This is a genomic window from Epilithonimonas xixisoli, assembly GCF_004365655.1.
GTDB classification, from domain to species: domain Bacteria; phylum Bacteroidota; class Bacteroidia; order Flavobacteriales; family Weeksellaceae; genus Epilithonimonas; species Epilithonimonas xixisoli.
Genome location: NZ_SOEO01000002.1, coordinates 459,655 through 574,997, shown reverse-complemented (window position 1 = coordinate 574,997; position 115,343 = coordinate 459,655). Strand labels below are relative to the sequence as shown.

The 115,343-nt window shown below is 36.5% G+C and carries 107 protein-coding genes (2 of these 107 only partly in view); 58 read left to right on the top strand and 49 right to left on the bottom strand.

Annotated features, from left to right (window positions below):
• Both B0I22_RS10020 and B0I22_RS10015 read left to right on the top strand, forming a co-directional pair.
• Positions 1-29, top strand: the 3' end of a protein-coding gene (locus B0I22_RS10020) for a Crp/Fnr family transcriptional regulator (protein ID WP_133944520.1). 541 nt of this gene lie to the left of the window's left edge; only the last 29 of its 570 coding nucleotides appear in the window; the start codon falls outside the window, past its left edge; it ends in the stop codon at positions 27-29.
• A gap of 69 nt (positions 30-98) precedes the next feature.
• Positions 99-866 carry a class I SAM-dependent methyltransferase gene (locus B0I22_RS10015; RefSeq protein ID WP_221411227.1) on the top strand — a complete coding sequence of 256 codons (768 nt, stop codon included), beginning with the start codon at positions 99-101 and terminating at the stop codon, positions 864-866.
• Between the two features lie 55 nt (positions 867-921).
• Here the strand turns inward: B0I22_RS10015 and B0I22_RS10010 are convergent, their stop codons facing one another.
• The 8 genes from B0I22_RS10010 to B0I22_RS09975 all read right to left on the bottom strand — a co-directional run bounded on the left by B0I22_RS10010 (position 922) and on the right by B0I22_RS09975 (position 11,315).
• Positions 922-1,686 carry a T9SS type A sorting domain-containing protein gene (locus B0I22_RS10010; RefSeq protein WP_133944519.1) on the bottom strand — a complete coding sequence of 255 codons (765 nt, stop codon included), beginning with the start codon at positions 1,684-1,686 and terminating at the stop codon, positions 922-924.
• Between the two features lie 212 nt (positions 1,687-1,898).
• Complete coding sequence (locus B0I22_RS10005) at positions 1,899-2,405, bottom strand: energy transducer TonB (RefSeq protein ID WP_133944518.1); 507 nt, start codon at positions 2,403-2,405, stop codon at positions 1,899-1,901.
• Between the two features lie 64 nt (positions 2,406-2,469).
• On the bottom strand, positions 2,470-3,669 hold the full coding sequence (gene lysA / locus B0I22_RS10000; RefSeq protein WP_133944517.1) for a diaminopimelate decarboxylase: 1,200 nt from the start codon (positions 3,667-3,669) through the stop codon (positions 2,470-2,472).
• A 337-nt stretch (positions 3,670-4,006) separates the two neighbouring features.
• On the bottom strand, positions 4,007-4,486 hold the full coding sequence (locus tag B0I22_RS09995) for a hypothetical protein (protein ID WP_133944516.1): 480 nt from the start codon (positions 4,484-4,486) through the stop codon (positions 4,007-4,009).
• A 5-nt stretch (positions 4,487-4,491) separates the two neighbouring features.
• Positions 4,492-5,721 (bottom strand): 3'-5' exonuclease, encoded by a 1,230-nt coding sequence (locus tag B0I22_RS09990; protein ID WP_133944515.1) that lies wholly within the window; start codon positions 5,719-5,721, stop codon positions 4,492-4,494.
• Between the two features lie 65 nt (positions 5,722-5,786).
• Complete coding sequence (locus B0I22_RS09985) at positions 5,787-7,352, bottom strand: T9SS type A sorting domain-containing protein (RefSeq protein WP_133944514.1); 1,566 nt, start codon at positions 7,350-7,352, stop codon at positions 5,787-5,789.
• On the bottom strand, positions 7,349-9,778 hold the full coding sequence (locus B0I22_RS09980; RefSeq protein WP_133944513.1) for a delta-60 repeat domain-containing protein: 2,430 nt from the start codon (positions 9,776-9,778) through the stop codon (positions 7,349-7,351). Before B0I22_RS09980 ends, B0I22_RS09985 begins: the two co-directional genes overlap by 4 nt.
• Positions 9,779-9,788: 10 nt before the next feature.
• A complete protein-coding gene (locus tag B0I22_RS09975; protein WP_133944512.1) occupies positions 9,789-11,315 on the bottom strand; it encodes a T9SS type A sorting domain-containing protein in 1,527 nt (508 codons plus the stop codon).
• A gap of 285 nt (positions 11,316-11,600) precedes the next feature.
• On the opposite strand from B0I22_RS09975, the gene B0I22_RS09970 reads away from it, so the two are divergent.
• Complete coding sequence (locus B0I22_RS09970; RefSeq protein ID WP_166668213.1) at positions 11,601-13,232, top strand: helix-turn-helix domain-containing protein; 1,632 nt, start codon at positions 11,601-11,603, stop codon at positions 13,230-13,232.
• 87 nt (positions 13,233-13,319) lie between these two features.
• Here the strand turns inward: B0I22_RS09970 and B0I22_RS09965 are convergent, their stop codons facing one another.
• Together B0I22_RS09965 and B0I22_RS09960 are read right to left on the bottom strand one after the other, a co-directional pair.
• Complete coding sequence (locus B0I22_RS09965) at positions 13,320-14,120, bottom strand: DUF3667 domain-containing protein (protein WP_133944510.1); 801 nt, start codon at positions 14,118-14,120, stop codon at positions 13,320-13,322.
• 283 nt (positions 14,121-14,403) lie between these two features.
• The gene (locus B0I22_RS09960; protein ID WP_133944509.1) at positions 14,404-15,936 is read right to left on the bottom strand and encodes a helicase HerA-like domain-containing protein; all 1,533 of its coding nucleotides are present in this window, start codon (positions 15,934-15,936) and stop codon (positions 14,404-14,406) included.
• A gap of 297 nt (positions 15,937-16,233) precedes the next feature.
• Between B0I22_RS09960 and B0I22_RS09955 the strand changes: the two genes are divergently transcribed.
• From B0I22_RS09955 to B0I22_RS09925, 7 genes are all read left to right on the top strand, one after another.
• Positions 16,234-17,115: a bestrophin family protein gene (locus tag B0I22_RS09955; RefSeq protein ID WP_133944508.1), complete on the top strand. Its 882-nt coding sequence runs from the start codon at positions 16,234-16,236 to the stop codon at positions 17,113-17,115.
• 2 nt (positions 17,116-17,117) lie between these two features.
• Positions 17,118-17,657 carry an RNA methyltransferase gene (locus tag B0I22_RS09950; protein WP_133944507.1) on the top strand — a complete coding sequence of 180 codons (540 nt, stop codon included), beginning with the start codon at positions 17,118-17,120 and terminating at the stop codon, positions 17,655-17,657.
• 170 nt (positions 17,658-17,827) lie between these two features.
• Positions 17,828-18,481: a CBS domain-containing protein gene (locus tag B0I22_RS09945; RefSeq protein ID WP_133944506.1), complete on the top strand. Its 654-nt coding sequence runs from the start codon at positions 17,828-17,830 to the stop codon at positions 18,479-18,481.
• A 3-nt stretch (positions 18,482-18,484) separates the two neighbouring features.
• Complete coding sequence (locus B0I22_RS09940) at positions 18,485-19,357, top strand: NAD kinase (protein WP_133944505.1); 873 nt, start codon at positions 18,485-18,487, stop codon at positions 19,355-19,357.
• 102 nt (positions 19,358-19,459) lie between these two features.
• On the top strand, positions 19,460-20,527 hold the full coding sequence (gene fbaA, locus B0I22_RS09935; RefSeq protein WP_133944504.1) for a class II fructose-bisphosphate aldolase: 1,068 nt from the start codon (positions 19,460-19,462) through the stop codon (positions 20,525-20,527).
• Between the two features lie 94 nt (positions 20,528-20,621).
• Positions 20,622-21,479: an acetyl-CoA carboxylase, carboxyltransferase subunit beta gene (gene accD, locus B0I22_RS09930; protein ID WP_133944503.1), complete on the top strand. Its 858-nt coding sequence runs from the start codon at positions 20,622-20,624 to the stop codon at positions 21,477-21,479.
• A 53-nt stretch (positions 21,480-21,532) separates the two neighbouring features.
• Positions 21,533-22,042 carry a DUF6973 domain-containing protein gene (locus B0I22_RS09925; RefSeq protein ID WP_133944502.1) on the top strand — a complete coding sequence of 170 codons (510 nt, stop codon included), beginning with the start codon at positions 21,533-21,535 and terminating at the stop codon, positions 22,040-22,042.
• 50 nt (positions 22,043-22,092) lie between these two features.
• Here B0I22_RS09925 and B0I22_RS09920 read toward each other — a convergent pair whose 3' ends face one another.
• The 4 genes from B0I22_RS09920 to B0I22_RS09905 all read right to left on the bottom strand — a co-directional run bounded on the left by B0I22_RS09920 (position 22,093) and on the right by B0I22_RS09905 (position 25,880).
• Positions 22,093-23,157, bottom strand: a complete 1,065-nt coding sequence (locus B0I22_RS09920; protein ID WP_133944501.1) for a T9SS type A sorting domain-containing protein — start codon at positions 23,155-23,157, stop codon at positions 22,093-22,095.
• 246 nt (positions 23,158-23,403) lie between these two features.
• Positions 23,404-24,204, bottom strand: a complete 801-nt coding sequence (gene metQ / locus B0I22_RS09915) for a methionine ABC transporter substrate-binding lipoprotein MetQ (RefSeq protein ID WP_133944500.1) — start codon at positions 24,202-24,204, stop codon at positions 23,404-23,406.
• Positions 24,205-24,214: 10 nt separating this feature from the next.
• Complete coding sequence (gene metI / locus B0I22_RS09910; RefSeq protein ID WP_133944499.1) at positions 24,215-24,868, bottom strand: methionine ABC transporter permease MetI; 654 nt, start codon at positions 24,866-24,868, stop codon at positions 24,215-24,217.
• Positions 24,858-25,880 (bottom strand): methionine ABC transporter ATP-binding protein, encoded by a 1,023-nt coding sequence (locus tag B0I22_RS09905; RefSeq protein WP_133944498.1) that lies wholly within the window; start codon positions 25,878-25,880, stop codon positions 24,858-24,860. The genes metI and B0I22_RS09905 overlap by 11 nt, the downstream gene beginning before the upstream one ends.
• Before the next feature lie 397 nt (positions 25,881-26,277).
• Here B0I22_RS09905 and B0I22_RS09900 point away from each other — a divergent pair, with 397 nt between their 5' ends.
• The 6 genes from B0I22_RS09900 to B0I22_RS09875 all read left to right on the top strand — a co-directional run bounded on the left by B0I22_RS09900 (position 26,278) and on the right by B0I22_RS09875 (position 30,670).
• A complete protein-coding gene (locus B0I22_RS09900; RefSeq protein ID WP_133944497.1) occupies positions 26,278-27,678 on the top strand; it encodes a nucleoside recognition domain-containing protein in 1,401 nt (466 codons plus the stop codon).
• Between the two features lie 47 nt (positions 27,679-27,725).
• Positions 27,726-28,118, top strand: a complete 393-nt coding sequence (locus B0I22_RS09895) for a hypothetical protein (RefSeq protein WP_133944496.1) — start codon at positions 27,726-27,728, stop codon at positions 28,116-28,118.
• Between the two features lie 8 nt (positions 28,119-28,126).
• On the top strand, positions 28,127-28,579 hold the full coding sequence (locus B0I22_RS09890; protein ID WP_133944495.1) for a tRNA (cytidine(34)-2'-O)-methyltransferase: 453 nt from the start codon (positions 28,127-28,129) through the stop codon (positions 28,577-28,579).
• Between the two features lie 168 nt (positions 28,580-28,747).
• Positions 28,748-29,509, top strand: coding sequence for an alpha/beta fold hydrolase (locus tag B0I22_RS09885; protein WP_133944494.1), 762 nt, complete (start codon positions 28,748-28,750; stop codon positions 29,507-29,509).
• Between the two features lie 95 nt (positions 29,510-29,604).
• Complete coding sequence (gene yihA / locus B0I22_RS09880; RefSeq protein WP_133944493.1) at positions 29,605-30,228, top strand: ribosome biogenesis GTP-binding protein YihA/YsxC; 624 nt, start codon at positions 29,605-29,607, stop codon at positions 30,226-30,228.
• A complete protein-coding gene (locus B0I22_RS09875) occupies positions 30,221-30,670 on the top strand; it encodes a GNAT family N-acetyltransferase (protein ID WP_133944492.1) in 450 nt (149 codons plus the stop codon). Before yihA ends, B0I22_RS09875 begins: the two co-directional genes overlap by 8 nt.
• Positions 30,671-30,827: 157 nt before the next feature.
• Here B0I22_RS09875 and B0I22_RS09870 read toward each other — a convergent pair whose 3' ends face one another.
• Both B0I22_RS09870 and B0I22_RS09865 read right to left on the bottom strand, forming a co-directional pair.
• The gene (locus B0I22_RS09870) at positions 30,828-31,493 is read right to left on the bottom strand and encodes a response regulator (RefSeq protein ID WP_133944491.1); all 666 of its coding nucleotides are present in this window, start codon (positions 31,491-31,493) and stop codon (positions 30,828-30,830) included.
• 4 nt (positions 31,494-31,497) lie between these two features.
• Complete coding sequence (locus B0I22_RS09865) at positions 31,498-33,141, bottom strand: tetratricopeptide repeat protein (protein WP_133944490.1); 1,644 nt, start codon at positions 33,139-33,141, stop codon at positions 31,498-31,500.
• A gap of 136 nt (positions 33,142-33,277) precedes the next feature.
• Between B0I22_RS09865 and B0I22_RS09860 the strand changes: the two genes are divergently transcribed.
• The 3 genes from B0I22_RS09860 (at position 33,278) to B0I22_RS09850 (ending at position 36,563) form a co-directional block, all read left to right on the top strand.
• Positions 33,278-33,883, top strand: coding sequence for a SprT-like domain-containing protein (locus tag B0I22_RS09860; RefSeq protein WP_133944489.1), 606 nt, complete (start codon positions 33,278-33,280; stop codon positions 33,881-33,883).
• On the top strand, positions 33,870-34,949 hold the full coding sequence (locus B0I22_RS09855) for a mannose-1-phosphate guanylyltransferase (RefSeq protein WP_246022187.1): 1,080 nt from the start codon (positions 33,870-33,872) through the stop codon (positions 34,947-34,949). The genes B0I22_RS09860 and B0I22_RS09855 overlap by 14 nt, the downstream gene beginning before the upstream one ends.
• A gap of 81 nt (positions 34,950-35,030) precedes the next feature.
• A complete protein-coding gene (locus B0I22_RS09850; protein ID WP_133944488.1) occupies positions 35,031-36,563 on the top strand; it encodes a YifB family Mg chelatase-like AAA ATPase in 1,533 nt (510 codons plus the stop codon).
• Here the strand turns inward: B0I22_RS09850 and rnhA are convergent.
• Genes rnhA through dnaB form a run of 3 tightly spaced genes read right to left on the bottom strand, consistent with a single transcriptional unit; the run spans position 36,560 to position 38,927 of the window.
• Positions 36,560-37,036, bottom strand: coding sequence for a ribonuclease HI (gene rnhA, locus B0I22_RS09845; protein WP_133944487.1), 477 nt, complete (start codon positions 37,034-37,036; stop codon positions 36,560-36,562). The two genes, B0I22_RS09850 and rnhA, sit on opposite strands and share 4 nt — an antisense overlap.
• Positions 37,037-37,038: 2 nt before the next feature.
• Positions 37,039-37,338, bottom strand: coding sequence for a hypothetical protein (locus B0I22_RS09840; RefSeq protein ID WP_133944486.1), 300 nt, complete (start codon positions 37,336-37,338; stop codon positions 37,039-37,041).
• A 17-nt stretch (positions 37,339-37,355) separates the two neighbouring features.
• Positions 37,356-38,927 carry a replicative DNA helicase gene (dnaB, locus tag B0I22_RS09835; RefSeq protein WP_133944485.1) on the bottom strand — a complete coding sequence of 524 codons (1,572 nt, stop codon included), beginning with the start codon at positions 38,925-38,927 and terminating at the stop codon, positions 37,356-37,358.
• Between the two features lie 182 nt (positions 38,928-39,109).
• Here dnaB and B0I22_RS09830 point away from each other — a divergent pair, with 182 nt between their 5' ends.
• Both B0I22_RS09830 and B0I22_RS09825 read left to right on the top strand, forming a co-directional pair.
• On the top strand, positions 39,110-40,573 hold the full coding sequence (locus tag B0I22_RS09830; RefSeq protein ID WP_133944484.1) for a DUF5687 family protein: 1,464 nt from the start codon (positions 39,110-39,112) through the stop codon (positions 40,571-40,573).
• 43 nt (positions 40,574-40,616) lie between these two features.
• Positions 40,617-41,336 (top strand): ABC transporter ATP-binding protein, encoded by a 720-nt coding sequence (locus tag B0I22_RS09825; protein WP_133944483.1) that lies wholly within the window; start codon positions 40,617-40,619, stop codon positions 41,334-41,336.
• A 35-nt stretch (positions 41,337-41,371) separates the two neighbouring features.
• Here B0I22_RS09825 and B0I22_RS09820 read toward each other — a convergent pair whose 3' ends face one another.
• The 3 genes from B0I22_RS09820 to fumC all read right to left on the bottom strand — a co-directional run bounded on the left by B0I22_RS09820 (position 41,372) and on the right by fumC (position 43,811).
• Entirely contained in the window at positions 41,372-41,701 is a 330-nt protein-coding gene (locus B0I22_RS09820; RefSeq protein ID WP_133944482.1) for a DMT family transporter, read from the bottom strand.
• Positions 41,702-41,774: 73 nt separating this feature from the next.
• On the bottom strand, positions 41,775-42,335 hold the full coding sequence (locus B0I22_RS09815; protein ID WP_133944481.1) for a Crp/Fnr family transcriptional regulator: 561 nt from the start codon (positions 42,333-42,335) through the stop codon (positions 41,775-41,777).
• Positions 42,336-42,416: 81 nt separating this feature from the next.
• Complete coding sequence (fumC, locus tag B0I22_RS09810) at positions 42,417-43,811, bottom strand: class II fumarate hydratase (RefSeq protein WP_133944480.1); 1,395 nt, start codon at positions 43,809-43,811, stop codon at positions 42,417-42,419.
• Positions 43,812-44,120: 309 nt separating this feature from the next.
• Between fumC and B0I22_RS09805 the strand changes: the two genes are divergently transcribed.
• Together B0I22_RS09805 and prfA are read left to right on the top strand one after the other, a co-directional pair.
• Positions 44,121-44,396, top strand: coding sequence for a hypothetical protein (locus B0I22_RS09805; RefSeq protein ID WP_133944479.1), 276 nt, complete (start codon positions 44,121-44,123; stop codon positions 44,394-44,396).
• Positions 44,397-44,709: 313 nt separating this feature from the next.
• Positions 44,710-45,798, top strand: a complete 1,089-nt coding sequence (gene prfA, locus B0I22_RS09800) for a peptide chain release factor 1 (protein ID WP_133944478.1) — start codon at positions 44,710-44,712, stop codon at positions 45,796-45,798.
• Between the two features lie 48 nt (positions 45,799-45,846).
• Here prfA and B0I22_RS09795 read toward each other — a convergent pair whose 3' ends face one another.
• Together B0I22_RS09795 and B0I22_RS09790 are read right to left on the bottom strand one after the other, a co-directional pair.
• Positions 45,847-46,272 (bottom strand): DUF6146 family protein, encoded by a 426-nt coding sequence (locus tag B0I22_RS09795; protein WP_133944477.1) that lies wholly within the window; start codon positions 46,270-46,272, stop codon positions 45,847-45,849.
• Positions 46,273-46,347: 75 nt separating this feature from the next.
• Entirely contained in the window at positions 46,348-47,553 is a 1,206-nt protein-coding gene (locus B0I22_RS09790) for an endonuclease/exonuclease/phosphatase family protein (RefSeq protein ID WP_133944476.1), read from the bottom strand.
• Between the two features lie 221 nt (positions 47,554-47,774).
• Between B0I22_RS09790 and B0I22_RS09785 the strand changes: the two genes are divergently transcribed.
• Positions 47,775-50,657, top strand: coding sequence for a carboxypeptidase-like regulatory domain-containing protein (locus B0I22_RS09785; RefSeq protein ID WP_133944475.1), 2,883 nt, complete (start codon positions 47,775-47,777; stop codon positions 50,655-50,657).
• 27 nt (positions 50,658-50,684) lie between these two features.
• The gene (locus B0I22_RS09780; RefSeq protein WP_133944474.1) at positions 50,685-52,082 is read left to right on the top strand and encodes a M949_1556 family lipoprotein; all 1,398 of its coding nucleotides are present in this window, start codon (positions 50,685-50,687) and stop codon (positions 52,080-52,082) included.
• A gap of 56 nt (positions 52,083-52,138) precedes the next feature.
• On the opposite strand, the gene B0I22_RS09775 is transcribed toward B0I22_RS09780, so the two are convergent.
• The 4 genes from B0I22_RS09775 to B0I22_RS09760 all read right to left on the bottom strand — a co-directional run bounded on the left by B0I22_RS09775 (position 52,139) and on the right by B0I22_RS09760 (position 54,553).
• Positions 52,139-52,732, bottom strand: a complete 594-nt coding sequence (locus tag B0I22_RS09775) for a DUF4126 domain-containing protein (protein ID WP_133944473.1) — start codon at positions 52,730-52,732, stop codon at positions 52,139-52,141.
• A gap of 96 nt (positions 52,733-52,828) precedes the next feature.
• Positions 52,829-53,203: a ribonuclease P protein component gene (gene rnpA, locus B0I22_RS09770; protein WP_133944472.1), complete on the bottom strand. Its 375-nt coding sequence runs from the start codon at positions 53,201-53,203 to the stop codon at positions 52,829-52,831.
• Between the two features lie 8 nt (positions 53,204-53,211).
• Positions 53,212-53,937 (bottom strand): tRNA threonylcarbamoyladenosine dehydratase, encoded by a 726-nt coding sequence (locus tag B0I22_RS09765; protein WP_133944471.1) that lies wholly within the window; start codon positions 53,935-53,937, stop codon positions 53,212-53,214.
• Entirely contained in the window at positions 53,930-54,553 is a 624-nt protein-coding gene (locus tag B0I22_RS09760; RefSeq protein ID WP_133945151.1) for a TatD family hydrolase, read from the bottom strand. Before B0I22_RS09760 ends, B0I22_RS09765 begins: the two co-directional genes overlap by 8 nt.
• A 420-nt stretch (positions 54,554-54,973) precedes the next feature.
• Between B0I22_RS09760 and B0I22_RS09755 the strand changes: the two genes are divergently transcribed.
• Positions 54,974-55,603 carry a TetR/AcrR family transcriptional regulator gene (locus B0I22_RS09755; protein ID WP_034963774.1) on the top strand — a complete coding sequence of 210 codons (630 nt, stop codon included), beginning with the start codon at positions 54,974-54,976 and terminating at the stop codon, positions 55,601-55,603.
• Positions 55,604-55,745: 142 nt separating this feature from the next.
• On the opposite strand, the gene B0I22_RS09750 is transcribed toward B0I22_RS09755, so the two are convergent.
• Positions 55,746-56,888, bottom strand: coding sequence for a serine hydrolase domain-containing protein (locus B0I22_RS09750; protein WP_133944470.1), 1,143 nt, complete (start codon positions 56,886-56,888; stop codon positions 55,746-55,748).
• Positions 56,889-56,975: 87 nt separating this feature from the next.
• Here B0I22_RS09750 and B0I22_RS09745 point away from each other — a divergent pair, with 87 nt between their 5' ends.
• Positions 56,976-58,217, top strand: a complete 1,242-nt coding sequence (locus B0I22_RS09745; protein WP_133944469.1) for a DUF445 domain-containing protein — start codon at positions 56,976-56,978, stop codon at positions 58,215-58,217.
• Between the two features lie 77 nt (positions 58,218-58,294).
• Here the strand turns inward: B0I22_RS09745 and B0I22_RS09740 are convergent, their stop codons facing one another.
• A complete protein-coding gene (locus B0I22_RS09740) occupies positions 58,295-59,962 on the bottom strand; it encodes a DUF6909 family protein (RefSeq protein WP_133944468.1) in 1,668 nt (555 codons plus the stop codon).
• 348 nt (positions 59,963-60,310) lie between these two features.
• Between B0I22_RS09740 and B0I22_RS09735 the strand changes: the two genes are divergently transcribed.
• Together B0I22_RS09735 and B0I22_RS09730 are read left to right on the top strand one after the other, a co-directional pair.
• On the top strand, positions 60,311-62,509 hold the full coding sequence (locus B0I22_RS09735; protein WP_133944467.1) for a glutamine synthetase III family protein: 2,199 nt from the start codon (positions 60,311-60,313) through the stop codon (positions 62,507-62,509).
• A 224-nt stretch (positions 62,510-62,733) separates the two neighbouring features.
• Positions 62,734-63,390 carry a C40 family peptidase gene (locus B0I22_RS09730; RefSeq protein WP_133944466.1) on the top strand — a complete coding sequence of 219 codons (657 nt, stop codon included), beginning with the start codon at positions 62,734-62,736 and terminating at the stop codon, positions 63,388-63,390.
• A 260-nt stretch (positions 63,391-63,650) separates the two neighbouring features.
• On the opposite strand, the gene B0I22_RS09725 is transcribed toward B0I22_RS09730, so the two are convergent.
• Positions 63,651-64,670 carry an aminoglycoside phosphotransferase family protein gene (locus tag B0I22_RS09725; protein WP_133944465.1) on the bottom strand — a complete coding sequence of 340 codons (1,020 nt, stop codon included), beginning with the start codon at positions 64,668-64,670 and terminating at the stop codon, positions 63,651-63,653.
• 56 nt (positions 64,671-64,726) lie between these two features.
• Between B0I22_RS09725 and xrtF the strand changes: the two genes are divergently transcribed.
• Positions 64,727-65,257: an exosortase family protein XrtF gene (gene xrtF, locus B0I22_RS09720; protein ID WP_133944464.1), complete on the top strand. Its 531-nt coding sequence runs from the start codon at positions 64,727-64,729 to the stop codon at positions 65,255-65,257.
• A gap of 342 nt (positions 65,258-65,599) precedes the next feature.
• A complete protein-coding gene (locus tag B0I22_RS09715) occupies positions 65,600-66,037 on the top strand; it encodes an exosortase F system-associated membrane protein (RefSeq protein ID WP_133944463.1) in 438 nt (145 codons plus the stop codon).
• Here the strand turns inward: B0I22_RS09715 and B0I22_RS09710 are convergent.
• From B0I22_RS09710 to B0I22_RS09675, 8 genes are all read right to left on the bottom strand, one after another.
• Entirely contained in the window at positions 66,032-66,244 is a 213-nt protein-coding gene (locus B0I22_RS09710) for a hypothetical protein (RefSeq protein ID WP_133944462.1), read from the bottom strand. The two genes, B0I22_RS09715 and B0I22_RS09710, sit on opposite strands and share 6 nt — an antisense overlap.
• Positions 66,245-66,292: 48 nt before the next feature.
• A complete protein-coding gene (locus B0I22_RS09705) occupies positions 66,293-67,291 on the bottom strand; it encodes a cation diffusion facilitator family transporter (protein WP_133944461.1) in 999 nt (332 codons plus the stop codon).
• A 52-nt stretch (positions 67,292-67,343) separates the two neighbouring features.
• A complete protein-coding gene (locus B0I22_RS09700; RefSeq protein ID WP_133944460.1) occupies positions 67,344-68,333 on the bottom strand; it encodes an aspartate-semialdehyde dehydrogenase in 990 nt (329 codons plus the stop codon).
• A gap of 82 nt (positions 68,334-68,415) precedes the next feature.
• Positions 68,416-68,847, bottom strand: coding sequence for a hypothetical protein (locus B0I22_RS09695; protein ID WP_133944459.1), 432 nt, complete (start codon positions 68,845-68,847; stop codon positions 68,416-68,418).
• Between the two features lie 82 nt (positions 68,848-68,929).
• The gene (locus B0I22_RS09690) at positions 68,930-72,049 is read right to left on the bottom strand and encodes a TonB-dependent receptor (protein WP_133944458.1); all 3,120 of its coding nucleotides are present in this window, start codon (positions 72,047-72,049) and stop codon (positions 68,930-68,932) included.
• A gap of 60 nt (positions 72,050-72,109) precedes the next feature.
• Complete coding sequence (nadC, locus tag B0I22_RS09685) at positions 72,110-72,973, bottom strand: carboxylating nicotinate-nucleotide diphosphorylase (protein ID WP_133944457.1); 864 nt, start codon at positions 72,971-72,973, stop codon at positions 72,110-72,112.
• Between the two features lie 103 nt (positions 72,974-73,076).
• A complete protein-coding gene (gene nadB, locus B0I22_RS09680; protein WP_133944456.1) occupies positions 73,077-74,672 on the bottom strand; it encodes an L-aspartate oxidase in 1,596 nt (531 codons plus the stop codon).
• Between the two features lie 52 nt (positions 74,673-74,724).
• Positions 74,725-75,351: an NAD(P)H-dependent oxidoreductase gene (locus B0I22_RS09675; RefSeq protein ID WP_133944455.1), complete on the bottom strand. Its 627-nt coding sequence runs from the start codon at positions 75,349-75,351 to the stop codon at positions 74,725-74,727.
• A 333-nt stretch (positions 75,352-75,684) separates the two neighbouring features.
• Here B0I22_RS09675 and mraZ point away from each other — a divergent pair, with 333 nt between their 5' ends.
• The 21 genes from mraZ (at position 75,685) to B0I22_RS09570 (ending at position 98,447) form a co-directional block, all read left to right on the top strand.
• Entirely contained in the window at positions 75,685-76,155 is a 471-nt protein-coding gene (mraZ, locus tag B0I22_RS09670; RefSeq protein ID WP_133944454.1) for a division/cell wall cluster transcriptional repressor MraZ, read from the top strand.
• 64 nt (positions 76,156-76,219) lie between these two features.
• Positions 76,220-77,113, top strand: a complete 894-nt coding sequence (gene rsmH, locus B0I22_RS09665) for a 16S rRNA (cytosine(1402)-N(4))-methyltransferase RsmH (protein ID WP_034973855.1) — start codon at positions 76,220-76,222, stop codon at positions 77,111-77,113.
• An 80-nt stretch (positions 77,114-77,193) separates the two neighbouring features.
• Complete coding sequence (locus B0I22_RS09660) at positions 77,194-77,559, top strand: FtsL-like putative cell division protein (RefSeq protein ID WP_425459594.1); 366 nt, start codon at positions 77,194-77,196, stop codon at positions 77,557-77,559.
• Positions 77,540-79,537, top strand: coding sequence for a penicillin-binding transpeptidase domain-containing protein (locus tag B0I22_RS09655; RefSeq protein WP_133944452.1), 1,998 nt, complete (start codon positions 77,540-77,542; stop codon positions 79,535-79,537). The genes B0I22_RS09660 and B0I22_RS09655 overlap by 20 nt, the downstream gene beginning before the upstream one ends.
• Before the next feature lie 87 nt (positions 79,538-79,624).
• Positions 79,625-81,085 (top strand): UDP-N-acetylmuramoyl-L-alanyl-D-glutamate--2,6-diaminopimelate ligase, encoded by a 1,461-nt coding sequence (locus B0I22_RS09650; protein ID WP_133944451.1) that lies wholly within the window; start codon positions 79,625-79,627, stop codon positions 81,083-81,085.
• 30 nt (positions 81,086-81,115) lie between these two features.
• Positions 81,116-81,475 (top strand): four helix bundle protein, encoded by a 360-nt coding sequence (locus tag B0I22_RS09645; protein WP_133944450.1) that lies wholly within the window; start codon positions 81,116-81,118, stop codon positions 81,473-81,475.
• A 29-nt stretch (positions 81,476-81,504) separates the two neighbouring features.
• A complete protein-coding gene (gene mraY, locus B0I22_RS09640) occupies positions 81,505-82,746 on the top strand; it encodes a phospho-N-acetylmuramoyl-pentapeptide-transferase (protein ID WP_133944449.1) in 1,242 nt (413 codons plus the stop codon).
• Positions 82,747-82,872: 126 nt separating this feature from the next.
• The gene (gene murD, locus B0I22_RS09635) at positions 82,873-84,216 is read left to right on the top strand and encodes a UDP-N-acetylmuramoyl-L-alanine--D-glutamate ligase (protein WP_133944448.1); all 1,344 of its coding nucleotides are present in this window, start codon (positions 82,873-82,875) and stop codon (positions 84,214-84,216) included.
• 68 nt (positions 84,217-84,284) lie between these two features.
• Positions 84,285-85,520, top strand: a complete 1,236-nt coding sequence (locus B0I22_RS09630; protein WP_133944447.1) for an FtsW/RodA/SpoVE family cell cycle protein — start codon at positions 84,285-84,287, stop codon at positions 85,518-85,520.
• A gap of 82 nt (positions 85,521-85,602) precedes the next feature.
• Positions 85,603-86,778, top strand: coding sequence for an undecaprenyldiphospho-muramoylpentapeptide beta-N-acetylglucosaminyltransferase (gene murG, locus B0I22_RS09625; protein ID WP_246022185.1), 1,176 nt, complete (start codon positions 85,603-85,605; stop codon positions 86,776-86,778).
• A complete protein-coding gene (locus tag B0I22_RS09620; protein ID WP_133944445.1) occupies positions 86,778-87,242 on the top strand; it encodes a hypothetical protein in 465 nt (154 codons plus the stop codon). The genes murG and B0I22_RS09620 overlap by 1 nt, the downstream gene beginning before the upstream one ends.
• 8 nt (positions 87,243-87,250) lie before the next feature.
• Positions 87,251-88,609: a UDP-N-acetylmuramate--L-alanine ligase gene (gene murC, locus B0I22_RS09615; protein WP_133944444.1), complete on the top strand. Its 1,359-nt coding sequence runs from the start codon at positions 87,251-87,253 to the stop codon at positions 88,607-88,609.
• Positions 88,610-88,705: 96 nt separating this feature from the next.
• On the top strand, positions 88,706-89,083 hold the full coding sequence (locus B0I22_RS09610) for a GxxExxY protein (protein WP_133944443.1): 378 nt from the start codon (positions 88,706-88,708) through the stop codon (positions 89,081-89,083).
• An 88-nt stretch (positions 89,084-89,171) separates the two neighbouring features.
• Complete coding sequence (locus B0I22_RS09605) at positions 89,172-90,170, top strand: cell division protein FtsQ/DivIB (RefSeq protein WP_246022184.1); 999 nt, start codon at positions 89,172-89,174, stop codon at positions 90,168-90,170.
• 246 nt (positions 90,171-90,416) lie between these two features.
• The gene (ftsA, locus tag B0I22_RS09600; protein WP_133944442.1) at positions 90,417-91,811 is read left to right on the top strand and encodes a cell division protein FtsA; all 1,395 of its coding nucleotides are present in this window, start codon (positions 90,417-90,419) and stop codon (positions 91,809-91,811) included.
• Positions 91,812-91,894: 83 nt separating this feature from the next.
• On the top strand, positions 91,895-93,778 hold the full coding sequence (ftsZ, locus tag B0I22_RS09595) for a cell division protein FtsZ (RefSeq protein WP_133944441.1): 1,884 nt from the start codon (positions 91,895-91,897) through the stop codon (positions 93,776-93,778).
• A 95-nt stretch (positions 93,779-93,873) separates the two neighbouring features.
• Positions 93,874-94,320: a GatB/YqeY domain-containing protein gene (locus B0I22_RS09590; RefSeq protein WP_133944440.1), complete on the top strand. Its 447-nt coding sequence runs from the start codon at positions 93,874-93,876 to the stop codon at positions 94,318-94,320.
• 282 nt (positions 94,321-94,602) lie between these two features.
• The gene (locus B0I22_RS09585; RefSeq protein WP_133944439.1) at positions 94,603-95,013 is read left to right on the top strand and encodes a BrxA/BrxB family bacilliredoxin; all 411 of its coding nucleotides are present in this window, start codon (positions 94,603-94,605) and stop codon (positions 95,011-95,013) included.
• Between the two features lie 190 nt (positions 95,014-95,203).
• Positions 95,204-96,142 (top strand): ribose-phosphate pyrophosphokinase, encoded by a 939-nt coding sequence (locus B0I22_RS09580; protein WP_133944438.1) that lies wholly within the window; start codon positions 95,204-95,206, stop codon positions 96,140-96,142.
• A 44-nt stretch (positions 96,143-96,186) separates the two neighbouring features.
• On the top strand, positions 96,187-96,825 hold the full coding sequence (locus tag B0I22_RS09575) for a 50S ribosomal protein L25/general stress protein Ctc (protein ID WP_133944437.1): 639 nt from the start codon (positions 96,187-96,189) through the stop codon (positions 96,823-96,825).
• Positions 96,826-96,929: 104 nt separating this feature from the next.
• A complete protein-coding gene (locus tag B0I22_RS09570; RefSeq protein WP_133944436.1) occupies positions 96,930-98,447 on the top strand; it encodes a GH3 auxin-responsive promoter family protein in 1,518 nt (505 codons plus the stop codon).
• 1 nt (position 98,448) lies between these two features.
• On the opposite strand, the gene B0I22_RS09565 is transcribed toward B0I22_RS09570, so the two are convergent.
• From B0I22_RS09565 to B0I22_RS09530, 8 genes are all read right to left on the bottom strand, one after another.
• Positions 98,449-98,730, bottom strand: a complete 282-nt coding sequence (locus B0I22_RS09565; protein ID WP_133944435.1) for a type II toxin-antitoxin system RelE/ParE family toxin — start codon at positions 98,728-98,730, stop codon at positions 98,449-98,451.
• Between the two features lie 2 nt (positions 98,731-98,732).
• Complete coding sequence (locus tag B0I22_RS09560; protein ID WP_133944434.1) at positions 98,733-98,954, bottom strand: hypothetical protein; 222 nt, start codon at positions 98,952-98,954, stop codon at positions 98,733-98,735.
• An 89-nt stretch (positions 98,955-99,043) separates the two neighbouring features.
• Positions 99,044-100,693 carry a DNA repair protein RecN gene (locus B0I22_RS09555; protein WP_133944433.1) on the bottom strand — a complete coding sequence of 550 codons (1,650 nt, stop codon included), beginning with the start codon at positions 100,691-100,693 and terminating at the stop codon, positions 99,044-99,046.
• Positions 100,694-100,794: 101 nt separating this feature from the next.
• Entirely contained in the window at positions 100,795-102,333 is a 1,539-nt protein-coding gene (locus tag B0I22_RS09550; RefSeq protein WP_133944432.1) for a hypothetical protein, read from the bottom strand.
• Positions 102,334-102,456: 123 nt separating this feature from the next.
• Positions 102,457-103,362, bottom strand: coding sequence for a type IX secretion system protein PorD (gene porD, locus B0I22_RS09545; protein ID WP_133944431.1), 906 nt, complete (start codon positions 103,360-103,362; stop codon positions 102,457-102,459).
• 81 nt (positions 103,363-103,443) lie between these two features.
• On the bottom strand, positions 103,444-104,637 hold the full coding sequence (coaBC, locus tag B0I22_RS09540) for a bifunctional phosphopantothenoylcysteine decarboxylase/phosphopantothenate--cysteine ligase CoaBC (RefSeq protein ID WP_133944430.1): 1,194 nt from the start codon (positions 104,635-104,637) through the stop codon (positions 103,444-103,446).
• A gap of 109 nt (positions 104,638-104,746) precedes the next feature.
• A complete protein-coding gene (locus B0I22_RS09535; protein WP_133944429.1) occupies positions 104,747-105,070 on the bottom strand; it encodes a DNA-directed RNA polymerase subunit omega in 324 nt (107 codons plus the stop codon).
• Positions 105,071-105,103: 33 nt separating this feature from the next.
• Positions 105,104-106,096 carry an outer membrane protein assembly factor BamD gene (locus tag B0I22_RS09530; RefSeq protein WP_133944428.1) on the bottom strand — a complete coding sequence of 331 codons (993 nt, stop codon included), beginning with the start codon at positions 106,094-106,096 and terminating at the stop codon, positions 105,104-105,106.
• Between the two features lie 228 nt (positions 106,097-106,324).
• Between B0I22_RS09530 and lepA the strand changes: the two genes are divergently transcribed.
• From lepA to B0I22_RS09505, 5 genes are read left to right on the top strand one after another with little or no spacing between them, the layout of a single operon-like run.
• Positions 106,325-108,121 (top strand): translation elongation factor 4, encoded by a 1,797-nt coding sequence (gene lepA / locus B0I22_RS09525; protein WP_133944427.1) that lies wholly within the window; start codon positions 106,325-106,327, stop codon positions 108,119-108,121.
• Between the two features lie 42 nt (positions 108,122-108,163).
• Positions 108,164-108,901 carry a TIGR04255 family protein gene (locus B0I22_RS09520; protein ID WP_133944426.1) on the top strand — a complete coding sequence of 246 codons (738 nt, stop codon included), beginning with the start codon at positions 108,164-108,166 and terminating at the stop codon, positions 108,899-108,901.
• Positions 108,885-109,319 (top strand): hypothetical protein, encoded by a 435-nt coding sequence (locus B0I22_RS09515; protein ID WP_133944425.1) that lies wholly within the window; start codon positions 108,885-108,887, stop codon positions 109,317-109,319. The genes B0I22_RS09520 and B0I22_RS09515 overlap by 17 nt, the downstream gene beginning before the upstream one ends.
• Positions 109,294-109,737, top strand: a complete 444-nt coding sequence (locus B0I22_RS09510) for a DUF7689 domain-containing protein (protein ID WP_133944424.1) — start codon at positions 109,294-109,296, stop codon at positions 109,735-109,737. The genes B0I22_RS09515 and B0I22_RS09510 overlap by 26 nt, the downstream gene beginning before the upstream one ends.
• Positions 109,738-109,787: 50 nt before the next feature.
• A complete protein-coding gene (locus tag B0I22_RS09505) occupies positions 109,788-111,500 on the top strand; it encodes a M14 family zinc carboxypeptidase (RefSeq protein WP_133944423.1) in 1,713 nt (570 codons plus the stop codon).
• Positions 111,501-111,586: 86 nt separating this feature from the next.
• Here B0I22_RS09505 and B0I22_RS09500 read toward each other — a convergent pair whose 3' ends face one another.
• Positions 111,587-112,714, bottom strand: a complete 1,128-nt coding sequence (locus tag B0I22_RS09500) for an endo-1,4-beta-xylanase (RefSeq protein WP_133944422.1) — start codon at positions 112,712-112,714, stop codon at positions 111,587-111,589.
• A gap of 380 nt (positions 112,715-113,094) precedes the next feature.
• Positions 113,095-113,541 carry a hypothetical protein gene (locus B0I22_RS09495; protein ID WP_246022183.1) on the bottom strand — a complete coding sequence of 149 codons (447 nt, stop codon included), beginning with the start codon at positions 113,539-113,541 and terminating at the stop codon, positions 113,095-113,097.
• A gap of 238 nt (positions 113,542-113,779) precedes the next feature.
• Here B0I22_RS09495 and B0I22_RS09490 point away from each other — a divergent pair, with 238 nt between their 5' ends.
• On the top strand, positions 113,780-115,343 hold the 5' portion of the coding sequence (locus tag B0I22_RS09490) for a M1 family metallopeptidase (protein ID WP_133944420.1). 296 nt of this gene lie beyond the right edge of the window; only the first 1,564 of its 1,860 coding nucleotides appear in the window; its start codon is at positions 113,780-113,782; its stop codon lies beyond the right edge, outside the window.

The following is a 115,343-nucleotide window of genomic DNA, read 5'->3' as shown; positions in this document are numbered from 1 at the left end:
TGAGCAGAATAAGAAGACGGATTTCTTAACCGAGGTTCATTTTATCTGTAATAAATAAAATTTACATTTGTTGTGAGCATTCAGAATGTAAGTTCCGAATGACGAAAAAAAGTGTTCAGAGAGATCTGAATGCTTTTTTTATTAATATTATCTTTGCGGTAAGTTTTTTTTCTATGACCGATTTACCAGGAATTGCCATCAAAAATTTTCACGAGAAAACCAGCCGAGGCAAACTCTACGTTCACGACACTTTTGGACCAAGGGTAGAAATGCCGATTTCCATCTATTTCCGAAACGAAAAACAAATGCCGACTCTCGAGAAGAAAGCTCTGGATCTATGCAAAGGAAAAACTTTGGATATTGGTGCTGGTGCAGGAAGTCACGCATTGGTTCTTCAACGCCGAAATCAGGAAGCTGTGGGATTGGAAATTTCACCAGCAGCTTGCGAAGTGATGAAAAACCGAGGTTTGAAAAATGTGCTTTGTGAAGATATTTTCAAATTAGACAATGAAAAGTTTGACACACTTTTGCTATTGATGAACGGAATCGGATTGTGTGGAGATTTGGATGGCTTCAGAAAATTTCTCCAAAAAGCTAAAACTTTGCTCAATGAAAATGGAGTTTTGATTTTCGATTCTTCGGATATCAATTATATGTACGAGGATGATATTTTCCCAACAGACCGTTATTATGGCGAAGTTTTTTGTCTATACGAATATCAGAAACAACTCACAGATTGGTTCAAATGGCTTTATCTGGATGAGGAAACTTTAGAAAAAATTGCTTCGGAAGAAGGCTGGGTCACAGAATTGATTTACACAGATGAGAATGATCAATATCTTGTGAAATTAAACCTGAAAAAATAAAACAGAAACGCCTCAAAAATTTTTGAGGCGTTTTCTTTAGAAAAAGTATAGTTAGTTATTTTTTGATGATCTTGGTGTTGTGCGAAGTCCCGTCAACATTGTTGATTGTCACGATGTAATTCCCCGCTTTCAAATCTTTCAATTGAATCGCGCTTTCCGGATTGGCAATCGTTTTCAATTGTCTTCCTGTGATGTCGGAAACACTTACAGACTTCACATTTTTGTAATCGCTCAAGTTCAAAACATCAGAAACCGGGTTTGGATAGATTCCAATTTTATTCTTGGAAAGTTCTGATACCGCAAGAGTTGACTGTGTAAATTTGAAATCATCTAGAATCAAATAGAAATCACCGTCCGTTTTTTGATTTCCCGTCACACGGAATTTGAATTTAGAATTTGCAGGCACAAGTCCTTCCTGTATTTTGTAAGTAAAAGTTTTGCAAGTGAAAATAGAATTCAACTCAATCGTAGAGATTGGTGAATACGTTACACCATCGTCCTTAGAATATTCGATTACGATTTCTCCAGAAACTTTTTTGCTAGCATCTGCAGGATAATTGAAAGTTCTGTAGCTGAAAGAAACATCTATCGCTGCACCAGAAGATGCAGAGGATGAAAATGTTGTAGAGCCAGTAAGCGCAGCGCTGTAAAGGTTTCTGCTCAATGCATATTCGCCACTGCAAAATGATGTAAACTTGCTTCGGAAAAACCCAACGTTTGTAAAACTTCCATTGCTGGTTTCAAAACCTTCTGTATTATTGATTTGTCCAAAAAATAAACTTGAACCGATTATTGAAAGAGATAATAAAAATTTCTTCATGCTAATTGTATTGTTAATAATTATAAGATTAATTTGTCAAAAAAGAATGCAATGATACTTATTTTTAATGATATAATAAATTATTATTTTGATAAAAAATGAAATTAATTTTAATCCTGTTTCAAATTGCATAAAAAAAAACCGCCATCACAGGCGGTTTTAATATGTTGATTCTAGAAAGAATCTAATATCTAAAGGCAAATTTCTTGCATCTAGTTAAAAGCATTGTCATAAGCCATCGATGAAAAATCAATCTTAAGCATTGCTTGAGAATCGATGGGATTTCCATTGCATTTGGCCGGCGTCCAGGTTTTGTTCACTTTTTTTGCCGCTTCTTTCAGGTCATTTAGAAATTGATCGCTGTTAGCTACTTTTGGTCCGGCTTCCAATTTTGCAAGATTTCCATCTTTATTAATGTCCAATTTCACGAAGAACAAACCGTTGATAACGTAAGTTTTCCAATTCACATTTTGCGCCAGTTTTTCTTTCAATTCCTTGATGTAAGCTTCTGCACCGCCTGGATATTTTAAAGTTTTGAACTTTGCAGGGTCGCAATTATCATCCTTAAGTTGATAAATACCTCTCACATTGTAAGCAACGGAACTTAAAGATGCGTCGTTCATTGGAATATCGATGTTCATCATATCTTCCACATCGCTGTTTTGTGCGAAAGCCAATGAACTTATTAATAAACTAAAGGAAAGTAATAATGATTTCATAGATTTTGATTTTGAAAAATTATGAAAGAAATTTTATGCCAAAATAGTTCTGATACAGAATTATTTACAAAACCTCGATCTGATTTTTCAATAGATCTTCAAACTCATCTCTTTTTCTGATGAGGTGCGCTTTTCCGTCCAGAAACATCACTTCTGCAGGTTTCAATCTTGAATTAAAATTAGAACTCATCTCAAAACCGTAAGCGCCCGCATTTCTGAAAACCAAAACGTCGCCTTCTCTTACCTCATTTATTTTTCTGTCCCAAGCGAAAGTGTCTGTCTCACAGATGTTTCCGACAACCGTATAAATTCTTTCCGCACCTTTTGGATTGGATAAGTTTTCAATAATGTGATAAGAATCGTAGAACATCGGACGAATCAAATGATTGAAACCAGAATTCACGCCTACGAAAACCGTTGCTGTGGTTTGCTTTATGACATTCGATTTTACTAAGAAATGTCCACTGTCACTCACCAAAAATTTCCCCGGCTCAAACCAAAGCTGGAATTTCTTGCCAGATTCTTCCTCGTATTTTTTGATGGATGCGTTGACTTTTTTACCAAGAGATTTCACATCCGTTTCGATGTCGCCTTCTTGATAAGGCACTTTGAAGCCACTTCCCATATCCAGATATTTCAAATTTGGGAAATGTTCTGCCAATTCAAACATAATCTCAAGACCTTGGATGAAAACATCTGGGTCTTTGATCTCGCTTCCGGTGTGCATATGAAGACCTTCCACATTCAGATTGGTAGATTTCATCACACGTTCGATGTGACGCATTTGGTGAATCGAAATCCCGAATTTGGAATCGATATGTCCGGTCGAGATTTTATGATTTCCACCAGCATAAATGTGTGGATTGATTCTCACAAAAATCGGATAAGAACCACCGAATTTATTCCCGAATTGTTCAAGAATCGAAATATTATCGATATTGATATGAACTTTATGAGACATTGCTTCCTCGATCTCAGCCAAGTCAACACAGTTTGGCGTGAATAGAATTCTTTCGTTGGAGAAACCAGCTTTCAGACCCAATTTTACCTCGTTGATAGAAACGCAGTCCAAAGATGCGCCCAGTTTTTCTACGTACTTCAGGATATTGATATTGGTCAAAGCCTTTGCAGCGTAGAAAAAACGCGTGGTCTTCGAGAAAGAAGACGTCAGCTTTTTATATTGTTCGCTGATGGAATTAACGTCATAAACATACACGGGCGTCCCGAATTCTTTTGCTATAGCCAGCAAATCCTGATTTGTCATAAGGTAGATTTTTAAAAATAAAAAGGCAGATTCTTATATAAAGAGTCTGCCGCAATAGATATCTTATGCACGCAACTCATTATACATTCCAAACCTTAGAGAACCTTACAGCTCCCTTTTTTCCGATTTTGCTTTGTTTAAAATATTGCATTGCTTGTTGTTAAAATTTTTCGCAAAATTAGAGTTTATCTGTAAATCTCGCAATTTTTGGATTGGTTTTTATTTTGGGCAGCTTTATCCGCCTTCCGTTCCCAATCTTTTTTGCCCACGCTTTTCCAGCCACAAAAAAGGATTTCCACTCAAGTCGGGCTGCGGGAATAGCATTCTAATTAGATGGTTAATAAATTTTATAATTTCCATATTGTCTCTTGTAATCACTATTCAAGTTCAAATAAATCAAAGAATCAGTTTTTACTATGAATTTCGAATTATTAAATTCTGTGAAAAATTTAGAATTAGGTTTTGGATTACAATTTTTCAAAGTGGTTTTCATTGATTCGAAAGTCTCTTTTTCATTTAAAGAAAAATCGTCAATATATAAGCATTCATTAGGTCTGAGAGAATTTAATATAAGCGTATCGTTTTTCATTGACCATAAACCTTCAGAATATAATTCAGAAGTATGACCAGTTTCAGAATATTTAAATTCATTGTTTCCGAATAAACTTAAAACTGCATTTGAATAAGGATATCTTAAAACTTTCCAGTCACGAACAAAATCTTTATCTTTTTTGAGTTTATTATCAGCCGATTTTGAGCAATTAAAAAAAGTTGTAAAAAGAATGAAGAAAATAAAAAATGGTAGAATTTTTTTCATTAATTTTATTTTTCAGGAAGCGGAAAAACCTCAAACTCATTCCTCAAAAGCGCCAACTGCAAATCATTCTGCAAATCCTGAGAGAATCTGGAAACAGGCAACATCAGTTTTTTGATTTTTTCCAAAGATTGGATTTGATGATACAAATCGTAAAACCCAAAACCAGTCAGTTTTCCGTTTTCTAAAATGAGGAAGGACTTTTCACCCAAAGTTCTGCCCGATGAAGTCCAGATTTCGTTTCTCTTTTTAAGATTGATTTTCTGCGTGAATTCATCAAGATTTTCTTTCAGCTCCGGTTTGGATTTGATGTAATTGATGGCTTTCAAACCTTGCGTAAAACTTTTGAATCTCAAATAAGGTTTCTCTTCCTGCTCTTTTTTGATTTTCTCAAGAATATATTTATTCTTTCTGTGAAACAATCCGAAAGGCAAAGGTTGCGTTTTGCTGATGCCTTTATTTTTCATCATTAGTTTGGCAATCAGGTCAGTTCCTGTCAATTCATAAGAAGTCAAAACTGAGTCTTCTTGAATGTTTTTATATTTTCTTGAATCAGATTCAAGGATTTTTTTTGCTGATTTATATAAATCTTCTACAACATCAGAATAGATAATTTTCCCGTCAGAATTCTGAAAATATAAGATTCCGCGCTCATTTGGAAGGTCTTCCGTCAACAATTGGATTTTGTTTAGAAAACTTTTGGCGTGATTTTCTTCCTGTTGAGATTGGATGATCTCATTGGATTTGTCCTTAATCATCAACAATTTGAATAAGTCCAAAGTCGCTCTGGCATCGCCACTTGCTCGGTGCGCTTCTGTCAACGGAATTCCGATGGATTTGCAAAGTTTACTCAAGGAATAACTTTTCTCTTCCGGAATCAATTTTTTAGCTAATGGAATAGTGTCTAAAGTATTGATATTGAATTCGTAACCAAGCCGTTTGAATGATTGGCGAAGCATCCGGTAATCGAAATCAATATTGTGTCCAACCAAAGTTGAATCCTGCGTAATTTCCACAACACGTTTTGCAATTTCGTGAAATTTTGGAGCGGTCAAAACCATTTTCGATGAGATTCCTGTCAACTTTTGAACAAAAGAAGAAATCTCACTTTCGGGATTCACGAGTGAGATAAATTGGTCTGTAATCTCGTGACCGTCAAAACGATAGATTGCAATCTCGATGATGCTTTCTTTCCGAAATGGTGCGCCGTTACTTTCTATATCTATTATTGTATACAAATGACTAAATAAAAACCTTTCACAAATGTAATGATTTGGAATTTGTGAAAGGTTTTTTTCTAAACCTATTCCTTAATAAATTTTGAATGATATACTTGTTTGTCCGTTGTTATTTTTAAAATATAATCTCCATATTTTAATGCAGATGCGTCTATCTTATTATTTTCAATTTTCGATTCAGCTTTTATCAATCTTCCGGACAAGTCGTAGATTTCCGCTTTTTTAACTTTTTCCAAAGTTTTGAAATTAATTGTATTCTTTACAGGGTTAGGATAGGTTAAAAATTCACGTTTATCTGTATCTTGGGTTTGCAAAGTTCCTGCTGTGGTATATCTTACGACTACATATTTCTGTTGCTTAATGCTGGAAACATTCGGATTTGGAATGGTCGTAACTGTTCCGGCAACAAGGGTTTTACCATTTGAAAGAGCGAGAACCTTCGCAGGAGCCTGGACATAGTGTTCTGGTGCCAAAACATTGGTGAGAACCTGACCATTATTGTAATATCCTGCATCTTTTGTGAAATCAGAATTGATTCTGACTGTTTTGAATGATTGATAAATATCGGCTGGACCATCTATAATAGATTTGGAAAGAATGGTTTTCTTATCCGCAGTAATAGTTGCCGTCAAAAAGCTTTCGTTGTAAGGGTTTTTTATGAAACCATTTGTACCAAAAGTGGCATCCAGTAGACCATATTTATTGACTTGATAAAAATTTCCTCCGATTATTGTGAGAAGCTTGTCATCTGGCAAAAGCTGATAGTCTAGTATGCTTTCATTGGTTTCTCCTATCAAAGCTGGGGTTGCTATTCCTGAAGTGCCATAAGATATATCTAAACTTCCGTCCAGAAAAACTCTAGCGAGCGAAAGGCGAATGTTAAAAGATGAATCTTTAGAAATTCCAATTGCCAATAATTTACCTGAAACAATTTTGAGCTTTTTAATATCATTATAGTAAAGACTTGTATCATCAAGAATCAATGTTCCCAGACCATTAAAATTTGTATTTATTGAACCATCGAGATTGATGCTTGCAATATAAGCGTAGGAATTGGCTCTTCCAGCGGTGTAAATTACATCGTTATACACAATCATATCATTAATTTTCAGGTTATTTCCTATCAATATTGGTAATCTTGATATTCCGTTTTCACCGAAAAACGTATCAATAGAGCCATTTGCATTGAGCTTCATAACAATCAAATCACTGTTCAGATTGTTTGCAACCGCATAACCAACGCCTGCAATCAATAAACTTCCATCATTCTGCAATACAATTTTGGAAGCAACATTAAATAAATTTCTTTGATGTTGATATGTAGAATATTGGAAAACTCCTTCATTTCCAAAGGAATCATCCAAAGTACCATCGGTATTCAACCTGAAAACAGTGCAGTAGATAGGTTCAAAAAATCCTGAATTGCTATGTGAAATTCCCAGAAAGATTACTTTTCCATCCGGCTGTTCAACGGCATCTGTGATGTATTCGGAATTGCTGTTTGGATAATTGAATACCGTTCCCAAAAAGAATTTTCCTGTCCCATTGAAAGAGGTATCAAGATATTGATTCTGAGCAAAACAGAATACGGGAATAAGAAAAATTGTTATAATAAATCTGTATATCATCATTTAAGTTTTTTAATTTTTGAATTATAGGTGGGAGAATTTCCTACACTTATTGTTTTATTAAGCCCTCCTACGATGATTTTATTATCAGCAGTAAGTCCCATTACACTTATGGTTTCAAAAAAATCATTGGGATTGTTGGTGTGAAAATCAGAGAAAACGCCGTTGTTCTGTCCGCCAAAAGTGGTGTCCAATGTTCCGTTTGTATTTACTCTTAAAACGAATCCGTGATCACCTTCAGATGGTTTGGATCTTTCTCCAGAAATCAGAAGTTTATTATCATTTTGAATTTTGGCATCATAAAAATAGACTGAAGAATTAGTCGTGTCATAAAAATAGCTGAATACCCCGTTATTACCATAAGAAGAGTCTATGCTTCCTAGAGAGTTGTATTTTTCAACCTCAACTCTACGACCGGAATTTTCAATTTTTTCAGTCATCAAATAAATATTATTGACATTATCTAAAAGTATTTTTTTGAATAAAACTTCATTGCCGTTGGTGAAAGAAATTTCAACAACTCCCTTGTTTCCAAAACCGGAAACGAGATTTCCATCCAGGTCATACCGTGTTATGATTTTTTTATTTTCTGCAAAAGCAATCGTAACGATTCCATTTGATGTTAAATCTATTTTTTGAAAATCTATATGAGCTGAACTTCCATAAGAACCAGTTATTGGAATATATTGGTTGTTATTCGCAAAAGAAGTATCTATCGTACCATCCAAATTATATCTGCACATCACTGGATTAGGAAGAGAAGGGTGATATGGTGTTGCATAATAAGCGTACAGCTTATTTGTAACAGGAGAGTAATCCATTCTGTTGAGGTATTGCAAATCTGCACCTTGAAATTTTTTGAATTCAAAATTGTCAACAATCTTTCCGTTATCATCGATAATAACTGTGTATTGTGATGTAGAAATTCCGGGTTTATGAATTGGTACTATAAGTTTATTATCGGGAAGCAAATCAAACTGAGAAACAAACATCTCATTAAAAGTTCCATTGTCCCCAAAAGAAAGGTCAATATTGCCGTTGCTGAGGTATCTTTTTAATTTATTCTGATACACAACATAAAATTTTCCGTCTTGTCTTTCTTTTATCACATTTACATTCAATAGGTCTGTCGAGCTGGTTTCTCCACAGCTAGATGGCAATGCCGGCATTCCAGAGGTAGAGGAAAATGCCTGAAAATATCCTGAAGATTCCCTGCAAAACACATTGGCAAACATCGTCATCAATCCGCTGGACGATTCTTCCTCAGGATAAACCCCGAATGCTCCTCCTATAAGATAATCATTATAAAAACTTAGGTTGCTTACATTGGAACTTCTTTCAAGACTACCGTCTGCATAAAATGTAACATAGAACACGTCTTTGTAGTTTGTATTTTTCTTATAGCCTATTGCGTGGATTATTTCTTCGTTCCAATTGTTTTTCTTTACATCAAGATAATTGAAAACATCTTCTTTGGTTCCGCCTTCATAATTCATTTTACCTGTTGATTTAAAGGTGGTGTCCAAAGTACCGTTCGCATTTACTCGGGCGATTGTAGCATCAATATTTGTGGGAGTTTTTGTACAATATCCTCCCAATAATATTTTGCCATTGTCCAAGATTTTCATACTGTTTAATCTGTCATCGGTTCCAAGAAAATCGATTTTTAAGACACCATTAATACCAAATGAAGTGTCATAACTACCATCGGCGTTGAGTTTTGCCACAAAGAAATCTGTGTTGACTCCATTACTTGCGGTTCCTGCGATTATCATTTTGTCATCGGAAAGGATTTTAAATTGTTTGATTTCGGATTTTGTTCCAATATTATACAGTATGAATCCCTTTTGATTGAATGTCCTATCTATGTATCCCGTAGAAAGGTTGTAGCGGACAATTATTGATTGGTTTCCGGATTTTCCTGCAACCCAGATTTTATTGTTTTTAATATCAATAGCGTTGGCTTCATCATCATTCGTAATGTCTGTAATGATTTTGCTGTCTTTGTTGAAATCTCCCTGATTAGGTATTTCCCCATCTTCTGCGTGTAGTTTTACAACAGCGATGCTTTTATTGTTTTTGTCTTTGGAATATCCTGCAAGGTAGATGTAGTTTTCGTGATATTTAATAGCGTTTGCTCGGGAACCATTATCCCCAATGGAAATTTCTGTTCTTTTATTTGTCGTGCGATTGTAGAAAAAGAAAGAATCTTTATTCGGAAAATAATCGCGATAATCGCTTGAAATGGTTTTATATCCTGTAGCATAAAGATTACCATTGGCAAATTCTACAGCTGTTAGCACTTCATTATTTTCATTTTCTACAAAACTGTATTCTCCAAGTCCAAAATTAGAATCAAGAGTTCCCTGTTGAGAAAATGCAGAGGTAAATAAGCCCAAAAACAGGACTAAAATTATGTTTTTTTTCATTTTGTTTGTGTTATTTTTTGATAATCCTAACAGATTCGGAGAAGTTTTGAGACTTATACTTTACCACATAATTACCAGCCAGCAACCCGGAAAGATTAATGGAAATCTTACTTCCGGAATTTGCATTTACCATTTGTTTTTTTACTAATTTTCCGGAAAGATCATAAACTGATATTGTTATTTCCTTGCCATTAAGACTCTTAACATCAGCGAATAGGAAATCTGTTACCGGATTAGGATACACCTTCAGAATTTTATTTTCACTATTATTTTCATTTACATCCAAAGTAATCGTTTTTGAAATTTTGAAAACAAGAAAGTCATAATCCAATTTCCCTCCTCCATATACGGTCCCATCAGAATCAACCTGAATACTTTGCAAGCTATTGTTTGTGGATTCGGGAGAAAGAAAATAATTAAATTTTCCCTGATCTGCAAAGGACGAATCAATAGTTCCGTCCAGATTATATCTTGTGATCCACATTGCCGTGCTACTTCCTGAATGCTCATTTCCAGCGATATAAATCTGATTTTTATGCAAAGCAATATCATTGATGCTATATTGGGGATTTAATATATCGCAAGGAAACGGACCACCAACTGAAGCATAGAAAAGATTCGAAAAAGTAAGGTTTTGCATATTTATTTTTAAAACCCTGTGATTACAATCGTTTACCTGATTAATGATATATGCAAAACTTTCGTCATCATTTAACAGTATTTTTTTGAAGTCACCTACTTGATCATACATTCCAGTTACATTATCGAATATGAAATTAGGATTAAGAGTTCCGTCTTGACTGATTTTTCTGATGAAATTGTGTCTGTAATTTCCTGATGTATTGTTATTAATTTGTTTTTGACTATGACCGATGATGAGGATTTCACCGTTGTTCATCAATTTTGCATCGTTTATTTCTTCATTAGTTCCCAGATCGAACATCTGCGTTCCTTGATTTCCGAAAGAAAAATCTAAAAATCCGTCCGAATTGTACCTTTCCAAATACAGATTATCATCTTTTTGTCCGAAAACATAGATTTTGCCATCCGGCAGAATCAGCAATTTATTATATTGTTTATTGCCTCCAGGTTCAAACTCCTGCTTCCCGTGAAAACCGAAATTGGCATCCAAAGCACCATTTTTGTCTGTTTTCACAAGACCCATTCCCGAAAGATAAAGTAGCGATCCATCCGCAAACTCGTGAAAATCTTTAGTATAATCCGCTTGATGGTAAGAATCATAATAGTAATGTGCTTTTCCCGAGTTACCAAACGTTTCGTCCAATCCTGAAGTAAGTTTGTGCTTCAGAACCCCAAATCCACTTTCGTAGAATTTATAATCAGTTATGGAAACTCTTCCTGTTGCGTATAATGTGTTATTTGAAAGCTTAATCAGTGTAGTTTCATCATAGCTTTCCGCTTTATAATCGGATTTCAAAAAACCTGTTCCATTGAATGTTGAATCCAAATACTGGCTCTGCCCGTATGTTCTTGAAAAAAAGAACAATACAGGGATTACGAATAAATGTATTTTCATATTTGTATTTTTTTCAAATTTAATAAGAAGACGATTGTGATGCAAAATAATAATGTAAAAACACAGATTACGAGTGTTAGAAAAAAGTATTTTAGCGATAAAAACAAAAAAAATACAGGTAGAAAGCTAAATTTAGAAGCAGGAAAATCGATCGTGCTTTGTTAACTATTGATTTAGACTAAATTTGACATCTCAACACAAATAGAGAGTTTTATGAAAAGATTTTTATGTCTTTTAATCTGTTTTTTTAGTTTTTCTATCATTAATTCCCAAAATAATTCGGAGATGTCTTACTCTTTTTTGGAGAGTAAGATTAATAGTCTAAAGGAAAAACCTGCTGAACAATGGGTTTATATAAAAAAAATGACTGATAAAGCTAGAAAAGAAGATAATATAAAAAAACAACATCGGGCATACTCATTAGCAAGCACATACTCCAGAGGAGAACAACAATTAAAATATTCCGACAGTCTTCTTTCAACGGCCTATAGACAGAATGATACGGATATCATTGGCGATTGTTACCTTGCAAAAGGGAGTATTTATATGATTGAAGAAAGGTATCCAGAAGCTTTGAAGAATTATTTGAAAGGATACGATTACATCAAAAAGAAAAACAATCCCTATCTGGTTCATAATGCAGAATATCTTATCGCTCAGACCAAAATTTATCTTGTGGAATATCAAGAAGCACAAAACATATTGAAAAACGTGCTTGCATTTTATAGGAAAAACCAGGAAAAAATAAACGATACCGATTATAGTTTGTATTATATTTATGCTCTTATTTCAGCCATAGATACCAACAGCCATCTTAGTCATTTTGAAGAAAATAAAAATTTGATTCGGGAGGGAATGGATTTCATTGCCAAAAATAATTATCCGGATTATTCAGCCTATTTTATCTCTGCTAAAGGGATTGATGCTTATCATCAGAAGAAATATGATGTTGCCATTCAAAATCTGAATGAAGCCTTAAAGCAGTATCGCGGTAATTGGGGACATTTGACAGAGAATTACTATCTGGGATTGAGTTATTGGCACAAGGGAGATAAAAATTCTGCACTTCCCTATTTATTATTACTTGATGAAGAATATAAAACCAAAGGGAAGCTGGACCCACTATTTCGCCCTGCTCTGGAATTTTTGTTTGATTATTACAAGGAACAAGGTCATACGGCAAAACAATTGGAATATGTGCAAAAAGTGCTTGCCTTAGGCAAAACTTATGAAAGAGATTATAAAAAGCTCTATGACACACTACAAAAAGATTATGACCCACCTAAATGGCAGGCAGAAAAACTAAAGCTGGAAAATGAGCTTAAACAGGAAAAGCGAAGAAAAATATTAATGTCGGGATTAGGCATTGTATTCTTTTCAGCAATGGGATTATATGCCTATAGCAATTACAAAAGAAAAAAGCATTACAAAAATCTACTATACGCTTATAACCAAAATAAGTCCTATGAAAAAGAAAATCAATCTAGGATAATAACAAATCCGGATTCTGAAAATATTGGAATGGTTCCAGAGCTATCCGAAATCAATCCTTTGATTGTCGAAAACATTTTACTTTTTTTGGAAAAATTTGAAAAAGAGAAAAAGTATCTCGAAAAAGATTTGAATATACAACAGTTAGCACAACAATGTGGTACAAACGTCTCTTACCTTTCCAAAGTTATCAATCAATACAAAAAAGACAATTTCCTGTCTTACATAAATAATCTCCGATTAGAATATGTCGTTCAGTTATGGAAGACAAATCCTAAAACAAAACATTTGATGATTCAGGAAATTGCTCACAAATCCGGATTTAATACTGCGCAAAGTTTCTCCAAAAATTTTAAAGAAAAGTATAATATCTCTCCTTCTTATTTTTTAAAACGTTTGGATAAGGACGAAGAAAAAATTCAATAATTAGCTTTGTATAATATTTAATGAACATAGAATTAAAGATGTGATTTTTGATAGATTGCATAAAATCAAAACGTTAACAGGATTTTGTTATTTTTTTGGTTTCAAATATTCCATAGCTTCTGGCCCCTTCATCATTGCAAAAACTAAACCTATTAAGCCACCTATTATCATCAAGATAAAGAGTCCAATGATAGAATAGAGGACTATCAAGGCAACACGTCCTACAATGCTTATTGTCTTTCTATCTTTATAAAATTCTTTAAAAAACCAAATCAACATTAAAGGTGAAAGTAGCATTGATACACCTGACAATGAGATGATATTGCTGGGATTATCCTTCAAAAAATACATAATAGGATATATTATTATGATGTTAAATAAGGTGTAAAAACAAAGGATGAAGGCGTTCATTACAACGTGTTCATAATAATTATGCCCCCATTTTCGAAATGCTAATTTTGAACATAATGCAAAAAACGGAATCAACATTAGCATTATGATAGAGTTATAACTGTTTGTTACAGTCATATAATCGTTCATAGCCTGCGAGTTCAACCTTTTATCACTAGCATACATCTCTGATATGACCTTACTCAAGCCAATTATTTTATAAGAAATAAAAGCAGAAATACCACTTAAGACAAAACCTAACAAAATCGGTTTGTAATGATTCACTCGATTTCCATCAATAAAATCTCTGGCAGTCTTTCCTGGATTTTTGATTATGTTTTTTACGGAGTACAGAAAACCTTTGTTGGTATGGAGAAACGTGTACTGAATCTCGTCCCAAACATACTTTCTGTCGATTCTTTTATATTTCTTCTGCCCGCAATTTCCACAAAAACTTGCAGTTATAACTTCATTGCAATTTTGACAATTTTCCGCCATCTTTAGTTTAAATTTCTCAATTTGATTTCTGCTTCCATTAACTTATAGTTTTTCCAATTAATAATCGTTAAAGACGATATAAATATAGGTAATAGGACTTGGATTCCCCAGTCATTTTTTATGGTACAAAGTGCAATTGTTATTGCGATGATAAGTATTAATGAGATTATAGTAACTTTTAATGAAGATTTGGAAACCTTCCATTTTTTTGATAATTCTTCATTGCTCAAGTTTTTCAATTCATCCTGATTCATTTCTTGCTTAATTTTATTTTCAAAACCAATTATCTTCTTTTCTTCATACTAAACATTCCCAAAATAAACTTGGCACCTTCTCTTGCAAGCGTTGTCATAAAGGTTTTTCCTGCTCGGCTTTCCATCACTTGTTCCAGCATTCCAGGTTCTTCTTTCGGTTGAGCAGTTCTTCCTCGCGTTGGCGTTGGAATTACGGTTTGTGTATGTTCTTCAATTCTTTTGTTGAGGATTTCGTAGGCGCTTTCTTTGTCGAGATTTTCTTCATATTTTTGAACGAGGTCAGAATTTCTTGTCAAATCATCAATTTCCGATGAGGTCAAAATATCCATTCTACTTTCCGGCGAAATCAAATAAGTATGAACCAACGGCGTCGGAATTCCTTTCTCATTCAGCGCTGTCACAAAAGCTTCCCCGATTCCAAGATTTTGAATCAATTCGCTGGCGTTGTAATATTCGGTTGTTGGATAATTTTCAACGGCTTTATCAATTTCCTTTTTGTCTTTTCCAGTGAAACCTCTCAAAGCGTGCTGGATTTTCAAACCAAGTTGGCTCAAGATATTTTCCGGAACATCACCCGGAATTTGAGTGATGAAATAAATTCCGATGCCTTTCGAACGAATCAATTTCACCATCGTTTCAATCTGAGAAAGCAAAGTTTTTGACGCTTCTTTGAAAAGCAAATGCGCTTCATCGATGAACAAAACCAACTTCGGTTTTCCACTGTCGCCTTCCTCAGGAAAAGTCATATAAATCTCAGCAAACAACGATAAAATAAAGGTTGAGAAAAGATTTGGTTTACTCTGAATATCATCAACTCGGAAAATATTCACAACGCCTTTTCCGTCTCTGGTCTGCAAAAGGTCTTCTACATCAAAACTTGGTTCACCGAAGAAAGCGGTTGCACCTTGTTGTTCCATCGCAACAATGGAACGAAGAATTGCGCCCAAAGATGCAGGTGCAATCGAACCATAATTATCAGCCAATTCCTTTTTGCCAATCGGATTATCTGTCACATATTGAAGGACTTTTTTCAAATCATTCAAATCCACCAAAGGCAAAGCTTTGTCATCGCAATATTTGAAAACGATGGACATTATGCTTTGCTGAGTATCATTCAGACCAAGAATTTTACTCAATAAAATTGGTCCAAATTCCAAAACGGTCGCTCGAAGTTTCACACCTTTTGCGCCAGAAATTGTCATCAATTCTACTGGGAAATTCTGTGGCGAATAAGGCAATCCTGTTTTGGCGTATCGTTCTTTGATATTGTCGTTTTCTGTTCCACTTTCGGCAATTCCGGAAAGGTCACCTTTGATATCCATTACCAAAGTCGGGATTCCGGCGTGAGACAATTGTTCCACGAAAACCTGAAGCGTTTTGGTTTTTCCGGTTCCGGTTGCGCCCGCAATCAAGCCGTGTCTATTCACAGTTTTCAGGGGAATCGAGACATTAACTTCAGTGACGATTTCGCCGTCTAACATTCCTTTTCCAAGGATGATGTGGTCGCCTTTTGGATTGTATTTTGAATTGAGGTCGGTTATGAATTTTTCTTTATTTGACATCGATTTGTTTTTTCAATCTTTAAATTTAAAAATAATTTTCAGAATCGTTTTAAAACTTTCATTAATTATAAACTTAGAGTCTGCTTAAATTTACATTGAAAAGTTTTTATTACCACATAGACACATAGTTTTTATATTGATTTTAAGATGAAATAGAATATTATGCTTAACTCTATTTTATCTTTTTTTAAATGGAAAATGTGTTTTTCTATGTGTCTATGTGGTTTAATATTTTTTGAATAGGCTCTTAACAAAATTGATTAAATATCAATTATCTTTGCAATCAAATGCCATTCTATGCGCGCTTACAACACAAAAAATTTCCTGAAAATCCTCGTCAGTCTTCACAAGACCGATACGCTGAAAATCCTGTTCCCAACAATGCTCCTCGTGGGAGCTTACTCGTACGGGATGTATTATTTGGAAGTAGAATATCTGGATTTAACCTCCAAATCATCAGTCAATAATATTGGAATCGTCCATTCTTTACTTGGGTTTGTTTTGTCTCTGCTTTTGGTTTTTCGTACCAATACGGCGTACGACCGTTGGTGGGAAGGTAGAAAACTTTGGGGAAAACTGGTGAATGACAGCCGGAATTTTATGATTAAGATTAATAGCATTCTGGACGAAAAAGACATTAAAAGTCGAACTCAGATTGCGAAATATCTCAAGTTTTTCCCTCACTTTTTAGCAAGTCACCTTTCCAAAGAATCTACGAGATTGGTTTTGGATAAGGATTTTGCTGACCTTGCCCAAGAGCTGAAACACCATCCTCCGGCAGAATTGGTTTTTCTATTAACCAAAAAACTTTTTCAACTCAAAAAAGAAGGCAAAATTTCAGATACAGAAATGCTGTTTTTGGATGTTCAATTATCTGGTTTTCTGGATGTTTGTGGTGGTTGTGAGAGAATCAAAAATACGCCGATTCCTTATTCATATTCATCATTCATCAAAAAATTTATCGTTTTCTACGTTCTTGCGCTTCCTGTTGCCAATGTTGTGAATATTGGTTTCTTTATGATTCCGATTACGATGTTTGTGTATTACGTTTTGATGAGCTTGGAGCTGATTGCGGAGGAAATTGAAGACCCTTTCAATAATGATGAAAATGATATTCCGATGGAGTCTATCACACAAAACATTGGTAGAAATATCGATTTAATTTTAAATAAAGCCTGATTTTGACAAAGAAACTGAAACTCGAAGAACTTGGAAGAATAGATGTAGAAACTTTCAAGAAAACTGAGAAAATTCCATTAGTTATAATACTTGACAGCGTGAGAAGTATGCACAATGTTGGTGCAATCTTCCGAACTGGTGACGCTTTTTTGATTGAGAAAGTGGTTCTTTGTGGCATCACGCCTCAACCACCTCATCGCGAAATTCACAAAGCGGCGCTTGGTGCAACGGAAAGTGTGGATTGGATTTATGAGCAAGATATTAACGTCGCAATTAATACTCTTAAGAAAGAAAATTTCAACATTATCGGAATCGAACAAACTTCAACAAGCCAATTGATTTCTGATTTTGAAATTAGATCTGATAAAAAATATGCTTTAATCCTAGGAAATGAAGTGGATGGAATCTCCGATGAAGCCTTAAATAATGTTGATACATTTCTTGAAATTCCTCAGCTTGGGACGAAGCATTCTTTGAATGTAAGTGTCTGTGGCGGAATCGTAATCTGGGAATTTGCGAAAAGCATTGGCATTGGAAAATAAAAAACTGCAGACACAATGAAGTGTTGCAGTTTGAAATAAATCTAATAAAAAGTAAAAATGAAAGGCGACAAAGATATGTTTTTTGTTTCATACAAAGCAATACTTTTTATAAAATTTTATAATTTTTTTTAAAAACTTTTCTCGGTAAGGATTTTTTGTAAATTAGCATAATGTTTATAAAAGACTACATTTCCAAAGATTATCCGGCTTTCGGCAACAGAGATTCTATAGAAGAGGCTTCTGAGATTGCAAAAGAGTTCGGGTATTCTCACGTTTTCATCGTTAGCAAAGGCGTTTTCCTGGGTGGACTGAGTCAGTCTTTTTTGGAAGATAGTCCGGAGGGAAAGCTCGATAGTCTCAATATTCATTATGAGCGTTTTGCGATTATAGAAGACAGCAGTATTCTCGACAGCATCAAGCTTTTCCACACTTTCAATGCGAATGTGGTTCCAGTGATTTCCAAAGAAGAAAAGTATCTGGGTTATATTTCCTGCGACGATATCTTCAATGAGTTTTCAAAATATCCCTTGTTTTCCGAAAACGGTGCAATTCTGACGATTCAGACAACGGGCTTGCATTATTCTATGACGGAGATTTCTCAGATTGTGGAGAGTAACAATGGGAAAATCTATGGAACCTTCATCAATGCGATAAAAAGTGATAGTGTAGAGATTACGCTCAAAATTAGCAATGAAAACCTGAGTTCTATAGACGAGACTTTTGAACGTTACGGCTACGTTGTGGTGCATAAACATTATGATGACGAGAAGGAAGAACTATTGAAGGACCGTTTCGGATTTTTTCAGAAATTTTTGGAAATATAATTTATGAAAGCGGCGATTTATTCTCAAAAAAAAGACCTTGATACGTTTTTGTATCTCAACCGATTCATTTCAGAATTGGCACTAAGAGATGTAGCAGTTGTTCTTCACGCCGAGATGGCAGAGAATCTTAATTTTTCTAAAGAATTCGATACGTTTTCTTGCAAAGATGAGCTTAAGAATAAGAATGTCAACATTGTTTTCAGTTTTGGAGGCGATGGGACGATTTTGAATGCTTTGACCTTCATCCAGGATTTAGAAATTCCAATTATTGGTGTTAATACAGGAAGATTAGGTTTCTTGGCGAATTTCAGAAAGGATCAGATTTTTGATGAATTGGACTCAATTATAGTTGATAAAAACTACAACATAAGCGAGCGTTCTGTCATCAAAATTACCATTGACAGCGATTCTAAAATTGATTTTCCATTTGCTTTGAACGATGTCAGCCTTTCCAGAAAAGAAACCACATCTATGATTACAGTGGAATCTTACATCAATGATGAATTCCTGAATGTCTTTTGGGGCGACGGATTAATAGTTTCTACGCCAACTGGTTCTACGGCATATTCCTTAAGTTGTGGAGGGCCGATTATTTCTCCCACGAATGATAATTTCGTCATCACGCCCATCGCACCTCACAATTTGAATGTTCGTCCACTTATCGTGAAAGACGATGCCAAAATAAAATTAACGGTAAAAAGCCGAGTTCCGGAATATACACTAGCATTGGATTCCCGACTTTATCACGTGGAAATTGGCAGTGAAGTGTTGATAGAAAAAGCTGAGTTCTCTCTATTTCTCATTAAGCCAAAAAATTTCAGTTTCTATGAAACTATAAGGCAGAAGTTGCTTTGGGGAAATGATAAGAGAAATTAATGAAAAATATTAGTCATAACATAAGACTGAAAATTCAAAACTTTAAATAATTAATAATTTTGTAACTTTACCGTTCAAAAAAAATCTTAAAATATATTCAAAATGAGCAGAAAATTTCCGGCAGGAGTTGCCACTGGTTCTTTAGTAACAGAAATATTCGATTATGCAAAAGAGAAGCAATTCGCACTTCCTGCAGCTAATGTAATCGGTTCTAGTAATATCAACGCAACATTGGAAACTGCTGCGAAACTGAATGCACCAGTAATTATCCAGTTCTCAAACGGAGGTTCTATCTTCAATGCTGGAAAAGGATTGAGTAATGAAAATCAAAAAGCGGCGGTTCTAGGAGCTGTGGCTGGAGCAAAACATATTCACACTTTGGCAGAGGCTTATGGAGCGACTGTTATCCTTCACACAGACCATTGTGCTAAGAAATTATTACCTTGGATAGACGGTCTTTTGGATGCAAGTGAAGAATTTTACAAGCAAAACGGAAAATCTCTTTACTCTTCTCATATGTTGGATTTCTCTGAGGAGCCAATTGAAGAAAACCTTGAGATCTCTGCAAAATACTTCGAGAGAATGAACAAAATGGGAATGACTCTTGAAATCGAATTGGGTGTAACTGGAGGAGAAGAAGATGGTGTTGACAACTCAGATGTTGACAGCTCAAAACTTTACACGCAGCCAGATGAGGTGGCTTATGCGTACGAAATCCTTAAAAAAGTATCTGACAATTTCACAATTGCAGCGGCTTTCGGAAACGTACACGGTGTTTACAAACCAGGAAACGTAAAATTGACTCCGAAAATTCTTGACAATTCTCAGAAATTTGTACAAGAGAAATTCGGAACAGGTGAGAAGCCTATCAACTTCGTATTCCACGGTGGATCTGGTTCTACAGTAGAAGAAATCCGTGAAGCAATCGGTTACGGTGTTGTGAAAATGAACATCGATACAGATCTTCAATTCGGTTACACAGAAGGAATCAGAGATTATATGACTGAGAAAATCGAATATCTACGTCATCAAATCGGAAATCCAGAAGGAGCAGATTCACCGAACAAGAAATTCTACGATCCAAGAGTTTGGGTAAGAAAAGGAGAAGAAACTTATATTAAAAGATTGACTCAGGCTTTCGAAGACTTGAACAATATTAATACACTTTAATAAAATTTATAAATGATAATTGATGAGCGATAAACGATTTTTGTAAGTTGCTTTTTCATCAATTATCAATTATCATTCATCAATTATAGATTATATGGCATTTGATTGGTTTAAAAGGAAAGGGCAAAACATTACCACTTCTACAGAAGACAAAAAAGACGTTCCAAAAGGACTTTGGCACAAAACGCCAACGGGGAAAATCATAGAATTTGAGGAATTAAAATCTAATAATTTTGTTTCTCCAGAAGATGGTTTCCACGTAAGAATCGGAAGTAGAGAATACTTCGATATGCTTTTTGATGATAAGAAATTCAAAGAATTGGATGCTGATGTGGAAAGTGTTGATATTCTTAAATTCAAGGATACAAAATCTTACACAGACCGTCTGAAAGAAGTGAAATCCAAAACCAAATTGACAGATTCTATTCGTAATGCGACTGGAAAAGTGAATGGTGTGGAAATGGTGATCTCTTGTATGGATTTTGCTTTCATTGGTGGATCTTTGGGTTCTGTGATGGGCGAAAAAATCCGTAGAGCGATTGACTATTGTATCAAAAACAAATTGCCTTACATGATCATCTGCCAATCTGGTGGAGCGAGAATGCAAGAAGCAGCTTATTCATTGATGCAATTGGCAAAAGTTCAGGCAAAGTTGGTTCAACTTTCTGATGCAGGATTGCCTTACATCGCTTATTTGACGGATCCAACTTTTGGTGGAATCACAGCTTCTTTTGCAATGACAGCAGATTTAATCATTGCAGAACCAAGCGCTTTGATCGGATTCGCAGGGCCAAGAGTTATTCGTGAAACCATCGGTAAAGATTTGCCAGAAGGTTTCCAAACGTCTGAGTTTTTGCAAGAAAAAGGTTTTGTGGATTTCATCGTTAAGAGAACGGAAATCAAGCAACAAGTTTCCAGAGCGGTAAAACTTTTGATCCACGAATATCATTAATCAAATTATTAAACTAAAATATACTCTCTCAAATCTGGGAGAGTTTTTTATTGATGAGATTTATAGGAGTTATTTTCAGGGCTTTAAAAACCTTGACCTTCAGCAAATTATTGAAGGTTTTTTCGATTGGAATAATGCATCCATTGTTCGCTTTTCTTTACACTTATGCGAGTCTGAAAGCATTTCAAAAAGCGAAAGAACTTTATCCCAAAACCAATTCCAACAGTGGCATAGGAAACGCATTCCGACACGCTTATTGGTGTTGTATCATTATGATGTACTTCTGCAAGGTCTCCTCACCAGAAAAGGCATTGAAATGGTGCAAAAGATTGACAAATATGCACGAAGATCTCTTTCCAAACAAACCTTTGGAAACCAAAATGGATCTGCATAACAATCAACTCGGAATGGATTATTTTATGAGTCTTTTGCCAGGCGTTCACCGCCAATTCTTTGAGAGTAGCTTCTTCATAAAGGAGCTTCAGGAAAAAACGAAAGATGCAGTTTTGATAACCTCTGTTGATGAGGAAGTTGATAAAGATATTATGATTTATCTGGAATAAAAAAGAACGCCTTTTGAGCGTTCTTTTCAATTATAAATAGAATGGGAAGTTTATTGTTTAATAAATTTCTTAGTCGTAGTTTTTCCATTTTCAAAAGTGATTTTGATGAAATAACTTCCTTTTGTCAAACGAGAAACATCAACTGACTTTTCTTTGGTTTCAGAAATTTTTTGACCTGTAAATGATAAAATCTCCACAGATTTCAAAGCGTTTTCTGTATTGATTGTAATGGTTTTGTTGGCAGGATTTGGTCCAAAAGAGAAATCAGATTTAGTAAAATCATTGACCGCCAAACTGTTGTTCGTTTTATTTACACATCTTACAGAATAGCCAAAACTTTTCGCGTCACCACCAAAACCAGTTGTACTACCAGCAGCGGCTCCTAAATAAACATAACGGTAGAAATTGGGGTTTGTACTTGCAGATTTTGTCCAAATATAAGCACGCGCGCCTTCAAATGCCCAGCTTGCATCTTTACGAGAACCGGCCCCAGCGATTTTTAGATTACTTTCAAATCCTCTTACGATGCCTCCAGTTGTAGCGCCAGCCGGTCTTGGGAAGATGTTTTCTTTTTGCATTACAAAATCCCAATCTGCTTCTGAAGGGATTTCCCAATCGTCACCAATTGCTTTACAAGGGTCAATTCCGTTGTGTTCTGTAACTTCTGAAAGATTTTTTGCAGACCAGGTATCATTCTGATTTGGGTTTTCGAACCAGCCAGTGTAATTTCCAGACCAAGGTGTGCCACCACCGATGTAAAATAAAGCCGTTCCAGCTCCTAAACCTACAGGGTTGTTAGGCGTTGGATACTCTTCTGTTGTTTGAGAAGTTTTCAATTGATGGCCATCATCCCAACGTCCGTATTGGAAGTAATCACCACGTGCGCCTTCGTCAGCAATACTTGTTGCAACATTTGAACTTCCAAGGTTTTGCTGTAGCCATTCGTTTCCGTCTGCAGCTCTTACGGTTTTGTAGGAAACAGTTTGGTTTTGATAAGTCAGACTTACACAACCGTTGTCACCAATGGTATTTCCTGTCGCTTGAGGTGTGCAATTTTGTGCTTTGACATTCAGCACAATCGCGAATAGTCCTAAACAAAAATATTTGTTTATCATAAGTTTAATTTTTTGCAAACATATTTATTTAGAATTAATAAAAATAATAAAATGATTAAAATCATAACCTGCTAAAATTGAACTAAGTAACGTTTATTGCTTTTATTAAATTGATTTATAACTATTTATTATGAAATTATTGAAGTACAAAATATTTAAGCATAATTAATTTTCATTAATTAAAACAAAATTGACGATTCAAAAATGAACCGCCAACTTAAAAAGTAGATATAAAAAATGGAAGTTTTACCACGCTTTCACAGCACCTCCTTTGAAGGTCTGTTTCGCTATGGCTTCTACTTCCGGAGATTGATAAGCTTTGACGAACTTTTTGATTTTTTCGTCATTTTTATTGTCTTCTCTGGAAACGATTAAGTTAGCATAAGGAGAATCTTTGTCTTCTGTAAACAAACCTTCTTTTTCTGGATCTAATCCTGCTTGCGCTGCAAAATTGTTGTTGATGATAGCAAGAAATACTTCTTTATCTTCCAGAACTCTTGGGATTTGTGGTGCTTCCAATTCTAAGATTTTCAGATTTTTTGGATTGGCAACAATGTCGGTCACTTTTGGTAAAAGTCCAACGTTTTCTTTTAGTTTGATTAATCCTTGTTTTTGTAATAATAAAAGCGATCTTCCACCATTGGTTGGATCGTTCGGAATCACAATGGTTTGCCCAGGTTTTAATTCTGAAATTGATTTGATTTTTTTTGAATAAGCCACGATCGGATAAACAAAAGTTTTTCCCACAACCGCCAATTTGTAACCTCGTTGTTTGGATTGTTCCTCGAGATAAGGTAAATGTTGGAAAGCGTTCGCATCCACATCGCCTTGGTTCAAAGCTTCATTCGGCACAACATAATCATTGAAAGTTACCAATTCCACCTCCAGATTATATTTTTCCTTAGCCACTTTTTTTGCAGTTTCTGCCAAGCTTTGTTCTGGTCCAGATGCGATTCCGACTTTTAAAACATTCGGGTTTGATTCTTTTTTGCCACAAGCCATTAATGATATAATCGCGAAAGCAAATGCTATTTTTTTAAAGTTCATTTTTAAATTTTTATCTGTGATTAAATTTTTTCGAAAGGAAATCTCCCGAGATCTGAATGATGAAAACCAAGACTATCAATAAGATCAAAACGGAATTCATCACTGTGAAATCGTAACCGATATATCCGTATTGATATCCAACTTGTCCCAATCCGCCAGCGCCAACTGCGCCACCCATTGCAGAATAGCCAACAAGCGTAATCAATGTAATGCTGATGTTATTAATCAACGAAGGCAAAGCTTCCGGCAGAAGTACTTTTCTGATGATTTGCAACGGTTTTGCACCCATCGATCTTGCTGCTTCTATTAATCCTGGAGGAATTTCAAGCAAACTATTTTCCACCAATCGTGCAATAAATGGCGCTGAACCGACACTCAAAGGAACCAACGCGGCCGCAACACCAATCGATGTTCCAACAATCGTTCTCGTGAATGGAATCATCCAAACAATCAAAATAATAAATGGAATCGAACGGAAAATATTGACAATGACAGAGACAATTTGATGAGAAATTTTATTCTCCAGCAATTGTCCTTTTCTCGTCAGAAATAAGAAAATTCCCATCGGCAATCCCAAAAGAAATCCGAAAAATCCAGAAACCAAGGTCATTACAATTGTTTCTAATGTCCCTTGAAATAACAAATTGATCATACTATCCGACATAACCTAAAATTTCTGTGTTAGAATATTCATTTTCTAAATAAGCCAAAGCCTCGTTTATTTTTTCACCTTGCAATTCCACCAGCAAAACCCCAAAACTCAGATTGCCAACATATTCCAATTGCGCGCTGATGACTTTCGCCTTAACCTGAAATTTTTCAAACAGATTACTGATGACAAAACTCTGATCTTCATTACCATTAATGAAAAATTTCACCAATGGATTGTTGTTTTCGATTTTGCTCAATGAATTTTGATAAACCAAAGGCAATTCTACATTCAGAGAAGATAGGATAAATCCTTTCGTAATTTCCTCTTTTGGATTGGTGAAAATCTGTTGCACATTGCCTTGTTCAGCTAATTTTCCGTGATCGATAACTGCCACTTTATCACAAATGGTTTTAATCACTTCCATTTCGTGAGTGATGAGAAGAATTGTCAAGCTCAGTTTTTGATTGATGGATTTCAACAATTTCAAAATCGATTTTGTAGTTGCTGGATCCAGCGCACTTGTTGCTTCGTCACAAAGCAGAACTTTTGGGTCGTTCGCCAACGCTCTAGCAATCGCAACTCTCTGTTTTTGTCCGCCTGAAAGATTTGCTGGATAATCTTTTGCTTTTTCTTTCAGTCCAACCAATTCCAAAAGCGAATCCACTTTTTCCTTGATTTCCGACTTCGATTTTCCCTCTAATTCCAACGGAAAAGCCACATTATCAAAAACAGTTCTTGATGACAACAAATTAAAATGCTGAAAAATCATCGCAATCTTTCGTCGTTCCAGAGTCAATTGAGAATCAGAAAGTTTTGTCAATTCAATTCCATCAACAATCACTTTTCCTTCGTTTGGTTTTTCGAGAAGGTTCACGCAACGGATCAGCGTACTTTTTCCGGCGCCAGAAGTTCCAATCACGCCAAATATTTCGCCTTTTTCAACAGTCAGAGAGACATTGGACAGAGCTTGGGTGGTTTTATTTTTAGTTGTAAAACGTTTGGAAACGTTCAGTAGTTCAATCATTTTTATTCATTAATTAAAAAATAAAAACCTTTCAAATGGGATTATGAAAGGTTTTCAAAATAAACACACTATTTCTTTCTTCATATAAATCTTATGCAACAAACAAATCTCAACATTATCATAGTGTCTTAAAAAAAGCCTTTGCAAAACTAAAAAATTCAATTCATACCAAACAAGTATAATTTAAAATAAATGACAAAAATCAGTTTTTATTTGGGCAACTTATCCGTCCTCCGTTCCCGCTATTTTTTGCTTCAGCTATTCCAGCCCCAAAAAATGAGCTCCACTCAGGCCGGGTTGCGGAGATTCTACATTTCATTTTTATTTTACTTTCTAAATCCAGGTTTCGAAAATCTATTCCCTTTTTTCTTACATTTACTGAAATTAATTTTCCAGAATGGTTCTAAGCAGGATTTGGTCGGCCTTCATCATCATTGCAATTGCAGTTGCCTCTATAAAATATTTAAGTTCGGATAAGTACACGCAGATTTTCAACGATATGGTGGTTGGAAAAGGCGGCGACACAATCAAGATTTCGCAAAAACCATTAGCGCAATTTTCTCCCGACATTCAAAAATCTCTGCAGGCAAATCCAGAGATTGAGGACAATCACATTCATTACAAAATGGATTCTCTTCAAAACGTGTCAACTTACAGAGTTCAATCCACCGACGGCGTTATTGGAACCAGCGAAACCGCGGTCAATATCTGCTTGAAACTGATTGGAATTATGGCACTGTTTATGGGTTTTATGAGCATTGCCGAAAAAGCAGGTGGCATCAATTTTCTCAGCCGAATGATTCAGCCATTCTTCTCAAAATTATTTCCCGAGATTCCAAAAAACCACCCCTCTTTCGGACATATGATGCTGAATTTCAGTGCAAACCTTCTGGGTCTCGACAATGCGGCTACGCCATTTGGACTCAGAGCAATGGAAAGTCTGCAAACCTTGAATCCAGATAAAGACCGAGCCAGCAACGCCCAAATTATGTTTCTCTGTCTGCACGCCAGCGGATTGACTTTGATTCCGGTTTCCATCATCGCCATCCGTTCATCAATGGGTTCGGAAACGCCGACTGATATTTTCCTGCCTTGTATGATTGCGACTTTTTGTGCGACAATGGCCGCGATGATCATTGTTTCCATCAAACAAAAAATCAATCTTTTTCAGCCAATTGTTTTGGCCTATGTTGGTGGGATTTCTGCGATTATTGCTTTGCTGGTGATTTATCTCGTAAAACTGAGCAAAGATGAATTGGATAGTTTCAGTAAAATATTGAGCAACGGAATTATCCTGTTGATTTTCTTCGCCATAGTTCTCGGCGCGGTTTATAAAAAAATCAATATTTTCGATGCGTTTATTGATGGTGCAAAAGAGGGCTTTAATGTCTGTGTGAAGATTATTCCATATTTAGTTGGTATGTTGATTGCGATTTCGTTACTCAGAACCAGTGGTGTTTTCGAAGTGATTATTGATGGAATGAAATGGATTGCCAGCGCATCTCACCTCGACACCAGATTTGTGGACGGATTGCCGACTGCATTAATAAAACCATTATCGGGTTCCGGCGCTCGTGGAATGATGGTGGACACAATGAAAACCTTCGGAGCAGACAGTTTCCCAGGAAAATTATCTGCGATTCTTCAAGGAAGTTCTGATACAACTTTTTATGTAATCGCCGTTTATTTCGGTTCAGTAGGAATCAAGAATACAAGATATACAGTTGGTTCGATGTTGTTGGCAGATTTGGTTGGCGTAACAGTTTCGGTAATTTTGGCGTATTTGTTTTTTGGTTAATTATTTGTAAAACTAAAACCTACAACCAATCAACTAAAACCTAATCAATGATTCAAGATAAAGATTTTACACTTAGATTAATTCGACAATTAGCGCAAGCTTTAGAAAAATTACTTTTGGGAAAACCAGAAGAAAGTCTGATGCAAAAAGAATTGGATTTCGATTCTTTGATGAAAGATATTTTCAAAACGGATTTCATTGAGATTTCATCAAAATCAAAAGAAGAAATTATTGAAATCGTAAAACTTCGCGAGTCCAAAGATCACGTGGATTATTACGAGATGCTGGGGAATGTTTTTATGTTTCATTATAAAGCACAAGGAAAATTGGATTTTGCTGACAAAGCCAAAACGTTCTACGAATTGTATCTGCAGACCAGCGGAATTTTCGCAATGCCAATTATCAATAGAATCAACGAGTTGAAAGTTGCCTTAAATTAAATTTCAAAATGTTAAATGTCGTTTTAGTAGAGCCAGAAATTCCGAATAACACAGGAAATATCGGCCGATTGTGCGTAGGAACAGAAAGCAAATTGCACTTGATTCACCCGTTTGGGTTTGTCATTAATGATGCTAATTTAAAACGTTCTGGTTTGGATTATTGGGTTCATCTGGATGTTAAGGAATATCAAAATGTTGAAGAATGGATGACGCAAATCCCAGATAAATCCAGAGTTTTTCTAATGAGCTCACACGCAACCAATTCGATTTATGAAAATGATTTCCAAGATGGAGATTGGCTTGTTTTTGGGAAAGAAAGCCGAGGATTGAGTCAGGAAGTTTTGGATTTGTTCGATAATCATTTGACGATTCCGATGTCCAATTTGATTCGCAGTTTCAACATCGCAAACTCCGTCGCATTCGTGGTTGGAGAGGCCAAAAGACAAATCGCTTTGAAGTAGGAAATTTGAACTTTCTAATGTAAGCTAATAACCACAAGCCAATTGCCAGAAAGCCAATCAACAAATTTGACATCAATGTTAAAATAAATTAATTTTGACCACATTAGTAGGATTAAAATAAAAAATTATTCTTTTATTTGTATTTTTGTGCGTTATCGAGAGAGCATTATGATTTTTAAAACTAAAAAAGACACGAAATATAGTTATGTAGAAGCGGGTGAGGGTCATCCAATGGTGCTTTTACACGGCTTAATGGGTGGTTTGAGCAACTTCGATAAGATGATCAAATTTTATTCGGACAAAGGCTATCAGGTCTTCGTTCCGCAATTGCCTATCTACGATTTACCAATCCTGAATACCAATCTGACTTCGATTTCCAAGTTTGTAGCCAAGTTTATCACAGATGTGATCGGCAAACCGGTTACCATCGTTGGGAATTCTATGGGTGGACACATCGGATTGATTTTGACAACTTCCCGACCAGAATTGGTGAAAAATCTTGTGCTTACAGGAAGTTCCGGCTTGTACGAGAGAACTTTCGGAGACAGCTTCCCAAGAAAAAGCGATAAAGAATATATCAAGAAAAAAACACAAGACGTTTTCTACGACCCGATTGTGGCGACAGATGAATTGGTAGATGAGGTTTTCGCCGTGGTAAATGACAGGATGAAAGGAATCAAAACTGTGATGCTGGCCAGAAGCGCGATCAAACACAATATGCTGAATGATCTTCCGAAAATCACTTGCCCAACCTGCATCATTTGGGGAAAACAGGATAATGTGACACCGCCAGAGGTAGCAGAAGATATGCACAAACTAATCCCGAATTCAGAATTGCATTGGATTGACGAATGTGGACATGCTGCAATGATGGAAAAACCGCAGGAATTCAACGAGATTCTTTATAAATGGCTACAAAAAGTGATGTAAGCCAATAATCAATAAAAACTTTTCAGACCATTAAGAATTTGAATTATTTTAAATTAAATAAATTTGATTCTTAATGGTTTTTAAATTATAAAAATATGGTAATCAAAACCGCAGTATTTGTAAAAAGCAGTCAGAAATGGCAAGATTGTCCCGAGCCAAATATGCCAGAATATGCTTTCATTGGGCGTTCCAATGTTGGAAAATCTTCTCTCATCAATGCGATGATGAATCACAAAGATTTGGCTAAAACATCTCAAACACCTGGAAAAACTCAGCTAATCAATAATTTTTTGGTGAATGAATCTTGGTCGCTTACAGATCTTCCCGGCTATGGCTACGCGAAGGTTTCTAAAAGTCTGAGAAAGGATTTTGAAAAGCTGATTACCAATTACATCCTCAACAGAAAAAACCTCGTCAATCTTTTCGTCTTGGTTGATGTGCGCCACACGCCACAGAAAATCGATATGGACTTTATGCAATGGCTTGGGGAAAGCAGTGTGCCGTTTTCCATTGTTTTTACAAAAGCGGACAAAATGAAATCTGGTGGCGCTGACAGAAATGTAGAAGCCTACAAAACAGAACTGTTGAAAACTTGGGAAGATTTGCCAAATATTTACGTGACTTCAGCCGAAAAGAAAACCGGAACAGAGGAAATTTTGAAATTCATCTCAGAAACCAATCAGTTTTTAATTAAAAATAAAATCAGATTCGATGACTAATATTGATTGGAAAATCAAAGCATTTTCTGAATTGACGACGACAGAACTTTACGAAATCATCAAAGCTAGAGTCAACGTTTTCGTAGTAGAACAAGATTGTCCTTACCCAGATTTGGACGATTATGACCAGAAAGCCATTCATCTTTGGGCGGAAAAAGAAGGCGAAGTTTTGGCTTATTGCAGGATTTTTGACAAAGGCATCAAATATCCGGAAACGTCTATTGGCAGAGTAGTAACCACGGAAAATGGAAGAGGAACGGGGCTCGGAAAACAATTGATCTCTTACGCAATTGATGTCATTGAAAATAGATTGAGAACAACGGAAGTTAGGATTTCTGCTCAGGATTATTTGCTAAAATTCTATTCCGGATTTGGATTTGTAGATACAGGGAAAAAATATTTGGAAGATAATATTCCTCATACAGAGATGTTTAGAAAATAAAAAAGCCCAAAGATTTCTCTCTAGGCTTTTCGGTTGAAAACTGAATGTATCTTGTCCTTTGTGTTCTTACGGTTATTAATCTGGGGACAAAATTAGAGACATAAATTCACATTTCCTTACGGGAAACCGTAAAATGGAAAAATAATTGAAAATATTTTTAAATTATCCCCAAATCTTTGCATTGAGCGATGAGTTGCTCGTTATTTTTCACCGTCAATGCTAGCTTCATCGCATTCATTCTTTTTTCTACACTGCTCAAACTATTGGGGTGAATGTCTCTTTCTTGCAGAATCTGGGGAATGTTTTTCTGCAAAATTCCTTCTGAAAGTAATTTTAACAATACAATATCATAGTTGCTGAACTCCAAAGTGTTGATGCTTTTCACTGGCAATTTGAGATCGTGGGAAATGTAGGTCTCATTATTATAAACCGCTTCTACAGCTTTTTTTAATTCCTTAGAGTCAGATCTCGCTTTCCTTACAAACGCATTGATTTCTAGTTCGTTGAATAGTAGGTCTATAACTCCTAATCTATGTTCTCCGGAAAAAACAATCACTTTCAATTCCGGTTGCAAATCGCGACAGCATTTTATAAGCTCACGTCCATTTTTTAGCAATTGCTTTCTATGATCTTCTTCAAAGGAAAGATCCGTCAACAGAACTTCGTAAGGCGAATCTGTTTCCAAAGATTTTTTAAGGTAAGAAAAAGCATCATCACAATAATAAACGTGATCTACACTGGGAATCCTCAAATCCTTCAACACTTTTTGTACAGAAAAATTACTGCTCTCGTGATCTTCCGCAATTAATATTTTACTAAACATAGAATCAATATTTTATTGATAATTTTAATCCGCCGGATGGACTTTTTTCTATCATTAATTCTGCCTTAAGTTCCACAAGTCTGGATTTTATGTTGGCGAATCCGTTTTTCTCTTGGAAGTTTTCTGCCAATCCCACGCCATTATCAGAATACAAAATTTCCGACTTACCGTTTTCCTTACTGAATTTCAAAATAACTTGAGTCGCTTGGCTGTGTTTTTTCATATTCACCAAAAGTTCGCGGAGGATTTGAAACCATTCTTCTTTTTCATTTTCGGAAACATTACTCCAAAAATCAATCTCATTTCCGATGATGATAATTTTAATATTTTCATTGTCAAAAGAACTGACAAGACCAAATATTTTTTCATTGAAATCCTGTGTAGAAACTTTGTCATAAGATAGATCGCGGGATTTCTCGTACATCAGTTCCAGTTTGTCCAGCAATTTTTCTTTCGGAACATCATTTTGATTTTCAAGTGTTGTCATCACCTCATAGATTCCGTTGGCAACCACGTCGTGCACGCGTTTGGAAAAATCCAGGCGCTGTTCCTGTAGTTTGTTGTTGGCTTCCAAAATCAATCTTCGTCTTCGCCTTTTGATCCAAATAAAAATGAAAAAACTGAGAATCGAAGTGATGATGATGATTCCCCAAATGATTAATTTTTGTCTTTCTACCTGATGCTCGTGTTCCTCGTGTTCCTGTTGCCAAATTAGGTTTTCTGCTTTTGCTTTTTCACTTTCGAAACGGATGAGCGCAAACTGGTTTTTTGCTTTGTTTTGCGCATTTGTAAGGCTATCCTGAATTCTGGAGTAGTTTTCGAAATAGTTTTGAGAATGTGGCGCATCAGAAATCCGAATCAGATTTTGCAAGGCTTCCAATTGATCTATCGGATATTTCAAATCTTTGGCAAGCGACAGCATTTTTTCTGAATACAATTTCGCCGAATCTTTATTCTTATTTAAGTAATAAGCTGATAAATAAGCGTAAGCAGCATCTTTTGTCCAATCGTCTTGTAAAGATTCGCTCAGCAATTCTGCTTTCAAATAATTCTGAACGGGACTGTAATTTGGATTTTCAAACCATTTAGATCGTGAAAAATTGAGTAGCAACTTGGGATAAAATTCGCTTTTTAAACCTACGCTGTCAATTAGTTTTTGATAGATTTCTACGGCTTTTCCATATTGTTTTTCGTTGTGATAAACGATGGCAATATTGTTTGCCAAAGACATCTTGTCGATTGGATCTTTGGTGAAGAGAAGCGCTTTGTCGTAAAAGCGTTTGGCGTCTTTGTAGTTTTTAAGATTGTTGGAAGCAACGCCAAGATTATTATAATTGCAAAACACAGATTGATAATGTGTTGTGTCGTTTTCTTTAAGAAATTTGGATGCCGTAATACTGCTTTCTATACTTCCGAAATTGTCGCCTGTAGTTTCCTGGATTATCGCCATATTCACATAGCTTTTTCCAATTCCTAAACTGTCATCCAGCTTGGTGAAGAGATCTTTCCCTTTGTTCAAATAGTAAAATGCGCTGTCCTGTTCGTTTTTATCAAGAAAAACAAATGCCTTTTCGTAATAAGGGTTTTTATGTTTTTTAGCTGAATTTTTGTGGTTCGGGACTTCTTTTTCCGAGCACGAAAACAACATTAGGATTAAAAAACAAAAAATAGATTTTTGCAAGTTTTACAATTTATCCGAAATTTAATAAAATCCGAATTGTTTTCCAATTATTTGTGATTAAATCATTATGTCTGTACTTTTGTTTTTCAATTGATTACCATCGATGTCTATTAATGTTTTAGATCAATATTTGCCGGCAGATACGCATCCCTTTCTCAAAACTTGGTTTTCGGATTATTATATTCATATAAAAATCACAAAAAACAGGAACAGCAAACTGGGCGATTACAGAAGAATGCCGGACAAGTCGCATCAGATTACCGTCAATTCCACTTTGGATAAGCAGTTGTTTTTCTTTGTTTTGACACACGAGTTGGCGCATCTCATTGCTTTTGAGAATTACAGTTTCCGCATCAGTGCGCACGGGAAAGAGTGGAAAGACACTTTTCGGAAAATGCTCTTGGAAAGTATTAATATTTATTCTGATGATCTTAAACCGATTATTCTCAATTTCGCCAAAAATCCTAAAGCTAATTTTATGGCAAGTCCGGAGCTAGTCCGCTATTTTCATATTGAAGATCCGGATGATGATTTTGTTTTTATCGAGACATTGACAATTAATGATGACTTTCATTACAAAGGCGATCAATACAAGATTCTTGAAAAAAAGAAAAAATTATATCTTTGTGTGAATTTAGCAAATTCAAAAAAATACTTATTCCGACCTCTTGCAAAGGTTGAAAAATTAGAGATCAATGAACAACAATAATTATTGCGTCATAATGGCGGGCGGTATTGGCAGCCGATTTTGGCCAATGAGCACCCAGAAGTTTCCAAAGCAATTTCACGATATTTTAGGAACAGGAAGAACGATGATTCAGCAGACTTTTGACAGAATCAATCAACTCATTCCCAAGGAAAATATATTTGTCATCACCAATCAGGAATATGTAGAGCTCACGCATCAACAGTTGCCAGATGTTCCTTTGGAAAACATTGTTGGTGAACCGGCAATGAAGAATACATCGGCCTGCAATCTCTATATGGCAAAAAAGATAGAAGCGCTCAATCCAGATGCTAATATGATTGTAATGCCCGCAGATCATTTGATTTTGAAAGAAAAAACCTTCCTAGATAAGGTAGATTTGGCATTTGATCTCGCATCAAAAAATGATTTTCTTATGACTTTGGGAATCACGCCAACGCGCCCCGATACAGGCTATGGTTATATCCAATTTATCCAGGAAAAGGATGAAAATTTTTCTAAAGTGAAAACCTTTACAGAAAAACCAAATCTAGAAATTGCTAAAAGTTTTATGGAATCCGGAGACTTCCTATGGAATGCTGGAATTTTTATCTGGAGCGCCAAAAGTATTCTGAAAGCTTTTAAAAAATATCTTCCCGAGATGACCAACCAGTTCAACAGTTGCGAGTACAACTGTGAATCTGAAAAGGAATGCATCAATGTGATTTATCCAATCGTCAATAAAGTTTCTATTGATAACGGAATCTTGGAAAAAGCCAATAATGTCTATGTAATCCCTGCCAACCTTGGCTGGAGCGATCTTGGAACTTGGACTTCTGTTTACACGAATGCCGATAAAAATGATGACAATAATGCCATCAGTTCCAAAAATGTTTTGACCTATAACTCAAAAGGAAACGTCATCAGAATCAAAAATCAAAATAAAGCAGCCGTTATCGACGGATTAAAAAATTATATCATTGTAGATACGGAAAAGGCTTTGCTTATCTGCCCACGAGATAACGACCAATTGATAAAAGATTATGTTCTGGATCTTAAAAACCTGAAAAAAGGCGAAAGATTTATGTAATCACTTTTATCTTTCAAAAAATATTTAACTCTTTGGTTTTTATCAAAGAGTTTTTTAATTTTAAAGAAAATAAAAACACAGATGCTTGTAAAAATTTTTGGTGCGGCCATTCACGGCGTTTCTGCACAGATTATTACCATAGAAGTTAATGTAGATCAAGGTGTTGGTTATCATTTGGTTGGCTTGCCAGACAATGCGATTAAGGAAAGTAGCTACAGGATTTCTGCTGCACTCAAGAATTCTGGATTCAAGATTCCGGGTAAGAAAATCACAATCAATATGGCACCTGCAGATTTGCGTAAAGAAGGTTCTGCTTATGATTTGAGCATCGCCTTGGGCATTTTGGCGGCTTCTGACCTTATAAAATCTGAGCATTTAAAAGATTATATCATTATGGGAGAACTATCTCTGGATGGCGGATTGCAGCCAATTCGAGGTGTTTTGCCAATCGCGATAAAAGCAAGAGAAGATGGTTTCAAAGGAATTATTCTTCCGAAGCAAAATGCAAGAGAAGCCGCCATCGTAAACCAGCTGGATGTTTACGGTGTCGAAAATATCAAACAAGTTATAGATTTCTTTAATGATGATATTCCTTTAGAAAAATTTGAAATAGATACCAGAAAAGAGTTTCAAGACAAGGTCAATCATTTCCCTTTTGACTTCGATGAGGTCAAAGGTCAAGAAGCGGCCAAACGAGCGATGGAAGTTGCTGCAGCCGGCGGTCATAATATCATTCTCATCGGTTCTCCCGGAAGTGGAAAGACAATGTTGGCGAAACGTTTACCCAGCATTTTGCCAGCTCTCAGTCTTAAGGAATCTTTGGAAACTACGAAGATCCATTCTGTTGCAGGAAAAATGGGAGCTGAAACGTCATTGATTACCATTCGTCCTTTTCGCTCGCCGCACCACACCATTTCGGACGTAGCTTTAGTTGGTGGCGGGAGTTATCCTCAGCCAGGCGAAATTTCCTTGGCTCATAATGGTGTTTTATTTTTGGATGAGATGCCTGAGTTCAAAAGAACCGTTCTGGAAGTAATGCGACAACCGTTAGAAGATAGAGTAGTAACCATTTCTCGAGCCAAATTTACCATAGAATATCCTGCAAGTTTTATGCTTGTCGCAAGTATGAATCCAAGTCCGAGTGGCTATTTCCCGGATGATCCCAATAACACGTCATCCACAATAGAAATGCAAAGATATATGAACAAACTTTCAGGGCCACTTCTCGACAGAATCGACATTCATATCGAAGTTTCAAAAGTAGAGTACGACCAGTTGGCCGAAAAGAGAAAAGGCGAGAGCAGTGAAAGTATCAGGGCACGCGTCAACAAAGCGAGAGAAATTCAAAATGAACGTTATAAGGATTCCGACATCAGTTATAATGCGCAGATGGGTTCCAAAGAAATGGAAAAATATTGCGAACTGGACGAGTATTCTCAATTATTAATCAAGGCGGCAATGCTTAAACTAAATCTTTCGGCGAGAGCTTACAGCAGAATTTTGAAAGTCGCCAGAACCATCGCCGATTTGGAAAATTCTGAAAATATCGAAGGCGATCACATCTCGGAAGCGATTCAATATCGTAGTTTGGATCGGGATTTTTGGAATGTTTAGAACATTCCACCTTCATTGGGATTCTCAAAAAAAGAATCAATCTCCAGATTACTGGATTTGGAAGCTTTTACGGCCAATTGATCACAAATCTCATTCTCAGGATGTCCTGCGTGACCTTTGATCCAATGAAACTTGGGTTGATGAAGTTGATAGAGTTTGTAGAATTCTTTCCAAAGATCCGGATTTTTCACATTTTTCCAACCACGTTTGATCCAGCCGTAAATCCATTTTTGGTTGATGGCATCTGCAACATATTTGCTATCGGTGTAGATATGAACCTCATTGTCAGATGTTCTCAGATTGCCGAGTGCCACGATGACCGCCATCAATTCCATCCTGTTGTTGGTGGTTTTGCGAAAACCTTTGGAGTAGGTTTTCTGATATTGTTTTTCGGGGACGCGCATCAGGATTCCGTAACCGCCCGGTCCGGGATTTCCACTGCAAGCGCCGTCTGTGTAGATTTCGACTTTCAAAATCAATAAAAATTTAAATCTGAATCTTCGTTATTGTAATCGAAGTCATAATCGTAATCATTAATAACTCCTATTCTATTTAACGAAATTCGGGAAAAAGGGTCTTCTTCTATAAGTGTGCCTATAATGTAATAAGGAAATTTAGCACTTTCTTTATAAGTACTCAAATGTTCTAAGATTATATCGTCAAAATTATACTTATTTAATATTATAACTTTTTCATCTTCAAGCTCATTGTCTAAAATATAATCTCTAAGGGATTTAATAGTTATCTTTCCAATGTATGAAATATCAATTTTCATCTTGTCAAAATATTTCGTTAGAACGGCATATCATCATCGTCATCATTCATCGCAGAGCCCGAAACTTGATTGTTACTTGGTAATCCAAATGCGGAATGCGGATCGCTTGTAATCGTGATTCTATCAAAACCAGAAGGCTCATCTTTTTGCCCGAAGTTGGAAGGCGTGTATTCATAGTTGGTTCCAAGATCGGCAAACTTACCAATGTTTTTGTGGAAAGCCAATCGTACATCGGCAGTCGCACCATTTCTATGTTTAGCAATGATGATCTCAGCTTGATTTTCCGTAGGTGTTTCTGCCCCTTCCTCATCATTATCCCAAACCGCGATTTTGTAATATTCTGGTCGGAAGATGAAGGAAACAATGTCGGCATCCTGCTCAATCGCCCCGGATTCACGGAGATCAGAAAGCATTGGTCTTTTCCCGGGACGTGTTTCCACACTTCTGGAAAGCTGTGACAATGCAATCACAGGAACGTTCAGTTCTTTTGCGATGGCTTTCAAGGAACGGGAAATCATAGAAATCTCTTGCTCACGGTTTCCGCCACCTTTTCCAGAACTTGCGGTCATCAGCTGGAGATAATCGACCATAATGATTTTCACACCGTGTTGCATTACCAATCTTCGGCATTTTGCACGGAAATCAAAAATGGAAAGAGATGGCGTTTCATCAATGTAAAGTGGTGCATTTTCCAATGCAGATACGTTCGTGAACAATCTTTGCCATTCTTCATCCGCCATTTGTCCTTTTCTCAATTTCTCAGATGAAATTCCGGTTTCGGAAGAAATCATCCTTGTAATCAACTGAACTGAAGCCATCTCCAGAGAGAACAATGCCATCGGAATGTTATGATCCACACAAATATTTCTCGCCATCGATAGAATGAAGGCCGTTTTTCCCATCGCCGGTCTTGCCGCGATGATGATGAGGTCAGAATTTTGCCAACCTCCGGTTTCTTTGTCAAGAGCTGTGAATCCAGATGGAACTCCAGACAATCCTTCTTTATCTTTTAAAGATTTGATTTTTTCAATCGCTTCTTTTACTAATGAATTGGCGGTGTCAAAACCTTTCTTGATAGTTCCGTTCGTGATTTCGAAGAAAGATTGTTCCGCTTTGTCCAGCAATTCGAAAACGTCGGTGGTTTCTTTGTAGGAACTGTCGATGACATTCGCAGAAACATTAATCAAAGATCTTAGAATGAATTTTTCCAAGATCACACGCACGTGATATTCGATATGAGCAGATGAACTCACGCCCATCGTCAAATCAATAATATAATGATCGCCACCAGCAAGACTCAGTTTTTCATTCTTTTTAAGATCCTGAATCACCGTCATCAAATCGATAGGAGAGTTGCTTTCGTACAATTTTAAAATCGAACCAAAGATGGTCTGATGTCTTGGATCGTAGAAAACATCGGGTGTCAAGAGATCGATGGAGTGATCGAGACCTTTTCTATCAATCAAAAAAGTTCCGATGACGATTTTCTCAAAATCCAATGCGTTGGGTGGCATTTTGCCATCCGAAATAGAGAGTTCCTTCGCAAAATTACCGTGAATCAAACTCGATAATGTGTCCTTCTGTGCCATTCTACAAAGATAGGATTTTTAAGATTTTATTGAATTATAGTTTTAGGCAAACAATCCACAAATAATTGTTAGTAAATCAAAAAATTAGGATTAATTGTAACAAATTAAGAAATCTGCGGACTTACTAGATAAGCTTTTGTGTTGGTAAAGCTTTTTATATCTTTAACAAAAACTTCACTATAATGTATTTGAAACTACTACAGCTCGAGCTCAAAAACTTTATTAGGAATCCACAATTTGGTGCCAATCTGGCAATGAAAATCCTTGCGGCATTTGGAATGGCATATTTCAGTTTGATGTTTGTGGGATTACCTTTTCTCCTTTATCACTACGCAAAACAGAAGATGCACGTAGATCCGCTCACGCTTTTCTGCAAGTTTTTCGTTTACTATTGGGCGTTTGATTTGGTTGTTCGTTATTTTATGCAACAAATGCCGACTCAGAATATCAAACCGTTTCTTACAACTGGACTCACGAAGAAAATTTTGGTAAAATACACAATTATAAAAACAATTTTCAATTTTTTCAATTGGGGTAATCTTTTGTTTTTGCTTCCGTTTGCCGGACTTTTGATTTTCGATGGTGGCTATCCTGTGACTTCTGTTTTGATGTTCTTGGTTGGGATTCAGGCGATATTTTATTTCAATAATTTCCTTAATATTTTGCTGAACGGAAAAGATGCTGTGGTTTACGCTGTTTTTGGGATAATGATTGCTTTGGGATTATTAGAATATTTCAAAATCATTCATCTTTCCGCCGTTTCTCAGGTTTTGTTTTATAGTTTCTACGATATTCCTGGTGTTTTCCTCATTCCTGTGTTTATGGCTTTGGGAACGATGTATTTGTGTTATCGATTTATCTTCGACAATTTTTATCTCGACAAAGGTCTTGAACTCAAAAAAGCAGAAGGAAAAACAGAAAACATCGAGTTTCTAAACCGTTACGGCGCAATGGGAACTTTTATTAATAATGACATTCGGCTTTTGAAAAGAAGCAAGGCAGCGAAATCAGCTGTAGTTGCAAGTTTCCTATTCTTGTTTTATGGATTGTTGGTGTTTACCAAAGGCTATGAAAATTCGTTTATGCAATTGTTTACGGGGATTTTCGTTACGGGCGGATTTATGTTTATGTTCGGACAGCGTGTTCCAAGTTGGGACAGCTCTTATTACCCATTGATGATGACGCAAAATGTGCCATACAAAGAATATTTGAAAGGAAAATGGGCGATGATTGTGATTGCGATTTTTGTCTCCATCATTCTTGGTTTGGCTTATGTTTTTGTAAGCTGGGAATTCTATCTAACTGTTCTGGGTGCAGGTTTGTACAACTTGGGTGTGAATTCTTACATTACTTTAATGGCTGGCGCATTCAACAAAAAACCAATTGATTTGGATACCAATGCAAAATCTTTCGGTGGAGGGAATAATTTCAATATGAAAACAATGTTGCTCTTGATTCCACAATTGCTTTTACCGATGGCTGTTTTTGCAGTTGTAAAATATTTCCTCGGGATTTATCCTGCAGTTGCAAGTCTTGGTCTTTTAGGAATCATCGGATTTCTGTTGAGAGACAAAATCTTCGACAGTATTGTTAAGATCTACAAAACTCAAAAATATTCTACATTAGAATCATTTAAAAAAGGTTAATTAATTCAGATTCAAAATTCTAATCTAATAAATAAAAAAAATTATGATCAGTATTCAAAATATATCCAAATCTTACGGCGCAAAGCAAGTCCTTAATATAGAAAATCTCGAAATTCCAAAAGGCGAAACTTTCGGATTAGTCGGAAATAACGGCGCGGGGAAAACCACACTTTTCAGCGTTTTGCTGGATTTGATAGAAGCAAGCACTGGTTTTATTTCCATCGATGGAATCAAAGTCAACGAGTCCGAAGCGTGGAAAACCAAAGTTTCTGCTTTTATTGATGATACTTTTTTGATTGGCTATCTCACGCCGGAGGAGTATTTTTATTTTATCGGAGAACTCAGAGGTCTTAAGAAAAATGCAGTTGATGACTTTCTAAAGCAGTTTTCAGATTTTTTCAACGGCGAAATCCTGAATGCGAAAAAGTACATCCGCGACCTTTCCAAAGGAAATATGAAAAAAGTTGGAATCGTTGGCGCATTGATTGGAACGCCGGAAATCATCGTTTTGGATGAGCCTTTTGCCAATCTGGATCCATCAACACAAATCAAACTGAAACATTTAATCCGTCTTTGGTCTCAAAATGCCAACATCACATTCTTGATTTCAAGCCACGATTTGGCGCATACGACCGATGTTTGCAATAGAATTGTCGTGCTGAATAAAGGATCATTGATAAAAGATATCCAAACCAGTCCGGAAACGCTTCGTGATTTGGAAAATTATTTCGCTGAGCAAATCACGCTTCAAGAAGAATTATAAAAGTAAAACCCACATTCGATTGTGGGTTTTTTGTTTTAATGTGAAGAAACTGCTTTTAGCCCAACGATGGAAGCAATTAATGTGAATATGAAAAATAATCGCCAAAATGTCGCTGGCTCTTTAAATATGAAAATCCCGACCAAAACAGTTCCCACAGCGCCAATTCCTGTCCAAACTGCATAAGCTGTTCCCAGCGGAAGTGTCTGTGTTGCTTTGATTAATAGAAGCATACTTGCTACGAGAGATATTGCAAATCCGCCGTACCAAAGGTAAGATTCTGTTCCCGATGTTTCTTTGGCTTTTCCCAAACAAGATGTGAATCCAACTTCAAAAAGTCCTCCAAGAATTAAAAAAATCCAGTTCATTATTTATCAATTTTAATGATGCAAAGTTCCGAATTCGAGGCGTTGAACTTTTATACAAATGTTAAAAAATCAATTAAATGTCACTTCGGATTCTACTCAAACTAACTTGCGTGATTCCCAAATAAGAAGCAATGTAACCCAACTGAACTCTTTGCAGAATCTCCGGTTGTTCTTTCAAAAGTTCCAAATAACGCTGACTCGCAGTTCTGAATTGTCTCGAAATAAAAAGTTCTTCGGTTTTCACCAATTCTTTTTCAGCTAATTTTCTTCCCCAATTTGCGATATTGATATCAGTTTCGAAAAGCTTTCTCAAATCATCGATTTTTAATTGATACAAAACCGAATTTTCCAAAAGTTGAATATTCTCATAATTCTGATGATTATCAACATAACTTTTCATCGGCAAAACCACATCGCCTTCTTTGCCAAACCAAAACGTCAAATCCTGATTTTCCTGAGGAACAAAAGCTCTCACAATTCCTTTTTTAATAAAGTAAATCGTCTTTTCCACCTTTCCAGCTTTGATGATAATCTTATCTTTCGGAAACTCAACTTCAGAAATTAGATTTTTTAAAACTGATTTCGAATGTTCTGGAAGTGGAAATATTTGGTCAAGAATTGTATCAATATTCATAAGTGAAATTTAATAAAAATAAAAACTCCGAGAAAAATGCCTCGGAGTTTGTCTATTATCTTTTGTCTAAAAGTCTATTTTCTATTTAAGACTCCCAACCATATCTTCAGGTTTTACCCACTCGTCAAATTGTTCTGCAGTCAAAAGTCCAAGATTTACAGCCTCTTCTTTCAAAGTAGTTCCGTTTTTGTGAGCTGTTTTAGCAATTTTCGCAGCATTTTCGTAACCGATGTGCGTGTTAAGTGCTGTCACCAACATCAAAGATTTGTCAACCAATTCCTTGATTCTCGGTTCGTTTGGTTCGATTCCAACCGCACAATGGTCATTGAATGAAATCATAGAATCCGCCAACAACTGTGCAGACTGTAAGAAATTGTACGCCATCACAGGTTTGAAAACATTCAGTTCGTAATTTCCTTGCGTTCCGGCGAAAGAGATTGTCGTATCGTTTCCAAGAACTTGTGCACAAACCATTGTAATCGCTTCATTCTGAGTAGGATTCACTTTTCCTGGCATAATTGATGAACCTGGTTCGTTCTCTGGAATTAGGATTTCACCGATTCCAGATCTTGGTCCAGAAGCCAACAGTCTAATGTCCTGAGCAATTTTATATAGAGAAACCGCCAATTGCTTCAAAGCACCGTGAGATTCCACAATTCCGTCGTGCGCTGCCAAAGCCTCAAATTTATTCGGAGCCGTCACGAAAGGAAGTCCAGTGAAGTCTGCAATATATTTTGCCACCAAAACATCATAACCTTTCGGTGTATTCAGTCCAGTTCCAACAGCCGTTCCACCAAGCGCCAATTCTTTCAAGTGATCCAAAGTATTATTGATTGCTTTTTTTGCGTAATCCAACTGAGCAACATAACCAGAGAATTCTTGTCCAAGCGTTAAAGGCGTCGCATCCATCAGGTGCGTTCTTCCGATTTTTACAATATTTTGGAATTTCTTCGCTTTTTCGTCAAGCGTATTTCTCAATTTTTCCAAGGCAGGCAAAGTCTCTTTCACCACTTTCGTGTAAGCTGCGATGTGCATTGCCGTCGGATAAGTGTCGTTGGAAGACTGAGATTTGTTCACATCGTCATTCGGGTGAACCAAAGTTTTTTCTCCAAGATTTCCGCCGTTCAAAACGTGAGATCGGTTCGCAACCACTTCGTTCACATTCATATTAGATTGTGTCCCAGAACCCGTTTGCCAGATTACCAAAGGAAATTCGTCGTACAATTTTCCTTCGAGGATCTCATCACAAACTTTCCCGATCAGGTCTCTTTTTTCATTATCAAGAACGCCTAATTCTGCATTTGTAAAAGCAGCGGCTTTCTTAAGGTAAGCAAATGCATCGATGATCTCGCGAGGCATACTTCCTTCCGGCCCGATTTTGAAATTATTTCTGGAACGCTCCGTCTGTGCACCCCAAAATTTCTCTGCAGGCACTTGCACGTCGCCCATTGTGTCTTTTTCGATTCTGAAACTCATTATATTATATTTATTATTTTTAGAAGTTTATTGACTTTGTCGGACAGTTATTTTATTTGGAGCTATTTCCCGCTTTCCGCTATTACTCCTCACGCCAAGGCTTTTCCCAGCGCTTGTTGTGGGGTAACCCGCTGCAATCGGGGCTAGGGGTTTGGTTTATTTTTTCCAACTTTTCCCACTAACTTTCACTGATTTTTACAACCTTACGAAAATACTAAAAACTAAAAGTTTAGCAAAATAAAAAAATCAATCCAGAAATTTTGTGAAATAGAATAAAAACGTCTATTTTTGCTCAAAATAAATAGCATTATGATGTTATCAGCATTTTGGCCTTTTTACCAATTTTTATGGACAGTTTATTTCTTCACAATGTTTTTGTGTGGATTTTGGTGTATTTTTATGTTCTTCGGATTTATCGTACCACTTTGGTTAACAGAGGGTGTAGCGGAATATTTCGGGAAGATCAATAAGAATTTTGATCCAGAGCAAGTGAGATACAAAAAGCTTTATGAGCAAGAAGGCGTAGAGGTAATCTACCAAAGACCAGCTGGCGAAAAACCAGTAAGCCACGGTCACCACCATTAATTTGGCAATTTTCTTTTCGTGAGAGATTGCACTCAAAGCGAAACAATATATATTTAAATCCATTCTTTTTTAAGAGTGGATTTTCTTTTGAACCACAAAAGTCACAAAGGGACAATTATAAAACATAGTTTAAAAGATTACAAAGGAAAATTTTTCTGAGAACAAATCCTTTTTTGAACTTCAGAAAAAATAAAAAAACTTTTGTGGTTTAGTATTTTTCACGTAACTGTATTAGAATCAAAACTTCCAACATCCGTCTTCCTGCTTCCGACTTAAATCTTAATTCCATATCTTTGCAAACTAAAATTTACCTATGTCCAAGTCATTAATTCCAAAACTGGAAGCGATAAAACAACGATATAATGAGGTCGCAGATCTTATAATCCAACCAGATGTGATCACTGACCAAAAAAGATATTCCACACTCAACAAAGAATACAGCGATCTCGGAAAGATCGTGAAAGTATTTGACGAATATAAAGGCGCGCTTGATACGATTGCAGAATCCGACGAAATCATTGCCGACGGTTCTGACAAAGAATTCGTAGAAATGGCAAAGCAGGAAAAGTATGAAGCAATGGACAAACTTCCTGAGTATGAAGAACAACTTAAGTTCCTTCTGATCCCGAAAGATCCAACTGATGATAAAAACGTAATCGTGGAACTTCGTGCCGGAACTGGTGGCGATGAAGCGGCAATCTTCGTGGAAGATGTTTACAGAGCTTACGCGATGTATTTCAAAACCAAAGGTTGGAAGCACGAGATCACAGATTCCAGCGAATCTGCCAAAGGTTATAAAGAACTAATCTTAAAAGTAGAAGGAGAAGGCGTTTACGGAATTATGAAATTTGAATCTGGTGTTCACCGCGTTCAACGTGTTCCGGAAACAGAATCCCAAGGTCGCGTTCACACATCTGCAATTACAATTGCTGTTTTACCAGAAGCAGAAGAAATCGATTTTGAATTGAATCCTGCAGACATCGAAATGCAGACTTCCCGTTCCGGAGGTGCTGGTGGACAGAACGTAAACAAGGTTGAGACGAAAGTTCAGTTGACACACAAACCGTCTGGAATGGTCGTGGTTTGTCAGCAAGCCCGTTCTCAGTTGGCGAACAGAGAGTTAGCAATGGAAATGCTTCGTACCAAATTATACGATATCGAGGTTCAAAAATCTGTCGGAGATATTGCGGCGCAACGTAAATCTATGGTTTCTACAGGCGACCGTTCTGCAAAGATCAAAACTTACAATTATCCGCAAGGAAGAGTTACGGATCACAGAATCAACAAATCGATGTACAATTTGGATGCTTATATGAATGGCGATATTTCTGAAATGATCGATGCTGTAATAATGGCGGAAAACGCTGAAAAATTAAAAGGTGAAGAAGAAGGGATTTCTTAAGATTCTCAATTACATAAAAACAAAAGACTGCAGATTTGCAGTCTTTTTCTATTTTACTTTATCTATTCCTCGGAGTCCATTAAACCTAATTCCGTATTTCCAATTGCAATAGGCGAAGAATTGATACAGCCGATATTCAAAATCTAATCCGTAGTTTTCTTTTGGATCATAATCTATCGCGACTTCATAAAAGTTGGGATTGACTCCGGAATAGAATCGGTTATTCCATTCAGCGACCAAAATCGTGTTCCGAGACTTCAAACTACTTTCCGTAAACATTGACTTTGGTTGTGCTCTAGATGCTACAAAGTTTTCATATTCTGCATCAAAGACAGTGATTTCCCACTCATCTGCAGAATCGGTTTTCTTCTGCGTCGCAAGTGATGGCTTTTGAACTTCCGCTAATGGTTTTGAACTCGCAGAGCAAGACCAGATGAAAGCTGAGATTATAGCAATGACAATTAGATTTTTCATTTTGATCAATTATAAACTTAATTAAACAAAAAACCGTTCCAAAGATTTGAAACGGTTTGTATATTAATAAGATTCTTAAGGTGTTGGATCTTTCTGAAGAATCACAAATGCTGGAAAGTGATCGGAATAGCCTCCCGTAAACTTGTCTCCAGCCCAAGATCGGAAAGGATAACCTTTGTAATTTCCCTCTTTGGTAACCAAATATGCTGGTGCAAAAATCTCTGCTTTGAAAACGGTGTAGTCTTTTCTAACTTCGTTTTTAGGAGCATAAAGATTAGATGACACGATAATTTGATCAAATAAATTCGGAGCATCTTGATATGCTAATGATGCAACACCCTTTTTGTATAAAGGATACATCAGATTAAGATACGGCGAAGTTTCTGAAAGATCTTTTGGATTCCCAACAGCCTTCAAACCATTTTTTAAACTAGAGCTCACAGGGTCATCATTGAAATCTCCCATTGCAAACATCTTAGTAGAAGGATCAAGAGCTTGCACGCTGTCCATCTGTTGTTTTAGAACTGCTGCCGCTGCATTACGCTTTGGAAGAGAAGCTGCTTCTCCACCTCTTCTGGATGGCCAGTGATTTAGGAAAAATGCTACTTTTTCATTGTCCAAGAAACCAGTAAGAACCACAATGTCTCTTGTGTACTCTCTTCTTCCGCCTTCTCCAAAAATTTTCACCTCTTTTTTCCAAGATTTGGAAGGAGAGAATCTTCTTTTTTGATAGATGAAAGCGACATCTATCCCTCTGTAATCATACGAGTTGTAATGTGCAATTCCGTAATCGTACTTTGCAATAGACGGTTCTTTTACAAGGTCTTCTATTACTTGTCTGTTTTCTACTTCTATTAGACCAACCACAACTGGAGCTGTATTGGTATAAGCTTTTCCCATCTCGGAAATTACTTTGGCGCCATTCTCCAATTTTTGTTTGTACACATTATAAGTATAGTTTTTACCGCTTTTTGGTGTGAACTCTTCAGAACCGCCTTGGATTCTTACCACTTTTTTGCCTTTAAGTGCTTCGTCGTTCCACGGACCTGCGTAATCTTTTTCAGTTACTTCAAGATATTTTATAGAATCTAAAGGAACACTTCTGTGAAAAGCGGGGTTTGTAATGTCTTTGGTTCCATCGATGTAATCTGCAGAACGAATCGTGTCCCACAGGTTTTCTACGTTTAGAAAACCAACTGTAGCTACCCTTACTTGTTTCTTTTGCTGAGCAGATAATAAGGAAATACTAAAAATAGCAATTAAGCTAAAAATATGTTTCATAGTAAAATATGTAAGGCTACAAAAGTAATTTTTTTTAGATAGTTGCAAAATAAAAATTTCAAATTTTTAATTATTAATAATTATGTTTTGAAAAATTGATAATTTGTTAAAATAAAAAAAATGTTAAAAAGTTTTAATTATAGAAAATTTATTTACATTTGCCTTCCGTGTGTAACGGACTGTATATTAGAAAAAAAGAGCAAACAAAACCTAATTGATTTATGATTAAAAAATTATCATTAATCTCCTTATTTACAATGCTTCCAGCATCATTTTACTACGCACAAACTACGGTTTTTGCATACCTAAAAGATGCCGACGGGAAACCGGTAGAAAAAGCACAAGTTGATCTAAAGGGGGAGGCTAATAGTGTTTCGGCAGACAAAATTGGATATTTCCAGTTTGTAGATCTGAAATCCGGGCATTATCAGATTGTGGTAACAAAGGCAAATTTCGAACCAAAAACTTTCGAATTTGACATTACTACGGAAAAGAGAAAAGATTTGGGGGTAATCACCCTTTATTCTACTTTGACAGGAGCAGACCAAGGGCTTGCAATCCTTGATAACTCTGGAGATGAAGACAGCGGACAATCCTCTACTGTTGGTTTGTTGCAATCTTCTCAAGATGTTTTCAACAGAATTGCTAGTTTCGACCTTGGTGCTTATTGGTTCAGACCAAGAGGTGTTGACGGAAGAACTTCTGAAAATATGCTAAACGGAATTTCTATGGTGAAATCTGATAATGGAAATGTGGATTTTTCTAACTGGGGAGGGCTTAATGAAATTGTAAGATACCCAGAAATTGCTGCAAACCATTCGCCTTCAGAATATGCATTTGGAGGATCTAGCGGTGTTATTTACAAAAACACAAAAGCTAGCGAATACAGAAAAGGTTTCCAGGCTGTATATTCACTTACAAACAGAAACTACAGACAAAGAGTTTCTCTTAGATATACTTCGGGGATGTCTAAAAGTGGTTGGGCTTTCACCTTGATGGGGGCTAAAAGATGGGCAGAAGAAGGAATCCAAGAAGGTACTTTCTATGATGCTTATGGTACTTATTTAGGTGTTGAGAAGAAAATTAATGATAATCATACTATTACATTCAATGCATTTGCATCGCCTACAAGAAGATCTACTTCTAGCCCAAATACGCAGGAAGTGTATGATTATAGAGGCGTACATTATAACTCCTATTGGGGATGGCAGAATGGTGAAAAAAGAAATGAAAGAGTTAGGAAAGGTTTCCAGCCTATTTTCCAATTACAGGATTTCTTGAAACTTAATAAGAATTCTAATCTATGGACTTCTATTTCTTATCAGTTTGGTAAAGATAGTGGATCTAGAATGGATTGGCAGAATGCAAGTAATCCATCGCCAACTTATTACAAAAAATTACCAAGTTATTATTCCAACAGTATAGATTTTAATGCGTATCATAATGTTCAAGATCCTGCATTATATACAGAATTAAAAAACGGTCGTGATGCGGCTATGGAAAACTGGGTTAATAATAACCAGGAAGTTACTCAGCTTAACTGGAATTCTTTATATGATATTAATCGTAGGAAAGACAGTTTTGACCAGCAAGAAATGTTTACGAAATATGGTCTTACAGGAAACAGAGCAAAATATTTTCTTGTAAATGACGTAAGTGATGATAAGATCTGGAATGCAGCAACACATTATACCTACAACTTTACAGACAAGTCTAAATTTTTGCTAAACGTTTCTTATCAGAATTTTCGTTCCGAATATTACCGAGAAGTTGAGGATATGTTGGGTGCAGATTATGTATTGGGAGTTGATCCATTTGCAGATTCCAACAGAAAAGGATCTTCTGGTCTATATGATATAAATGATACCAGCCTTGCAAAACACGTTGGTGATAAAATTGGCTATAACTACATCTTAAGAAGACAAGAGGTAAAAGTAAATCCAGGAGTTAAGTTTTCCACAGGAAATTTTGATGTTTTTGTAAGTGGTTTATTTGGATATTCAACTTCTAATAGAGAAGGATTGTTCCAGCATTATCTTTATCAAAACAATTCTCTTGGAAAAAGTAGAGATTTCAATTACTGGAATTATGGTTTGAAAAGCCAAATCGTTTATAGACTTAACGGTAGAAACTTCTTAGTTTACAACGGTGCTTATTTCACACAATCACCATTCTTGGAAGATATCTTTATTAATCCAAGAAATAATAACTATTCGGCTCCAGGTATAAAAAATACCAAAATCAGTGCGAATGACCTGAGTTATGTTATTTCTACACCAAAAATGAAATTGAGAGCAACCGGATACCTTGTTGACACACAGGATGATACAGGGGTTCAGAGGTTTTTTGCAGACGGGCTTAGCCTTGCTACAAGTACAGATGACGAAAATACAGGCGACGCAGGACAAACAGCAAGTGCTTTCGTAGTACAAACAATGTCCAACGTGAACAAGAGAAATATGGGAGCAGAATTGGGTATTGATTATAAAATACTTACAACGCTTTCCTTCCAAGGGGTAGCAAACTGGGGAGATTACACTTACAGAAACAATCCGACGGTTTATTTTGCATCAGATGTAGTAGCAGCTCCATATGTTGATTATGGAAAAACCAACATCAAAGGAATGAAAGTTGGAGGTACGCCTCAGAAAGCATTCTCAGCAGGATTACGTTACAGCGATCCTCATTACTGGTGGGTAGGTGCTAACTGGAATTACCTAGATGATAATAATCTTGATCCTAATGCTATTACAAGAAGTGATGAGTGGTATACAAACAATGTAAGTAACACACCAATTACAACATTGACCCAGGAAAAGTTAGATTATTATATGAGTCAGAAAAAATTACCGTCTGCGCATTTTATTAATGCTAATGTTGGAAAATCTTGGATCTTTGGGAAATACTATTTGTTGATTTCTGCATCTGTTAACAATATTTTGGATAATACAAAATATATAACTGGTGGATTTGAGCAAATAAGAAATACCAACGGTAATGTTGATTTCGAAAATGATTTTAATAGTAAAACCCCGAACTTTGCACCTAAATATTGGTACACACAAGGACGTTCCTACTTCGTTAATTTACAAGTTAGATTCTAATTAATAATTTTTTAAAAAAGCAATAAAATGAATATAAAAAAATACTTCAAAATAAGTCTTGGTGTAGCTGTTTTAGGAGCTTCCCAGATTTCGTGTATCAAAGATGATAATTGGGATGCGCCAGAAATGGTTTGTAATAACAAATTTGATGCACCAACAATGACAATGGCAGAATTTGTAGCAAAATCTCCAGCAGCAGGTGTTTATACTGTACCAGCACAAGATGCTACAAATCCAGCAGTTATTTTTGATGGATATGTTGTCTCTTCTGACGCAAGTGGAAATTTTTACAAAACAATATCTTTCCAAGATAAGCCAGAAAATCCGACAGTTGGTTTGGTTGTAGGTGTTAATAAATCTATGAACTACACTGATTTTCCAGTTGGAGCACACATCAGAATCAAAGCAAATGGAATGGTAATTGGAAAATCGAATGATGTTATCACTTTAGGTGTTAAAGATCCAGATTATGCTATTGGTAGAATACCAGAATCTATTATCGGAAGATTTATCTCTGGTGTATGTAATGGTAATGGTCTAGATATCGCAACAATAGTTCCGAAAGAATTGACATTGACTCAAATCAAAGATCCAAAATATGTAAATACATTAGCAATTGTTAAGAATGTACAATTTGCTTCTAACGAAGTAGGTTTACCATTGATGAATAAAGATCTTGCGGGAGCTTATGTAGATACTAATAGAAATTTGGTTGATAAAGATGGAAATACAGGAATTGTAAGAACAGACGGTTTCTTCAAAGGAACTTCGTATGTTATTCCAGATAAAAGTGGAGATATCACTTTTGTTGTAAGCAAATATGGAACAGGATCTAATCCTTATCAGAACATTATTAGAGGTGTAAGTGATATTAATTTTACAAACCCACGTTTTGCGACAGGACTATTAGGTGGTGCAGATATTACTTATTCAGGTGCTTTTACGGAAACCTTTGAAAGTTATGCTGTTGATCTTGCAAATTTCCCCAAGTATCTTAACTATGCTTATGTAGGGAACAGATATTGGCAGGTAAAAACATTTAGCAGTAACAAATACATACAAATGTCTGCAAATGCAGGGAATGGAGCTTTTCAAAATTATTTTGTTGTACCTGTAGATTTTACAGCAGCCAATAATTTTAGCTTTAGAGTTAATGTTGGTTTCTATAATGGAGATGCACTTAAAGTATATACAACAAACAACTATACCCCTGGTAGTGATATTGCAACAGCTACATTGACAGATATTACATCAAGCTTTACGATTCCTAAAACACCAACTAATGGTTATGGAGTTCTTGCTAACGCTGGAACATACAATATTCCTGCAGCATTGACTGGAAATGGATTCATACTTTTCAAATATGAAGGAGCTGGTACTGGCGTTACAACAACTATTCAGTTAGATGACATCAAAGTTCAATAATTGGAAATTTAATTTTTAAATGATAAAAAAATCCCGCAACTCGCGGGATTTTTTGTTTAAGCACTTTCAGAATGATAAGATTTCATCTTCTTCCAAATCTTGCGCCCAAAAAAAATAACAACAACCAATAAAGCAATTGCCAAAATAAATCCAATCACAGGAAGAAAAATCGCTAAAACCGACATCAATCCTGCACCCGCAGTTTCCGTTGTAGCTACAACATTATTTCCAATTCCACCAGTTGTGGCAGTAGAAGCGGCTCGAGTTCCGGCAAATCCCGAAGCAATCGTAGCAGCTGTTCCTCCTCCAGCAATCAACGCCAAAGCCCACTGTGGAAAAGTTCCCAATTCCATAAACTGGCTGGCAAACAAAACCGATCCCGCAATAGTCGCCAAAGGAATTGTAATCGTATCCAAAAAATTATCCACCACAGGAATGTAGTAAGCAAGGATTTCAATCACGGTTGCAACGCCAGTTGTGATGAGCGTTGGCAAGCCAGAAAGCCATTCGAAGTTATCGCCCATCGGAATCCATCCCATATAGGATGCAAGACTCACGGCAAACATTGGTAAAAAGACGCGGAAACCAGAAGCCGCAGCCAATCCTATTCCGATAAAAGCACTTAGTAAATAAGGTAAAATTTCTGACATTTGCAATTTTGTTTGAGAATAAAATTACAAATAAAAACAGATGCAAAGTAAAAATTAGTTAAGTCTAGCTTCTAAAATATCACATCTAACTTCTCTTTATAAGTCAGATTTCTTTTTGCAGAGGTTCAAAAATTGATTTTCTACCACAGAAAAATTCTCAGGCATTTCTTTGGAAGCCCAGAAAATCATCACGATAGATTTTTCTTTAAAAGCTTCCAGATAAATCGATTTATTTAATCGGTAAGATTCTCTCAACAAACGTTTTATGCGATTTCTGTCAACCGCTTTTTTGAAAAATTTCTTACCAACCGAAACGCCAATTCTGTGATTTGGAACAGAAAAACTGTCATTGGATTTAATATGAATCACACGGATGTTGTCCACAGTCAGCCACTTTCCTTTCTTAAAAAGATGGTCTATCTCTGATTTTCTTTTCAGTTTTTCGTGAGTGGGGAAACTGTTTATTTTCATCGGAAAATTTACTCTTTTCCCGTTAAATAATTAATGACTTCCGCGGCAGCATACAATCCAAAAATCGCTGGAATAAAACTAATGGTTCCGTAGAAAGAACGTTTGAAATTTGTCCCATCTGTCATTTTCAAACTGTCTTCGTCTTGCAATTCTGTGGAGAAAACACAACGGAATCCTTTGTCGATTTTTTCTTTTTTCAGGCGCTTTCTCACCTGTCTTGCGAGCAGACAATTGTTGGTTTTATGAATGTCGCGCACCATCACTTTGCTCGGGTCAGATTTTCCGCCCGCGCCCATAGATGATACCAATTTTGTCTTCGTTCTTCGGCAAGCGATAATCAAAGCGATTTTTGGAGTCAAAGAATCGATGCAGTCCAAAACATAATCGAATTTTTCGGATTGAAGAATTTCTCGCATCCTTTCTGGTTCCAAAAACTCATTGATTTTTGTCAAATCAAGCTTTGGATTGATGTCCATCAAACGGTCGCCAACCAATTCCACTTTGTGCTGTCCAATTGTAGAATGAAGTGCGGGCAATTGTCGATTGATATTGGTAATATCCACAATATCGCCATCCACGATCACCATTTTTCCAATGCCAGCTCTTGCCAAAAATTCTGCTGCAAAAGAGCCAACGCCACCCAAACCAACTACTAAAACTTTAGCGTTTTGAAGTTTCTCAATTCCCTCTTCTTTGATTAGCAATTCGGTGCGTTCCAGCCAAAATTTATCCATTCCTAATGATATTATCTAAGTTTTCCCACATTTGATTTTTCAGATTTTCCAGCGTGATGGATTTGATTTCAGACACTTTTTCATAAAGCTTAATGATTTCAAAATCAGCATCGTCTGTCTCCAGAAACAATCTTTGAATGGGAATGTTTTTAATTATTTTTTGCAAAGATAAGTTTTCTAAGGTTGCTCTTCCAAAACTCAAGTGAAAGCCTGCATCCAGAAGTTCTTGGGCAACATTTTCTTTTTTATTAAAACCGTGAATCACCAAAGGCACTTTCGCTGTTTTATAATGTAAAATCTGAGAAAATCTGCGTACACAATGGATGATGATTGGTTTTTGGATTTCCTCTGCCCACTTAATATGTACTTTGAAAATTTCGTTTTGAAGATTTTCGTCAATGGAAATAATGCCGTCCAATCCGCATTCACCGATGGCCAAACAGTTTTCTGACATCGAAATCGTTTTGATTTTTTCAAAATCTGATTTCCAGTTTTCTGTGATGTCTTTTGGATGCAAACCTGCAGAAAATTTCCCAGCTGGAATTTCTTCGTTGAGATTCAGATTATAAATCCCAGTTTTGCTAAGTTGATGGTGGTGAAAATCCAAAAAATCCATAGTCAAAGATAAAGGTTTTTGATTGTTTTTTTAAACGCAAAGTACGCAAGGATTTTTTTGAAATTATTGAAAACATTTTAAGGTTCGTAAGGGTGTTTACTCTCAACTAAGAATGTAACGCTCACTTTGTCATTCCGGAGGAATCTAGACTGTTGAGATTCCTCCGGAATGACAAAAGCTGATGGTTATGACAAATTTCGTTTGATGATGAATGATGAAACTTTGCGAAGCGCAGCCCGACTTGAACGGAAATCCTTTTTTGCGTGAACTTCGAGTTCTATTGATAAGGAAATCGTTGGCAAAAAAGATTGGGAGTGGAAGGCGGATAAAGCTGCCCAAATCTTACAATCAATGATAATTTGTAATCTATTGTAATTAATGAAAATAAATGTTAATTTTACATTCTATCCTTGAAAACGAATGAGAAAGAAATTTACAGAAAAACAAATAAATATCCTGGATGTTGCGGAGGAACTGATTGCGAAAAAAGGCTTCGATGGGACTTCGGTGCGTGATATTTGTACGAAGGCCAACATCAATGTGGCGATGATTTCTTACTATTTTGGGTCCAAGGAAAAGATGATGTCTTACCTTTATCAATACCGTGTTCAGCGCACGAAAGAGAGTTTTTCGGAATTCGCTCAGACGATAAAAGAGGGCAAACCGGAAATGCAAATGAAGGAAATCATCAATTATATTGTGTCTTTGCTTTTCAAATACAGCTATTTCCACGGGTTTGTGACGCAGGAAATCCGGACTTTGGAAAATGTGAAAGATGACCTTTTGGAATTTTATCAGATTTGCGTGACGAGGCTGGATGATATTGTGAAAAAGGGAATTGTTTCCGGCGTTTTCCACAATGCGCCAAAGTCGGAAGATGTGCTGACGATGATTATTGGTTCCACATTGTTCGTCATCAGAAACCGAAATTTCTATGAACTTTACATCCCTGCAAGCAACGATGCGCAATATATGAAAGAGGCGGAACAAAAACTCAGAAGCAGTATTTTGCTGAGTGTTTTTGCGCTTTTGGATTATGATGCGGAGTGATTTTTTTAACCACAAAAGTCACAAAAGTTTTTTTGTTTTTTAGATTCTTAAGTTCAAATAAGTTCACAAAAGCATTTCTTTTTTATTCTTTTGAATAACTTTAAATTCCTAATTTCTTTTGTGACTTTTGTGGTTTTGTAAGTTATTTCTGAGTTAATTTCATAGCTTCATTAATATAAAACTCGACTTCTGCCGGACGGTTTTTTGCGTCTTTTTGTTCGCCTTCTTTATTCCCGAAACGTACGATGATCATATCATATTCCGGAACTACAATCACGTATTGACCGTAAAGTCCACGAAGATAATAGTGGTGGGTTTTCGAATCGTAATTGGTCCAAACGCCCATTCCATAAACACCATTTGAGTTTTGAGTTGGCGTAATCATTTGACTCACAAATTTTTCATCAATCAGTAGAACGTTCTCAAATTTACCACCATTCAAAAGTAACGAGCCGAGTTTTGCAAAATCACGAGCATTGGATTGGATGCAACAAAAGGTTTTTTCAACGCCTAATTCATCGGTTGTCCATTCCGCATTTTGTTCCATTCCAAGGGGTTTCCAAAGTTTTGCTGAGGCATAATCTGCGAGAGGAACTCCAACCGCTTTTCCAATCGCAAATCCCAAAAGTAAAGTGGCGCCACTTTGATATTCGAATTTTTCGCCTGGATTTTGTTTTAGATTTCGCTTGAAAATAACGTCTGCCAAAGAAAATCCGTAGTAAGCCTGTGCATTTGGTTTGAAGGGATTTTTATAATCTTCGTCCCAATCCAATCCGGCTTCCATAGATGCGAGATTTCCTAAAGTCAGGTTTTTGCCAAATTCTTTTTCGGAATATTCTGGATAGAAAGTGGAAATGGGTTGATTGATACTTGCGATTCTGCCGTCATCAATCGCTTTTCCCAAAAGCAGAACACTCACAGTTTTTGCCATTGAGAATGAGTTGCTGGTGGTGTTTTTTTTGTAATCATCCCAATATCTTTCCTGCAAAAGTTTCCCGTTTTGAATCACCAAAAAAGAAACGGATTCTGTGTCTTTTAGATGTTTTTCTAAGGCTTGAGATAATGGTTTTTTATTGTAATTAATGTCTGTAGGCCAAGGTTTTGGTTGGGCTTTCGAAATGATTTTGGAAGGAAAATATTCTCCATCGTCTATCGTAGAGCTGGTTTCTCCACGGAGATATGTGAGTCTGACGCCTTTGAAAAGATAATTGTAGCCAGAAATATAAACCACCAAAATAATTGTGGCAACAACGAGAAGAAATATATTAAGTGGCTTTTTCAGCATTTCAAAAACTTTAATGTAAAAATAAATTTATTTTGCTCAAATAACGATATTTTTGTTTGGAATGATTTTCGATTTTTTCCTAATCTTATGAATGATGATTTAAAAAAACAACAACTTCGCAACCACAAAATGCTGGCAACGGGATTATTTATCTTGATGGCAGTTGTCTTTGTGGCGATGACAATTCTTCAAAAACAGAATCCTTCGCATTGGATTGGTTACATCCGTGCATTTTCGGAAGCGGCGATGGTTGGGGCTTTGGCAGATTGGTTTGCGGTGACTGCGCTTTTCAATTATCCATTGGGATTGAAAATTCCACATACCAATTTGATTGAGAATTCTAAAGAGAAGATTGGTGATAACCTGGGAAATTTTGTGGTGGAGAATTTTCTTTCGCCTCAAAATATCAGACCTTATATCCAGAAACTAAAAGTTTCGGTTTACGTTGGCGATTGGCTTTCAAAAGATAGAAATCAAAATGTTTTGATTAATGAATTGTCATCGATTTTAATTAATATCATTAATAAATTGGATGATGAAACCGTCGTGAAATTCATTACGAACAAAGCTGAGGAAATGGCTGATTCAATTAAACTCAATTCTGTCATCGGAAATGGAATCGAATATATTCTTAATAAAAACGACCATCAAAGATTGATAACAGGACTTAGTTCTCAAATCAAAAATTATATTTTGGAAAATCGACAATTGGTTACGGAAAGAGTAGAAAAAGAAAGTTTCTTCTTCATTCCAAAATCAGTTGATTCTAAAATCTCAGAAAAAATCACAAAAGGATTAAGCGATTATTTCCGAGAAGTAGAAGAGGATTTGAAACATCCATTAAGAACAGAAATAACGAATAAGATTTTCGAATTTTCAAAAGAACTGAAAGAAGAACCAAAATGGGAATCGGAGTTTGAAACCATTAAATCGGAATTTCTTCAAGGTGAAAAGCTAAATCAATATTCCAATGACATTTGGCAATCTTTAAAATCATCATTAATAAAAGAATTGACCGATCAAGATTCTAAACTCAAATCTTACATCAAAAAAAATCTGGATGGGTTTGTTTTCAATCTTCAAAACGATGAGCAATTCCAAAACCGAATTGACCATTGGGTTAGATTGACCGCTTACAAATACATTCTGAAAAACACCAAAGGTTTCGGGGAATTAATTAGTACAACTGTCGGAAATTGGGAAGGAAAAGAACTTAGTCGAAAGTTGGAATTGGAAGTTGGGAAAGATTTACAGTTTATTAGAATTAATGGAACTATTGTTGGTGGTTTGGTTGGATTGATAATTTATACAGTTGCGAATTTTATATAAAAAAAAGATTTGACAAAGATTTGAAATTTTGGCAAAGTAGAACATAAAAAAAACCTCCAATGCGGAGGTTTCAATTTTTATTTCTGTCCGAGAATCTTCTCGATAATTTTGTGTGTGATCATATAAGTTGGCTTCACACCAGTCAATCCTAGTCCGCCGGAAGATAGTGTGCTTCCTGTTTCCAAAGGATTATCCGAAGCGTAATAAGCATACATCACAAATAGATCCGGAGAAATGTGATGACGAATTTTGCTCGCTACCTGAATTGCTTTTTGGTAATGTGCACCTTCCATTTCCAGTCCGATGGCTTTCCAAGAAGTTGTCATAAAGTAAGATAAGATGTCTTTGTTTTGAAGTGATGTTCCCAAAACTGTAATCATCGGTCCTTCAAAAGCTTTGATTTCATCGTCTTGGAAGTCATCCAGTTTCAAAGCATTCTCGAAAGTGTAATTGTCGGCAGTTCCTTCGAAAATATGAGATGTTGGAATCATAATATCGCCTTTTCCGCCAGTCAAGATTCCGGCTTTTCCCATTATCGATACCGATTTTACTTTCATCATATAAACTTCGCCTTTTACTTCGTAAGGTCTTAATAACTCGTCCATTACCTCAAAGGCTTGTTCTCCGAAAGCGTAATCGAAAACCAAAATTACATCGTCTCCTTTATATTTCTGACCAGCGAAAACAGAGTTCTGAAGATTGGTTTTAGCAAGGTCGATGATTTGAACATCGATATTACTTCCGCTGTTGTCATCAATGTAAATCATTCCTTCGTTCAGGGCGTGATCTAAAACTTTAGTTTGAAGGTCTTTCTTGTTGCTGATGTCTGCAAATAGTTTGTAATCAACAGTTTTCGTTCCTTTTTTGCTCAAAGCATCATTGGCAAAAAGCATATTTTTCACAGAGTGCATATTGGCGCTGATGATGTGAAGCGGACGCATATGCAAGTTGTTCTCTACCAAAACCTGTTTGATTTTGTTTGCCCATCTTTCTCCAAAAAGGTGATGTCCAACTCTCTCTTGTAGTATTGATGAGAAATAAATTTCGCGTTGGCTGATCTCTTTCCAATCAGTCAAACTTACTTGTCCAAGCCAATAGATGATTTTGAACAAACGGTCAGGGTTTTTATCATCGCCGAAGCTATTATAAGCATTCAAAGTTTCGTCAAATGTTCTTCCTAAGAAAGACGAAAGATGAATCAATGCAACTTCTTTTTCTTTTCTACTGTGTTTTTTCTCGCCTTTCGCAACTTCTTCTATGATTTTCCAGATGCGTTTTGGTCTGCCATCTTCGCTCATATCAAAACCAATATTTCTGATTTTGTCTGCTTCCAGATATAAGAAAGTAAGGTGAGTCAAAATATCATAGATCTCGGAACGTCCCAATAGAACTTCGATGTTCATCTGATGTTCATCGATTCTGTAGCAATTTCTGCGTCTTTTCTTCGGAACGATTGGCTCGAAGCTCCCCTTGTCAAAACCTTCGTCAGACGTTAAATGAATAAAAGAACATTCCTCGATGCCTTCCGGAAGACGGTCAAGAACATAAAGTAAACCGTCCAGTTCTATCTTATTAGGAATGCTCATACTTCCGTAGATTTCAGGATTGATGACCATTAAGAGTTTTCTTAATGACTCGCCCGAAACACCTGAAGGTTTGAAAAATCCTCTGTAAAATAAATGTCTCATAGACACGTATAATCTTTCGATAGCCTCTGTGGTTTCTCTTGCTCTTGAATTTGCCATATATTAAAATTTTTATAAAAGTCTGCGAAGTTACAAAATTTAAATTAAATCGTTAAGTGATTGATTTTTAATAATTTAATATTAGTTAGTTTTTTAAGTAGAATTGGTCTTAAAATTAATCTTTCTCCCGAACACGGAAAAATAATTTTCAAAATAAATTTTATTCATATTATGATAATACTTCTGAAATATTATTTGTTTAGATTGAAGTTTTATTAGCCTTGATTTTTTAGGGGTTATTTTGGAATTTAAAATTAATTTTAAAGAAAATAGCATAAAATTTTAGGGGTAAATTAATTTTAGTTTAAAAATTTTGTAAATTTGCCCAGTTTAAAACAACAAACTTATATGTCAACATTAAGATTCAAAGCCCTAGCCGAGCTTCCGTTCAGAAATTACAGACAAGACAACGCCATTGACATTCCGTCAAAATTGTCGGAATTGTTTTGCCAAAACGTTTTCTCAGAAGAAACAATGAGAGAATATTTGACAAAAGAAGCATTCCAATCTATTTTGGATGCCATTAAAAAAGGTGCAAAAATCCAGAGACATATTGCCGATCAAGTTGCTGTTGCAATGAAAGATTGGGCAATGTCCAAAGGTGCAACTCATTATACGCACTGGTTCCAACCATTGACAGGTTCAACTGCAGAAAAACACGATTCTTTCTTTACGCCAATCGAAGGTGGAAGAGCAATCGAGAGATTTAGCGGAGCTTTATTAATTCAACAAGAACCTGATGCTTCTTCTTTCCCAAATGGTGGAATCAGAAACACGTTCGAAGCAAGAGGATATACTGCTTGGGATCCAACTTCTCCAGCTTTCATTATGGGAACTACGCTTTGTATTCCTTCTATTTTTATTTCTTACACTGGCGAAACTTTAGATTATAAAGCGCCTTTATTAAGAGCATTAAACGCCGTTGACGAAGCTGCGACCGATGTTTGCAAAGCTTATTTTGATAAAAATGTAGCGAAAGTAACGCCTACTTTGGGTTGGGAACAAGAATATTTCTTGGTAGATACGGCTTTGTATCAATCCCGTCCAGATTTAGTTTTAACAGGAAAAACTTTGTTGGGGCATTCTCCAGCAAAAGGTCAGCAGTTGGATGATCATTATTTTGGTTCGATTCCAACGAGAGTTATGAACTATATGAAGGAATTGGAAATCGAATGTATGAAGTTGGGAATTCCTGTGACAACAAGACATAATGAAGTTGCTCCAAATCAATTCGAACTAGCGCCAATGTTTGAAGAAGCGAATGTTGCGGTTGACCACAATTCATTATTAATGGATATTATGGCAAGAATTGCGCACAAGCATCACTTCAGCATTTTGTTCCACGAAAAACCATTTGCCGGCGTAAACGGAAGTGGAAAACACAATAACTGGAGTTTGGCGACTGATACAGGTGAAAATCTTTTGAGCCCGGGAAAAAATCCTAAGAAAAATCTTCAATTCTTGACTTTCTTCGTGAATACATTGAAAGCGGTTCACGATTATGCAGATTTGTTGAGAGCATCTATCGCATCAGCAAGCAACGACCACAGATTGGGAGCAAACGAAGCGCCACCAGCAATTATTTCTGCTTTCATCGGAAGTCAATTGTTCCGAGTTTTGGAAGAATTAGAAAAAGTAACCGACGGAAAATTATCTCCTGAAGAAAAAACCGATTTGAAACTAAATGTTGTCGGAAAAATTCCTGAAATTCTTTTGGATAATACCGATAGAAACAGAACTTCACCGTTCGCATTCACCGGAAACAAATTTGAAATCCGTGCTGTTGGTTCTTCTGCAAACTGTGCTGAGGTGATGACGGTGATGAACGTAATCGCTGCAAAACAATTGAAAACTTTCAAAGCTGAAGTGGATGCTTTGATTGAAACTGGATTGAAGAAAGACGAAGCGATTTTCAATATTCTTCGTGAATATATCAAGGACTGCAAAAGCATTATGTTCGAAGGTGACGGATATTCCGACGATTGGGCAAAAGAAGCTGAGAAGAGAGGTTTGAACAACTTGAAAACAACGCCAGAAGCGCTTAAGCAAGAATTAAACAAAAAATTCGTTGACCTTTACGAAGAATTAGGAATCTACTCTCACCGTGAATTCGAAGCGAGAAACGAAATTAAATTAGAAAAATATTCTACCGTAATCGACATTGAAGGAAGAGTTTTGGCGGACATCGCAAGAAACCACATTATTCCTGCCGCTTTGAATTATCAAAACAGATTAATTGAAAACGTAAGAGGTTTAAAAGAAATCTTCAGCGAAAAAGAATTCAAAACTTTAGCAAAAGAACAATTGAGCTTGATTTCCCAAATTTCTGAGAATGTTTCAAAAATTAAAGTTGGCGTAGATGACTTACTTTCCGCAAGAGATGAAGCTAAAAATACATCAGGAAGTCAAAAACAGGCAGAATTGTATTGCTCCAGCGTAATTCCTTTGTTTGAGGTAATCAGAGAAGGTTCTGACGCTTTAGAAATGATGGTGGATGACGAGCTTTGGCCAATGACAAAGTATAGAGAATTGTTATTTACGAGATAGGAAAAATCTAAAACGTTAAAGTATCTTAACTAAAAATAAAAGCGCAAAGTCTAAATAAAGGCTTTGCGCTTTGTTTTTCTTTAACATTCTATAAAAGACTGTTAAATTATGTTAAACTGGAGAGCTCCGAATTTGATTAGGAAGACCCTTCCACGAGATATGGCTAAATTTGCTTTGCATTTGACAAAAAACCAATCAAGTTTAACAAATAATTAAATATATATATGAAGAAAAGAGTTCTAGTTTATTTCTTATTTGTCGCCACATTTTTCTCTTTGCAATCTTGCGTTTCAAACTATGTGGTTTCTAACAATCCAACGTACAAAAGTGATGCCAAGTTTGCGTCTCTAGACATCAAACCTATCACGAATAATTCTGATAATCAAAGCAAAAAGGTTTTAGCTTCTATTTCCAATGCTAATGCTTACATCAAAAGATCTGCGATAGAAAACGCAATCAAACACAGCAATACAATCGATAACATCTTATCCGAAGCTGAAAGTTACCTGGGAACGCCTTACAGATTCGGAGGAACTTCCAGAAGCGGAATAGATTGTTCAGCATTTGTACTTTCTGTTTTTGGCGCAGCAGCCGGGATGAATCTTCCAAGAGTAGCAGCACAACAGTCAAAAGAAGGTGATTCTGTAGAGAAAGCAGAACTTCAAAAAGGAGATTTGGTTTTCTTCTCGCACAGAGGCGGTAGAATCTCACACGTAGGAATCGTAGAAGAAGTAACAGCAGAGGGAGAAATCAAATTCATCCACGCAGCCACTTCCAAAGGCGTAATGGTTTCATCGCTGGACGACAACTATTGGGGACCGAAATTCAAATTCGCAAAAAGAGTCATCAAAGAAAATAACTTTGCAACATTAAATAATTAGATAGCTGATCATATTCAGAGAAACCTCAGAAGATATTCTGAGGTTTTTTTATTTGAATATTTTTGCACTTTGTCAAAGTTTCAAATCTTTGACAAAGTTTAAATGTCCATTATTAATTATAAGACTAAAATAAGCGGTCGTTTTGTCATTCCGAAGGGAATCTAAACTACTTTATTTTAGTGTGTTGAGATTTCTGCGGAATGACAAAAAAACTGGTAATAACTAAGTTGTTGCTAATCGCAAACATTCATTTAAAATTTTTAAGATTCCAAAATCAATTCCTGAATTTTGGATTGAACTTCTTTACTCTTAAGTCTCAAGATTAGAAAGTACAATTCCGGAAACTGTACCGCAATTTCTTTCCAATTCTGGTTTAGTTCATAAATATTGTCAATGCCTTGCGCTAAGCTTGCCAAAAAGTGCGGTTTTCTTTGAATCAAACCACGGAATCCATAAGCGCCGAGAACCTGCAAAAAACGCATCATTTTCATCCATTCAAAAGATTCTTTCAAGGCTTGCTTCTCGGATTCATTTTCCCAGAAAGAAAGATAATATTCCAACATTTCTTCTTTGAAATCATTCGGAAAATTAGCTTTGGCTTGGTAGAGAAAAGAAATCACATCATAAGTCGCAGGACCTTCCATCGCCGATTGGTAATCGATAAAGAAAACATCGTCTTTCTCATCAACCAAAATATTCCGCGATTGGAAATCCCGAATCATTAAGGTTTTAGGTTCCAATTTCTGAATGATCTCATAAATACTTTTGAATTCTTTCAGCAAAGTGGATTTATGATATTCGATTTCCAGAACATCGATCAAGAAATTTTTGAAATAATACAAATCGTGCGTGATGGGCAAATCGTCATAACTCTCGTACTCAAAACTATGTCTGAAATCTACTTTTCCCAAAGTTTTAGTTTGAAGCTCGAAGAGGTTTTTCAAACTTTTTTTAACTAAAATTTTTACACGATCAGACAATCCTTCCTCCGAAATAACTTCGGACAAAGTTTGACTTCCCAAAAATTCCTGAACATACAAATCCCGATTGTCATTGATTTTGAAAACCTTTGGCGTATTAAGCTCCAGACTTTTGAACAATTCGGAGAAATAGAAAAATGCTTCATTCTCACGATTGTTTTCATTGTACGTGATGACGAATTTTCCATTCTCAGAACTTCCGATATAATTGATTCGGGACGATCCGCTTCTTGGTAATTCGGTGAAAGAGTCGGCGGGTTTTCCTGTGAATTCTTCAAAAAAATGCTTGTGTTCCTGCATAAGACAAAGTTAATTAATATTAGAATTTGAAGCACGAAAAATTGTAATTTTGCCCAATGAAAGATTTTCTGCCGGTTCTGAAGATTCTGTTGCGCTTTGTTGTCATCTATATTGTTTTGGTTTTGCTGTATCAGTTTTATCTCAATAGTTATGCGAACGAAGTTGTGGATCCGTTTACCAGATGGGTCGCAGTTCAGGTAAAATGGTTGCAGGATGGCTTAGGTTTTCCAACGGTTTTGATAGATCATATGAAATTTCATAGCGTTTTGTTTCAAACCGATGGGAAAATCACGACAAGAATGGTGGAAGGTTGCAATGTGATTTCTGTTGTAGTACTTTTTGCGGCATTTATTTTTGCGTTTTACAAAGGCGCAAAGACATTTTTGTTTGTTTTTGGCGGTATTGTTTTGCTTCATTTTCTCAACGTTTCCAGAATTGCTCTGTTGAATATTATTTTTCTAAAATATCCAGCTTACGAAAAAGTCGGTCACGATTACATTTTTCCCGCGATTATCTACGGTGGGGTGATCATTCTTTGGTTGATTTGGATTCAGTTTTTTGCTTTGAAAAAAAGCGATAAATCTTAATTATCAATGTAGAATTTTAATTTTTTTTGACTTTGATTGCTGATTGTTAGCAATTAAGAGTATTTATTTTTGTAATTTTGTCGTCTAACACACGAAAAAAACAATGAAAAATAAATTTATTCCCCAAACTGGGCTTTTTGCCAGCTCGCTACAGAATCGAACTGATTCGAACACTTTACAAATCGTTTTTTAGAAAAGCTAATTTACTCTCGTAAGTAAATAAGGAATTTATGTCTTTTCAATCTTAGATTGGAATTGTCATAATGCTATTTCTATATCAAAGAATTAAAAATTTTTTGTAAATGTTTGTATTCGTATCAATTTTCAAACGTCAAAAACGCCATGAAAATGCTTAGGTATTTTTGTGTTTTAATAGGTGTTCTCGGGTTGGTTGCCATCCGTGGGGTAGAGGATCATTTCTTTTATGATCCGTTTTTGATTTTTTTTAAATCTGCCAATCATTCTGCAACATTTCCCAGTTTTGAGTGGGGAAAATTGGTTCTGAATCATCTATTTAGATTTGGTTTGAACACATTGTTTTCATTGATTATCATTCACTTTCTATTTCTAGACAAAGAATGGACGAAGCAGGCTTTGATTTTGATAACCTTGGTTTTTGTAATCGTTTTTCCAATTTATTTGCTGTGCATCTATGACCGATTCCAATTTGGATATTTGTTTTCATTTTATGTCCGGCGGTTTGTGATACAGCCATTGCCAGTTATTTTGATTATTCCTATTTTTTATTACCGTAAGAAGATTGTTCAGGATAATTTATAGATATCCGCCACCGTTAACTTTGAAAGAGACATTGGTAGCTTTATATTTGCCATCGCTCATTTTGAAATTGCCAACCTTAACTTTGCAAAAGACAGTGGTCGTTTTGAAATTACCATCACTAACTTTGAGTTTGCCAACGCGAACTTTGAAGTCGCCTTTGGTCACTTTGAAACGGACGGCAGTCATTTTGAGGCGGACGGCGCTCATATTATAAATGACCGTTGGCGTTTTGAGTTTTCCTTGATAGGATTTGGATTAATTTTCCAAAGTATGCTTATCTGGCTGGGAAATATTTCCGCCGTTCCAATCCACTTTTTTTACAAAGTCAAATTGTCGGACCGGGCAATTTTCGATTTGGCAAATGGCGCAAGATGTTGGTTTGCAATCGTCCATATGGAAGTTAAATTCTACTTTTCTGTCTGTGTTTTTTGCAATTAGTTTGATGACTTCTTCCATCTCGTTGTGCGCCGTTCTGAGTTCGAAATACCAAGGAAGCGTCAAATGGGCATCGATGTGAAGCCGGCTTCCAAATTGCTGGATTTTCATATTGTGAATATCAATCCATTCTGCTTTTCTATTTTCATTGAGGAATTTTGCCAGTCTTTTCAGCATTTCCGGGTCGGCTTCATCCATTATTCCGCTTAGAGATCGGCGAATGATTTTGTAGCCAATCACGATGATATAAATTCCGAAAAGTAACGCCACCACAGAGTCTATCCAATAAATCTTGGTAAAATAAACCAAGACCAAACTCACGACAACGCCCAAAGTTGTAATCGTGTCGGATTGCAAATGTTTCCCAGAAGACACTAATACAATAGAATTTTCTGCCTTTCCTTTTTGAATGGAAATATACCCCAAAACATAATTTGCGATCGCAGTTGCTGCGATAATCCATATCCCCCAATCCAACTTGTTGAGGACTTTGCCGGAAATTAAACTGTTGGATCCTTCATAGATAATCATAATCCCGGCGATGCAGATCAAAGCACCTTCTATGGCGGATGTTACGAATTCTACTTTCCCGTGACCGTAAGGATGATCTTCATCACGAGGTTTCGCTGCGAGATAAAGGGAATAAAGCCCTAAAAATGCACTGATGATATTCACGATGCTTTCCATCGCATCAGAAAACACGGAGTCTGAGTTGGTAATCTTCCAGGCAAAAATCTTACCGACGAAAAGAACAATTCCCACCGCGGCAATCCACTTTTGAAATGCGATATTGGAATTTTGTTGTTTGTTTTTTTCCATTGCTAAAAAAAGAATCTTCGAGGTTTTCGAAGATTCTTTGATTTTTGTTAGTTTAAACTAAGTTGTTTGCTACCAAGTATTCTGCAATTTGTACTGCGTTTGTCGCAGCGCCCTTTCGAAGATTGTCTGCCACAATCCAGAGATTCAGTGTGTTCGGTTGCGAGAGATCTCGGCGGATTCTTCCTACAAAAACATCATCTTTTCCTTCTGAGTATAAAGGCATTGGGTAAACGTTATTTTTAACATCATCCTGAAGAACAATTCCTGGTGTTTCGGAAAGGATTTTTCTAACTTCATCAAGATCAAATTCATTTTCGAATTCGATGTTCACGCTTTCAGAATGGCCACCTTGTACGGGAACTCTTACAGCTGTTGCGGTTAAATTGAAAGTATCGTCGCCCATTATTTTCTTAGGCTCTTTCATCAATTTGATTTCTTCTTTCGTATAATCATCATCAGAAAAAACATCGCAATGTGGTAATGCATTTTTGAAGATCTGATAAGGATAAACTTTCTCAGGACTTTCGCCTTTGATTTCAGAATTTAATTGATCTACCGCTGCTTTCCCGGTTCCAGTTACAGATTGGTAAGTTGAAACAACAACTCTTTTGATATCATATTTGATGTTCAAAGGGTGAAGAACCATTACCAATTGGATTGTAGAACAGTTTGGATTTGCGATGATTTTGTCTTCTTTTGTCAGAACATTCGCGTTGATTTCTGGAACGACCAATTTCTTGGTTGGATCCATTCTCCAAGCTGAAGAATTATCAATCACAACTGTTCCAACCTCAGCGAACTTAGGAGCAAATTCCAATGAAGTATTGCCACCTGCAGAAAAAACGGCGATCTCGGGTTTGGCTGCAATAGCGTCGTCCATGCTAACGATTGTGAATTCCTTGTCCTTGAACTTGACCTTATTACCAACAGATCTCTCTGATGCTACGGGAATTAACTCGGTGATTGGAAGATTTCTCTCCTCCAAAACTCTCAGCATAACTTGTCCAACCATTCCGGTTGCGCCTACTACAGCTACTTTCATTTTTTATAAGTGATTAATGATTAATGATAATTGATAAATCTATTGTGTTTTTATCAGATCAATTTTTTAGAGTTTAAATTAATTAAACTCCGAAAACTCTTGCCCAAGGGAATGCAAATACGAATAGCGCAATTGCTACCAATCCTAATGACATCACAGGAATGGTCAATTTTTCGATTGTTTTGAATTTTTTGTTGATGATGGTCATCAATACTGCGGCGATCAGCATAGAGAACGGGTGCTCTACGTATGTGAATCTCAAATCAGCATTTTTCATCACTGCGCCCATATCCAAGCCTTTTGAAGCACTCATAATCAGCATAATGATTCCGATTAAGAATTGAACGTGAAAAAAGATCATTGTGAACAATGTTGTTTTTTTCAAGCCTTTTGAAATTTTCCCACTGTAGCCAAACATTGTGACTAGTAAAAGGATTAAAAATGCAGCAACCAAACCTAGTTCCAAGTAAGCGAAACCTTTGTGTGCTGATTTTAAAATGTTGTAAACTTCCATATTCAGATTTTTGATTGACAAAGATAGAAAAAATCCCGACAGATAGCCGGGATTTGGGTTGTTAATTAAATTGTAATATTCCCTAGAAAATATATCTAATACCAAGCTGTCCTTGCCATCTAGATATAAGATCAGAGATGTTGTAAGCTTTGTTATCCTGAGGAGCTCGGAAAGTATATCCACCGCCACCAGAAGTAGTATAAGTGATCAACTGATAAGCTTGGTTAGATACGAAGTAGCTTTTACCCCAATCTTTGTTAAGAAGATTTCCTACATTGAAGATATCAAATGTCAATTGGAATCTGTGAACTCTGTCCTTGATTGTAATTCCCAAATCTTGAGTGATTCTCATATCGAATTTGTGTTCCCAAGGTGTTCTAGCACCATTTCTCTCAGCATATTGTCCTCTTCTAGTTCTCAAGTAAGGATCTTGCTCGATGAAAGCATCCAATGCAGCCCATTGTTGTGCAACTGTTGCTGGGTTAGATCCTGTTAAAGCAACTAATTTAATTTCACTTGCTGTTTTAGGAACATAGATAAGATCATTAGAGAAAGCACCATCACCATTCACGTCACCATTATACAAATATGTGAAAGGCGATCCTGATGTTCCTGCGTAGAATAGACTGAATCCTGTTGCAAATGCTTTGTTTCTTCCATACTCTATTCTGTAACCAGCACTTCCAATAGTTCTGTGTCTGATATCGAAGTTAGAATTTGCTAAAGAAGGATTATTTGGGTTTGTTACAACTTGTGTAAACTCCCAGTTAGATAGTGCTGTACTACTATTACCATCATTAATAGAAGCAGATTGACCGTGTGTGTAAGCTGCCATTAAATCTAAACCGAAACCGAATGATTTTTGTAATTGAGTTGTTAAACTATAAGTATAACCTCTGCTAGAATTACTCATTAAAATAACATTGGTAAAATCGGTAGCATTCACTCTTTGTCCAGCATAATTAGGTCTTGTATCTGCACCACCAGATAAAGCAGGATTGATGCTTGCATTGCTTCCAGAAATATTGATGTCAGAATATACAATGTTATTCATTGTTTTTGAAACCATTCCTTCCAATGTCGCGTTGACTCCTCCAGGTAGTCTGAAGTCTCCAGCTAAGTTGAATCTCAATACTTGAGGGATTTTGAAATCATCGCTTACTAGATTAACCTCAGCACGCGTAGATCCTGAACCCATATTTTGTTGATTTTCAATATTTGGGTCAAATCCATTGCCACCGTTGATACCAGTTGTTCTTGCATCAACTGTACCGAACAGCATTCCACTGTTTGTAAACTGGTTAGACAACCAAACGAAAGGTACTCTTCCAGTGAATACACCAGCACCACCACGTATTACAAGAGATCTATCGCCGTTTACATTATAATTAAATCCAGCTCTTGGTGCCCATAACAATTGTCCGCTTGGCGTATTGTCTGTTCTGTATCCAGGGAAAGCAGCTTCGATTTTTGGATTTCTTAAAGGTTCATCACTAATGATTGGAACATCTAATCTAATACCATATGTTAATCTAAAGTTTTTGAAAACCTCAGATTCTCCTTGAGCGTAGAATGCTAACTGAGCAGCACTGAATTTAGCTTCTGGTCTTGTTTGTCCTGGAACAAGAGAATATGTTGCTCTAACTCTCGCAGGAACATTGTTTAAATAATCTGCTACACTGTTAAAATCCCATCTACCATTCAAGTTGTTGATGAATAAGTTTCTGAAACTGAAAAATTCGTTATGAGTTCCTAAAGTGAAAGTGTTTTTTCCAACATTCCATTTGAAGTTATCAGTCACTTCAAAAATAGTTTGGTCTAATTCATTAGCAAATGAACTTCTTTGAGACCCAAATTCTGCAGATGCTCCTGAAACTCCTCCAATATTCAAAATAGTGACTTGTGGAAAAGGGCTTCCCGCTGTATCACGACTATCTTTGATAGAAGAATATCCTAAGATTAAGTTATTTGAAAAACTACTGTTGAAATTACTTCTTAATTCAGCAACTAAACCACTTTGTTTATTCGTGAATTTATAAGCATTGTTTCCAAATCTGAAGAAGTTCCCACTTCTTGATATGTTGTCATCAAATGCATCGATGTAGTTATAACGAATTGCTAACTGGTGCTTGTCATTGATATTCCAGTCAATCTTTCCAAAAAACTTGTTGTTTTGAGTTTGGATGTCTTGAGGACCATAGCTACCAACGTCATATCCATACTTTGAAAGTGTGTAATCTGCAATCTGCTGAGCAATGTCATTGGTCATAGTACTTCCGGCTTCTCCAGCGTTGAAAGCTAAAGGAGAAGTTCTTCTTCCAGATTCTGCATTGAAGAAGAAGAATAATTTATCTTTAATTATAGGACCACCAACTCTAAAACCGTATTGTGTATCGCTAAATTTTGAAGATTTTTCACCCGTGATTACACTTTTACCAATTGTTTTTTCATTTCTTCCGAAGAAATATAATGAACCTTCAAATTTGTTAGTCCCAGATCTTGTAACTGCATTTACGCCTGCTCCTGTAAAGTTTCCTTGAGTAACATCGAAAGGAGCTAGAGCTACTTGGATTTCTTGAATAGCATCCAATGAGATTGGCTGTGTGCCAGCTTGCCCACCAGGCGTACCAGAACCAGAAAGTCCAAATACATCATTGTTTACAGCACCATCAATTGTAATATTGTTGTATCTGTTGTTTGCTCCTCCAAAAGAGTTTCCATTAGCCTGAGGCGTAAGTCTTGTAAAGTCTTGAAGAGATCTGCTTAGAGTCGGCATGCTTTCTATTTGCTTTTTGCCAACAACGGTTGTTGCTCCATTTTTTCTAGAATTTCTTCCAATAGCAACAATTTTCACTGCATCAATTGAAGTTTCGCTTTCATTTGTCAACATAGCGTCAGCAGCAAAAGGCTCACCTAATTGAAGATATACATCATCATATACAACAGGTTTCAAATTAGCATAGGTAATTTCAATTGTATAAGGACCTCCAACACGAAGATTCGGTAGATTGAAATAACCAGAGCTGTTAGAAACTCCAGAATATACAGTTCCAGAAGGTTGGTGAACTGCTTTGATTGTTGCTCCAGCAGTTTTTTTACCCGCAGATTGAGTAACAACTCCACTTACACTACTAGTGGTTACCTGTGCAGTTGCTGTGAAAAAACCGGCAAGTAAAATTGCAACGATTAGTGACTTTTTCATTTTCTTAAGATTTATGTCGCAAAAGTCTTAAAAATAATGATAAGAACTGTTAATAGAGTGTTAAATTTTTAAAGCCTTGAGACTCAGGTCGATATTGCTCGAAGAATGGGTAATTGCGCCTGCTGAGATGAAATCTACACCAGTTTGCGCCACCGAATTTAACACATCACGTGTGATTCCCCCCGATGCTTCGGTCTCAGTTTTTCCATTCACGATTTTTACGGCTTCAGCCATCATTTCGACTGGCATATTATCAAACATAATCCTGTCAGCGCCGGATTTTACAGCTTCTTTTACTTCTATCAAATTTCGTGTTTCGACTTCTATCTTAAGTTTCAGCTTATTTTTTTTGACATAGTCTTTTGCCATTTTCACAGCATTGGTGATGCTTCCGTTGTAATCGACGTGATTATCTTTCAGCATTATCATATCATAAAGTCCATATCTGTGGTTGGTTCCACCACCAATTGCAACTGCCCATTTTTCGCAAACTCGGAAATTCGGTGTTGTCTTTCTGGTATCGAGAAGTTTGGTTTTTGTTCCTACTAATCTGGAATCCCAATCGTACGTCATCGTCGCGATTCCGCTCATCCTTTGCATACAATTAAGAACCAAACGTTCTGTTGATAGAATTGACCTTGCTTTTCCAGTGACGATGAAAGCGATATCTCCTTTTTTTGCAGGTTCTCCATCTTTAATGAAGACCTCGACTTTCAAATTCTTATCAAAATGTTTGAAAATAATTTCCGCCAATTCCACGCCGGCCAGAATGCAATTCTCCTTTACTATAAGTTGCGCTTTTTGTTCAAGGTCTTTCGGAATGGTGGAAAGTGTAGAGTGGTCACCGTTTTGGATATCTTCTTCCAAAGCAGTTCTGATGAATTCTTTTAAAACTTTATCTGTGGCGTATGTTGGTCTTTTCATTGGTTTTTATTTTTGTACTAATGTAAAAAGTATTTATGTATTAAAGCTTTTTTTAGTTATTTTAAATCGTTAATACATTTTACATAAATATGTTTTACAGATTTTATTCATTAATCAAAAGCGGTTTCGTAGCCAAATCCTTATTGTAAAATGCTCCTTTATTTTCTTTCATTTCAAGAGAATGTTTAATAATCAAATAAGAAACATTTACCAGATTCCTCAATTCCGAAAGTTGTGGCGAAAGGATGGAATAATTATAAAGTTCTGTTACAGCTTCATAAATTTCACGTTGTTTTTTCTTAGCGAGTTCTAATCTTGCGTTGCTTCTAACAATCGCAACCAAATCGCTCATCATTTCCTGAAGCTGTTTTCTGAGGTAAGTTACGAGAACCATTTCGTCCATCATTTTCATTCCCTCTTCATTCCATTCCGGAACAGCTTTTAAATCATCAAAATTAAAATCATTTTCTTTCAATAGTTCAACCGTTTTCATCGCCGCATTGTGACCGAAAACCAAACCTTCCAAAAGTGAATTCGAAGCTAAACGATTTGCGCCGTGAAGTCCGGAATTGGTACATTCTCCAACAGCAAAAAGATTTTTGATGGAAGATTGTCCGTTTTTATCCGTATCAATTCCGCCCATCAGATAATGACAAGCCGGAACCACAGGAATCAACTCCTTCATTGGGTCGATTCCTTCATCCATACATTTTTTGTAAATATTCGGGAAGTGATGGATGAATTTTTCCTTGTCCATCTCTCGGCAATCCAAACCAACATAATCGTCTCCGCTGATTTTCAGTTCATTGTCAATTCCTCTTGCAACGATGTCTCTGGAAGCCAATTCCTCGCGCTCATCGTATTTCTGCATAAAAGGTTTGCCGGATTTGGTTCTCAGTTTTGCACCATCGCCACGAACAGCTTCGGAAATCAAAAACAACATTCCGTCACGTTTGGAGTACATCGCAGTTGGATGAAACTGATAATATTGCATATTCGAAACCTTGCCGTGAGCCCTGTGAACAAAGGCAATTCCGTCGCCAGTTGCGATAATTGGATTGGTTGTGTTTTTATAAACGTGACCTGCGCCTCCGGTTGCAACCAAAGTGATTTTTGCAGTTATTTTTTTTATTTTTTTATTTTTCTCATCAAGGACGTAAGCGCCGTAACAATCAAGATTTTCTTTCTCGAATTTTTTATTTGGAACGTGGTGTTGCGTAATCAAATCGATGACGTAATGATGCGCCAACATTTCGATATTCGGAGAATTGTTGACGGTTTCCAAAAGTGCTCTTTCGATTTCAAAACCTGTAATATCTTTGTGATGCACGATTCGGTTTTCCGTGTGTCCGCCTTCTCGTCCGAGTGAATATTGTCCTTTCTCTTGGTCAAATTTCGCGCCCCATTCCACGATTTCATTGAATCTGAGTGGCGCTTCTTCCACCACCATTCTTACGATTTCTGGGTCATTGATGTAATCGCCGGCACGCAAGGTATCGTCTATATGTTTTTGAAAATTATCTTTGGAAAAATCTGTGACAACGGCCAATCCGCCTTGCGCATATTTTGTATTGCTCTCATCCTCATTACCTTTTGTCACGATGATGATTTTGGTGTCTGGCAATTGTTCGGAGATTTTGATGGCATAAGAAAGGCCTGAGATTCCGGAACCGATTACAAGAACGTCTGTTTTTATCATAAATAATAATTACTGCCCTCAAAAATATCTGAGGAAATTCAAAAGAATAAAGTTATAAGAATTTGATGAACTTATCCGCAGGTTTTCTCACTTTTTTGAAGTTTTGAAAATTATCATCCTCAGCTCTGTAACCTAAAGTCAGAACCACTGCGATTTTCTCACTTTCTTTATCAATTTTCAAAATGTCTTCCAAGATGTCTTGTCTAAAGCCTTCCATCGGGCAAGTGTCGATATTTTCCTGTGCGGAAGCCATTATCAAAGAACCAAGAACGATGTAACTCTGTTTCTCCGACCAACTTTCCATTTCCTGCGAAGTTTGATTTTCCAATTGGGAATTGATATTATTCCTAAAAGCCACTAATTGTTCCAAAGTCACGCCTCGTTCATTAATAATATGACTGAAATAATTATCGACATATTCCTTATTGATATTGGTCTTCGAAACCAAAGCAATCAAATGGGAGCAAGTCGAAATCTGCGATGGATTGTAAAAAGCCGGAATCAATTTCTGAATCGTTTCATCATTTTCCACCACCAAAAGATGATAAGGTTGAAGTCCTTGTGAGCTGACTGACAATCTTCCAGCTTCCAAAATATTGTTCAGTTTTTCGGAGGAAATCTTTTTTCCGTTAAATCTTTTTACAGAATATCGCCAGTTAAGCGCTTCTAAATAATTCATATGCAGAAACTTATTGATTTTTAAAGGTCAGATGCAATCGCTTTTTTATCCATCAGTATTTTAAATTTTGAAGTATGGCGATTCATATAACAAATATAAGGATTTGATTTTGGGTTTAGAATGATTTTAAATAATGGGCAATTTTAACACCATTTTTTTAAACCACTCAAAGAAAAGCCTTTATGATAAAGGATTTCTTAATATTTATATTTAATCGATTTTAAATCAAACCATTAGCCAAGACTGCCCTGAAACCAAAAAGTTATAAACATTAAGTACAATTGTGGGCAAAAGTGGTAAAATGTGGTAGAAATTTATATAAATTTGCTCCAAATGAAAAACTTCATTGGAACATACGAGTGTAAAATAGATGACAAAGGGCGCATCAAACTGCCTGCTTCGCTTACGAAGCAGATGGAACACTTTGCAGATGAGCCATTTATCGTCAAACGTTCGGTGTTTCAAAAATGTCTGGAAGTTTACCCGATGGAACCTTGGGACAGATTGATGGCAAAGATAAATGCACTCAATCGATTTGTCAAGAAAAATGCGGATTTCATCAGAATGTTTACCGCTGGTGTGAAAACCGTGGAAATGGATAACGTCGGTCGTCTGCAAATCAGCAAAGATTTGACGCAGTTTGCCAATCTCAACAAGGAAATCGTCATCACAAGTGCTGGCGAACTCTTCGAGATTTGGGACAAAGAATCCTACGAGCAGGTCATCGCAGTAAGTGAAATAGATTTCGCAAACCTCGCAGAAGACGTAATGGGAAACCTTGATTCGGGAGAGACAGCAGACTAAAAGACAAGAGACTAAGAGAGTCAAAATATCATTTATCACTCATCATCTATCAATTATAAAAAATATGTATCATAATCCAGTCTTGCTGAAACAAAGTGTAGATGGTCTGGTAACCAATCCGGACGGCATCTACGTGGACTGCACTTTCGGTGGTGGCGGACATTCCCGTGAGATTCTCAGCCGACTTTCGGACAAAGGGAAATTGTACGCTTTCGACCAAGATTTGGATGCGTTGAAGAATACAATTGACGACCCGAGATTCACTTTGATTAATCAGAATTTCAGGTTTTTGGAGAACTCGTTGTTGGCTTATGGCGTGACGGGCGTTGATGGGATTTTGGCGGATTTGGGTGTTTCTTCTCATCAATTTGATGAAGCAGAACGCGGATTTTCTATCAGAAGCAATGCGCCTCTGGATATGAGAATGAACGTGATGCAAGGTCTTGATGCGAAGAAAATCATCAATGAATATGAAGAGGAAGATTTGGCGAATGTGCTATATAATTATGGGGAACTAAGAGAGTCCAGAAAGTTGGCCAGAGAAATCGTTCATCACAGAAAGACAAAAAAAATCAATACGACGGATGAATTGAAATCGCTTTTCAGTTACATCCCAGCTTTCAAACAGAATAAATTCTTCGCTCAGATTTTTCAGGCAATCAGAATTGAAGTGAATCAGGAATTGGAAGTTTTGAAGGAATTATTGGTTCAATCGTACAAAGTTTTGAAGCCGGAAGGCAGATTGGTGATGATTTCTTACCATTCTTTGGAAGACAGATTGGTAAAACGTTTCCTGAAAAATGGAATGTTCGAAGGTGAACCACCTCGTGATATTTATGGGAATTACAAGAAAACTTTTGAATTGTTAAAGACAAAAGCAATCATCCCAGACGATAAAGAAATAGAAGAAAACTCACGCGCCAGAAGCGCAAAAATGAGAATAGGAACGAAAATATAAATGATAAGCGATAATTGATGAGCGATTAAGATTCATCTGATTATCATTTATCAATCATCATTTATCAATTATAATATAAGTTGGCAAAATTAACTCAAAACAAACAGAAGAGACTCACTTTTATGGACATCATAAAAGGGAATTTTCTTAATCGTGATGAGGTAAAAGCGCATTACAAATATTTCGTGTTCATTTTCGCTTTGTTGATGGTGATGATTTACAGCAACCATTTGGTGAATACAAAAATTGAGCACGTCAACAAACTAAAAGAAGAAACAGAAGAATACAAGTCGCGAAATGCATACGCACAAAGCCGACTGATAAAAATTAGAATGGAATCCGAACTGGGAAAAGAAATGGTTCAGGATTCACTGGTGAGTTTGGAAAGCCACCCGATGAAATTATTGATAAAAATTGATAGCACAGATGATAAAGCAACCAAATAACAATTACGAAAAAAAGCGTTCCAATGCGTTGAAGTGGGGCTACCTTTTTGTGTTGGGTGCTTTCGTTTTGTTTGTTATTTTTTTAACGAGGATTCTCATTCTTCAAAATACCAATGTTGAAGAATTTGAAAATAATTATATCAGCAAAAACTACCGCGAAGCAACTCTTAAGGCCGCTCGTGGTAACCTTTTCGCTTCGGACGGTTCTATCTTGGCGACAACGGTGATGCGCTACGATGTCTATCTGGATTTCAAATCGATGAGAGATACAATTTATTCCAATAATATTGGCGCTTTGACAGACTCTCTCAGCAAAATGTTCGATAAACCGCGAAGTTATTTCCGGGCAAAATTAGACGCTCAGAATCAGAAGAATAACCAATATTATCTTTTGGCAAAAGGTCTTGATTTTGACGAATATGACAGAATCAGAAATTTCCCAATTTTCAAAAAAGGAAAGAATAAAGGTGGATTCATTGTAGAAAGAAATTTCCGAAGAGAATTGGCAACAACTCAAATTGGGGCTGGAACAATCGGTGCTGATAATGGCGAATCAAAATCTGGTTTGGAAGGTGCTTTTAGCAAATTCTTAACAGGAATTGATGGAAAACGTTTGGAGCAAAAAATTACTTCTTCTCAATGGAAACCAATCGATTACTGGAAAGTTCAAGAGCCAGTTGACGGACAAGATGTTTATACGACTTTGGATTTAAGAATTCAGGATATTGCACATTCTGCCTTGGAAAATCAACTCATCAAATTCGATGCGAACCACGGAAGTGTTGTCGTAATGGAAGTTGAAACTGGGAAAATCAAAGCGATGGTCAATCTCAGAAGAACCGAACCGGGAATCTACGTTGATGCTTACAATTATACGGTTAAAGATGCTCAGGAACCGGGTTCTACATTCAAAACCGTTTCACTTTTGGCGGCGATGGACGATGGTTTTATTGATGAGAATACAAAAGTTAACATCGGAAATGGAATCTGGACTTACGCGGGACAAAGAATCACAGACGGTCACGGTGGCGGAACTTATGATGTTAGCGACGTTTTGGCGAAGTCAAGCAACGTGGGCGCAGCAAAATTGATTACAGAACATTACGCAGACAAACCTCAGGTTTTTATCGACCATTTGAAACGTTGGAAGATGTTCGACAAAATGCAAATCGAATTACCAGGAATTGCAAAACCTTCGATTCAAACACCTCAAAGCAAGCGTTGGAACAAAGCAACTTTGGCGTCATTGGGTTACGGATATTCTTCCCGTTTTCCGCTGTTGCAATTGGTGGCTTTCTACAACGGAATTGCCAACAAAGGGAAAATGGTAAAGCCTCTTTTCATCGATAAAATAATGAAAGATGGTAAAGTTTTGTACGAAGCAAAACCTGATGTGATGGTGAAAAAAATGGCTTCGGACAAAGCAATCCAGATGATGACCAGCGCATTGACAAAAGCGGTTGAAAAAGGAACGGCAAGAAGTATTTACACACCAAATCTTAAAATTGCGGGTAAAACAGGAACAGCAAGATTTGAATATTGGTTGCCTGGTCCAATGAAATATCAGGCTTCATTTGCAGGTTTTTATCCGGCAGATAATCCGAAATATACTTGCATCGTGGTTGTGAATCAGCCGGATGTATCAAAAGGGTTTTATGGAGGAACGGTTTCTGCCCCAGTTTTCAAAGAGATTGCCGGAAAGACATTCTTGAAAACACCTTTGAATATTGAGAAAAACTTATTGGTTGAGCATAAAGTTGACCTTAATAAAATGACAGCACCGAATGTAAAGGTCAATGTCACAAGAGATTCTATGCCAAATTTGGTTGGAATGATTGGAAAGAACGTGATTCCACAATTGGAGAATTTAGGTTACAGAGTGGATTATAAAGGTGTTGGAAAAGTCACAGGACAGTTTCCTGCAGAAGGTGCAACCATCGGAAAAAACCAAAAAATATATCTGAATCTTCAGAATTAATGATGAGCGACGAAGTTGCGATATGTTGGTAGAAATAGAAACAAATTATAATAACAATGAGGTGCGAAGCACCGAAATATTGGTTAAATGAATTTAGAAAAATTATTACAAAGAATCCAGACTCTGGAAACTATCGGAACTCTTGAAAGAGAAGTTTCGGAATTGGTTTTCGACAGCAGAAAAGTTGTTGAAAATTCTTTGTATGTGGCGTTGAAAGGAACTGTTTCCGACGGACATTCTTACATCAATCAAAGCATTGAAAAAGGTGCAAAAGTGATTGTTTGTGAGGAGTTACCTTCTGAAATTAATCAAGATATTACTTACATCAAAGTTGAAGATTCTTCGAAAGCTTTAGGACATTTGGCTTCTAACTTTTACGGAAATCCATCTCAGAAATTAAAATTAATCGGCGTTACCGGAACCAACGGAAAAACAACGGTAACGACTTTGTTGTTTGATATTTTCAAAACTTTGGGTTATCAATCCGCTTTGATTTCGACTGTTGAATATAGAATTGGAGACGAGATAATACCTTCAACTCACACAACGCCTGATGTTATTCGTCTTAATCAAATGTTGGCAAAAGCCGTAGAAATCGGTTGTGAATATGCTTTTATGGAAGTCAGTTCCCACGGGATTTCTCAAAACAGAACCGAAGGATTGCATTTCAAAGTGGCTGGTTTTACGAATATCACGCACGACCATTTGGATTATCACAAGACTTTTCAAAATTACATCTATGCAAAGAAAAGATTCTTTGACGAGTTGGAGGATTCTGCGATTGCAATTACTAATGCCGATGACAAAAACGGTCTGGTAATGCTTCAAAATACCAAAGCGAAAAAGAAAACTTTTGCTTTGAAAACGATGGCAGATTTCCACGGAAAAGTGCTGGAAGCGGACTTCAACGGAATGTTGTTGAACTTTAATAACAAAGAATTCTGGACAACTTTGACAGGGAAATTCAACGCTTCAAATCTACTTTTAGCTTATGGAATTGCCTTGGAATTAGGAATGAACGAAGAGGAAGTTTTGCAAGCGATTTCTGTTCTTCAACGCGTGAATGGACGCTTTGAAACGATAAAATCCGACGGCGGAATTTTCTTCGTTGTCGATTATTCTCACACGCCGGATGCATTGGAAAATGTGTTGGACAGCATCAATGAAATCAGAACCAAAAACGAAAGATTGATTTGTGTTTTCGGTTGCGGAGGCGACAGAGACAAAACCAAACGTCCGGAAATGGGAGACATTGCGACAAAGAAATCGACTTTGGCAATCATCACTTCGGACAATCCAAGAACGGAAGACCCAGCGCAAATTATCAAAGAAATTGAGGCGGGAATTCAACCTCAGAATTTCAGCAAATACACTTCGATTCCAGACAGAAGAGAAGCGATAAAAATGGCTATCAAGTTTGCCGAACCAAAAGATATCGTCGTAGTGGCAGGAAAAGGTCACGAAACGTATCAGGAAATCAACGGCGTTAAACATCATTTTGATGACAAAGAAACGATTAGAGAACTATTACAATTAATGGGAAAGTAATTATAAACGATAATTGATAAATGATAATCGATGGATTTCAACAGCATTTTTGCGGAAAGAACAAAGAAATTAACAATATCAATTATTAATGAACTATCGGAACTTCCGTATTCGGATAAAGTCTCGGTAATTAGAAAACAAATAATTAGGTCATCGAGTTCTGTTGCAGCAAATTATAGAGCAATGTGCAGAGCGAGGTCAAATAAAGAAAAATATGCCAAAATCTGTATCGTGGTTGAGGAAGCAGATGAAACTGTATTTTGGTTAGAAATCATTGAAGAAATTAAAATGACAAATAATATAGATTTAATTAAAGATTTAAAGAACGAAGCGGAAGAAATTCTGAAAGTAATGTCAAGTTACAGGAAAAAGATTGGAGCAGATTTGTAAAATCAATTATCATTTATCAACTATCATTTATGCTATATTATCTATACGAATATTTAACCGCTCACGGAATCCACGTTCCTGGGATGAACTTGTTTAAGTACATTTCGTTCCGCGCGGCGATGGCAGTTTTGTTTTCGCTGATTATTGCGATGGCTTACGGGAAAAAGATTATCAATTACCTCAGAAAAAAACAAATGGGAGAATTGGTGAGAGACCTTGGTCTAGAAGGGCAAAAGCAAAAGGAAGGAACGCCGACAATGGGTGGTTTGATTATCATTTTGGCGACCATTATTCCAGTTTTGCTATTCACGAGAATCACCAATATCTACATTGTTCTTCTAATCATTTCGGTGCTTTGGATGGGCGCGATTGGTTTTCTTGATGATTATCTTAAGAAAGTTAAAAAAAACAAAGATGGATTGAGTGGAAAATTCAAGGTAATTGGACAAGTTGGTTTAGGCTTAATTGTCGGAGTTACAATGTATTTCCACCCCGATATCGAGGTTAAGAGAAAGTATGCAGACTCGACTGTTGTGAACAGAAATAATGTGGAACAGAACTTTATGGAAGACGAGAAAATTCCGGTTTCTACAGTGCCTTTCACAAAAAACAACGAGTTTGACTACAGTGGGATTTTGTTTTGGATGGATGATGCTGAGGCGCACGAATGGGCGTGGATTGTTTTCATCCCGATTGTGATTTTCATTGTAACGGCAGTTTCCAATGGTGCCAACATTACCGATGGAATCGATGGTTTAGCAGCCGGAACCAGTGTTGTGATTTTACTGACTTTGGCATTTTTCGCCTATGTCTCTGGAAATATCATTTTCGCAGATTATCTGAATATTATGTTCCTGCCACATATGGGTGAAACGACCATTTTTGCCCTCGCTTTGGTTGGTGCTGTGATTGGATTTTTCTGGTATAATACTTATCCAGCACAGGTTTTTATGGGCGATACAGGAAGTTTGATGTTGGGCGGAGTGATTGCAGTTTTGGCAATTATCCTGAGAAAAGAATTATTGATTCCAGTTCTGTGTGGAGTTTTCCTAATAGAACTTTTATCCGTCATCCTACAGGTTTGGGTCTTCAAATACAGAAAGAAAAAATATGGGTTGGAATATGCCCAAAACAATAGATTATTCAAAATGTCACCGTTGCATCACCATTATCAGAAAGAAGGTTTCCACGAGAGCAAAATCGTAAACCGAATGGTAATCTTAGGTGTAATGCTGGCAATCATTTGCTTAATCACTTTAAAAACGAGATAAGGAATTGTAAAATGTAAAAAGTATGATGTACAATGTATTTTTTACAGATTTATTAGAATTAATAACCAAATGATGTACATCTTAAAAATCATTTTACTTTGTACATAATACGTTTTACAGAATAGTATGAGAGTAGTAATACTTGGTGGCGGAGAAAGCGGTGTTGGCGCAGCATATTTGGCGAAGGCTAAAGGCTTTGACGTGTTCCTTTCGGATATGGGAATTATCCGTGAGAATTACAAAAAAGAGCTGGATGAACTTGGTGTTGATTATGAGGACGGAAAGCATTCGGAAGAGAAAATCCTGAATGCCGACTGGATTATCAAAAGCCCTGGAATTCCGAAAAAAGCCGAGATGATTTTGAAGATTCAGGAAAAGGGAATCAGATTGTCTTCTGAAATTGAATTTGCTTCTGAGTTTACAGATGCGAAAATCATTGCCATCACTGGAAGCAACGGAAAAACAACCACGACTTCTTTAATTTATTATATTTTGAAAGAAGACGGTTTCAACGTTGGTTTGGGTGGAAACATCGGAAAGAGCTTTGCCAAGCAAGTTGCTGAGGAGAATTTTGATTATTATGTTTTGGAAGTGAGTAGTTTTCAATTAGATGATATTCAGAACTTTAGGCCATACATTTCTTTGTTGTTGAATTTGTCTAAGGACCATCTGGACCAGTACAATTACAATTATGAAGAATATGCTTTGGCGAAATTCAGAATTGCTGAGAATCAGGAAGCTAACAATTTTTTCATCTATAATAAAGATGACGAAATGAGCAAGTCAATCCTTGGAAAACTCGATTTGAAAGTGACCAAAGTTCCATTCTCATTAGATGAAAAATTGGAAAAAGGAGCTTTCTCGATTGATGAGAATTTTGTAGTAAACATCAACGATGGTTTCACAATGAACATCGACGAATTGTCTTTGTTGGGAAAACATAATGTTGCCAACAGCTTAGCCGCAAGTATCGCTGGTAAATTATTGGAAATCAGTAATCAAAGTATTAGAAATTCACTAATGACTTTCCAAGCGGTTGAACACAGATTGGAACCTGTTTCGGAAATCAATGGTGTGAAATTCATCAATGATAGCAAAGCAACCAACGTGAACGCCACTTACTTTGCTTTGGAAAGTATGAAACAACCTGTTGTTTGGATTGTTGGCGGAAAAGACAAAGGAAACGATTATACAGAAATCGAAGAACTTGTTAAGAAAAAAGTAAAAGCAATTGTCTGCCTAGGAATTGATAATCAGAAAATTATTGATTTTTTTAAAGACAAGAAAACACAGATTTATGACACTTCCAGTATGCAACAAGCTGTTGAGGTTTCTAAGTCGGTGGCAGAGAAGGGAGACATCGTTTTGTTATCACCTTGTTGTGCAAGTTTTGATTTGTTCAATGGTTATGAAGACCGTGGCAATCAATTCAAAAAAGAAGTTTTAGACGAATTGACAATTAAAAATTAGTATTGTACAAAGTAATAAGTAGAAGGTACATTGTACATAATACTTTTTACATCATACAAATAAAATAAATGGAAAACCAAACTACAGAAAACAAATTCGAGCTGCTGAAAGGAGACAAGGTCCTTTGGTCGGTTATCATTTTGATATCCTTCCTTTCCGTGTTTCCGGTTTACTCCGCAAGTTCGAATCTGGAATATATCGTGAACAACGGGACCACAACAGGTCACGTTTTCAAGCATATTGTTTTCGTATTCATTGGTTTGGGAATTATGCGTTTCGTGGGAACTGTTAAGTATGAGCATATCGGAAAACTAAGTTCCATTTTGCTTTTGGTAACGATTGGATTACTGCTGATAACGATGTTCACGGGACAAACAATTGAAGGTGCGAGTGCATCGCGTTGGTTGAAAATTCCGGGAACACCCATTTCTTTTCAGCCGTCGTCATTCGCTTATTTGATGCTGATTATTTATCTGTGCAGGTATTTGACAAAGAAAATCAAAAGAGAAAGATTGCCGTTGGAGAACATCATTTACATCTTCGGACCAATATTATTGGTTTTCGGATTGGTGGCAAAAGACAACGGTTCTACAGCGTTGATGATTATGATGGTTTCGATTATCATCTTGATTGTCGGACAGTTGGCTTGGCAATATGTGGCAGGATTTATATCGCTTTCAGTAGTTTTCATCGTAATGTTTCTGCTCGTTGCGCTGAATACTAATTTAATTGGTGGAAACCGTGTTCACACGTGGATGAGCCGTATCGAAACCTTTACGAGTTCCAAGAAAACAGCTGATGTTGAGGACGAAAGTATTAAGGCAAAAAATTATCAGGTGATGCAGGCGAAAGCCGCGATTGTTCACGGTGGATTCAACGGAATTGGACCTGGGAAAAGCGCTTTGAAACAGACATTGCCACAGTCGGTTTCAGATTTTATTTTCGCAATTATTGTGGAAGAATATGGCTGGATGGGCGCTTTTGTGCTAGTCAGTCTTTATATGATAATGATAATCCGTATCGTGATGATTGCCAGTAAGATGCCTGCCTTTTTTGGGTCGTTGCTGGTGTTGGCAATTGGATTAATGATATTCATTCAATTGTCAGTCAATATTGCCGTTGCAGTGAATCTAATTCCGGTGACTGGTCAACCTTTGCCACTGATAAGTTACGGTGGAACATCGATGTTGGTGACCTATATTCAGTTAGGAATTATACTTAATGTAAGTTCAAGAATTCAGGTTTATGACGAAGAAGGATTAGGCAAAAGACAAAGTTTGGAAGAAATAAATGATATAGCTTAAAGTTGGAAGACGGAAGTCCGAAGATGGAAGCCAATTGAGTTCCATAGGAACGACCGATTTATCAGCATTGGAATTTATTCCAATGAAAATTAAAAATAAGATGAACAACAAAACAAACAGCCAAAAGCAAAAAGCAATCCGTGTTCTATTGAGCGGTGGCGGAACAGGTGGACACATCTTTCCGGCAGTTGCAATTGCTCAGGAAATCCAGAAAAGATTTCCCGAAGCAGAGTTTTTGTTCATTGGTGCCAACGGAAAAATGGAAATGGAAAAAGTGCCTCAAGCCGGATTCAAAATCGAAGGTTTGAACATCGCTGGATTCGACAGAGGAAATCTTCTCAAGAACCTCGGACTTCCATTAAAAATTGTTTCAAGTTTGTTTAAAGCTAAAAAAATCATCAAAGATTTCAAACCAGATTTTGCGGTTGGAACTGGTGGTTTTGCAAGTGGGCCAGCGTTGTACATCGCAGCGAAAATGGGAATTCCAACTTTCATTCAGGAGCAGAATTCTTTGCCGGGAAAAACCAATGTTTTCAATGCAAAAAAAGCGGAAGCGGTTTTCACAGCTTATCCGGATATGGAGAAATTTTTCTCAGGAACGAAAACTTATTTCTTAGGAAATCCAATTCGTCAAAATATCATCACAGATTTGATTGATAAAGATTTGGCTAAGGAAAAGTTGGGCTTAGATAAAAATAAATTAACGATTCTTTCTGTCGGCGGTTCACTAGGTTCCCGAACTCTGAACAATGGCTGGAAAGACAATTTAGATAAATTAAAAGAAAAAGATTACCAACTCATCTGGCAAACTGGAAAAACGGATTATAAAAGTATAGTTGATAGTTGTCAGTTGTCAGTTGATGGAACAACCAACAACCAACAACCAACAACCGACAACCAAATACAAATCAAAGAATTCATTTCCGATATGGCTTTGGCTTATTCGGCGGCAGATGTGATAGTTTCCAGAGCTGGTGCGATTGCGATTTCAGAATTGGCAGTGGCAAGAAAGCCGGTTTTGTTGATTCCGTTTCCATTTGCGGCAGAGGATCATCAAACCAAAAATGCTTTGACTTTGGTTGAGAAAAATGCGGCGAGAATGGTCAAAGATTCTGAGATGAAAGATATATTTTGGAACACGCTTTCCGAGATTTGTGAGAGTGAGAATCTGAGAAATGAAATGTCAACAAATCTGGAGTTTTTTGCAAAGCCAAAAGCGGCGGAAGGAATTGTGGATGAGATTTTTAAAGTGATTTAATGATGAGACATTTTTATATTTTAAGTATGGTTTTAATGATTTTGATGACAGTTTCGTGTGCATCGAAATACAGACCAGACCTTAAAGGTAAAAATAGAAGTGCTGAAAGAATCAAATTAGTGAAAAACTTCGCCACAGATTATTTTGCTAAATGTGAAAAGCGGGATTATTCGGAGTTTCAAGGATATAAAATGGATATTAATTTTAAAAATAAATTAAATCCAGAAAGTTTACAAAGAAGTTGTGAATATTATAATAGTAGATACGGAACGATTACAATTGGAGAATTGACTGATGCAAAATCAAACTATTCTCCGAAGGATTTTTTGGATTACTTTATTTTCAAAGCCAAAGCTTCAAAAAGTGACAGTGTACAGTCTGTGAGAGTCAATATTTATAGAGATAATAATATGTTGGAAAGAATTAGTATTCCAAGATACAGAGCAACTAAGTCAAAAAGATAAGAATAAAAATGAGCATCTTAAATAAATATCAAAACTTCTATTTCATCGGAATCGGTGGGATTGGGATGAGTGCGTTGGCGAGGTTTTTTCACGCGAACGGCAAAACGGTTTTGGGCTATGACAAAACACCTACGAAACTGACGGCTCAACTCGGTTTTGAAGGTATTGATATTTCGTTTGAAGATGTAATAGATGAGAAAATCGTCGCGTTCGACAAAGAATCAACTTTGGTAATTTACACGCCAGCAATCAAAAAATTGGCGATTCTGGATTATTTCGCCAGCGAAAGTTTTGAGATTTTGAAACGTGCAAAAGTTCTAGGTTTAATTACAGAAAACACAGATTGCATCGCAGTTGCAGGAACACACGGAAAAACGACTACTTCAACTTTGATTGCGCATTTGTGTAAAGAAGCCAATATGCCTTCATCCGCATTTTTGGGTGGAATTTCCGAGAATTTCAAATCGAATTTTGATTACAACGGAAACCAATTTTCTGTAGTTGAAGCCGATGAATACGACAGAAGTTTCCTAAACCTTTCTCCGGATTGGGCAGTTGTAACTTCCATTGATGCTGACCATTTGGATATTTATGGCGACCGAGTTCAGATTGAAGATGGTTTCAGACAATTTGCATCGTTGGTTCCGAATGACAATCAGTTGTTTGTGAGAAAAGGAATTGCGATTGGCAGAGAACATTTGACTTATGCGGTAAACGAGGAAGCGGATTATTATTCCGATAACTTGAGAATGGACCACGATAAAATCTACTTCGATTTCCACACACCAACGGAGGAAATCAATGATTTTGTTTGGGATGTTCCGGGAATTCACAATGTTGAAAATGCGACAGTTGCTTTGGCAATCTTAAGCAATTTAGGTGTGGATTTCGAAACTTTGAAGAAAGCAATCGCGAGTTTCAAAGGCATCAAGAGAAGATATACCAAACATATTTTCGATAACGGAAAAATTTATATTGATGATTACGCACATCATCCAACGGAATTGAATGCGGTGATTGGTTCGATAAAAACCTTTTATCCAACCAAGAAATTGTTGGTGGTTTTTCAACCGCATTTGTTCAGCAGAACGAGAGATTTTGCAGAAGATTTTGCTAGAAGTCTGGAAAAAGCTGATGACCTTTTGCTTTTGGATATTTATCCAGCGAGAGAACTTCAGGAAAATTATGAAGGCATTACGTCAGCGTGGTTATCGGACAAAATTGAAATTGAAAACAAGAAAGTCTGCACATTACAGGAGACTTTTGACAAAATAAAAGAAAAAGACTTTGATATTTTATTGACAGTCGGAGCGGGAAATATAGATACACTTTATGACCCGATTATGGAATGGCTTCCGAATGTTTGATTTTAAACGCAAGGTTCGCAAAGAGATTTTTATAAATATTGAAAACAATTTTGGGACGCAAAGGCGTTTCACTCAGCAAATGAAAATTGAAAATAAATGAATGAAAACGAAATTTCAAGTATTGTGTTCGATGCCGGAATGAAAATTCATCGCAAACTTGGAATTGGTCTTTACGAAAATGTTTATGAAGAATGTCTGGCTTATGAACTGAAGGAAAGAGGATTGATTGTCGAAAGACAAAAAGATATTAAGGTTGAATATGAGAATTTGATTATTGAAAGAGCTTTCAGAGTCGATTTATTAATTGAAAATAAATTAATCATAGAAATAAAAGCAGTTCCAGAAATTAATGATTATCATTTTTTCCAGCTTTTAAATTATTTGAGATTAACAGAAATAAAGTTGGGAATGATTTTAAATTTTCATTCAACATTATTCAAAAATGGAGTAAAAAGAGTAGTAAACAAATTATAAACAATTGCTGAGCAAAGCGCCCTTGCGAACGAAATCAGCATTAATGTAAAAAAAGACTTAGCGCTCGTTGCGTTAAAAATAAAGAAGAATGAAAAATAAGTGGAGAATATTGAAGATACTTGTGACGGTGGTCCTTTTTGGATTTCTGCTCAGTTTCTCATTGAAGCGTTTCAACAACGCCAAGATGGAGAACGTGTCTATCAATATGAACCAAGGCAAAACGCCGGTTTATTTTGTGGATGAGAAAGACATCAAAGAGTTGGTGAAACAATACAATCCGACAAGAAAAATTGGAGACATTAACATTCCGGAATTGGAGAAGAAAATCAATATGATTCCTTTTGTGGACAGCGCCAATGTTTATTTGAATCTGAATGGAAACCTGAATGTTGACATCAAACAAAGAGTTCCAGCTTTTAGATTAAATAAAAACGGAAAAGATTTCTACGTCGATAAAAAAGGTGTTGAATTCCCAATCTCAAAAAACTTCTCACTGCCAAGTATGTTGGTGATGGGCGATGTGAAACCTTCGGAATATGAAGCGTTGGGAGATTTAATAGAGAAGATTGACAAAGATGATTTCAGTAAAAAATATTTCATCGGAATCACAAAAGTAAAAGAGGATTACAATCTTTTAACCAGCGATGGAAACTATAAAGTTGAAATCGGAGACCTCGATAATATTGATTTGAAAGTTAGAGGCTTCAAAACTTTTGTTGAGAAATATCTGGTCGACCAGAATACAGAGAAGTACAAGAAAATATCATTGAAATACGATAATCAGATTGTCACAACGCTAAATCCTTATTTCAAAGAAAACGACAGCATTCTCAGAAATGCACCAAAAATTGAGTTGAAGACGGAAGATGGAAGTAAGAAGTTGGAAGCGAAAAAATCTGAATCCAAACCAGAAATAAAAAAATCGGAACCGAAAAAAGAGGTTAAGAAAGCAGAACCGAAAAAGGAACCTGCAAAACCGAAAAAAGTAGAGAAAAAACCGGAAGCGAAGAAAGTTTCTACCAAGAAAAAAGAAACTGTTTCCAAAACAAGTGATAAAAAGAAAAAAGCAAAAGTAGTTGTAGAATAAAGAAAAAGTCCCATCGGGACGACAAATATTAAAGGATAGGGTTTCAACCCTATCAATTGTAGAATGAAAAAGTCCCATCGGGACGACGGATATGATAGGATAGGGTTTCAATCCTGTCGAAAAAGAAGAATAATTAAATAAAGTCTTTGATGAGTTTTACGTCTTTGCGAACTTAAAAGCGTTGCAAAAATCAAAAAAAACTTTGCGGACTTTGCGTTAAAAATAAAAAATCAAATCGAACATATAATGGAAAATCAAGAGTATTCAGTAGGTCTGGACATTGGGACAACTAAGATTGTCGCCATTGTCGGAAGACGAAACGCTCACGGGAAAATTGAAATTCTGGGCGTTGGAAAAGCAAAAAGTCTAGGCGTTCACAAAGGAATTGTCAATAATATTTCCCAAACCATCAACTCCATCAAGTCCGCTGTGGCAGAAGCGCAATCCAGCGCTGGCGTGCCTATCACCAAAGTGACGGTGGGAATTGCAGGCAAACACATCCGTTCGCTTCAGCATTCGGACTATATTATGAGAGACCATCCGGACCAGTACATCACGGAGGAGGATATCGAAAAACTAAAAGACCAGGTGAAGAAGTTGGTGATGCTTCCAGGTGAAGAAATTATCCACGTTTTACCTCAGGATTATAAAGTAGATTCCGAAGGCGAAATCCAAGAACCAGTCGGGATGCACGGCAAAAGATTGGAAGCCAATTTCCACGTGGTGGTGGGACAAATGGGTTCTATCAGAAACATTGCAAGATGCGTTCGTGAAGCTGGTTTGGAAATGGAAGCCTTGACTTTGGAACCTTTGGCATCGTCCGAAGCGGTTTTGACTAAAGAAGAAAAAGAAGCTGGTGTTGCCATCGTAGATATCGGTGGTGGAACTACGGATATTGCGATTTTCAAAGACAATATCATCCGTCATACTTGCGTGATTCCTTACGGTGGCGGAATTATTACCGATGATATCAAGGAAGGATGTTCAATCATCGAGAAACACGCGGAGCAACTGAAAGTGAAATTCGGTTCGTCTGTTCCGGAATTGGAAAAAGACAGTACGTATGTGACAATTCCAGGATTGCACGGTCGTCCGGACAAAGAGATTTCGTTGAAAGTTTTGGCTCAAATAATCAATGCGAGAGTTGAAGAAATTCTTGAAATGGTGAATACCGAGTTGAAAGCTTACGGCGCATTCGAACAAAAGAAAAAATTGATTGCCGGAATCGTTTTGACAGGCGGTGGTTCCAATTTGAGAAACCTTCGTCAGTTAGCCAACTACACAACAGGCTTCGACAGCAGAATTGGTTTTGCTAATGAATATGTGGCAAACGATAAAAATCAATATTTGAAAGGTCCGGAATTTGCAACTTCCATCGGTTTGTTAATGGAAAGTTTGAAAATCAGAGACAAGAAAATGCTGGTGACAGAGGAGGAAATCATCGAAGAATTGAAACCTCAAATCGAAAACGCTATCCAGGCGCAGACTCAGACTCAATCTCAGGAAATCCAAACGCCTCAGGTTCAGAATGATATTGTAGAACTTGCAAAACAAAAAGCAGAAGTGAAGAAAAATCGACCAACTTTCGGACAATCACTGATGGACAAAGTCAAAAAATTCTTTGAAGAAGTAGAAGAGTAAAAAACATAAATGATAATTGATAAACGATGATTGATTCATCACTTATCATTTATCAATCATCAACTATAAAAAAACATACCATTATGGACAATATATCAAATACACAAGGTTTTTCCTTTGACCTACCAAAAGGGAATTCTGCCATCATCAAAGTAATTGGTGTTGGTGGCGGTGGAAACAACGCTTTGAAGCATATGTACGAGAAAGGAATCTATGGCGTAGATTTCGTAATCTGTAATACCGATGCACAGACTTTGGACAATAATCCGGTTTCTAACAAAGTTCAGCTGGGAATCTCAATGACAGAAGGTCTTGGCGCAGGTGCTGACCCAGAAGTTGGAGAGAAAGCGGCGATTGAAAGCATCGACGAAATCAAAGCGGCGATGGGACAAAACACCAAGATGGTTTTCATCACTGCCGGAATGGGCGGTGGAACGGGAACTGGTGCGGCGCCTGTGATAGCAAAGGTAGCGAAGGAAATGGGAATCCTGACTGTAGGAATCGTAACCGTGCCTTTTAGTTTTGAAGGAAAAAGAAGATTGGACCAAGCTGAATTGGGCCTTGATAAATTAAGAAATAATGTTGATTCCCTGATTGTCATCAATAATGATAAACTAAGACAACAATTCGGAAATCTTGGTTTCAAACAAGGTTTTTCCAAAGCCGATGAAGTTTTGACCAATGCGGCGAAAGGAATGGCAGAGGTGATTACAGGTTATTTCGATGTCAATATCGATTTCCGTGATGCAAAATCTGTCCTTCAGAATTCCGGAACAGCATTGATGTCAACCGGCGTTGCAACAGGCGAGAAAAAAGCGGAAGAAGCAGTGAAAAAAGCATTGGATTCTCCATTGTTGAATGATAACAAAATCACCGGAGCGAAAAACGTCCTATTGTTGATTAGAAGCGGTGTTTCTGAGGTGACGATGGACGAAATCGGCGTGATTATGGACTATATCCAAAAAGAAGCTGGCCACACGGCTGATATTATTTTTGGAGTTGGAACAGATGAGGAATTGGGCGATGCAGTAAGTGTTTTGGTCATCGCAACTGGTTTTTCTAATGATGATAAAAAGCACACAGGAACAACAGAAACAATTAAATATTCTTTGGACGACAGACCAAATTCGTTTTCAAGAAACAGAGAATCCCCTTTCAAAAGCAGACTTCAGGAAGAGTCAAAACCTCAGCCAGAATCTGGAAAGAACTTTTTTCGTCTAGAAGATGAGGATGATTTTGGAACCTCCAATTTTCCAACTAATTCTTTAGTAGAAAGTTTGGTGGAAGAAGTGGAAACAGAAACTCAAATCATCGAGAACGAAGAAATCATCGATTATTCTAATGATTATGTTAATGAAGGAAAGAATGAATACAATCTTTTCAATTTTGAAGATGATGCAAATGATGATTTCGATTTAGAGCCTCAATCTTTCACTTTCGAAGTTGAAGACAAGCCAAAAGCGTCTTTCAAAACTGAGGAAGTTGAAAAACCGATTGAAGTAACTTTCACAATCAACGAATCTGTTACTGAAGAGGAATTTCCGGTAATTGAGAAACAAGTTGTTCCTCAAGCAAAAGAAGAAGTTGCAAATGAGGTTATCGAAGAAAAAATTGAAGAACCAAAAGCTAACAATTATTCTTTCACATCAGAAGTAAAAGAAGAAATCTTCGAAGAGAAAAAACAAGAGCCAGTTCAGGAAACTGAAGGCGGATTCACTTTCTTCAACAAAACTTCCGACACCGCTTCCAAAGCAATGGACAGAAGAAACAAGTTGAAAGAGTTCAATTCCCGTTACCAGCAATTGGACAATGAGAATGTTTTCGAGACAGTTCCGGCGTTCAAAAGAAAGAACATCATCATCGATGGCGCCAATGCATCCGACCAAAACATCAACACATTTTTGTCTGATAACAACGGAAGTATGCAACTGAGAGAAAACCGTTTTCTTAATAAAGATGTAGATTAAATTGCGACTGGCTTATGGCAACTAGCTTTTAGCTTCCAATTGGGATGTTATATTAAAAGCCAACTGCCAAAAGCTAGCCGCCAAAAGCAAAAACTATGAGTTTAGAACTTACAATAAGCGAAGCAATAAAAACCGCAATGAGAGAGAAAGACAGAGTTGCTCTGGATTCTCTTCGTGCTGTGAAAGCGCAGATTATTTTGTTGCAAACTGAAGCGAGAGGTGCTGAAGTTACCGCAGAACAGGAAATTGCAATTTTGCAAAGAATGATAAAGCAGAGAAAGGATTCCTACGACCAATTTACGGCTCAGGGAAGAACGGACCTTGCGGAAGTGGAAGAAGCTCAATCAAAAATCATTGAGAAATTTCTTCCAAAACAACTTTCTGCTGAGGAATTGGAATCAGAAATCAAGAAAATTATTTCTGAAACCGGCGCAGAAAGCATCAAAGATTTAGGAAAAGTAATGGGCGTTGCTTCCAAAGCATTAGCCGGAAAATCAGACGGAAAGAGCATTTCCGAAATGGTTAAGAAGTTACTTGCCTAAACCATAATTGATAAATTATAAATGATGAATGATTTTTTTTTAATCAATTATCATTTATCTCTTATCATTTATTGCCCCACGGATATACAAAATATGCATATCGATTTGATTTGAACCCAAAGTCTTCGGATTTTGGGTTTTTGTTGATTAATTATTAATAAAATTCAGCCAAAATGGCTCAATAGATTTTCGGTATAATTTTAATAGAATTATTAGTCAGATAATCAAAGACAATTTGATTAAATTTGCAATTCAAGAATTTAACCTAAAATATATATCAATATGTATCCAGCAGATTTAGTATTGCCAATGAAGGCAGAACTTACAGATAAAGGTTTCCAGGACCTTACAACACCAGCAGAAGTTGACTCTGCACTTAAACAATCGGGCACAACATTATTAGTGATCAATTCCGTTTGCGGATGTGCGGCAGGAGCAGCAAGACCAGGCGTTTTGTACTCTTTGACAGGCGAGAAGAAGCCAGACCATTTGGTAACAGCTTTTGCAGGATTTGATACGGATGCCGTTGCTGAAGCAAGAAAATTGCTGGCACCGTTTCCTCCAAGTTCGCCAGCTGTAGCGCTTTTCAAGGATGGAGAACTGGTGCATATGTTGGAAAGACATCACATCGAAGGAAATCCTGCAGGCGCAATAGCGGCAAACCTTCAAGCCGCTTTCGACGAATATTGTTAAGAAAATAGAAAGACCAAGACAGAAATGTTTTGGTCTTTTTTTATGAAATCGTTTTCAGATATTTTTATCAAATTCAATGATGGAAGGCAATTGAAAACCGATTTTAAGAAAAAATAAAAATCTATTTATGAAAAGTTTAAAATAAGCTTTCAAACTTTTCATTATTTTTTAAATTTGCAAAAAAGTAAAAATGTCAGATCAAGCAAGTTATTTGTTTTCTACCAGAACCAGCCACGAGTTGGCAGAAAAAATCGCTCAGGCTTATGGGCAACCATTAGGGCAAATCAATATTCAGCATTTCAGCGACGGAGAATTTGAGCCTGTGTTGGAACAATCTGTAAGAGGAGCACGCGTTTTCCTTATTGCATCTACGTTTCCTCCAGCGGACAATCTTTTGGAGTTGTTATTAATGATAGACGCTGCGAAAAGAGCTTCTGCCAAAAACATCACCGTTGTAATTCCTTATTACGGCTTGGCGAGACAAGACAGAAAGGACAAACCAAGAGCGCCAATTGGAGCAAAATTGGTTGCCAATCTTCTGACTGCAGCTGGAGCTACAAGAATTATGACAATGGATTTGCACGCAGATCAGATTCAAGGTTTCTTTGAGATTCCGGTAGATCATTTGTATGCTTCCACGATTTTTGTAAAATATATCCAATCACTGGAACTTGATAATTTGACGATTGCATCACCAGATATGGGTGGCGCAAAAAGAGCGAAAAATTATGCAGGACATTTGGGCGCTGACGTTGTGATCTGTTACAAAGAAAGAAAAAAAGCCAACGTTGTAGAAGAGATGTTCTTGATTGGTGATGTTAAAGATAAGAACGTGATTCTTATTGATGATATGATCGATACTGCCGGAACACTTTGCAAAGCCGCCGATATCCTTATGGCGAATGGTGCAAAATCTGTAAGAGCAATGGCGACTCACGGTGTACTTTCTGGAAAGGCTTATGAAAATATCGAAAACTCTCAGCTTTTGGAAGTGATTGTTACAGATTCTATTCCGCAGAAAACAGAGAAATATTCAAAAATTCGAGTGCTTTCCTGTGCAGAATTATTCGCCGATGTGATGAATATGGTACACGAGCACAAATCGATAAGTGAGAAGTTCATTATTTAAAAAATAATTAATATCTTTGCACCCTTAAAAATAATTCATACAAAATGAAATCAATTACAATTCAAGGTACAAAAAGAGAAAGCGTGGGCAAAAAGTCTACTAAAGCTTTACGTGATGCTGAATTAGTTCCTTGTGTTGTTTACGGAGGTGGCGAGCCATTGAACTTCTCTGCATTGGAGAAAGCGTTCAAAGGTTTGGTGTATACTCCCGAAGCACACACGGTATCTATTGAGGTTGACGGACAGGTAATTCCTGCAGTTCTTCAAGATATTCAGTTCCACCCAATTACAGACAAAATCATTCACGCAGACTTCTACAGATTATCTGACGATAAGCCAGTGGTTATGGAAGTTCCAGTAAGAGTGACAGGTCGTTCCAAAGGTGTTGTTGCCGGTGGTGTTCTTAGACAAACTTACAGAAAACTAAAAGTAAAAGCTATCCCAGCTAACTTGCCAGACGAAATCGTTGTGGATATTACGCCACTTAAGATCGGAAACAAGTTCTATGTAGAAAGTCTTAAAAATGACAAATATTCTTTCATGCACCCAGACAATGCAGTAGTAGTTGCTGTTAAAATGTCTAGAAATGCTAGCAAAAATGCTGCAGCTGCAATGGATGATGACGATGAAGAAGTAACAGAAGGTGGAGCAGACGCTTCAGCTGAAGCAACTTCTGCAGAGTAATAATTACTTATTATATCGCATACAAGCCGTAGGATTTTCCTGCGGCTTTTTTATTTCTGTTAATTCATATTCTCCGTTCTCAAATTTTATTATATTTGTGAAGAATGGCAACCAAAGCACTTTTTAATTCTGTCGTCAATTGGTTTATCCGTCAGCGGATAGATCAGATAGAACATTTCAAAAAATATCCAAGGGAAACTCAGGAAGGACTGTTGTTTTCCCAGATGTTCTACGCAGAAGATACGGAGTATGGACAGAAGTACGGCTTCAGTACCATCTCCAACTACAAAGATTTCCAAAAGAAAGTTCCCATTGTTTCTTACGAAGATTTTGAACCGTACATCGAAAAAGCCAGACAAGGGCAGAAAGACGTTTTTTGGCCGGGAGTGATAAAGCAATTTGCTAAATCCTCCGGAACTACCAATGCGAAGAGCAAATATATTCCTATAACGGCGGAGAGTCTGGAAGATTGCCATTACAAAGCGGGTAAAGATCTTATCTCTATTTACGTTAACAACCATCCGGAAAGCGAACTTTTTCAACACAAAAATCTAAGATTAGGTGGAAGTGCGGAGATGTATCAAGATTTTAATACCAAATTTGGAGACCTTTCAGCAATTTTGATAGAGAACCTTCCTTTTTGGGTAGAGATTATCAACACACCTTGCAAGAAAACCTCGCTGATGTCTGAGTGGGAAAGCAAGATGAAAGCCATTGTTTCCGAAGTCAGAAACGAAGATGTAGGAAGCCTCACAGGTGTTCCAAGCTGGATGATGGTTTTGCTTCAAAGAACATTAAACGAAACGGGAAAGAATAATATCGGCGAACTTTGGCCCAATTTGGAAGTTTTCTTCCACGGTGGAATTAGCTTTAAACCGTATAAAAATCAGTATAAAGAAATCATTGGTAAGGAAATTAGATATTATGAAATCTATAATGCTTCCGAGGGATTTTTCGCTATCCAAGATCAGGCAAGAAGCGACGAGATGCTTTTGATGCTAGATTACGGAATTTTCTATGAGTTCATCCCAATGGAAGATTTTCACGCCGGCAATCGAACTGCAATTCCAATTTCTGAGGTAGAACTGAATAAAAATTATGCCGTAGTCATTACCACAAACGGTGGGCTGTGGCGTTATCTGATTGGCGATACCGTGAAGTTTACATCTATCAGTCCTTATCGAATCAAAATTTCTGGACGCACGAAACATTATATCAATGCTTTTGGTGAAGAATTGATGATTGATAATGTGGAAACAGCTCTTAAAATAGCGTGTGATAAGCTGGATGTCAGTATCTCGGATTACACAGGTGCACCGGTTTTTATGACCAATCAAAGCAAAGGCTGTCACGAATGGATTTTCGAATTCACAAAAAAGCCAAATGATATTCAGGAGTTTGCAAGTATTTTTGATAATACACTAAAAACACTAAACTCCGATTACGAGGCTAAGAGATATAACGATATTACTTTAAAAGCACCAATCATTCATTCTGCAAAACCGAATCTCTTCTACGAATGGATGGCAAGCCGTGGCAAATTGGGAGGACAAAATAAAGTCCCGAGATTGAGCAATGATCGGGAATATATCGATCCGCTATTGTTACTTAATAAAGCTTAGATTAAGGATTCAAAGTGTTTTCCCATTTGTGAAAACCAAAAACCAAAATGTTTTCTTCTCCAATTTCAAAAACAATTCTATAACCTTTGAATATCAGTTCACGGATCTTTTCATCTTCAAAGAATTCTGATTGTCTGTAAGACCACATTCTACCAGGGATTTTTCTTATTTCGGATAGAATGCTTTTTCTGAATTTTATGGCAGTTTCAGGTTTATCTTTGGCAATATATTTAACTTGTCGGTCAAGTTTTTTGTAGAATTTATTGGAGATTACCAGTTTCATATTCAAAGATTTTCATCCTCAAACATTTTTTCCACTTCATCAATGCTGTAAAAAACTGCATCTGGACGTTTTGTATATTCATAATCTGCGTGCAACTCTTCCCTCACTTGGTCAAACTTTGGATTCTCATCAATAATTTCCAAATCCTTTTTAGAGAATTTTTCCAAAACTTTCAACAGTTCTTCCTTGATTGCCTGATTGTATTGTAACGTAAGCGTTTCCATAGCAGAGAGATTTACATCAAAGTTAATTGTTTTTTTCTTTTGAAAGTTAGTTAGCCAATAGCAATCAGCTAAAAGCCAACAGCCAATTGCTACCCAATGAGCTCTTTCGCCTGAGAAATCGCTGCTTCTGTAATCTTGGAACCGGAAATCAACTGTGCTATTTCGTTCAGTTTTTCGACGTCTGAAAGTTTTACAATCGTAGTTTTTGTAACTGCATTTTCATCAAATTTCACCACTTTGTAATTTTCATTTCCTTTCGCAGCAACTTGGGCAAGATGCGTGATGACGATGAGTTGCAAATCTTGCGACATTTCTTGCATCAGTTTTCCCATTTCTTCGGCAATTCGGCCGGAAACGCCCGTGTCGATTTCGTCTAAGATTAATGTTGGAAGGTCATTATTCTCCGCCATTATTTTTTTGATGGCAAGCATTACTCGAGAACGTTCTCCGCCGGAAACTGCGCTTTGGATTGGTTTCAATGGAAAACCGGAATTCGCTTGAAAAAGGATTTGGATATTATTTTTTCCGTGAAGATTGTAAGATTGTGAATCTGTCAATTCGATTTTCAAAATGGCTTTTTCAAGACCGAGTTTTGAAAAGATTTCTTTGGCTTGATTTTCTAGATTTCCAGAAAATTTCTTTCTGTTTTCGGATAGTTTTTGACTGAAAGTTTGAAGTTCTTTTTCAATCAGTTTGAGACTTTTTTCTTTTTCCTCGATTTGATTTTCAATCGTTTCCAAAGAATTTTGGCTTAATGATAATTCCTCTCGGATTTCCAAAAGTCCATCGATGTCATTCACTTGATGTTTCAAGAAAAGTGAATTCAATCGGTTGACAGTCATCAACAAAGCTTGCAAAAGCTCAGGATTCATTTCAAGACTTTCCGCTTTATTTTCGATTTCAATATTGATGTCTTTCAGTTCCAGATAAGTCGTTTCCAAACGTTCGCTGAGGTCTTGGTACTCTGAGGAAAGTTCTGAAAGTTTTGCAATCTTATTTTTAACTTCGAAAAGTCCAGACAAAATTCCGAAATCTTCCTGATTTAGTTTTGATAATATTTCTGAAAGATTTTCACTGATTTGCCCTGCATTTTCCTGCGTATTCAGTTGATTCTGAATCTCCTCAAAATCCAAATCGTCCAATTGCATTTCTTGCAATTCTGAAAGAAGGAAATTTTTGTAATCGGATTCTTTATTGTTTTCTGCGAGTGCAGACTTCAGTTGCTCGATTTCTCTTTTAGTTGTTTGATAACCAATATAATGGTTCTGATAATCAGACAACAAGCTTTTGTTTTTTGCCAATCCGTCCAAGATTCCAAACTGGAATTGCTCGGTAAAAAGGTCAGACGTTTCGAATTGCGAATGGATGTCAATCAATCTTGAAGATAATTCCTTCAAAACATCCAATGTCACCGGAACATCATTGATGAAAGCTCTTGATTTTCCACCAGATGAAATTTCTCTTCGGATGATGGTTTGCGTTTCAAAATCCAAATCCTTTTCTTCAAAAAAATCCTTGAAATTATCTGTGATTTGGAACTCAGTTTCGACGATGCTTTTGACATCCGATTTTGCAAAGGATTTCACATCGGCTCTTTCGCCCATTATCAAACGTAATGCGCCAAGAATGATAGATTTTCCTGCGCCAGTTTCTCCTGTGATGACCTGAAGACCTTGCTTGAGGTCAATCTCAAGTTTGTCGATTAACGCAAAATTCTGAATGAAAATTCTTGAAAGCACGAAATTATTTTTTAATAACTAAATTATGAATTAATGTTGTGACGAGTCCTAACAGTAGGTCAAAAATAACTAATTAAACCAAAGCAAGAAGGTTTTTGCTTTTATTTTTTACAGTCTATTTTATTTCCGGTCAAGTCATAACACTCGTATGCAGAACCTTCTCGTTTCTTAGTCAACTCAAATATTTTTTTAGCGTTGTTGTATCTGATGTAATAAAAAGGAATTCTAATACTAGGAATTAAAACTTTGGCATTCTTGTCTACAATGCTGTAGCTACCATCATCATTTCGAATGGTAAAATAGCTGTCATTGCCATCGGTCATTCTATTGAAGCCTTTTTTATCCTTTGCAATGAGCGTATTTTCTTTATCATAAATATCATAAACGCCTGCCGAATGGACATTTGGTTTGCTCTCGAGCGTTCTATTGATGTAAGTCAGGTTTCCAAGAGTTCCATACTGTTGTACTCGGTCGTTTTCTGTATAGATTGTTTCTCCCGTTACAGGATTTGAGATTTCGTAATATTTGTCATATTTGATATATTGGAAATTGCCAACTTTTCCCAGCTCTTTGTAAAACTGCGGATACAAATATTTTTTCTGCGAAACATCATAGGTATTTTGCTTGTAATTATTATCCGTAACTGCAATATTTCCATTTTCCAATAGCCTTACACTAGACACTTTATCTTCATAGATTAATTCGCCTTTTCGGTTGACAACTCTTTTATTATCATCATTCAATACTATGAAAAAGTCTTTTGCAACCTCCTTTTCACCGATTTCCATAATGCTTCCGTCTGCTTCAAAAAGTATTTTCTTTGATGTAGGTTCCACGACAACGAATTTTTTGCCTGTAGATTTGGTCATAACAAATAATTTATGAGTCGGTAAATCTCTATCAAATTTCAGATTTTCAAATTCCACAAACTTTTTGTCGAGCAGATTATAGATTTTTTTATTTCCATATTCTGGTTCTATGGCAACATACGGAGGGAAAAGAGGTAAGATGCTATAAGCGTCTTTAGGAAAAAGCATCGTCCCTTTTTCATCAATAATGTTTCTATTGCCTGTTGCAGAGTTATACAGGAAAACAAAAGATTTTTCGTTGAAATTTTGATAATTAATTCCCATATTGATTATAAAACGGTACTCAGATGGGATAGATTTTATAGTACCATCTTTAGAAACTATTCTTACATTCGGGCAATGGAAAACCTCTGGCTTTTCGATGCATTTGTCAGAAACTATTTTTGAACCGTCTTTAAAAACATTGATAAAATTGATGTTCTCTGGGAATTCTTCTTCCTTACCATCAGGCGAAATCAATATTTTTTTCTGGTTTCTTCTGTTCGTCAAATAGTCATATTGAAAATCTGGGTTAGTTTCGTCCAAGGGAATTTGGTCACTTATTGCTAATTCAAATGTTCTGGATTTTAAATCTGTCAACAATTTTGGGTCAATAGATTTTGTGGGATTTTTTTGTAAAAATTTTACGGGCAAATAGCTCTCTTCTTTTACTGCTGATTGTGCTGATGAAGCCGTTTTTTTAGTAGGAGTAGTTTTGGTTGTGCTTTTTTTATTTTGTGCAAAACCAAATGTAAAACTAATCATTAATAATGCGATTAATCTTTTTTTCATAATGTCTAAATATTTGTGTTTTTTTAATGTATTGCAAATGAGTATTCTACGTCATTGATAATGGCGTAAAAACGAAAACGAAAGAATGGGTAAAGTTGTCTGGAAAATTAAACTTGCAAATGTCTATTTCCACTTATTCCATTTCGTATCAATGTCTTTCGGAGAGAAGTTGCTGAGCATCGTTTTCAGTTCGCTGATGTTGACTGAGGCGTTGTTGCCAGAATCAAAAATGTTGAAAATCTCCGTGCTTTTACTTTCTATGAAAACACTGAAAGGATAATTCATTTGGAAATTGTTGTCGTAGAATTTGAGTTGCATCAAAGATTCTGCGATGGTTTTCTTCGCTGGACCTTGGTCTGGTTTCGCAAGATTGTCCAATCCAGAACGATGATAGCTGTAGAAAACGGTGCGCAAAGTGGAGTTGCTTTCATTCTGTAAACCGGAAATCAAAGCACCGCGGTTTCTTTGACTTTCCACTTGGTTCCAACCGTCATAGTTTTGATTTTGAGAGTTTTGCGCAATTTTCATTGCTTTGTCAAAATGCGCTTGTCCGCCTTTCAGCTGGAAACTGTCGCCGTCGTAACCTAAGATGACATAAACATAGAAACTAATCACATCGATGAGGTTTTTGCCAGAAAATTGACGTTCGTTGAAAATTAGATTTTCGTTTTCATTATATTCAAAAGAAAAACTAGTGTCGTTGATGTTCATCAAAGGCGATTCATATTGCGCATTGAAAACTGGTCGAGTCGCTTGCACCACCAAACTTCCTTTGAAATTGTTGTTTCCCGGACGTTCAGAAATTACGATGGCGAAGTTACATTTGATTTTTTCGAAATTCTGAAGTTTTTTTCCCGTCCAGCTTGTATTGTTGATGAAGTCGCGCAAAGATTTTTCTAAAGTTCGGAAAACCTGCGTGTTACTTCCTGCAATCTGTTGGGAATTGATCTGCACATTTGCCAAAAGCTCCTGCGAAAAAACAGGCTGAGCAAAAAACAAAGCGCAAATTATATAAAGTAGTTTTTTCATCTGAAAGTAAAAATGTTTGTAAAAATAAGGAATCTTAATCTAAAACGAGGATAAATTTATAACGAAAAAAGCGGGCTTTTCTTACAATTTCTGAGCAATAAAATTCAGGATGTCTTTGGCAACATCTTCTTTTGATTTTAATGAAAAAGATTGCTCCTCTGTTGGCGTAAAGATTTTGATTTTGTTGGTGGCATTTGCAAATCCTGCACCTTCGTCTCGGAGCGAGTTTAGGACAATCATATCCAGATTTTTCTTGATGAGTTTTCCTTTCGCATTCTCCTCCTCATTCTGAGTTTCCAAGGCAAAACCCACCAAAAATTGATTGGTTTTTTGTTCGCCCATCGTTCGTAGAATATCCTTGTTTTTGACGAGTTCTATCGTGAGTTCATTTTCGTTTTTCTTAATTTTTTCCATTGCTTTCACTTTCGGTGTGTAGTCTGCAACGGCGGCGCTCATTATGGCGACATCAATATTTTCGTAATATTTGAAAACTTCGTCAAACATTTCCTGAGCGGAAGTGACTTTGTGAAGCGTAATGTTTTTATCATCTATTTTTTGGGAAGAAGGCCCAGAAATCAAAATGACTTCTGCACCACGTTTTGTTGCTTCTTTCGCCAAATCAAATCCCATTTTTCCAGTTGAATGGTTTCCGATGAATCTTACTGGATCAATATTTTCATAAGTTGGTCCCGCGGTGATTAAGAATTTTTTACCAGCAAATTGATTATCAACTTCAGTAAATTGATTTTCTAAAACCGGTAAAATAGTTGAAGGTTCCGCCAATCTGCCTTGTCCAACAAGTCCGCTCGCCAATTCTCCAAATTCTGCAGGAATGATTTTGTGCCCAAAACTCTCAGCAGTCGTCAAATTTTTCAAAACAGTTGGATGCGCATACATATCCAAATCCATTGCAGGCGCAATGATGACAGGGCATTTTGCAGACATATAAACTGCCATCAAAAAATTGTCGCAAAGTCCGTTTGTGATCTTTGCCAAAGTGTTGGCTGTGCAAGGTGCAATCAACATCAAATCTGCCCAAAGTGCCAGCTCAACGTGGTTGTTCCAACTTTTGTTTTCGTCGTAAAAATCAGTATAAACTTTGTTCTTGGAAAGTGTGGAAAGCGTCAAAGGCGAGACGAAATCTTCTGCAGATTTTGTCAACACGATTTTCACTTCAGCGCCAGATTTTATGAGATCACGAACGAGGTAATTCATTTTGTAGGCTGCGATGCCGCCGGTAATTCCAAGGATGATTTTTTTGCCTTGCAAGCTCATTTTGCTTTGATTTTTATTAACGAAAGTATTAATAATTTTATTAACAAAAAAACCGTCTCGCAAAGGAATTCTTTAGCAAGACGGTTTTATATTTTATAATCAGTTAAGATTAGTTTTTTTCTTCAGTTTTTCTATGGTAGATTTCGTCATCTAACCATTCTCTGATTGCGATAGAAGTTGGTTTTGGCATTTTTTCGTAATGCTTAGAGATTTCGATTTGTTCTCTGTTTTCAAAAACTTCCTCCAAAGTAGAGTTGTGAACAGCAAATTCATCTAATTTACCGTGAAGTTCCGAACGGATTTCTCCATTGATTTGTTCAGCTCTTTTACCCATAATTACGATAGCTTCGTAGATGCTGGCTACTTTTGCTTCGATTTTATCTTTGTCGTAAGTGATTGTGCTTACTTCTGCTTTTGTATCTTTAAGGCTCATTGGGCGAATTGTTTAGGGTTGCAAATATACAAATTATCTTTTAAACTTGAAAGTGGCTTGTGGTTCTGGCGAATTGATCTTCGCACTGTCTCTTCTGGTCTGTTCTGCGACGTTTTCTAGTTTCGCCTGATTCTTTTCCTGCTCCAGTTCTTTTTTCTCATTTTCCTTAGCTTCAGCATTTTTCACTTTAGCCTCGTATTCTGCTTTTCTCTTTTCTACTTCCACTTGAAGTTGGGCAAATTTCACTTTTTCGTCTTCAAGTTTTGTGTAAAGATCATCAGCAGTTTTGGAATATTCAGAATTTGGAAGTTCTGCAGAAACTCTTTTTGCATACGAAGCTGCAGCATCCAATCTTTCTTTTTTCAAATCATAGATTGAGTTAACAGCTAATTCATATTTGGATTTCAAAATGATGTCGTAGATTTTTGGTCTAAGCTTAGTTGCTGGGAAATCTTCCAAAACGTTTTCGAAAGTTACAGCAGCGGCTTTGAACTCGCCCATTCTGAAATATTGTTTCGCATTTTCGAATGCTTTGAATTCCAGCTTGTAAGTCAACTCATCTACCAATTGTGTGATGTTTTTGGAACGCTCAGAATCAGGATATTCATTAAGGAAATTCTGCAATTCTGTGATGGCAGATTCTGTATTGCTTTGATCTAAGTTATACTGCAAAGATCCTTCGTAATAACAAAGTGCAGAAAGATAAGCCGCTTCTTCTTTTCTAGGATCCTGAGGGAAACTGATTACAAAATTCTTGAATTGGTTGGCTGCCAATCTGTAATTTTTATCATAATAATTGGCATAAGCCGAGTTGAAAACTACGTTTGGAGCGTCATCTGTTCCTGCTACAAGATTGGGTAATCTATCGTATAAAGCAAGGGCATCTGCCCATTTTTTCTTTGTAAATTTTTCGTTGGCAACCTTCAAGATAAAATCTTTGTCCGCACTTTTCATCGCCTGATCCATTTCCGTTTTGCAAGACATCAAAATCACAGACAACACCAATAAACTAATATATTTCTTCATAATTCCAGCCAGAATAATTCTGTCACTTGGTTCTAATTAATTTGCAAAAATAAAACTTTTTTTCCCAAAACTTTTTTTTTATGAAAGATTAACGTTTAAAATGTCGGAAATTATAAGTCAGAGCAAATAAGATTAAGGTTTTCTATTAAATAAAATACTCTAATATCTGATGTCTAACTTCTAACATCTCAATAAATAGTGTATTTTTGCAAATTACAAGAATTTTAAATGAAAAACATCAGGAATTTCTGCATTATTGCGCATATCGATCACGGTAAAAGTACATTGGCAGATCGTCTTTTAGAATATACCAATACCGTTACACAAAGGGAATTGCAGTCGCAAACTTTGGATGATATGGACTTGGAAAAAGAACGTGGTATCACCATCAAGTCTCACGCCATCCAAATGGATTATGAACTGAATGGTGAAAAATATGTCCTAAATCTTATTGATACACCGGGACACGTGGATTTTTCTTATGAGGTTTCCCGTTCTATCGCAGCTTGCGAAGGTGCTCTGTTGATTGTTGATGCGGCGCAAAGTATTCAGGCGCAAACAATCAGTAATCTATATTTAGCTTTAGAAAACGATTTGGAAATTATTCCAATCCTTAATAAAATAGATCTTCCATCTGCCAATCCAGAAGAAGTAACCGACGAGATTATGGGACTTTTGGGTTGCAAATACGAAGATGTTCTTAGAGTTTCTGGGAAAACAGGCGAAGGTGTTCACGAATTGCTTGAGCAGATTGTGGCAAGAGTTCCAGCTCCGGTTGGAGATCCAAAAGCACCGCTTCAAGCTTTGATTTTCGATTCTGTTTACAATCCTTTCCGAGGAATTGAAGCATATTTCAAAATCGTAAATGGAAGTATTTCCAAAAATGAAAAAATTAAATTCTTTGCAACTGGAAAGGAATATGGTGCAGACGAAGTAGGAACTTTGAAACTAAAACAAGTTCCAAAGAAAACCATCGAATGTGGCGATGTAGGTTATATTATTTCCGGAATTAAAGACGCTCGCGAAGTAAAAGTTGGTGATACCATTACTTCTTTCGTGAATCCAGCGGATGGACCAATTGATGGTTTCGAAGAAGTGAAGCCAATGGTTTTTGCCGGGATTTATCCAATAGAATCTGAGGATTTTGAGGAATTAAGATTCTCATTAGAAAAATTAAGACTTAATGACGCTTCTTTGGTTTTCGAGCCAGAAAGTTCTGCGGCGCTTGGTTTCGGTTTCCGATGCGGATTCTTGGGAATGTTGCATATGGAAATCGTTCAGGAACGTTTGGACAGAGAGTTCAATATGAATGTCATCACGACAGTTCCCAACGTTTCGTACCACGGCTATTCCAAAAAAGATCCGGAAACTCCGATTTTGATCAATAATCCTTCAGAAATGATGGATCCGATGAGTATGGACAGAGTGGAAGAACCTTTCATCAAGGCTTCTATCATCACAAAATCAGATTTCGTAGGTCCGGTTATGACGCTTTGTATTGAGAAAAGAGGCGAAATAGTTAATCAAAGTTATTTGACAGCAGACAGAGTAGAATTGACTTTCAATATGCCATTGGCTGAAGTTGTTTTCGATTTTTATGACAGGCTGAAGTCTATTTCTAAAGGTTACGCTTCGTTCGATTATTCTCCGATTGGGATGCGTGCATCGAAATTGGTGAAGATGGATATTTTGATTAATGGCGATATGGTGGATGCTTTATCCTCATTGATTCACGATAGCAATGCATTTTACATCGGAAAAAGAATGTGCGAGAAATTGCGTGAACTTATTCCGAGACAACAGTTTGATATTGCTGTTCAGGCTGCTTTGGGAGCGAAAGTTATCGCCAGGGAAACCATCAAAGCTTTGAGAAAAGACGTTACCGCAAAATGTTACGGTGGTGATATTTCAAGAAAACGTAAACTTCTTGAGAAGCAAAAAGAAGGTAAGAAAAAGATGAAGCAAATTGGTAGAGTAGAGGTTCCTCAATCAGCGTTTATGGCTGTTTTGAAATTAAATGATTAAAGCACGAAAAAAAATTATATATTTGATAAGATATAACAAGCTATGGATTTTATATATTCAAAAGCACCAATAAAAGAAGCTATTATTGATATTTCTATTATAGAGATGGATATTAATTTGGAAGATTTAGAGGATGAAATTTTGAAAAGTTTGCCAAAAGATTTTTTGGACGTAAAGAAAATATTGAATTTCGGTGGACAAATTAATATTAAGTCACGAAAGACACCAGAACTGATAACTTCTGAAGAGGTTTTGATAGGTTATATGTTTTCTAGGGAAAATATCAAGGTTCAGTTTAGAAAAAATGGTTTTACAATTAATTTTTTAAGTCCGTATACTAATTGGAAAGAATTTTTTGATATTTCAAAAATTTTTTGGAAAAAATATCAAGAAATATTTAAAGGTATTAAAATTGATAATATTTCCTTGAGATATATAAATGAGATTAAAATACCTTTACCGATTAAAAATTTTGAAGATTATATCGTAAATATTCCGCCAATTCCTAAATGTTTACCCCAAAATTACTCGCATTTTTTTATGCAGATTGAAGTGCCGTGCGAAAATGAATTTGTCGCTGTAATAACAGAAACAACATTAAAACAAAAAGAAAAGTATATACTTCCATTTATATTGGATATAAATATACAAAAAGAAATTAAGGGAAAAATAGACTTTGAAGAGGATTTCAATTATATGAGAAGATTAAAAAATCTAATTTTTGAAGATTTCATTACAGATAATTTAAGAAAACTTTTTACAAATGAAAACAGAATTTGAATATAATATACCATTAAGTGAGTCTGGAAAGAATATTTCTTGTTCATTTTCGAATGCAAAGAAACTGTATGAAGGAAACAGTCTTTTTGTTAAGCAAAAGAAAAGAAACGAAGAGTATAGTGAGTTTCTAGAGTTGAAAGAAAAATGGAAACAAGAAACCATTTTTGAATCGAGTTCTGATAAAATTTTTTCTAATTCTAATTATGTTAAAATAATTGATTATGGAGCAGAAGCCTTGCCTTGGATTATTAAGGATTTAAAAAGAAATGGAGGTTTTTGGTTTTTTGCCCTAAAAAAAATAACAGGTTTTAATCCAATTAAAACTGAAAATATTGGCAGATATGAAGGGATGAAAAGTGACTGGTTAGAATGGTCTGAAAAATACTATCTTAATGAAAAACCAATTGTCAATTCCTGAACATTTTCCAAATACAAAAATAGAGCCACTAATAATAACAAGTCCTATAACAAATGATTATAATTGTATAGCGTGGGCATTTGGTTGTTCTAATCTTTGGTTTTGGCCAGACTCAGAAGGTCTTTATTTTTGGCCAAAAGAAATTCCTAGAGAATGCACAAAGGAAGCTTTTATTAAATTATATGAATTAATAGGATATGAGGTATGTTTTGATGAAAGTTTTGAAGAAGGAAAAGAAAAAGTTGTAATTTATTTAAATTCAAATGAAGAACCGACACACGCGGCTAAACAAATAGATAATAATTTTTGGTCGAGCAAATTAGGTCCACATAACGATGTTTCACATTCTCTGTTCGCTCTTGAAGATGGAGTTTATGGAAATGCAAGGATATTTATGAAAAGAGATAGAAAATCATAAAAACGTGTCAATTGATACGTTTTTATTGATTTAATTTTTAAAATCTATAAATGAAAAACCTCTCCATCCTCTTCATCCTCATTTCTGTTTTCGGATATTCTCAAATCCAAACACCTTACGAAAAAGGTAATGGCAATCAAACCACGACTTTTGATGAGATGCGAAAATTCTATCAGGAATTGGCGAAACAATATCCATCAATCAGTTATGACACTAAAGGAGAAGACGACAACGGCGCACCAATAGATGTTGTGATTTTCAATCCATCAGGAAAAAGTTTCGAAGAAGCCAGAAAAGGTAAATCAGTTTTGTTTGTCAATAATGGAATTCATCCAGGTGAACCAGACGGAATTGATGCGACGATGATGTTGATGAGAGACCTAGCAACAGGAAAAATTAAAGCACCAAAAAATGTAATTTTTATAGCAATCGCCAGTTACAACATCAGCGGTATGATGAACCGAGAAAGTTTTTCCAGAGCCAATCAAAATGGTCCTGAAGAATATGGTTTTCGTGGCAATGCTCGAAATTATGATTTGAACAGAGATTTCATCAAAACAGATTCAAAAAATTCCAGAAGTTTTCAACAGATTTTTCAATGGCTGAAACCGGATGTTTTTATTGATAATCACGTGAGCAACGGCGCGGATTATCAATATACTTTCACTTATATTTCGACGAACAAAGAACGATTGGGAAATGTCCTCGGGAATTATTTCAATGACGAAATGCAGAGAACGCTTCTGAAAAATATGGAGAAAAAAGGTGTGATTTCCGTTCCTTATGTCAATATTCACGGCGATGTTCCGGATGGCGGTTTTCCTGCTTTTGTGGATTCACCGAGATATGCGACAGGTTACACGACTTTGTTCAATGCCATCGGGACGGTTGTGGAAACGCATATGCTGAAACCTTACAAAGACCGTGTGAAAGTGACTTACGATTATATGGTTGACAATCTGAATTATATCGATGAAAATTACAAAACCATTCAGCAAAAAAGAGCCGAAAATCTGAAACAATACAAAGTCGGAAACCGATATGCTTTGGTTTGGAAACTCGATTCTACGAAATATGAAAACATTGATTTCAAAGGTTTTAAAGCGAAATACAAACCAAGTGATATTTCTGGAAAAACGAGACTTTGGTACGACAGAAATTCTAAATTTTCAAAGCCTGTCAAGTTCTACAATACTTACGTTCCGGCAAAAGAAATTACGATTCCGAAATATTACATCATTCCACAATCCGAATGGAAAATCATTGATTTGCTGAAACTCAACCAAATCAAAATGACACCGATAAAACAAGATTCTACAATTACAGTTGAACAATATCGAATCAAAGATTTCAAAACCGTTCCCAATCCTTACGAAGGTCATTACTTACATTACGATACTTTTTTGACCAAAGAATCTGGAAAAACCAAATTCAGAGCGGGCGATTTCATCGTTCCACTCAATCAAGACGGCGTGAAATTTCTCTTGGAAACCTTGGAACCGGAAGCGGTGGATTCTTACTTCAACTGGAATTTCTTTGATGCGATGCTGGGGCAGAAAGAATATTATTCTCCTTACGTTTTCGAAGATACGGCGAGTAAACTTCTGAAAGACAACAAAGCTTTGAAAACCGCTTTCGAAATGGAAAAATCCACTAATCCAAAGTTTGCAGAAGACGGACAAGCGCAATTGGATTGGGTTTACAAACATTCGGAATATTACGAGAAAACGCATCGGCTTTATCCTATTTTTAGAATTAATTAAAATATATTTCTCGCAGATTTTACAGATTCAGCAGATTAATAAAAAAAATAATCTGCAAAATTTGCCCAATCTGCGAGAGATAAAATCTATTTCTTAGGAACTTCAATCACTTTTTGCAAAGCTTTTTTAGGATTTCCATTTCTATCCCAAAGTAGCGGATAGTTTGTTCTTCCAGGAATTGGATAATCGTTTTTCCAAGACATTTCGTCCTTCATTCCCCACGTTGTAACACGGTCCAGTTTATCTCTTTTTTTGTAGAAAATTTGGAACAATTCTGCATATCGATTAGCTAATTGTTCGTCCACATCTTTTGGGAGTCCATTGATGTAAGGGTCAAGATAAGTTTTGAATTCCTCATTCTGAAACTGCTTATGCTTAAAAGCCTGACCAATGATTTGCCCTTCCTTTGTCACAGGCAAAACATCCACATCAATTTCCGTAATCATTACTTTGATTCCGCAGGCAGCGTAAGCATCTATCGCCTCTTCGATGTATTGATTTTTCGGATAGTTCAGCCCCCAATGACCTTGGATTCCGATGCCGTCAATTCGGATTCCGTTGGCTTGTAGCATTTTTACCATTCGTACAATGCCTTTCACTTTTTCTGGTCGCCACGCATTGAAGTCGTTGTAATATAATTCTGTATTGGGAGAATATTTGGCTGCGTATTGAAAAGACAATCTCATCAGTTCGTCGCCATCGCCAATACCTTTTACCCATCCTTCGTTACGGTAACTGCCGTCATCATCAATCACTTCATTCACAACATCCCAAGCTTGCACTTTTCCGGCATATCGGCTTGCGACCAATTTGATATGGTCGTGCAGACGTTCTTTGGTTTGTTCTTTGGTTTTTTGAGTTCCATCTTCATTTTTAAAGAACCAGTCAGGCGTTTGATTTTTCCACACCAAAGTATGACCTACGATGAACATTTTATTTTTCAAACCAAAATTCACAAAAGCATCCGCCTGCGAAAAATCGAATTTCCCGGGAAGAGGATTCACAACTTCGGCTTTCATACAGTTTTCCGGCGTTATCGTGTTGAAATGTTCCAGAACAATAGCCTGTTGTTTTTTATCTTTTCCGCTCACGATATCGTGGTTCACGGCCGTTCCGATTTTGAACACTTTGGAATAAGCATCTTTGAATTTCACATTCTGAGAAAAACTAACGAAAGAAATTAAAACACTAAATATGATAAGGCACTGTCTCATAAACTCGAATATTGATTTAACTAAATATAGAAAAATAAAATAAACGGGAAATTAACATTTGTTTTAATGCTTTGAATTGCTAATGATGCTTACACAAACAATCTTCAGAAGTTTTTGAAAAATTTATCGAATACTTTCAAAGTTCCAAAAATCATCATTATCGACTAATTAACTTTTGAGTTGAAGTCTGTTAAAGTTGAACTTAAATTGATTTTAATTGCTGAAATTTATGGTAAGTCTTAACAATAAAGAATTTCATTTGGGCAACTATTTCCGCCTTCCGCTCCCAATCTTTTTTGCAGACGATTTCAGTTTAATAGAACTTGAAGTCAAAGCAAAAAAGGATTTCCGCTCAAGTCGGGCTGCGGATTCAGCATAAATCAACAGTCAGCATAAAAACCAATTTTGTCATTCCCTAGGAATCTAAACAGAATTTGTAGAGATTGCTTTTTATGATTGACAAAGATTATTTCTGGATTTTTCCCGTCCAAATCTCTCTTGTTTCTTCCAAATAAACCAATTTCTGAATCGCTTGGATTTTTAATACTCAATTCTAAAGGATTAACATAAGTATACATTCCATAACCGTGCCCAGAAACAATCCAACCATCAGTTTTATTTAATGTAGTAATTCCAAAATCTCCTGCAGGACCACCAGCATAAACTGGTCCGAATTCCCTCATTTGTTTCAACGCTTCATTATGAATGTCTTTTATAGTATCAGCGTCATCGAAAATAATATAAATACCATTTTTGAATACTACCCAATCTTGAAATTTAGGATTAATAGCCAATTTGATATGATTAATTAATTCTTTATTATCCATCTTTAATTCTTTGTTTGAACTGGAATTCTTTTTATTGCAATTTAACATTAGGAAGCTCAATGTTATTATTCCGATTATTAGTTTCATTTTAAATTTTTATTAAAAAGATGTCTTCCAAAGATACAAACTTCCCTCAATAGATTTCAATCTTAAACTCTCCACAACTTGCCATTCAACAAAAACTTAGTATTTTTGATAAAATTATTATAACAAACCTTTTAGGTTTAATCATAAGTCTATGAAAAAACTAAAATTCTCTTTAGTCTTCGCTCTTTTCTCTTTCTTTTCGTTGGCTCAGCAAAACGCTTACTCTCAGCAATATGCAAAATACAAAATGGATATTGATGTGGATGCGACCAACTTCACTTACCAAGGGAAACAGACTTTGCAATATCAAAACAATTCACCCGACGAGTTGAGAGTGGCGTATTTCCATTTGTATTGGAATGCGTTCAAGGTTGGATCTATGATGGATCAGCGTGTGGCAGGTCAAGGTGTAAATGCGGATGGAAGATTGTCAAAACGAGTTGGAAATACGGTGATTTCCAGATTGTCCGAGATTCCTAAGAACGAAGAAGGCGCGCAAAACATTCGTTGGATAAAGCAGAATGGAAAAGATTTGAAGTTTGAGATTCAGGGAACTATTATGAAAGTTTACCTTGCTGAAGCTATCAAACCAAATTCTTCCACCACTTTTACAATGGAATGGGACGCTGTGATCCCAATGCAAATCCGTAGAGCAGGAAGAAACAACCGCGAGGGAATCGATATGACGATGAGCCAATGGTATCCGAAAATCGCTGAATATGATTATGACGGCTGGGCAACTTTTGATTATATCGGGAGAGAGTTCCACGCGCCGTTTTCTGATTATGAAGTGAATATCAAAATCGATAAAGACTATGTTATCGGCGCTGGTGGAAATCTCGAAAATCCTAATGACGTAAAAGGTTACAGCAAAACGGCGGAAGTAAAACCAGACATTGCCAACAAAGTAAATTGGAAATGGACAGCCAAAAATATTCTGGACTTCGCTTGGGCGGCGGACAGAGATTACACTGTTGAAAGTTTTCCGATTTTGGATGGGCCAAAAGTTTTCTTAGTCTATCAAAAATCAGAAAAAACAAAACATTGGGAAGAATCAAAACCATATATTACAAAATTCTTCCAATTGATGAACGCAACTTTCGGGCGTTACAAATGGCCGAGCTACTCCTTTATTCAAGGTGGTGATGGCGGAATGGAATACGGAATGTGCACAATGATTTTGGGAGAAGCTACAAGTTTGGAAGGTCTCACTGGATTGATGTTCCACGAAGGTGCGCACTCTTGGTTTCAGCAGATGCTAGCGACCAATGAAAGTGTAAGACCTTGGATGGATGAAGGTTTCACGCAATATGCGGAAGATTTTGTGTCCTACAGATTGTTCCCGCCAACAGAACCTAAACCAAATCCATTTACAGATGCTATCCGAGCTTATATTAATTTTACAAAATCCGGAAAAGAAGAGCCAGCAGTTTGGTTGGCAGACCATCACGATAATGGAACGGCTTACACCTATGCAAGTTACATCAAAGGCGAAATGTTTTTGGTACAGCTGGGTTACATTGTTGGGGAAGAGAATCTCAACCGAATTATGATAAAATATTACGACGATTGGGCAATGAAGCACCCGACAGAAAGAGATTTTATCCACATCGCACAGCAAATCTCCGGAATGGATTTGAAGTGGTTCCAGCATTATTGGATCAACACAACCAAAACCATTGATTACGGGATCAAAAATGTGAAATACGATCCTG

Bases quoted from the DNA above. Each gene is read 5' to 3' on its own strand.
- B0I22_RS10015 (WP_221411227.1), top strand. From the start codon at position 99: ATGACGAAAAAAAGTGTTCAGAGAGATCTGAATGCTTTTTTTATTAAT.
- B0I22_RS10010 (WP_133944519.1), bottom strand. From the start codon at position 1,686: ATGAAGAAATTTTTATTATCTCTTTCAATAATCGGTTCAAGTTTATTT.
- B0I22_RS10005 (WP_133944518.1), bottom strand. From the start codon at position 2,405: ATGAAATCATTATTACTTTCCTTTAGTTTATTAATAAGTTCATTGGCT.
- lysA (WP_133944517.1), bottom strand. From the start codon at position 3,669: ATGACAAATCAGGATTTGCTGGCTATAGCAAAAGAATTCGGGACGCCC.
- B0I22_RS09995 (WP_133944516.1), bottom strand. From the start codon at position 4,486: ATGAAAAAAATTCTACCATTTTTTATTTTCTTCATTCTTTTTACAACT.
- B0I22_RS09985 (WP_133944514.1), bottom strand. From the start codon at position 7,352: ATGATGATATACAGATTTATTATAACAATTTTTCTTATTCCCGTATTC.
- B0I22_RS09980 (WP_133944513.1), bottom strand. From the start codon at position 9,778: ATGAAAAAAAACATAATTTTAGTCCTGTTTTTGGGCTTATTTACCTCT.
- B0I22_RS09975 (WP_133944512.1), bottom strand. From the start codon at position 11,315: ATGAAAATACATTTATTCGTAATCCCTGTATTGTTCTTTTTTTCAAGA.
- B0I22_RS09970 (WP_166668213.1), top strand. From the start codon at position 11,601: ATGTCTTACTCTTTTTTGGAGAGTAAGATTAATAGTCTAAAGGAAAAA.
- B0I22_RS09965 (WP_133944510.1), bottom strand. From the start codon at position 14,120: ATGGCGGAAAATTGTCAAAATTGCAATGAAGTTATAACTGCAAGTTTT.
- B0I22_RS09960 (WP_133944509.1), bottom strand. From the start codon at position 15,936: ATGTCAAATAAAGAAAAATTCATAACCGACCTCAATTCAAAATACAAT.
- B0I22_RS09955 (WP_133944508.1), top strand. From the start codon at position 16,234: ATGCGCGCTTACAACACAAAAAATTTCCTGAAAATCCTCGTCAGTCTT.
- B0I22_RS09945 (WP_133944506.1), top strand. From the start codon at position 17,828: ATGTTTATAAAAGACTACATTTCCAAAGATTATCCGGCTTTCGGCAAC.
- B0I22_RS09940 (WP_133944505.1), top strand. From the start codon at position 18,485: ATGAAAGCGGCGATTTATTCTCAAAAAAAAGACCTTGATACGTTTTTG.
- fbaA (WP_133944504.1), top strand. From the start codon at position 19,460: ATGAGCAGAAAATTTCCGGCAGGAGTTGCCACTGGTTCTTTAGTAACA.
- accD (WP_133944503.1), top strand. From the start codon at position 20,622: ATGGCATTTGATTGGTTTAAAAGGAAAGGGCAAAACATTACCACTTCT.
- B0I22_RS09925 (WP_133944502.1), top strand. From the start codon at position 21,533: ATGAGATTTATAGGAGTTATTTTCAGGGCTTTAAAAACCTTGACCTTC.
- B0I22_RS09920 (WP_133944501.1), bottom strand. From the start codon at position 23,157: ATGATAAACAAATATTTTTGTTTAGGACTATTCGCGATTGTGCTGAAT.
- metQ (WP_133944500.1), bottom strand. From the start codon at position 24,204: ATGAACTTTAAAAAAATAGCATTTGCTTTCGCGATTATATCATTAATG.
- metI (WP_133944499.1), bottom strand. From the start codon at position 24,868: ATGTCGGATAGTATGATCAATTTGTTATTTCAAGGGACATTAGAAACA.
- B0I22_RS09905 (WP_133944498.1), bottom strand. From the start codon at position 25,880: ATGATTGAACTACTGAACGTTTCCAAACGTTTTACAACTAAAAATAAA.
- B0I22_RS09900 (WP_133944497.1), top strand. From the start codon at position 26,278: ATGGTTCTAAGCAGGATTTGGTCGGCCTTCATCATCATTGCAATTGCA.
- B0I22_RS09895 (WP_133944496.1), top strand. From the start codon at position 27,726: ATGATTCAAGATAAAGATTTTACACTTAGATTAATTCGACAATTAGCG.
- B0I22_RS09890 (WP_133944495.1), top strand. From the start codon at position 28,127: ATGTTAAATGTCGTTTTAGTAGAGCCAGAAATTCCGAATAACACAGGA.
- B0I22_RS09885 (WP_133944494.1), top strand. From the start codon at position 28,748: ATGATTTTTAAAACTAAAAAAGACACGAAATATAGTTATGTAGAAGCG.
- yihA (WP_133944493.1), top strand. From the start codon at position 29,605: ATGGTAATCAAAACCGCAGTATTTGTAAAAAGCAGTCAGAAATGGCAA.
- B0I22_RS09875 (WP_133944492.1), top strand. From the start codon at position 30,221: ATGACTAATATTGATTGGAAAATCAAAGCATTTTCTGAATTGACGACG.
- B0I22_RS09870 (WP_133944491.1), bottom strand. From the start codon at position 31,493: ATGTTTAGTAAAATATTAATTGCGGAAGATCACGAGAGCAGTAATTTT.
- B0I22_RS09865 (WP_133944490.1), bottom strand. From the start codon at position 33,141: ATGTTGTTTTCGTGCTCGGAAAAAGAAGTCCCGAACCACAAAAATTCA.
- B0I22_RS09860 (WP_133944489.1), top strand. From the start codon at position 33,278: ATGTCTATTAATGTTTTAGATCAATATTTGCCGGCAGATACGCATCCC.
- B0I22_RS09855 (WP_246022187.1), top strand. From the start codon at position 33,870: ATGAACAACAATAATTATTGCGTCATAATGGCGGGCGGTATTGGCAGC.
- B0I22_RS09850 (WP_133944488.1), top strand. From the start codon at position 35,031: ATGCTTGTAAAAATTTTTGGTGCGGCCATTCACGGCGTTTCTGCACAG.
- B0I22_RS09840 (WP_133944486.1), bottom strand. From the start codon at position 37,338: ATGAAAATTGATATTTCATACATTGGAAAGATAACTATTAAATCCCTT.
- dnaB (WP_133944485.1), bottom strand. From the start codon at position 38,927: ATGGCACAGAAGGACACATTATCGAGTTTGATTCACGGTAATTTTGCG.
- B0I22_RS09830 (WP_133944484.1), top strand. From the start codon at position 39,110: ATGTATTTGAAACTACTACAGCTCGAGCTCAAAAACTTTATTAGGAAT.
- B0I22_RS09825 (WP_133944483.1), top strand. From the start codon at position 40,617: ATGATCAGTATTCAAAATATATCCAAATCTTACGGCGCAAAGCAAGTC.
- B0I22_RS09820 (WP_133944482.1), bottom strand. From the start codon at position 41,701: ATGAACTGGATTTTTTTAATTCTTGGAGGACTTTTTGAAGTTGGATTC.
- B0I22_RS09815 (WP_133944481.1), bottom strand. From the start codon at position 42,335: ATGAATATTGATACAATTCTTGACCAAATATTTCCACTTCCAGAACAT.
- fumC (WP_133944480.1), bottom strand. From the start codon at position 43,811: ATGAGTTTCAGAATCGAAAAAGACACAATGGGCGACGTGCAAGTGCCT.
- B0I22_RS09805 (WP_133944479.1), top strand. From the start codon at position 44,121: ATGATGTTATCAGCATTTTGGCCTTTTTACCAATTTTTATGGACAGTT.
- prfA (WP_133944478.1), top strand. From the start codon at position 44,710: ATGTCCAAGTCATTAATTCCAAAACTGGAAGCGATAAAACAACGATAT.
- B0I22_RS09795 (WP_133944477.1), bottom strand. From the start codon at position 46,272: ATGAAAAATCTAATTGTCATTGCTATAATCTCAGCTTTCATCTGGTCT.
- B0I22_RS09790 (WP_133944476.1), bottom strand. From the start codon at position 47,553: ATGAAACATATTTTTAGCTTAATTGCTATTTTTAGTATTTCCTTATTA.
- B0I22_RS09785 (WP_133944475.1), top strand. From the start codon at position 47,775: ATGATTAAAAAATTATCATTAATCTCCTTATTTACAATGCTTCCAGCA.
- B0I22_RS09780 (WP_133944474.1), top strand. From the start codon at position 50,685: ATGAATATAAAAAAATACTTCAAAATAAGTCTTGGTGTAGCTGTTTTA.
- B0I22_RS09775 (WP_133944473.1), bottom strand. From the start codon at position 52,732: ATGTCAGAAATTTTACCTTATTTACTAAGTGCTTTTATCGGAATAGGA.
- rnpA (WP_133944472.1), bottom strand. From the start codon at position 53,203: ATGAAAATAAACAGTTTCCCCACTCACGAAAAACTGAAAAGAAAATCA.
- B0I22_RS09765 (WP_133944471.1), bottom strand. From the start codon at position 53,937: ATGGATAAATTTTGGCTGGAACGCACCGAATTGCTAATCAAAGAAGAG.
- B0I22_RS09760 (WP_133945151.1), bottom strand. From the start codon at position 54,553: ATGGATTTTTTGGATTTTCACCACCATCAACTTAGCAAAACTGGGATT.
- B0I22_RS09755 (WP_034963774.1), top strand. From the start codon at position 54,974: ATGAGAAAGAAATTTACAGAAAAACAAATAAATATCCTGGATGTTGCG.
- B0I22_RS09750 (WP_133944470.1), bottom strand. From the start codon at position 56,888: ATGCTGAAAAAGCCACTTAATATATTTCTTCTCGTTGTTGCCACAATT.
- B0I22_RS09745 (WP_133944469.1), top strand. From the start codon at position 56,976: ATGAATGATGATTTAAAAAAACAACAACTTCGCAACCACAAAATGCTG.
- B0I22_RS09740 (WP_133944468.1), bottom strand. From the start codon at position 59,962: ATGGCAAATTCAAGAGCAAGAGAAACCACAGAGGCTATCGAAAGATTA.
- B0I22_RS09735 (WP_133944467.1), top strand. From the start codon at position 60,311: ATGTCAACATTAAGATTCAAAGCCCTAGCCGAGCTTCCGTTCAGAAAT.
- B0I22_RS09730 (WP_133944466.1), top strand. From the start codon at position 62,734: ATGAAGAAAAGAGTTCTAGTTTATTTCTTATTTGTCGCCACATTTTTC.
- B0I22_RS09725 (WP_133944465.1), bottom strand. From the start codon at position 64,670: ATGCAGGAACACAAGCATTTTTTTGAAGAATTCACAGGAAAACCCGCC.
- xrtF (WP_133944464.1), top strand. From the start codon at position 64,727: ATGAAAGATTTTCTGCCGGTTCTGAAGATTCTGTTGCGCTTTGTTGTC.
- B0I22_RS09715 (WP_133944463.1), top strand. From the start codon at position 65,600: ATGAAAATGCTTAGGTATTTTTGTGTTTTAATAGGTGTTCTCGGGTTG.
- B0I22_RS09710 (WP_133944462.1), bottom strand. From the start codon at position 66,244: ATGAGCGCCGTCCGCCTCAAAATGACTGCCGTCCGTTTCAAAGTGACC.
- B0I22_RS09705 (WP_133944461.1), bottom strand. From the start codon at position 67,291: ATGGAAAAAAACAAACAACAAAATTCCAATATCGCATTTCAAAAGTGG.
- B0I22_RS09700 (WP_133944460.1), bottom strand. From the start codon at position 68,333: ATGAAAGTAGCTGTAGTAGGCGCAACCGGAATGGTTGGACAAGTTATG.
- B0I22_RS09695 (WP_133944459.1), bottom strand. From the start codon at position 68,847: ATGGAAGTTTACAACATTTTAAAATCAGCACACAAAGGTTTCGCTTAC.
- B0I22_RS09690 (WP_133944458.1), bottom strand. From the start codon at position 72,049: ATGAAAAAGTCACTAATCGTTGCAATTTTACTTGCCGGTTTTTTCACA.
- nadC (WP_133944457.1), bottom strand. From the start codon at position 72,973: ATGAAAAGACCAACATACGCCACAGATAAAGTTTTAAAAGAATTCATC.
- nadB (WP_133944456.1), bottom strand. From the start codon at position 74,672: ATGATAAAAACAGACGTTCTTGTAATCGGTTCCGGAATCTCAGGCCTT.
- B0I22_RS09675 (WP_133944455.1), bottom strand. From the start codon at position 75,351: ATGAATTATTTAGAAGCGCTTAACTGGCGATATTCTGTAAAAAGATTT.
- mraZ (WP_133944454.1), top strand. From the start codon at position 75,685: ATGAAAAACTTCATTGGAACATACGAGTGTAAAATAGATGACAAAGGG.
- rsmH (WP_034973855.1), top strand. From the start codon at position 76,220: ATGTATCATAATCCAGTCTTGCTGAAACAAAGTGTAGATGGTCTGGTA.
- B0I22_RS09655 (WP_133944452.1), top strand. From the start codon at position 77,540: ATGATAAAGCAACCAAATAACAATTACGAAAAAAAGCGTTCCAATGCG.
- B0I22_RS09650 (WP_133944451.1), top strand. From the start codon at position 79,625: ATGAATTTAGAAAAATTATTACAAAGAATCCAGACTCTGGAAACTATC.
- B0I22_RS09645 (WP_133944450.1), top strand. From the start codon at position 81,116: ATGGATTTCAACAGCATTTTTGCGGAAAGAACAAAGAAATTAACAATA.
- mraY (WP_133944449.1), top strand. From the start codon at position 81,505: ATGCTATATTATCTATACGAATATTTAACCGCTCACGGAATCCACGTT.
- murD (WP_133944448.1), top strand. From the start codon at position 82,873: ATGAGAGTAGTAATACTTGGTGGCGGAGAAAGCGGTGTTGGCGCAGCA.
- B0I22_RS09630 (WP_133944447.1), top strand. From the start codon at position 84,285: ATGGAAAACCAAACTACAGAAAACAAATTCGAGCTGCTGAAAGGAGAC.
- murG (WP_246022185.1), top strand. From the start codon at position 85,603: ATGAAAATTAAAAATAAGATGAACAACAAAACAAACAGCCAAAAGCAA.
- B0I22_RS09620 (WP_133944445.1), top strand. From the start codon at position 86,778: ATGATGAGACATTTTTATATTTTAAGTATGGTTTTAATGATTTTGATG.
- murC (WP_133944444.1), top strand. From the start codon at position 87,251: ATGAGCATCTTAAATAAATATCAAAACTTCTATTTCATCGGAATCGGT.
- B0I22_RS09610 (WP_133944443.1), top strand. From the start codon at position 88,706: ATGAATGAAAACGAAATTTCAAGTATTGTGTTCGATGCCGGAATGAAA.
- B0I22_RS09605 (WP_246022184.1), top strand. From the start codon at position 89,172: ATGAAAAATAAGTGGAGAATATTGAAGATACTTGTGACGGTGGTCCTT.
- ftsA (WP_133944442.1), top strand. From the start codon at position 90,417: ATGGAAAATCAAGAGTATTCAGTAGGTCTGGACATTGGGACAACTAAG.
- ftsZ (WP_133944441.1), top strand. From the start codon at position 91,895: ATGGACAATATATCAAATACACAAGGTTTTTCCTTTGACCTACCAAAA.
- B0I22_RS09590 (WP_133944440.1), top strand. From the start codon at position 93,874: ATGAGTTTAGAACTTACAATAAGCGAAGCAATAAAAACCGCAATGAGA.
- B0I22_RS09585 (WP_133944439.1), top strand. From the start codon at position 94,603: ATGTATCCAGCAGATTTAGTATTGCCAATGAAGGCAGAACTTACAGAT.
- B0I22_RS09580 (WP_133944438.1), top strand. From the start codon at position 95,204: ATGTCAGATCAAGCAAGTTATTTGTTTTCTACCAGAACCAGCCACGAG.
- B0I22_RS09575 (WP_133944437.1), top strand. From the start codon at position 96,187: ATGAAATCAATTACAATTCAAGGTACAAAAAGAGAAAGCGTGGGCAAA.
- B0I22_RS09570 (WP_133944436.1), top strand. From the start codon at position 96,930: ATGGCAACCAAAGCACTTTTTAATTCTGTCGTCAATTGGTTTATCCGT.
- B0I22_RS09565 (WP_133944435.1), bottom strand. From the start codon at position 98,730: ATGAAACTGGTAATCTCCAATAAATTCTACAAAAAACTTGACCGACAA.
- B0I22_RS09560 (WP_133944434.1), bottom strand. From the start codon at position 98,954: ATGGAAACGCTTACGTTACAATACAATCAGGCAATCAAGGAAGAACTG.
- B0I22_RS09550 (WP_133944432.1), bottom strand. From the start codon at position 102,333: ATGAAAAAAAGATTAATCGCATTATTAATGATTAGTTTTACATTTGGT.
- porD (WP_133944431.1), bottom strand. From the start codon at position 103,362: ATGAAAAAACTACTTTATATAATTTGCGCTTTGTTTTTTGCTCAGCCT.
- coaBC (WP_133944430.1), bottom strand. From the start codon at position 104,637: ATGAGCTTGCAAGGCAAAAAAATCATCCTTGGAATTACCGGCGGCATC.
- B0I22_RS09535 (WP_133944429.1), bottom strand. From the start codon at position 105,070: ATGAGCCTTAAAGATACAAAAGCAGAAGTAAGCACAATCACTTACGAC.
- B0I22_RS09530 (WP_133944428.1), bottom strand. From the start codon at position 106,096: ATGAAGAAATATATTAGTTTATTGGTGTTGTCTGTGATTTTGATGTCT.
- lepA (WP_133944427.1), top strand. From the start codon at position 106,325: ATGAAAAACATCAGGAATTTCTGCATTATTGCGCATATCGATCACGGT.
- B0I22_RS09520 (WP_133944426.1), top strand. From the start codon at position 108,164: ATGGATTTTATATATTCAAAAGCACCAATAAAAGAAGCTATTATTGAT.
- B0I22_RS09515 (WP_133944425.1), top strand. From the start codon at position 108,885: ATGAAAACAGAATTTGAATATAATATACCATTAAGTGAGTCTGGAAAG.
- B0I22_RS09510 (WP_133944424.1), top strand. From the start codon at position 109,294: ATGAAAAACCAATTGTCAATTCCTGAACATTTTCCAAATACAAAAATA.
- B0I22_RS09505 (WP_133944423.1), top strand. From the start codon at position 109,788: ATGAAAAACCTCTCCATCCTCTTCATCCTCATTTCTGTTTTCGGATAT.
- B0I22_RS09500 (WP_133944422.1), bottom strand. From the start codon at position 112,714: ATGAGACAGTGCCTTATCATATTTAGTGTTTTAATTTCTTTCGTTAGT.
- B0I22_RS09495 (WP_246022183.1), bottom strand. From the start codon at position 113,541: ATGGATAATAAAGAATTAATTAATCATATCAAATTGGCTATTAATCCT.